104 protein-coding genes and 2 tRNA genes (1 of these 106 cut by a window edge) are annotated in these 111516 nt (G+C 70.4%); 48 read left to right on the top strand and 58 right to left on the bottom strand.

The genetic code is table 11. The annotated features are described in order from the left end of the window. Positions 1-234 precede the first annotated feature (234 nt). Genes ACR3ZA_RS10615 through ACR3ZA_RS10605 form a run of 3 tightly spaced genes read right to left on the bottom strand, consistent with a single transcriptional unit; the run spans position 235 to position 2957 of the window. Positions 235-1101 (bottom strand): amidohydrolase family protein, encoded by an 867-nt coding sequence (locus tag ACR3ZA_RS10615; protein ID WP_473661928.1) that lies wholly within the window; start codon positions 1099-1101, stop codon positions 235-237. A 34-nt stretch (positions 1102-1135) separates the two neighbouring features. After that, positions 1136-1804 carry an RraA family protein gene (locus ACR3ZA_RS10610; RefSeq protein WP_473661927.1) on the bottom strand — a complete coding sequence of 223 codons (669 nt, stop codon included), beginning with the start codon at positions 1802-1804 and terminating at the stop codon, positions 1136-1138. Further along, a complete protein-coding gene (locus tag ACR3ZA_RS10605) occupies positions 1791-2957 on the bottom strand; it encodes an enolase C-terminal domain-like protein (RefSeq protein WP_473661926.1) in 1167 nt (388 codons plus the stop codon). The genes ACR3ZA_RS10610 and ACR3ZA_RS10605 overlap by 14 nt, the downstream gene beginning before the upstream one ends. Positions 2958-3072: 115 nt before the next feature. Between ACR3ZA_RS10605 and ACR3ZA_RS10600 the strand changes: the two genes are divergently transcribed. Next, a complete protein-coding gene (locus tag ACR3ZA_RS10600) occupies positions 3073-3834 on the top strand; it encodes an FCD domain-containing protein (RefSeq protein ID WP_473661925.1) in 762 nt (253 codons plus the stop codon). 43 nt (positions 3835-3877) lie between these two features. On the opposite strand, the gene ACR3ZA_RS10595 is transcribed toward ACR3ZA_RS10600, so the two are convergent. The 6 genes from ACR3ZA_RS10595 to ACR3ZA_RS10570 form a co-directional block, all read right to left on the bottom strand. Continuing rightward, entirely contained in the window at positions 3878-5179 is a 1302-nt protein-coding gene (locus tag ACR3ZA_RS10595) for an enolase C-terminal domain-like protein (protein WP_473661924.1), read from the bottom strand. Further along, complete coding sequence (locus ACR3ZA_RS10590; RefSeq protein ID WP_473661923.1) at positions 5176-6171, bottom strand: aldo/keto reductase; 996 nt, start codon at positions 6169-6171, stop codon at positions 5176-5178. Before ACR3ZA_RS10590 ends, ACR3ZA_RS10595 begins: the two co-directional genes overlap by 4 nt. A gap of 108 nt (positions 6172-6279) precedes the next feature. After that, positions 6280-7305 carry a substrate-binding domain-containing protein gene (locus tag ACR3ZA_RS10585; RefSeq protein ID WP_473661922.1) on the bottom strand — a complete coding sequence of 342 codons (1026 nt, stop codon included), beginning with the start codon at positions 7303-7305 and terminating at the stop codon, positions 6280-6282. A 22-nt stretch (positions 7306-7327) separates the two neighbouring features. Then, the gene (locus ACR3ZA_RS10580) at positions 7328-7783 is read right to left on the bottom strand and encodes a MaoC/PaaZ C-terminal domain-containing protein (protein ID WP_473661921.1); all 456 of its coding nucleotides are present in this window, start codon (positions 7781-7783) and stop codon (positions 7328-7330) included. Beyond that, the gene (locus tag ACR3ZA_RS10575; protein WP_473661920.1) at positions 7783-8913 is read right to left on the bottom strand and encodes an extracellular solute-binding protein; all 1131 of its coding nucleotides are present in this window, start codon (positions 8911-8913) and stop codon (positions 7783-7785) included. Before ACR3ZA_RS10575 ends, ACR3ZA_RS10580 begins: the two co-directional genes overlap by 1 nt. Continuing rightward, a complete protein-coding gene (locus ACR3ZA_RS10570; protein WP_473661919.1) occupies positions 8910-10079 on the bottom strand; it encodes a CoA transferase in 1170 nt (389 codons plus the stop codon). The genes ACR3ZA_RS10575 and ACR3ZA_RS10570 overlap by 4 nt, the downstream gene beginning before the upstream one ends. A gap of 185 nt (positions 10080-10264) precedes the next feature. Between ACR3ZA_RS10570 and ACR3ZA_RS10565 the strand changes: the two genes are divergently transcribed. Genes ACR3ZA_RS10565 through ACR3ZA_RS10550 form a run of 4 tightly spaced genes read left to right on the top strand, consistent with a single transcriptional unit; the run spans position 10265 to position 13624 of the window. Further along, positions 10265-11287, top strand: a complete 1023-nt coding sequence (locus ACR3ZA_RS10565; RefSeq protein ID WP_473661918.1) for an alcohol dehydrogenase catalytic domain-containing protein — start codon at positions 10265-10267, stop codon at positions 11285-11287. Then, positions 11284-12042 carry an SDR family oxidoreductase gene (locus ACR3ZA_RS10560; protein WP_473661917.1) on the top strand — a complete coding sequence of 253 codons (759 nt, stop codon included), beginning with the start codon at positions 11284-11286 and terminating at the stop codon, positions 12040-12042. The genes ACR3ZA_RS10565 and ACR3ZA_RS10560 overlap by 4 nt, the downstream gene beginning before the upstream one ends. 5 nt (positions 12043-12047) lie before the next feature. Beyond that, on the top strand, positions 12048-12668 hold the full coding sequence (locus tag ACR3ZA_RS10555; RefSeq protein ID WP_473661916.1) for a bifunctional 4-hydroxy-2-oxoglutarate aldolase/2-dehydro-3-deoxy-phosphogluconate aldolase: 621 nt from the start codon (positions 12048-12050) through the stop codon (positions 12666-12668). Further along, complete coding sequence (locus tag ACR3ZA_RS10550) at positions 12665-13624, top strand: PfkB family carbohydrate kinase (RefSeq protein WP_473661915.1); 960 nt, start codon at positions 12665-12667, stop codon at positions 13622-13624. The genes ACR3ZA_RS10555 and ACR3ZA_RS10550 overlap by 4 nt, the downstream gene beginning before the upstream one ends. 27 nt (positions 13625-13651) lie before the next feature. Here the strand turns inward: ACR3ZA_RS10550 and ACR3ZA_RS10545 are convergent, their stop codons facing one another. Continuing rightward, entirely contained in the window at positions 13652-15025 is a 1374-nt protein-coding gene (locus tag ACR3ZA_RS10545) for a CoA transferase (protein WP_473661914.1), read from the bottom strand. Between the two features lie 87 nt (positions 15026-15112). Between ACR3ZA_RS10545 and ACR3ZA_RS10540 the strand changes: the two genes are divergently transcribed. Together ACR3ZA_RS10540 and ACR3ZA_RS10535 are read left to right on the top strand one after the other, a co-directional pair. Beyond that, positions 15113-16384 (top strand): amino acid permease, encoded by a 1272-nt coding sequence (locus tag ACR3ZA_RS10540; protein WP_473661913.1) that lies wholly within the window; start codon positions 15113-15115, stop codon positions 16382-16384. Next, the gene (locus ACR3ZA_RS10535) at positions 16381-16743 is read left to right on the top strand and encodes a hypothetical protein (RefSeq protein WP_473661912.1); all 363 of its coding nucleotides are present in this window, start codon (positions 16381-16383) and stop codon (positions 16741-16743) included. The genes ACR3ZA_RS10540 and ACR3ZA_RS10535 overlap by 4 nt, the downstream gene beginning before the upstream one ends. Before the next feature lie 12 nt (positions 16744-16755). Here ACR3ZA_RS10535 and ACR3ZA_RS10530 read toward each other — a convergent pair whose 3' ends face one another. From ACR3ZA_RS10530 to ACR3ZA_RS10520, 3 genes are all read right to left on the bottom strand, one after another. Then, positions 16756-17673, bottom strand: a complete 918-nt coding sequence (locus ACR3ZA_RS10530; RefSeq protein WP_473662312.1) for a ribose-phosphate diphosphokinase — start codon at positions 17671-17673, stop codon at positions 16756-16758. Between the two features lie 85 nt (positions 17674-17758). Next, positions 17759-19225 (bottom strand): bifunctional UDP-N-acetylglucosamine diphosphorylase/glucosamine-1-phosphate N-acetyltransferase GlmU, encoded by a 1467-nt coding sequence (gene glmU, locus ACR3ZA_RS10525; protein ID WP_473661911.1) that lies wholly within the window; start codon positions 19223-19225, stop codon positions 17759-17761. 76 nt (positions 19226-19301) lie between these two features. Beyond that, the gene (locus ACR3ZA_RS10520; protein ID WP_473661910.1) at positions 19302-20048 is read right to left on the bottom strand and encodes a glutamine amidotransferase; all 747 of its coding nucleotides are present in this window, start codon (positions 20046-20048) and stop codon (positions 19302-19304) included. A gap of 125 nt (positions 20049-20173) precedes the next feature. Here ACR3ZA_RS10520 and ACR3ZA_RS10515 point away from each other — a divergent pair, with 125 nt between their 5' ends. Together ACR3ZA_RS10515 and ACR3ZA_RS10510 are read left to right on the top strand one after the other, a co-directional pair. Next, the gene (locus tag ACR3ZA_RS10515) at positions 20174-21268 is read left to right on the top strand and encodes a DUF3500 domain-containing protein (RefSeq protein WP_473661909.1); all 1095 of its coding nucleotides are present in this window, start codon (positions 20174-20176) and stop codon (positions 21266-21268) included. Then, the gene (locus ACR3ZA_RS10510; RefSeq protein ID WP_473661908.1) at positions 21249-22598 is read left to right on the top strand and encodes a HupE/UreJ family protein; all 1350 of its coding nucleotides are present in this window, start codon (positions 21249-21251) and stop codon (positions 22596-22598) included. The genes ACR3ZA_RS10515 and ACR3ZA_RS10510 overlap by 20 nt, the downstream gene beginning before the upstream one ends. A 61-nt stretch (positions 22599-22659) precedes the next feature. On the opposite strand, the gene ACR3ZA_RS10505 is transcribed toward ACR3ZA_RS10510, so the two are convergent. Beyond that, positions 22660-24036 (bottom strand): FAD-binding protein, encoded by a 1377-nt coding sequence (locus ACR3ZA_RS10505; protein ID WP_473661907.1) that lies wholly within the window; start codon positions 24034-24036, stop codon positions 22660-22662. Positions 24037-24232: 196 nt separating this feature from the next. After that, positions 24233-24304, bottom strand: a tRNA-Gln gene (locus ACR3ZA_RS10500). A 75-nt stretch (positions 24305-24379) separates the two neighbouring features. Here ACR3ZA_RS10500 and ACR3ZA_RS10495 point away from each other — a divergent pair. Then, entirely contained in the window at positions 24380-24880 is a 501-nt protein-coding gene (locus ACR3ZA_RS10495; RefSeq protein ID WP_473661906.1) for a MarR family transcriptional regulator, read from the top strand. On the opposite strand, the gene ACR3ZA_RS10490 is transcribed toward ACR3ZA_RS10495, so the two are convergent. Both ACR3ZA_RS10490 and ACR3ZA_RS10485 read right to left on the bottom strand, forming a co-directional pair. Continuing rightward, a complete protein-coding gene (locus tag ACR3ZA_RS10490) occupies positions 24877-25281 on the bottom strand; it encodes an arsenate reductase ArsC (protein WP_473554253.1) in 405 nt (134 codons plus the stop codon). The two genes, ACR3ZA_RS10495 and ACR3ZA_RS10490, sit on opposite strands and share 4 nt — an antisense overlap. Positions 25282-25302: 21 nt before the next feature. Continuing rightward, the gene (locus ACR3ZA_RS10485; RefSeq protein WP_473661905.1) at positions 25303-26196 is read right to left on the bottom strand and encodes a metalloregulator ArsR/SmtB family transcription factor; all 894 of its coding nucleotides are present in this window, start codon (positions 26194-26196) and stop codon (positions 25303-25305) included. A 24-nt stretch (positions 26197-26220) separates the two neighbouring features. On the opposite strand from ACR3ZA_RS10485, the gene ACR3ZA_RS10480 reads away from it, so the two are divergent. The 3 genes from ACR3ZA_RS10480 (at position 26221) to epsC (ending at position 28527) form a co-directional block, all read left to right on the top strand. Further along, on the top strand, positions 26221-26925 hold the full coding sequence (locus ACR3ZA_RS10480) for an aquaporin (RefSeq protein ID WP_473661904.1): 705 nt from the start codon (positions 26221-26223) through the stop codon (positions 26923-26925). 115 nt (positions 26926-27040) lie between these two features. Further along, positions 27041-27976, top strand: coding sequence for a cysteine synthase A (gene cysK / locus ACR3ZA_RS10475; protein WP_473661903.1), 936 nt, complete (start codon positions 27041-27043; stop codon positions 27974-27976). Continuing rightward, positions 27973-28527, top strand: coding sequence for a serine O-acetyltransferase EpsC (gene epsC, locus ACR3ZA_RS10470; protein ID WP_473662311.1), 555 nt, complete (start codon positions 27973-27975; stop codon positions 28525-28527). The genes cysK and epsC overlap by 4 nt, the downstream gene beginning before the upstream one ends. Before the next feature lie 10 nt (positions 28528-28537). On the opposite strand, the gene ACR3ZA_RS10465 is transcribed toward epsC, so the two are convergent. Next, positions 28538-29314: an IclR family transcriptional regulator domain-containing protein gene (locus ACR3ZA_RS10465; protein WP_473661902.1), complete on the bottom strand. Its 777-nt coding sequence runs from the start codon at positions 29312-29314 to the stop codon at positions 28538-28540. Between the two features lie 162 nt (positions 29315-29476). Here ACR3ZA_RS10465 and ACR3ZA_RS10460 point away from each other — a divergent pair, with 162 nt between their 5' ends. Further along, the gene (locus ACR3ZA_RS10460; protein ID WP_473661901.1) at positions 29477-30040 is read left to right on the top strand and encodes a DJ-1/PfpI/YhbO family deglycase/protease; all 564 of its coding nucleotides are present in this window, start codon (positions 29477-29479) and stop codon (positions 30038-30040) included. Between the two features lie 69 nt (positions 30041-30109). Then, entirely contained in the window at positions 30110-31969 is a 1860-nt protein-coding gene (locus tag ACR3ZA_RS10455; RefSeq protein ID WP_473661900.1) for a DUF2207 family protein, read from the top strand. A gap of 53 nt (positions 31970-32022) precedes the next feature. Here the strand turns inward: ACR3ZA_RS10455 and ACR3ZA_RS10450 are convergent, their stop codons facing one another. After that, positions 32023-33831 carry an ATP-binding cassette domain-containing protein gene (locus tag ACR3ZA_RS10450; RefSeq protein WP_473661899.1) on the bottom strand — a complete coding sequence of 603 codons (1809 nt, stop codon included), beginning with the start codon at positions 33829-33831 and terminating at the stop codon, positions 32023-32025. Between the two features lie 23 nt (positions 33832-33854). Between ACR3ZA_RS10450 and ACR3ZA_RS10445 the strand changes: the two genes are divergently transcribed. Next, positions 33855-34391, top strand: coding sequence for a molybdenum cofactor biosysynthesis protein (locus ACR3ZA_RS10445; protein ID WP_473661898.1), 537 nt, complete (start codon positions 33855-33857; stop codon positions 34389-34391). A 223-nt stretch (positions 34392-34614) separates the two neighbouring features. Here the strand turns inward: ACR3ZA_RS10445 and ACR3ZA_RS10440 are convergent, their stop codons facing one another. Genes ACR3ZA_RS10440 through rsmI form a run of 5 tightly spaced genes read right to left on the bottom strand, consistent with a single transcriptional unit; the run spans position 34615 to position 39832 of the window. Further along, positions 34615-35550, bottom strand: coding sequence for a 4-(cytidine 5'-diphospho)-2-C-methyl-D-erythritol kinase (locus ACR3ZA_RS10440; RefSeq protein WP_286718421.1), 936 nt, complete (start codon positions 35548-35550; stop codon positions 34615-34617). A gap of 33 nt (positions 35551-35583) precedes the next feature. Further along, positions 35584-36426 (bottom strand): 16S rRNA (adenine(1518)-N(6)/adenine(1519)-N(6))-dimethyltransferase RsmA, encoded by an 843-nt coding sequence (rsmA, locus tag ACR3ZA_RS10435; protein ID WP_473661897.1) that lies wholly within the window; start codon positions 36424-36426, stop codon positions 35584-35586. Beyond that, positions 36423-37382: a TatD family hydrolase gene (locus ACR3ZA_RS10430; protein ID WP_473661896.1), complete on the bottom strand. Its 960-nt coding sequence runs from the start codon at positions 37380-37382 to the stop codon at positions 36423-36425. Before ACR3ZA_RS10430 ends, rsmA begins: the two co-directional genes overlap by 4 nt. Next, entirely contained in the window at positions 37379-38974 is a 1596-nt protein-coding gene (gene metG / locus ACR3ZA_RS10425) for a methionine--tRNA ligase (RefSeq protein WP_473661895.1), read from the bottom strand. Before metG ends, ACR3ZA_RS10430 begins: the two co-directional genes overlap by 4 nt. Before the next feature lie 48 nt (positions 38975-39022). After that, positions 39023-39832 (bottom strand): 16S rRNA (cytidine(1402)-2'-O)-methyltransferase, encoded by an 810-nt coding sequence (rsmI, locus tag ACR3ZA_RS10420; protein ID WP_473661894.1) that lies wholly within the window; start codon positions 39830-39832, stop codon positions 39023-39025. A 25-nt stretch (positions 39833-39857) separates the two neighbouring features. Here rsmI and ACR3ZA_RS10415 point away from each other — a divergent pair, with 25 nt between their 5' ends. The 4 genes from ACR3ZA_RS10415 to ACR3ZA_RS10400 all read left to right on the top strand — a co-directional run bounded on the left by ACR3ZA_RS10415 (position 39858) and on the right by ACR3ZA_RS10400 (position 46777). After that, complete coding sequence (locus ACR3ZA_RS10415) at positions 39858-41363, top strand: phospholipid carrier-dependent glycosyltransferase (protein WP_473661893.1); 1506 nt, start codon at positions 39858-39860, stop codon at positions 41361-41363. 115 nt (positions 41364-41478) lie between these two features. Further along, positions 41479-44820, top strand: a complete 3342-nt coding sequence (locus ACR3ZA_RS10410; RefSeq protein ID WP_473661892.1) for a cation:proton antiporter — start codon at positions 41479-41481, stop codon at positions 44818-44820. 28 nt (positions 44821-44848) lie between these two features. Next, entirely contained in the window at positions 44849-46186 is a 1338-nt protein-coding gene (locus tag ACR3ZA_RS10405) for an aminotransferase class V-fold PLP-dependent enzyme (protein ID WP_473661891.1), read from the top strand. A 6-nt stretch (positions 46187-46192) separates the two neighbouring features. After that, positions 46193-46777 (top strand): CoA-binding protein, encoded by a 585-nt coding sequence (locus ACR3ZA_RS10400; protein WP_473661890.1) that lies wholly within the window; start codon positions 46193-46195, stop codon positions 46775-46777. On the opposite strand, the gene ACR3ZA_RS10395 is transcribed toward ACR3ZA_RS10400, so the two are convergent. The 3 genes from ACR3ZA_RS10395 to ACR3ZA_RS10385 are packed head-to-tail and all read right to left on the bottom strand — an operon-like array spanning position 46752 to position 49262. Beyond that, on the bottom strand, positions 46752-47954 hold the full coding sequence (locus tag ACR3ZA_RS10395) for an MFS transporter (RefSeq protein ID WP_473661889.1): 1203 nt from the start codon (positions 47952-47954) through the stop codon (positions 46752-46754). The two genes, ACR3ZA_RS10400 and ACR3ZA_RS10395, sit on opposite strands and share 26 nt — an antisense overlap. Positions 47955-47961: 7 nt before the next feature. Continuing rightward, positions 47962-48792, bottom strand: coding sequence for an aldo/keto reductase (locus ACR3ZA_RS10390; protein WP_473661888.1), 831 nt, complete (start codon positions 48790-48792; stop codon positions 47962-47964). After that, complete coding sequence (locus ACR3ZA_RS10385) at positions 48789-49262, bottom strand: helix-turn-helix domain-containing protein (protein ID WP_473661887.1); 474 nt, start codon at positions 49260-49262, stop codon at positions 48789-48791. Before ACR3ZA_RS10385 ends, ACR3ZA_RS10390 begins: the two co-directional genes overlap by 4 nt. Before the next feature lie 211 nt (positions 49263-49473). Between ACR3ZA_RS10385 and ACR3ZA_RS10380 the strand changes: the two genes are divergently transcribed. The 4 genes from ACR3ZA_RS10380 to hrpA are packed head-to-tail and all read left to right on the top strand — an operon-like array spanning position 49474 to position 55910. Then, complete coding sequence (locus ACR3ZA_RS10380) at positions 49474-50481, top strand: ATP-binding cassette domain-containing protein (protein ID WP_473661886.1); 1008 nt, start codon at positions 49474-49476, stop codon at positions 50479-50481. Continuing rightward, positions 50478-51179 (top strand): ABC transporter permease subunit, encoded by a 702-nt coding sequence (locus tag ACR3ZA_RS10375; RefSeq protein ID WP_473661885.1) that lies wholly within the window; start codon positions 50478-50480, stop codon positions 51177-51179. The genes ACR3ZA_RS10380 and ACR3ZA_RS10375 overlap by 4 nt, the downstream gene beginning before the upstream one ends. Positions 51180-51208: 29 nt before the next feature. After that, complete coding sequence (locus tag ACR3ZA_RS10370; RefSeq protein WP_473661884.1) at positions 51209-52024, top strand: MetQ/NlpA family ABC transporter substrate-binding protein; 816 nt, start codon at positions 51209-51211, stop codon at positions 52022-52024. 37 nt (positions 52025-52061) lie between these two features. Next, complete coding sequence (gene hrpA / locus ACR3ZA_RS10365) at positions 52062-55910, top strand: ATP-dependent RNA helicase HrpA (RefSeq protein ID WP_473661883.1); 3849 nt, start codon at positions 52062-52064, stop codon at positions 55908-55910. On the opposite strand, the gene ACR3ZA_RS10360 is transcribed toward hrpA, so the two are convergent. From ACR3ZA_RS10360 to ACR3ZA_RS10350, 3 genes are all read right to left on the bottom strand, one after another. Next, on the bottom strand, positions 55888-56427 hold the full coding sequence (locus ACR3ZA_RS10360; protein ID WP_473661882.1) for a GNAT family N-acetyltransferase: 540 nt from the start codon (positions 56425-56427) through the stop codon (positions 55888-55890). The genes hrpA and ACR3ZA_RS10360 overlap by 23 nt on opposite strands. A 78-nt stretch (positions 56428-56505) precedes the next feature. Then, positions 56506-57498: a ribonucleotide-diphosphate reductase subunit beta gene (locus ACR3ZA_RS10355; RefSeq protein ID WP_473661881.1), complete on the bottom strand. Its 993-nt coding sequence runs from the start codon at positions 57496-57498 to the stop codon at positions 56506-56508. Positions 57499-57681: 183 nt separating this feature from the next. Next, positions 57682-60147: a ribonucleoside-diphosphate reductase subunit alpha gene (locus tag ACR3ZA_RS10350; RefSeq protein WP_473661880.1), complete on the bottom strand. Its 2466-nt coding sequence runs from the start codon at positions 60145-60147 to the stop codon at positions 57682-57684. A 274-nt stretch (positions 60148-60421) separates the two neighbouring features. On the opposite strand from ACR3ZA_RS10350, the gene ACR3ZA_RS10345 reads away from it, so the two are divergent. Further along, the gene (locus tag ACR3ZA_RS10345; RefSeq protein WP_473661879.1) at positions 60422-61630 is read left to right on the top strand and encodes an MFS transporter; all 1209 of its coding nucleotides are present in this window, start codon (positions 60422-60424) and stop codon (positions 61628-61630) included. Positions 61631-61635: 5 nt separating this feature from the next. Here the strand turns inward: ACR3ZA_RS10345 and ACR3ZA_RS10340 are convergent, their stop codons facing one another. Genes ACR3ZA_RS10340 through ACR3ZA_RS10325 form a run of 4 tightly spaced genes read right to left on the bottom strand, consistent with a single transcriptional unit; the run spans position 61636 to position 64970 of the window. Continuing rightward, entirely contained in the window at positions 61636-62916 is a 1281-nt protein-coding gene (locus ACR3ZA_RS10340; RefSeq protein WP_473661878.1) for an MFS transporter, read from the bottom strand. Continuing rightward, a complete protein-coding gene (locus ACR3ZA_RS10335; RefSeq protein WP_473661877.1) occupies positions 62913-63899 on the bottom strand; it encodes an aldo/keto reductase in 987 nt (328 codons plus the stop codon). Before ACR3ZA_RS10335 ends, ACR3ZA_RS10340 begins: the two co-directional genes overlap by 4 nt. 9 nt (positions 63900-63908) lie before the next feature. Next, positions 63909-64751 (bottom strand): alpha/beta fold hydrolase, encoded by an 843-nt coding sequence (locus ACR3ZA_RS10330; RefSeq protein WP_473661876.1) that lies wholly within the window; start codon positions 64749-64751, stop codon positions 63909-63911. 21 nt (positions 64752-64772) lie between these two features. Continuing rightward, on the bottom strand, positions 64773-64970 hold the full coding sequence (locus ACR3ZA_RS10325; RefSeq protein WP_473661875.1) for a hypothetical protein: 198 nt from the start codon (positions 64968-64970) through the stop codon (positions 64773-64775). A 222-nt stretch (positions 64971-65192) separates the two neighbouring features. On the opposite strand from ACR3ZA_RS10325, the gene ACR3ZA_RS10320 reads away from it, so the two are divergent. Both ACR3ZA_RS10320 and ACR3ZA_RS10315 read left to right on the top strand, forming a co-directional pair. Further along, positions 65193-66047 carry a DUF4349 domain-containing protein gene (locus ACR3ZA_RS10320; protein ID WP_473661874.1) on the top strand — a complete coding sequence of 285 codons (855 nt, stop codon included), beginning with the start codon at positions 65193-65195 and terminating at the stop codon, positions 66045-66047. A 33-nt stretch (positions 66048-66080) separates the two neighbouring features. Then, positions 66081-66419: a hypothetical protein gene (locus tag ACR3ZA_RS10315; protein ID WP_473661873.1), complete on the top strand. Its 339-nt coding sequence runs from the start codon at positions 66081-66083 to the stop codon at positions 66417-66419. Between the two features lie 3 nt (positions 66420-66422). Here ACR3ZA_RS10315 and ACR3ZA_RS10310 read toward each other — a convergent pair whose 3' ends face one another. Further along, the gene (locus ACR3ZA_RS10310; RefSeq protein ID WP_473661872.1) at positions 66423-66845 is read right to left on the bottom strand and encodes a pilus assembly protein CpaE; all 423 of its coding nucleotides are present in this window, start codon (positions 66843-66845) and stop codon (positions 66423-66425) included. A gap of 43 nt (positions 66846-66888) precedes the next feature. After that, positions 66889-67911: a zinc-binding dehydrogenase gene (locus ACR3ZA_RS10305; RefSeq protein WP_473661871.1), complete on the bottom strand. Its 1023-nt coding sequence runs from the start codon at positions 67909-67911 to the stop codon at positions 66889-66891. A gap of 120 nt (positions 67912-68031) precedes the next feature. Between ACR3ZA_RS10305 and ACR3ZA_RS10300 the strand changes: the two genes are divergently transcribed. Beyond that, positions 68032-68592: a TetR/AcrR family transcriptional regulator C-terminal domain-containing protein gene (locus ACR3ZA_RS10300; RefSeq protein ID WP_473661870.1), complete on the top strand. Its 561-nt coding sequence runs from the start codon at positions 68032-68034 to the stop codon at positions 68590-68592. A gap of 3 nt (positions 68593-68595) precedes the next feature. Here the strand turns inward: ACR3ZA_RS10300 and ACR3ZA_RS10295 are convergent, their stop codons facing one another. Both ACR3ZA_RS10295 and ACR3ZA_RS10290 read right to left on the bottom strand, forming a co-directional pair. Continuing rightward, a complete protein-coding gene (locus tag ACR3ZA_RS10295; RefSeq protein WP_473661869.1) occupies positions 68596-69456 on the bottom strand; it encodes an NAD(P)H-binding protein in 861 nt (286 codons plus the stop codon). 162 nt (positions 69457-69618) lie between these two features. Next, a tRNA-Ala gene (locus ACR3ZA_RS10290) sits at positions 69619-69694 on the bottom strand. Between the two features lie 121 nt (positions 69695-69815). Between ACR3ZA_RS10290 and ACR3ZA_RS10285 the strand changes: the two genes are divergently transcribed. Next, a complete protein-coding gene (locus ACR3ZA_RS10285; RefSeq protein ID WP_473661868.1) occupies positions 69816-72491 on the top strand; it encodes an HAD-IC family P-type ATPase in 2676 nt (891 codons plus the stop codon). On the opposite strand, the gene ACR3ZA_RS10280 is transcribed toward ACR3ZA_RS10285, so the two are convergent. Then, complete coding sequence (locus ACR3ZA_RS10280) at positions 72488-73444, bottom strand: hypothetical protein (protein ID WP_473661867.1); 957 nt, start codon at positions 73442-73444, stop codon at positions 72488-72490. The genes ACR3ZA_RS10285 and ACR3ZA_RS10280 overlap by 4 nt on opposite strands. Positions 73445-73570: 126 nt before the next feature. Here ACR3ZA_RS10280 and ACR3ZA_RS10275 point away from each other — a divergent pair, with 126 nt between their 5' ends. Continuing rightward, on the top strand, positions 73571-74266 hold the full coding sequence (locus ACR3ZA_RS10275; RefSeq protein ID WP_473661866.1) for a hypothetical protein: 696 nt from the start codon (positions 73571-73573) through the stop codon (positions 74264-74266). A 3-nt stretch (positions 74267-74269) separates the two neighbouring features. Here ACR3ZA_RS10275 and ACR3ZA_RS10270 read toward each other — a convergent pair whose 3' ends face one another. Both ACR3ZA_RS10270 and galU read right to left on the bottom strand, forming a co-directional pair. Then, positions 74270-74920, bottom strand: coding sequence for a GNAT family N-acetyltransferase (locus tag ACR3ZA_RS10270; protein WP_473661865.1), 651 nt, complete (start codon positions 74918-74920; stop codon positions 74270-74272). Beyond that, positions 74917-75813, bottom strand: coding sequence for a UTP--glucose-1-phosphate uridylyltransferase GalU (galU, locus tag ACR3ZA_RS10265; protein ID WP_473661864.1), 897 nt, complete (start codon positions 75811-75813; stop codon positions 74917-74919). The genes ACR3ZA_RS10270 and galU overlap by 4 nt, the downstream gene beginning before the upstream one ends. Before the next feature lie 42 nt (positions 75814-75855). On the opposite strand from galU, the gene ACR3ZA_RS10260 reads away from it, so the two are divergent. The 3 genes from ACR3ZA_RS10260 to mscL are packed head-to-tail and all read left to right on the top strand — an operon-like array spanning position 75856 to position 77183. After that, positions 75856-76446, top strand: coding sequence for a 5-formyltetrahydrofolate cyclo-ligase (locus ACR3ZA_RS10260; RefSeq protein WP_473661863.1), 591 nt, complete (start codon positions 75856-75858; stop codon positions 76444-76446). A 26-nt stretch (positions 76447-76472) separates the two neighbouring features. Beyond that, complete coding sequence (locus tag ACR3ZA_RS10255; protein ID WP_473661862.1) at positions 76473-76736, top strand: FmdB family zinc ribbon protein; 264 nt, start codon at positions 76473-76475, stop codon at positions 76734-76736. 21 nt (positions 76737-76757) lie between these two features. Then, entirely contained in the window at positions 76758-77183 is a 426-nt protein-coding gene (gene mscL, locus ACR3ZA_RS10250; protein WP_473661861.1) for a large conductance mechanosensitive channel protein MscL, read from the top strand. Between the two features lie 25 nt (positions 77184-77208). Here the strand turns inward: mscL and ACR3ZA_RS10245 are convergent, their stop codons facing one another. Together ACR3ZA_RS10245 and ACR3ZA_RS10240 are read right to left on the bottom strand one after the other, a co-directional pair. Next, on the bottom strand, positions 77209-77421 hold the full coding sequence (locus tag ACR3ZA_RS10245; RefSeq protein WP_473661860.1) for a hypothetical protein: 213 nt from the start codon (positions 77419-77421) through the stop codon (positions 77209-77211). Then, positions 77405-81133 carry an AAA family ATPase gene (locus tag ACR3ZA_RS10240; RefSeq protein ID WP_473661859.1) on the bottom strand — a complete coding sequence of 1243 codons (3729 nt, stop codon included), beginning with the start codon at positions 81131-81133 and terminating at the stop codon, positions 77405-77407. The genes ACR3ZA_RS10245 and ACR3ZA_RS10240 overlap by 17 nt, the downstream gene beginning before the upstream one ends. Before the next feature lie 109 nt (positions 81134-81242). On the opposite strand from ACR3ZA_RS10240, the gene ACR3ZA_RS10235 reads away from it, so the two are divergent. Continuing rightward, the gene (locus tag ACR3ZA_RS10235; protein WP_473661858.1) at positions 81243-82499 is read left to right on the top strand and encodes a hypothetical protein; all 1257 of its coding nucleotides are present in this window, start codon (positions 81243-81245) and stop codon (positions 82497-82499) included. A 62-nt stretch (positions 82500-82561) separates the two neighbouring features. Here the strand turns inward: ACR3ZA_RS10235 and ACR3ZA_RS10230 are convergent, their stop codons facing one another. From ACR3ZA_RS10230 to ACR3ZA_RS10220, 3 genes are all read right to left on the bottom strand, one after another. Further along, a complete protein-coding gene (locus tag ACR3ZA_RS10230; protein WP_473661857.1) occupies positions 82562-82849 on the bottom strand; it encodes a Fe-S cluster assembly protein HesB in 288 nt (95 codons plus the stop codon). A 112-nt stretch (positions 82850-82961) separates the two neighbouring features. Next, positions 82962-83795, bottom strand: a complete 834-nt coding sequence (locus ACR3ZA_RS10225; protein WP_473661856.1) for a nuclear transport factor 2 family protein — start codon at positions 83793-83795, stop codon at positions 82962-82964. Next, positions 83795-84244, bottom strand: coding sequence for a MarR family transcriptional regulator (locus tag ACR3ZA_RS10220; RefSeq protein WP_473661855.1), 450 nt, complete (start codon positions 84242-84244; stop codon positions 83795-83797). The genes ACR3ZA_RS10225 and ACR3ZA_RS10220 overlap by 1 nt, the downstream gene beginning before the upstream one ends. A 102-nt stretch (positions 84245-84346) precedes the next feature. On the opposite strand from ACR3ZA_RS10220, the gene ACR3ZA_RS10215 reads away from it, so the two are divergent. Together ACR3ZA_RS10215 and heR are read left to right on the top strand one after the other, a co-directional pair. Next, entirely contained in the window at positions 84347-84817 is a 471-nt protein-coding gene (locus tag ACR3ZA_RS10215; RefSeq protein WP_473661854.1) for a GyrI-like domain-containing protein, read from the top strand. Positions 84818-84875: 58 nt separating this feature from the next. After that, a complete protein-coding gene (gene heR / locus ACR3ZA_RS10210; protein WP_473661853.1) occupies positions 84876-85679 on the top strand; it encodes a heliorhodopsin HeR in 804 nt (267 codons plus the stop codon). Here the strand turns inward: heR and ACR3ZA_RS10205 are convergent. From ACR3ZA_RS10205 to ACR3ZA_RS10160, 10 genes are all read right to left on the bottom strand, one after another. Continuing rightward, on the bottom strand, positions 85669-86424 hold the full coding sequence (locus tag ACR3ZA_RS10205; RefSeq protein ID WP_473661852.1) for a triose-phosphate isomerase: 756 nt from the start codon (positions 86422-86424) through the stop codon (positions 85669-85671). The two genes, heR and ACR3ZA_RS10205, sit on opposite strands and share 11 nt — an antisense overlap. Next, positions 86421-87437 carry a 4-hydroxythreonine-4-phosphate dehydrogenase PdxA gene (locus ACR3ZA_RS10200; RefSeq protein ID WP_473661851.1) on the bottom strand — a complete coding sequence of 339 codons (1017 nt, stop codon included), beginning with the start codon at positions 87435-87437 and terminating at the stop codon, positions 86421-86423. Before ACR3ZA_RS10200 ends, ACR3ZA_RS10205 begins: the two co-directional genes overlap by 4 nt. Further along, positions 87434-87916 carry a ribose-5-phosphate isomerase gene (locus ACR3ZA_RS10195; RefSeq protein ID WP_473553989.1) on the bottom strand — a complete coding sequence of 161 codons (483 nt, stop codon included), beginning with the start codon at positions 87914-87916 and terminating at the stop codon, positions 87434-87436. Before ACR3ZA_RS10195 ends, ACR3ZA_RS10200 begins: the two co-directional genes overlap by 4 nt. Before the next feature lie 23 nt (positions 87917-87939). Then, positions 87940-89469 (bottom strand): tripartite tricarboxylate transporter permease, encoded by a 1530-nt coding sequence (locus tag ACR3ZA_RS10190; RefSeq protein ID WP_473661850.1) that lies wholly within the window; start codon positions 89467-89469, stop codon positions 87940-87942. A gap of 8 nt (positions 89470-89477) precedes the next feature. Next, a complete protein-coding gene (locus ACR3ZA_RS10185) occupies positions 89478-90059 on the bottom strand; it encodes a tripartite tricarboxylate transporter TctB family protein (protein ID WP_473661849.1) in 582 nt (193 codons plus the stop codon). 5 nt (positions 90060-90064) lie between these two features. Continuing rightward, the gene (locus tag ACR3ZA_RS10180; RefSeq protein WP_473661848.1) at positions 90065-91039 is read right to left on the bottom strand and encodes a tripartite tricarboxylate transporter substrate-binding protein; all 975 of its coding nucleotides are present in this window, start codon (positions 91037-91039) and stop codon (positions 90065-90067) included. Between the two features lie 91 nt (positions 91040-91130). Next, positions 91131-92846: a dihydroxyacetone kinase family protein gene (locus ACR3ZA_RS10175; protein ID WP_473661847.1), complete on the bottom strand. Its 1716-nt coding sequence runs from the start codon at positions 92844-92846 to the stop codon at positions 91131-91133. Further along, entirely contained in the window at positions 92843-93811 is a 969-nt protein-coding gene (locus ACR3ZA_RS10170; RefSeq protein ID WP_473661846.1) for a TIM barrel protein, read from the bottom strand. Before ACR3ZA_RS10170 ends, ACR3ZA_RS10175 begins: the two co-directional genes overlap by 4 nt. A gap of 221 nt (positions 93812-94032) precedes the next feature. Further along, a complete protein-coding gene (locus tag ACR3ZA_RS10165; RefSeq protein ID WP_473661845.1) occupies positions 94033-94731 on the bottom strand; it encodes an FCD domain-containing protein in 699 nt (232 codons plus the stop codon). 73 nt (positions 94732-94804) lie between these two features. After that, complete coding sequence (locus tag ACR3ZA_RS10160) at positions 94805-95857, bottom strand: substrate-binding domain-containing protein (protein ID WP_473661844.1); 1053 nt, start codon at positions 95855-95857, stop codon at positions 94805-94807. A gap of 293 nt (positions 95858-96150) precedes the next feature. On the opposite strand from ACR3ZA_RS10160, the gene ACR3ZA_RS10155 reads away from it, so the two are divergent. From ACR3ZA_RS10155 to ACR3ZA_RS10110, 10 genes are all read left to right on the top strand, one after another. Further along, a complete protein-coding gene (locus tag ACR3ZA_RS10155) occupies positions 96151-97449 on the top strand; it encodes an extracellular solute-binding protein (protein ID WP_473661843.1) in 1299 nt (432 codons plus the stop codon). A 65-nt stretch (positions 97450-97514) separates the two neighbouring features. Then, on the top strand, positions 97515-98426 hold the full coding sequence (locus ACR3ZA_RS10150; RefSeq protein WP_473661842.1) for an ABC transporter permease subunit: 912 nt from the start codon (positions 97515-97517) through the stop codon (positions 98424-98426). Further along, positions 98426-99361 (top strand): ABC transporter permease subunit, encoded by a 936-nt coding sequence (locus tag ACR3ZA_RS10145; RefSeq protein WP_473661841.1) that lies wholly within the window; start codon positions 98426-98428, stop codon positions 99359-99361. Before ACR3ZA_RS10150 ends, ACR3ZA_RS10145 begins: the two co-directional genes overlap by 1 nt. 41 nt (positions 99362-99402) lie before the next feature. Next, complete coding sequence (locus tag ACR3ZA_RS10140) at positions 99403-100167, top strand: 3-oxoacyl-ACP reductase FabG (RefSeq protein ID WP_473661840.1); 765 nt, start codon at positions 99403-99405, stop codon at positions 100165-100167. Then, entirely contained in the window at positions 100164-101963 is a 1800-nt protein-coding gene (locus tag ACR3ZA_RS10135) for a heparinase II/III domain-containing protein (protein ID WP_473661839.1), read from the top strand. The genes ACR3ZA_RS10140 and ACR3ZA_RS10135 overlap by 4 nt, the downstream gene beginning before the upstream one ends. Continuing rightward, entirely contained in the window at positions 101960-103942 is a 1983-nt protein-coding gene (locus tag ACR3ZA_RS10130; RefSeq protein ID WP_473661838.1) for a DUF4962 domain-containing protein, read from the top strand. The genes ACR3ZA_RS10135 and ACR3ZA_RS10130 overlap by 4 nt, the downstream gene beginning before the upstream one ends. Before the next feature lie 2 nt (positions 103943-103944). Further along, positions 103945-104571 carry a DUF624 domain-containing protein gene (locus tag ACR3ZA_RS10125; protein WP_473661837.1) on the top strand — a complete coding sequence of 209 codons (627 nt, stop codon included), beginning with the start codon at positions 103945-103947 and terminating at the stop codon, positions 104569-104571. Next, positions 104568-105788: an MFS transporter gene (locus ACR3ZA_RS10120; RefSeq protein ID WP_473661836.1), complete on the top strand. Its 1221-nt coding sequence runs from the start codon at positions 104568-104570 to the stop codon at positions 105786-105788. The genes ACR3ZA_RS10125 and ACR3ZA_RS10120 overlap by 4 nt, the downstream gene beginning before the upstream one ends. Beyond that, on the top strand, positions 105785-106450 hold the full coding sequence (locus tag ACR3ZA_RS10115) for a bifunctional 4-hydroxy-2-oxoglutarate aldolase/2-dehydro-3-deoxy-phosphogluconate aldolase (protein WP_473661835.1): 666 nt from the start codon (positions 105785-105787) through the stop codon (positions 106448-106450). The genes ACR3ZA_RS10120 and ACR3ZA_RS10115 overlap by 4 nt, the downstream gene beginning before the upstream one ends. Further along, a complete protein-coding gene (locus ACR3ZA_RS10110; protein WP_473661834.1) occupies positions 106447-107394 on the top strand; it encodes a PfkB family carbohydrate kinase in 948 nt (315 codons plus the stop codon). Before ACR3ZA_RS10115 ends, ACR3ZA_RS10110 begins: the two co-directional genes overlap by 4 nt. 50 nt (positions 107395-107444) lie before the next feature. Here ACR3ZA_RS10110 and ACR3ZA_RS10105 read toward each other — a convergent pair whose 3' ends face one another. Next, positions 107445-109007 (bottom strand): carbohydrate-binding domain-containing protein, encoded by a 1563-nt coding sequence (locus tag ACR3ZA_RS10105; protein WP_473661833.1) that lies wholly within the window; start codon positions 109005-109007, stop codon positions 107445-107447. A gap of 3 nt (positions 109008-109010) precedes the next feature. Further along, positions 109011-109607, bottom strand: a complete 597-nt coding sequence (locus ACR3ZA_RS10100) for a DUF4956 domain-containing protein (protein WP_473661832.1) — start codon at positions 109605-109607, stop codon at positions 109011-109013. A 127-nt stretch (positions 109608-109734) separates the two neighbouring features. Between ACR3ZA_RS10100 and ACR3ZA_RS10095 the strand changes: the two genes are divergently transcribed. Together ACR3ZA_RS10095 and ACR3ZA_RS10090 are read left to right on the top strand one after the other, a co-directional pair. Next, positions 109735-110076: a DUF2200 family protein gene (locus ACR3ZA_RS10095; protein WP_473661831.1), complete on the top strand. Its 342-nt coding sequence runs from the start codon at positions 109735-109737 to the stop codon at positions 110074-110076. Positions 110077-110167: 91 nt separating this feature from the next. Next, positions 110168-111516 carry the 5' portion of a winged helix-turn-helix domain-containing protein gene (locus ACR3ZA_RS10090; protein WP_473661830.1) on the top strand. It continues 1282 nt past the right edge of the window, so 1349 of the gene's 2631 nt are visible here — the first part of the coding sequence; it begins with the start codon at positions 110168-110170; the stop codon falls past the right edge of the window.

Here is a 111516-nt window from a genome sequence, read left to right as displayed (position 1 = left end):
TCGGGTGGAGCTGTGGGACCTCCCGCCGCTCTCCCGGTCACACGCTAGCCAGATCAGATCGATTAAGCAAACGTTTGACCACATGTGTTGAGCGGGACAACCCTCGAGCACCCACCCTACAAGAGATCGGATGAATCTGGCTAGTGCCGGCGCGCACACCGGGATCAAGTTGCCATAACGCACGAAAACGCGCGCAATCGTCCAATCTAAGGACGATTGCGCGCGTCAGTGTCGTCAGCGCGCGAGGCGGGCCGGATCGATCCGATAGAACTCGGCTGCGGTGCGCCCCAGCACCCGTTCGCGATCGGAATCCGAAAGCGTGTCGAAGAGCGGCACCAGACCGTTCCACACCCGGGTGTAGCCGCCCGCGAGGATCGAGACGGGCCAGTCGCCGCCGTACATCAGCCGCTCCGCGCCGAAGAGCTCCACGGCGTGGTCGAAGAAGGGGCGGATCTGCTCGGTCGTCCAGGCGGCCGGATCCTCGGTCGCCGAGTAGAGGCCGCTCACCTTGCCGTACACGAGCGGATTCTGCGCCGCCGCCGCCATGAGCCCCCACCAGGGCTCGCGATCGGGAAGGCCGATCGGGGGCTTCGACAGATGGTCGATCACCATACGCAGTTCGGGGTGCCGCTCGGAGATGAGGGGAATCAGCTCGAGATGGCGCGGCAGCACCGCGACGACGTCGAATGCGACCCCCGCCTTCTCGAGGAGCCCGAGGCCCTCATCGACGTCAGGACGCAGCAGCCAGTCGGGATCCGCCTGATTGTGGATGAGCGTGCGGACGCCGACCATCCGGGAATCTCCTCGCCAGGACTCCAGCGTCGCCGCGACATCGTGCGGCCGTTCCAACGGCGCGTATCCGACGATCGCCGCGACCTCAGGATGGGTGTCCGCCGACTCGACCATCAGCGCGGTGTCCTCGGGATTGTCCGCGGACTGCACCTGCACGGTGAAGTCCACGCCGACGGCGCGCATCTCCGGCAGCAGCTCGTCGAAGGCGACGGCGCGGTTGATCGGCGCGAGCTCCGGGCCCAGCCAGGCATACTCCGCGCGCTGGGGATCCCAGACGTGCTGGTGCGAATCGATGACGGGGAACGTCATGGTCTGCTCCTTCTGTTGGTGTGATCGGCGTTGATCAGAGCACGCGGTGGCGGTCCCAGACGGCCCGCAGCGAGTCGCCCGCGAGAAGCTCGGCCAGCACGGTCGATTCGCGGGCGGCGCGGTCCCGCGCGAGCGCGAGGACCTCATCCTCACGCTCTCGTGGAATGACCACCGCACCGTCATCGTCGGCCATGAGGAGGTCACCGGGTGCGATCCGCACGCCTCCCAGCTCGACGACGACATCGGAGGCGATCACGCGCATCCTGGCACGGTAGTCGATCGGACGGCGCGACCGGGAGAACGCGGGAAATCCGAGCGCGGCGATCCGATCGGTATCGCGAAGGTTGCCGTCGGTGATCACGCCGGAGGCGTGATGCCCGAGCGCGGCCGCGCTGAAGAGCTCGCCCCAGAACCCGCTGTCGTTGCTCTCGGCGGTGGCGATCACGACGAACTCGCCCGCGCCGATGCCGTCGATGAAGTCGATCGCGTCGCGGTAGGGGTCGTTCGGGTCATCCTCGAGCGCCGGGGCGAACCGCACGGTTCGGGCGCGACCGATCGCGCGCGAACCGGGCACGACCGGGGCGAGTCGTTCGGTCAGCACCTGGTGGCGCAGCCCCACCGCATCGCACGAGTCGCTCAGAATCGCGGTGGACAGCCGTTCGTCTCCGGGCAGCGGGGTGAAGCCGGACTCAGCGGATGACATGGCCGCCTCCTTCGGTGTAGGGGAACTCCGCCTCGAGCTCCGGGGTGAGCCGAATGCCGAGACCCGGGGCGGTCGGGGCGCCGATCCCGCCGTCGCGGAAGTCGATCTCCTCGACGCGCAGCGCATCGCGGAGGGGGTTCGGCAGCGTGCAGAACTCGAACAGCTCGACGTAGGGGTCGGCGAGCACGGTGTGCAGGTTCGCGGCGAAGGTGACACCCGAGCCCCAGACATGCGGCACGGCGGCGATCCCGGCATCGTGCGCGAGCTGGGATACCCGGCCGAACGCGCGCGGGCCTCCGACGAAGGTGACATCGGGCTGAGCGATGTCGACGCCGCCCGCGGTGATCAGTTCGGCGAATTCGCGGACCGTGCCGTTGGACTCGACACCGGAGACGGGCGCGCCGATCGCAGACCGCACGGCAGCGAAGCCCGCCACATCGTCGGCCTGGCAGGGCTCCTCGTACCATCGGGCTCCGAGTCGTGCCGCGTGATGTCCAACGCGGATCGCGTCGTCGACCGACCACGGCGCCGACGCACAGGCCTGCACCGCGTCGATCACGAACTGGGTGCCCGCGGGAAGACGCGGCACCACATGGTCGAGCAGTTCGATCGTCGTCTCGGGGTCGCGCATGGCGCGGAACTTCACGGTCCCGAAGCCGGCCTCGACCTGGGCACTCGCCCACGCCGAGACTTCGTCGAAGGTGGTTCCCAGGCCTCCGCTCGCGTAGGCCTCGATCCAGGGCCGCCGGGCACCGCCGAGCACCTCGTAGGCGGGGATCCCCTCGCGCTTGCCGACGGCGTCGACAACCGCGGTCTCGATCGCCCCCACGACGCCGCTGAGGATGCCGCCGCGCGACCAGAACGCCGTGAACGCGCGCAGGTGATCTCCCACATCCAGAGCAGAGGTGAACGTGCGGTCGATCAGGTAGGGGCGGAACGCCTCCACGATTCCCGGGACGGCCGTCGCGGCCATGATGCCGGCGCCCGCCTCTCCGACGCCGGTCGTGCCGTCGGAGAGCGTCACCTCGACGAGGGCCGCGTCCCAGGAGAAGATCGTGCCTCCGACCCAGGTCAGCTCGTCACCGGGGGCGTAGCGGTGAGACAGCAGCACCGCCCGCAGTCCGGAGATGGTCACAGGGGCAACGTCACTCATCGTTGAGCATCCTCATTAGGTCGGATTTATCACGGGAACGGCACTCACGCTAGCAGGTCAAACGTTGAACCAAAAGATATTCATCCGATCAACTCCGAAACTCTAGAATCGCTGCATGACTACAGCTGCGTCCGGCTCGGATCCCGCCTCTCCCGCGCGCTCGCAGACCGATGTCGTCATCCAGGGCATCAAGGACATGCTCACCCGCGGCGAACTGAGCCCCGGGTCGCGCCTCCCGATCGAAAAGGATCTCGCGGGTCTGCTCGGCGTCTCTCGCGGCTCGCTCCGCGAGGGGGTGCGTGCGCTCGCCACGCTCGGCGTCCTCGAGACACGCCAAGGCGACGGCACCTATGTGACCGCGCTCGATCCGCGAACGCTGCTCAGCCCTCTCGGGTTTCTCGCCGACCTCCAGCAGCCCGCGCACGCCGCGGAGCTTCTCGCCGTCCGACGCGTGCTCGAAGCCGAGAGCGTCGCGCTCGCGGCGACTCGGCTCACCGACGAGGAGCTCGCGGAGCTCGAGCGCGTGCTCCAGGGGGTGGACGAGATCCTCGAGAGCGAGCCCGACATGGATCTCGAGGGCTTCATCAACGCCGACACCGAGTTCCACCGGATCATCGCCCGCTCCAGCGGCAACCGCCCGCTCGCCGCGATCATCGACACGCTCGTCGGCCGCACGTTCCGCGCCAGGCTCTGGCGAGCCATCAGCCACCGTGGGTCCGTGCGCGAGACCCAGCGCGAGCACCGCGCGATCTTCACCGAGCTCGTGAATCGCGACGCGGAGCGCGCGCGCATCCGGATGGAGGTCCACCTGCTCGGCGTCGAGGAATTCAGTGCCGCTCACGCGGACGAAGATCCCGAGGCGCAGCCGATCACGTAGCCGAGCGACCCGGCCGCCGCACACCGCGACCGGGCCCGCATCGTCAGCGCGACGCCCAGTAGCTTCCGTCCGGGAAGCTGTACTCGGCGACCGAGGAGTCGTGCATCTCGGCGCTGTACCCGGGAAGCCCGGGCAGCGTGTAGTGCCCGTTCTCGACGATGCACGGGTCGGTGAAGTGCTCGTGCAGGTGGTCGACAAACTCGGTCACCCGGTTCTCGAGCGAGCCCGAGACGCACACGTAGTCGAAGATCGACAGGTGCTGCACCAGCTCGCACAGACCGACGCCGCCCGCGTGCGGGCAGACCGGAATGCCGAACTTCTGCGCCATCAGGTAGACCGAGAGGATCTCGTTGACGCTCGCGAGTCGCGCCGAGTCGAGCTGGCAGAAGTCGATCGCCTCGGCCTGGAACATCTGCTTGAACAGCACGCGGTTCATGCCGTGCTCGCCCGTGGCAACGCCGATCGGCGCGACCGCCTTGCGCACCGCGGCGTGGCCGAGCACGTCGTCGGGGCTCGTCGGCTCTTCGATCCAGAGCGGCTTGAACTCGGCGAGGCGACCCACCCACTCGATCGCCTCCGGCACGTCCCACACCTGGTTGGCGTCGATCATCAGGTTGGCGTCCCAGCCGATGACCTCGCGCGCGATACGGAGGCGACGGATGTCGTCCTCGACGTTGCCGCCGACCTTCAGCTTCAGGTGGCGATAGCCCTCGTCGACCGCCTCCTGGAGCAGACGCCGGAGCTTGTCGTCGCTGTAGCCGAGCCAGCCCGCGCTCGTCGTGTAGCAGGGGTAGCCCCCGCGCGACTCGAGATCGGCGATGCGCTCGGCGCGCGTCGACTCCTTGGAGCGCAGGATCTCGAGCGCCTCCTCGCGCGTCAGCGCATCCGAGAGGTACTTCAGGTCGGCCGCGTCGACGAGCTGCTCGGGCGTCATCTCGGCGAGCAGGCGCCACAGCGGCTTGCCCGCCACGCGTGCGGCGAGATCCCACATCGCGTTCATGACGGCGGCCATCGCCAGGTGCACGACGCCCTTCTCCGGGCCGAGCCAGCGCAGCTGCGAGTCGGACGAGAGGTAGCGATACACGCCGCCCAGGTCGGCGACCGATTCCTCGACCGAGCGCCCGATGAGCGGAACCCCGCGCTGACGCGCCGCCTCGACGCAGAGGTCGTTGCCCCGCCCGATGGTGAAGGTGAAGCCGTAGCCCTTCAGCTCGGGGTCATCGGTGTGGATGACGACGTAGGCGGCGGAGTAGTCGCCGTCCTTGTTCATCGCATCCGAGCCGTCCATGCTGAGCGAGGTGGGGAAGCGCACATCGTGTGCGGTCACCGCGGTAATCGTGGTCATGCTTGGTCCTTTCCCAAGTTCGGAATCTCTCGCACGAGCCCGGCGGCGGCGAGGTCGCGCCACACCGCATCCGGGATCGATGCCTCGTAGCGCTCGATGTTCTGGCGCAGCTGCGTGCCGCCGCGCGCCCCGACGACCACGGCGAGGACGGCGGGGTGCCGGAAGACGTAGTTCATGGCCGCCGCGGGCAGCGAGACGCCGTGCGCCTCGCACACGTCCGCGATCCGGTTCGCTCGCTCGATCAGCTCGGCGGGCGCCGGGCCGTAGTCGAAGGTGGCGTCGGCCTTGGGCCGATCGCGACCGAGCAGTCCGGAGTTGTAGACGCCGGCGACGATGATGCCGACCTCGCGTTCGAGCGCGAGCGGCAGGAGGTCGTCGAGCGCGTCGCCGTCGAGCAGAGTGAATCGGCCGGCGCACATCAGCAGGTCGACGTCGGCCCGACGAATGAGCTCGGCCAGCGGGGCGGCATGGTTCATTCCCGCGCCGACGGCGCGCAGCACGCCCTGCTCGCGCAGCTCGATCAGCGCGCTGATGCCCTCGGTCGACGCCTGTTCGAAGTGGTCGTCGGGGTCATGAAGGTAGGCGATGTCGATGCGATCGAGCCCGAGACGCTCGAGCGAGCCTTCGATCGAGCGCAGGATGGCGTCGCGGCTGAAATCAAAGACGCGTCGCGTCTCGGCGGGCACATCGAAGCCTTCGTCGTCGCGCAGGTGCGCGCGCTCGGGACTCGGAACGAGCATCTTGCCGACCTTGGTGGACAGCAGGTACTCGTCGCGCGGGCGCGAGCGCAGCTGCGCGCCGAGGCGGCGCTCCGACAGGCCGAGGCCGTAGTGCGGCGCGGTGTCGAAATAGCGGATCCCCCCACTCCACGCAGCGTCGACCGTCTCCTCGACCTCGACATCCGTCGTTTCGCGGTAGAGGTTCCCCAGCTGCGCAGCACCCATGCCCAGCTCGGTGAGCTGGAGGCCGCGCGCCGTTGCGCGAGTCCGCATGATCATCCCTTCACGTTCTCCCCCAGTCTAGAGGAAACATTGGATGTATCAGTCCATCAGCCTCGAAATTGTCGCGACTTCTGGGCGAGATGCGTGAATAGATCTGCTCTATGGGCGCGAGGCGTGCTCCGGCGGAGCCGTCGACTCGCGCTCGATGAGCTGCGGGCGAGGTGCGCGCACGACGCGATCGACGCTCGGCTCGCCGGCGATGCGCGCGGCGAGATCCACGACCGCGGCCTGCCCCATCTCGTACAGCGGCATCCGCACGGTCGTCAACGGCGGCCAGGTGTTCTCGGCGGTCCAGGCGTCGTGAATCGCCACGATCGACAGCTGCCCCGGCACCCGGATGCCGTGCGATCGGGCCTCGTGGAGCGCGCCGTGCGCCGCGTTGACGTTCGCGATGACCAGGGCGGTCGGCGGCTCGGCGAGACGGGCGAACTGCGCGAGCGCCTCCCGCCCCTGCGCCGGACCGTAGCCGAGTGAGGTGATCAGCTCGGGCTCGACCGAGAGACCTGCCCGGCTCATCGCCTCGCGGAATCCCGACTCGCGCCGCCGAGCCGAATCGGTCTCGGGCAGACCGCCCATGAGTCCGATGCGGCGGTGCCCAAGCGCAATCAGGTGCTCGGTCGCGACCCGCGCCGCGCTCTCGTCCTCCAGGATCACGGAGCCGACGCGGTCCGGGTCGACCGAGTTGATGAAGATCAGCGGCAGATCGGCTTCGCGCAGCGACTGCAGATCCTCGGCGCGCATGTTGTCACCGACCTGGACGAGCACGCCGTCCACACGCCCCTCGCCGACGAGTCGCGGGATCGACTCCTCCCCTTCGGGCATTCCCTCGGCGCGCGCGATGAGCACCATGAAGCCGCGGCGGAGGGCCTCCTCCTCCACGCCGTGCATCAGTTCGGTGAAGATCGCGTTCGTGAGATCCGGAACGACGAGCCCGACCACGTTCGTCCGCGAGGACTTGAGCGCGCGCGCCGCGAAGTTCGGCCGATAGCCGAGCTCACGCGCGGCGGCATGAATGCGCTCTCGCGTATCGGGGCTGACTCGAGCCGTCGGCGATCCGCTGAGCACTCGCGAGACGGCCGACACCGAGACCCCGGCGCGCGCGGCGACATCACTCAGCGTGGACATGCGCCCCAGTGTAGGGGCGAACTCACCCCGTGGTTCGACGATTGACCAGGTACAGGTGAGTCAGGACCATGACCGTCTCACCGTGCTGGTTCGTCACAGTCACCGCCTCGTGCAGATAGCCGAACTCGTCCGGCCGTTTCGCGTGCGGCGCCTTCTCGGTGATCTCCGCGGCGACAGTGATCGTGTCGCCGATGAACACGGGCCGAATGAAACGGATCCTGTCGTAGCCGTAGCTCATCGACTGGGGGTTGATGTCCCCCGCGGTCATGCCCACCGCCACCGAGAGGATGAGCGTGCCGTGGGCGATCCGCTGGCCCGCGGGCTGCGTCGCCATCCACTCCGCATCCATGTGGTGCGGGAAGAAGTCGCCCGTCTGTCCCGCGTGCATGACGATGTCGGTCTCGGTGATCGTGCGGCCGACGCTCTCGCGCCGCTCGCCGATCTCGTAGTCCTCGAACCAGCGATCGATCGTCCGCATCAGCTCACCAGCCACTTCGCAACGCCGGCGTCGAGCCGCTCCCGCAGCTCGTCGTCGCCGATCCGCCCGAGCACCGCCTCGGTGATCAACGGCGAGATCTCGTTCTGCAGCTCGATGTAGTGCGCGAAGCGCGGGCGAAGGTACGCCCCTTCGAGCGTCGCGCGCGTTCCGCGGAAGAAGTCCAGGCTGTCGGCGTTCGTGCGGTCGCTCTCCCACGCCACCGCATTGCCCGGCTGTCCGCCGCCGTCGTAGTACACGCCCTCCTGCACCTCGGCCGAGTCGAGCCAGAACGCGTGCGCGATCGCCTCGTCTCGATGCGCCGATCGGGCCGACACCACGATCCCGGCGCCGCCGAGCAGCGATCCGGCCACCCCGCGCCGCGAGAGCGGGATGTCGACGTACTTCAGGCGGTGAGGACGGAAGCCGGCGCGCGAGTAGTTGGTGTATCCGAACAGGAGCGGGCAGTAGGCGAAGCGGTCGCTCGTGCTCAGCGTGTCCGCGACCTCGATCGGGTTCTGGGTCTGATTGTCCTCGGGCACGAGCGACGCCAGGCGACGCATCAGCTCCATCGCCTCGCCCAGCGCGTCGGCCGAGAGGAAGACGCCGGGAGTGCGCATCGGCTCCTCGCCGTTGCCGGCGGCGATCGTGATCAGGCTCGAATAGGAGTCGACGGGCTTGTACGGCCACAGCACGCGCCCCTGTTCGGCGAGCGCCAGAACGCCCGCCCAGTCGCGGGGCGGCTCGGGGAGCAGATCCGGCCGGTAGGCGGCCACCTGCGCCGCAGCATCCGTCGCGAGGCCCCACTGATGACCGGCGAACGAGTAGCTCGCATGCGACGCTCCGACCGTTTGGGTGGCCAGGGTCGCGAGCTGCTCATCGTGGCCCGTGCCATCGAGCTGCGCGAACATGCCCTCCTCGGCACCCTGGGGAATGTGCGGGTGGTCGATCACCAGAAGGTCATACTGCTCGACCAGCTCTTCGAGCGTCTGGTCGGCGAACGCCTGCAAGGACCGGAACTCCCAGCGCACCTCGACGTCGGGCGCCACCTGGCGGTACGCCTCGGCGGCGGCGACAACGCTGCCGTACCCGCGCGCGTGCTCCCAGGTCATCCCTTTCAGAATCGTGGTCATGCCGACACCTCCACACTCGGGAACTCGGCTCTGACGCGCTCGTTGTCCTCCCCGAGCGTGGGCGCGGCCTTGCGGCTTCTCAGAATCTCGCCGTCGATCCGGATCGGGCTGCGGGTGGTGCCGACCGTCGTGCCGCGGCGCTCGACCTCCTGGGTCATCCCGATCGCCGCGAAGCCCTCCGACTCGATCAGCTCGTCGAGGGTGAGAACCGGGGCGCACCACACGTCCGCGACGTCGAGGATGTCGAGCCAGTGCTGCGTCGTCCCCGTCTGGAACTTCTCCGCCAGGATCGCTTCGATGCGCTCCTGCTCGTCCCACGCCTGCTGCGGGTCGGTCAGCTCCTCGAGCTCGGTGAGACCGAGGAGCGCGCCGAGCTTGGGGATCGGGTTCATGGCGAGGGCGAGGTAGCCGTCCTGGGTCGGGTAGGTGCCGTAGGGCGCCGCCAGGAACGCGTTCGCCGAGTGCTCGCCGTGACGCTGGACCGTGATCGAGTCATCGGTGAGCTTGGTGCTGAGCAGCTCGAACTGCAGGTCGAGCATGGCCTCGAGCAGACTCGTCTGGGCGCGGCCGCCCTCGCCGGTGCGAAAGCGCCGGACCAGCAGCGCCGTCACGCCCTGCGCGATGTGGCAGCTCATCAGATGGTCGGCGATCGAGAGGCCGACCGGCACGGGACCGTCGTCGCGCGAGCCGCTCAGCCAGGGCAGACCCGAGATCGACTGCGCCAAGAGGTCCTGGCCCGGGCGATCCTTCCACGGGCCTTCCTCGCCGTACCCGGTGGCGCTGGCGTAGACGATCGCGGGGTTGATCTTCTTCACCGACTCGAAGTCGAGACCGATGCGCTCCATGACGCCGGGGCGGAAGTTCTCGATGATCACGTCGGCCCGCGCCACCAGCTGCTTGACGTAGGCGAGATCCTCGGGCGACTTGAGGTCGGCGGTGATCGACTCCTTGTTGCGGTTCATCGCGTGGAACGACACGGTGTCGCCGTCGGCCATGCGCCCGGCGAACGCGAGCGTGCGACCGATGTCGCCGACGCCCGGACGCTCGACCTTGATGACGCGCGCACCGAGGTCGGCCAACCGCATCGCGGCGACGGGGCCCGCGAGGAACTGACTGAAGTCGAGAACGAGAATTCCTTCGAGGGGTCTGATGTTCGTGGATGACATGGAACTGCACGTCGCTTTCTCGCGAAGGTCTTGGAGCGGGAGCGGCCACTTCGACGTCGAAATGGTTATGATCAATCGTTTGCTCATGGTAGAGGCTTCGTCGCGAAGGCGCAAGGCGACAAATTCCACCTGAGGGTGCACAATGAAACCGACCAATTCATCGGATCTTTTGAGGAGCGACGTCAGTGCTGACTGCAAGCTATGTGGGCGACCACACGATCGAGGTGGCCACCGGCTCATCCACGCCGCCCGGCCCGGGGCAGGTGCAGATCGCCGTCGCGTTCACCGGCCTGTGCGGCACTGACCTGCACATCATCCACGGCAACATGGATGCCCGCGTGAGCACGCCGCTGATCTTCGGCCACGAGATGAGCGGCACCATCGCCGCCGTCGGCGACGGGGTCACGGGGTGGGCCCCCGGCGATCCCGTGACCGTAATGCCGCTCGACTGGGACGGCACCTGCCCGGCCTGCCTCGCCGGCAACGAGCACATCTGCCAGAACCTGAACTTCATCGGCATCGACTCCCCCGGCTCCCTGCAGGCGCTGTGGAACGTGCCCGCCGAGACGCTCGTCGCGCTGCCCGACGCGCTTCGCCTCGACCACGCCGCGCTCGTCGAGCCGACCGCTGTGGCCGTGCACGACGTCCGCCGCGCCGAGCTCGAGCCCGGCCAGAAGGCCGTCGTCATCGGCGGCGGGCCAATCGGCGTGTTGATCGCCTCCGTGGCTCGCGCGTTCGGCGGCGAGGTCGTCGTGATCGAACTCGACCCTCAGCGTCGCGCGCAGATCGAAGGGCTCGGCTTCGCCACGCTCGACCCGCGCGAGACCGACCAGGTCGCCTGGGTCGAGGAGTGGACCGGTGGCGCGGGCGCCGACGTCGTGTTCGAGGTGTCCGGTGCCGCGGCGGCCGTGCTCGGGGCGACCGACCTCGCCAAGGTGCGGGGAACGCTCGTCGTCGTCGCCATCCATCCGACGCCGCGCGAGATCAACCTGCAGCGCGTCTTCTGGCGCGAGCTGCGCATCCTCGGCGCGCGCGTCTACCAGCGCACCGACTTCGAGCGCGCCGTCGAGCTGCTCGCCGAGGGCGCGATTCCGGCCGAGCTGCTGATCAGCAAGATCGTGCCGCTGTCGAAGACGCAGGAGGCCTTCGCCGATCTGGAGGCGGGCCGCGCCATGAAGATCCTCGTGGATGTGGCGGGCCAGGAATGAGCGCGATGTTCGACCTCACCGGCACCACCGCCGTCGTCACCGGCGCCCGCCGCGGCATCGGCTTCGCGATGGCCGACGCGCTCGCCGAGGCCGGCGCCGACATCATCGGCGTCAGCGCCTCCCTCGAGTCCTCCGGCAGCGCGATCGAGGCCGCAGTCACCGCCCACGGTCGCGCCTTCGAGGCGTTCTCGTGCGACTTCGCCGATCCCGAGGCGGTCGCCGCGCTCGGCGAGACCCTCGCGGCGCGCAACGTCGACATCCTCGTCAACAACGCGGGCACCATCGAACGCGCCCCCGCCGCGGAGCACCCCCTGGAGCTGTGGGACCGCGTCGTGCAGGTGAACCTGTCGAGCCAGTTCGCACTGACCCAGGCGATCGGGCGCTCCATGCTCGAGCGCGGTCACGGCAAGATCATCTTCACCGCCTCGCTGCTCAGCTTCCAGGGCGGCATCAACGTGCCCGGGTACACGGCCGCGAAGTCGGGAGTGGCCGGGCTGGTGAAGGCGCTCGCCAACGAGTGGACCGCGCGCGGTGTCACCGTGAACGCGATCGCTCCCGGCTACATCGCGACCGACAACACGCAGGCCCTGCAGGACGACCCCGACCGCTCGCGGTCGATCCTCGAGCGGATTCCCGCCGGGCGATGGGGGCGCGCGAGCGATCTCGGCGGCGCCACGGTCTTCCTCGCCTCCCCCGCGAGCGACTACGTGTCGGGCATCACCCTTCCCGTCGACGGGGGCTGGCTGGGACGATGACAGACATGCGCGCATGGACCGCCGAACATCCGATCGTGCCGGTCGTCGTGATCGACGACGCCGCCCACGCGCCAGAGCTCATCGCGGCGCTCGCTGCGGGCGGAATCCGCTGCGCCGAGGTGACGCTGCGCACGGCCGCGGGCGTCGCCGCGATCGCGGCCGTCGCCGGCACCGCGGGATTCTCGGTCGGCGCCGGGACGGTGCTCTCCCGCGCCGATCTCGACCGGGCGCTCGATGCCGGCGCCGAGTTCATCGTGAGCCCCGGCCTCGACGAGGAACTCGTCGACCGGGCGCGCGAGCACGGCGTCGGCGTGCTGCCGGGCGTGGCCACCGGCAGCGAGGTGCAGCGCGCCGTCAAGCTGGGACTCGACACCGTCAAGTTCTTTCCGGCCGACCGACTCGGCGGCCTCGGCACGATCGCGGCGCTGGCGGCGCCGTTCGGCGACGTGGGATTCGTGCCGAGCGGCGGAGTCTCGGCCGACAACATCGCCGAGTACTTCGCGCATCCGGCGGTCCCGGCGGTGAGCGGAAGCTGGATGGTGGGACGCGCCCTGATCCGAGCCGGCGACTTCGCCACGATCGAGCGACTGAGCCGTGAAGCCGTCGCTCTGCTGCCGAGCGCATGAGTGCGTCCCCGCGCCCCGGCGGACTGGTCACGCTGGGCGAGACGATGGCTCTCTTCCGCGCGACCGAGGTCGGCTCGATCGCTCACGTCGATGACTTCGCGCTGGCGATCGGCGGAGCGGAGAGCAACGTCGCGATCGGCGTCCGCCGTCTCGGCGGGCACGCCGCCTGGATCGGCCGGGTCGGCGACGATCCGCTCGGTGAGCGCGTCACACGCGAGCTCAACGCCGAGCGCCTGGAGGTTCACGCCATCGTCGACGCCGGGGCCCGCACCGGGCTCATGATCAAAGAGCGCCGCACCCCCGACGCCACCCGCGTGAACTACTACCGCGCCGGCAGCGCGGGCAGCCAGCTCGAACCGGCGGATCTCGATCCCTCTGTCATCGAGCGCGCCGGGGTGCTCCACCTGAGCGGCATCACTCCGGCACTGTCGGAGTCGGCCGCCGCCGCCGCGCGGGCCGCCATCGCCATCGCGACCGCGGCCGGGGTGCCGGTCTCGTTCGACGTCAACCACCGGTCGACGCTGTGGTCCGCCGAGGACGCCGCCGCCGTGTACCGCGAGTTCGCCGCACTTTCCACGATCGTGTTCGCCGGCGAGGACGAGGCCGCACTGCTCGTCGGCGACGGGACGCCCGCGGAGCTCGCCTCCCGCATCGCCGCACTCGGCCCGAGTCACGTCCTCATCAAGCTCGGACCGGAGGGCTGCCTCGCACTCATCGACGGCCACCACTTCGAGATGCCCGCGGTGCGCATCACCCCGGTCGACACGGTCGGTGCGGGCGACGCCTTCGTCGCCGGGTACCTGGCGGAGCTGCTCGCCGGCGAGGATCCGGAGACCCGTCTGCGCACGGCCGTGCGCACGGGCGCGTTCGCGTGCCTCGGTCCCGGGGATTGGGAGAGCTACCCGCGACGCACCGAACTCCGTCTGCTGGATGGCGGAGACCCGGTCGCACGCTGACCACGGACGGTCACCGCACGCACGGAGTCACCAGCGAGACGGATCGCTTCCGAGCGCGCGCGGCGACCGCTCCCAGGCGAGCGGCGCGCCGTCGATGCGGAACGGCGACTCACTGAGCTCGGCGGGGCCCCAGGCCGAGTCGATCCGGACGCCGGGGGATGTGAGACCGCCGGGGTCGGCGGCGACGGCGGCACCGCGCTCGCCGCGCGGCGCGGCCTCGAGCTCGAGAGCCGTGCGCGCGAGCGAGAGCCGCGCCCGTGATCCCTCTCCGGTGCGGGTCCGGCGGGTGAGCCCGGCCAGCGCGGCGGCCGCCATCAGGTATCCGGTGGCGTGGTCGAGCGCCTGCACCGGGAGCGGCGTCGGTGCCGTGGCGCTGCCATCGAGCAGCCCCGCCGCCGCGATCCCGCTCGACATCTGCACCAGGCTGTCGAAGCCCCTCCGCGCGGCCCACGGGCCGGTATGGCCGTAGGCGTCGAGCGAGACCTCGATGAGCCCGGGGCGTGTGACCGCGCGCACCACGTCGCCGAAGCCGAAGGAGTCGAGGGCGCCCGGCCGGTAGCCGTGCACGAGCACATCGGCGGTGCTCAGCAGCTCGAGCAGCCGGTCGCGCCCCGCGGGGTCGCGGCCGTCGACGAGGGCGCAGTGCTTGCCGAGGGTCATGTCGAGCTCGAGAGCGGGCTCCGCCCAGCCGGGCGGGTCGATGCGCAGCACGTTCGCACCGAGCCCGGCGAGCAGGCGCGTCGCCACCGGTCCCGCGAGCACCCGGGTGAGGTCGAGCACGCGAAGTCCGGCGAGCGGCCGCTCGGAGCGCGGCACCCACTGGCTCGCTGCCCCGCCCGCGTCGCCGGTGGCGCTCCAGGCCACGAGCGGCTCGCTCGCGACCGCGAGCCCCTGGGGATGCACCGCCCACTCGGCGGGCGTGCGCAGCTCGGCGGCGCAGCCGCCCTCCTCCACGACCGCCGTCTCAAGCTCGCGTGCGCTCCACACCGCGACCGCGGCAGCGACCTCGTCCCGCTCCCCCGCCACCCCGAGCACGCGGAGCGCCGCGGCGCGGTGATGCGGCGCGTTGGTGTGCAGTCGAATCCAGCCGTCGGCGGTGGCGTAGTCACCCGCGATCGAATCCCACGGCGACGGCAGGCTCCAGCCGACCGGTGAGACGGCAGTGCCGAACCAGGCGTCGGCGAGAGCCCGGTCGACGCGCACCGCGGGGCGGGCGCCCGAGAACTCGGCGATCAACTCGCTCGCCGCGTTCGCCGCGGAGGTGATGGCGGCGGTCGCGAGCGCCGACACCGGGTAGCTCGAGGCCAGTCGGGGCTCGCCGCCGATCTCGACGTCACCGGGGTGGAGGTCGAGGGCCGCGTCGAAGCGCCCCCGCATCCCGTCTTCCGCGTCGTCGCTCATGCTGTGACGCTACGCCGAAGCCGAGCCGCGAGCGAGAGCCGATCGCGTCGACGTGGACCGGCCACCTTGCTCCGCTAGCATCCGGGCGTGAGCAACTCGGCCCGCCTGACCCGCCGCCTCGGCACGACGGACGCGGTCGCGATCGGTCTCGGCTCGATGATCGGCGCGGGCATCTTCGCCGCGCTCGCCCCCGCCGCCGAGGCGGCCGGCGCCGCCCTGCTGCTGGGGCTCGGCATCGCCGCCGTGGTCGCGATCGCCAATGCGCTGTCGTCGGCGCAGCTCGCCGCGCGCTATCCGGCCTCCGGCGGCAGCTACCTCTACGGGCGCGAGGTGCTCGGCCCGTGGTGGGGCTACCTCGCGGGGTGGAGCTTCGTCGTCGGCAAGACCGCCAGCTGCGCGGCGATGGCGCTGACCTTCGCCGCCTACGCCGTGCCGCCCGAGTGGCAGAAGCCGGTGGCCGCCGCCGCGGTGCTGGCGCTCGCCGTCGTCAACACGCTCGGGGTGACGCGCACCGCCCTGGCCGCCAAGGTGCTCGTGGTGGGCTCCCTCTCGGTGCTCGCCCTCGTCGTGGCCGCCGGGTTCAGCGCCGCGTCCGCCCCGTCGATCGTGCTCGACCTGGCGCCGGGATCCGCGTTCGGGGTTCTGCAGGCGGCCGGTCTGCTCTTCTTCGCCTTCGCCGGCTACGCGCGCATCGCGACGATGGGCGAGGAGGTGCGAGACCCCGCCCGCATCATCCCCCGCTCGATCATCATCGCCCTCGCCACCGCGCTTCTGGTGTACGCCCTCGTCGCGACCGCCGCGCTCGCCGCTCTCGGCCCGGAGGCGCTCGCGGGCAGCCGCGAGCCGCTCGCCGACGTCGTCACCGCCGCGGGGTGGCAGGCGGCGGTGCCCCTCGTGCGCGTCGGAGCCGCGCTCGCCTCGCTCGGCGCTCTGCTGGCGATGATCGCCGGCATCGGACGCACGAGCCTCGCCATGGCACGCGACGCTGAGCTGCCCGGCGTGCTGGCGCGCATCCATCCCCGTTTTCGCACCCCGTACGTCGCGGAGCTCGGGCTGGGCGTGCTCGTCGCGGCCATCGTGCTGATCGCCGACCTGCGCGGGGCGATCGCGTTCTCGTCGTTCGGGGTGCTGCTCTACTACGTGGTCGCCAACCTGTCGGCGCTGCGCCAGCCCGCCGCCGAGCGCCGCTCCCCGCGTGCGGTCGCGGTCGTGGGCCTCATCGGATGCCTCGGGCTCGCCGCGACGCTGCCGCTGGTCGGCGTCATCGGCGGCGCCGTCGTGATCGCCGTCGGGCTGGCGCTGCGCGCCACGCGACTCGGCGTCGCAACCCGGCGGGGTGACAGACTGTCGGGAAGATGATCGACGACGCCCACCCCGAACTGTCGCAGCCGTCCCCCGACGAGCGGCCGGTGCGGCATCCGCTCGTGCAGCGCCTGCTGCGCATCGTCATCGTGATCGGGGTGCTCGCACTCATCCTGCCGTCCGTGCTGTCGGCATTCACCACGCAGAGCCGCACGGCGGAGCTCGCCTGCCGCACGATCGTCAGCTCGTACCAGCTGCGCGGCGTGACCGCCGTCGCCAAGCTGGAGCTGATCGCCCCCGCGGGACCCGGCTGGTACTGCGTGGCGCGCGAGACCGACGGCACCGAGACGGTGCTCGGCTACCTCGGGCTCATCCCGGGGCTCAGCGACCTGCCGGAACCGGGCGTTCCCGCCTAGACCGGAGGTCGCCTACGCGGCGCCGTCGAACATCGACGTGACGGATCCGTCGTCGAACACCTCGTGGATCGCGCGCGCGATGAGCGGCGCGATCGGCAGCACCTGCAGGCGATCCCAACGCTTCTCGTCGGGCACCGGCAGGGTGTCGGTGACGACCACCTGGTCGATGAACGAGCTCTGCAGGATCTCCGGCGCGGGGTCGGAGAAGACCGCGTGGGTGGCGGCGACGACAACCCCGATCGCGCCGTGATCCTTGAGGGCCTCGGCGGCGCGGACGATCGTGCGGCCGGTGTCGATCAGGTCGTCGACGAGCAGGCAGACCCGGCCCTCGACCTCGCCGACGATCTCGTGCACGGTCACCTGGTTGTGCACCATCGGGTCACGACGCTTGTGGATGATCGCGAGCGGGGCGCCGAGCTTGTCGCTCCAGACATCCGCCACGCGCACGCGGCCCATGTCGGGGCTGACCACGGTGAGGGTCTCGGGGTTGAGGCTCTTGCGGAAGTGCTCGAGCAGCACCGGCATCGCGAACAGGTGGTCGACGGGGCCGTCGAAGAAGCCCTGGATCTGCGCGGCGTGCAGGTCGACGCTCATGATGCGGTCGGCGCCAGCCGCCTTGAACAGGTCGGCGACCAGTCGGGCCGAGATCGGCTCGCGGCCGCGACCCTTCTTGTCTTGACGCGCGTAGGGGTAGAAGGGGGCGACGACGGTGATGCGCTTGGCGCTTGCGCGCTTGGCCGCGTCGATCATGATGAGCTGCTCCATGAGCCACTCGTTGATCGGGCTGGTGTGCGACTGGATCACGAAGACGTCGGTGCCGCGCAGGCTCTCGTCGAAGCGCGCGTAGATCTCGCCGTTGGCGAAGGTGCGGGCATCGGTGTGCACGAGTTCGGAGTCGAGCTCGGTCGCGATGTCCTCCGCGAGCTGCATGTGCGCTCGGCCCGATACCAGGACCAGACGTTTCTCACCCTGGATTTTGATGGCCGCCACGCCTCCGCCTTTCGCCCTTGGACTGTCAGTCTAGCGACCCGGCGTCCGGCTGGTTCGCCGTCTGCTCCGCGGCCTGCGCTCGCGCCGCCGCGTCCGCCGCCGCGGTTCCCGGCCGGTTGGCCGCGACCCAGCGCTCGACGTTGCGCTGCGGTGCCTGCAGAATCGCCAGCGCACCCGCGGGCACGTCCTTGCGGATGACCGTGCCGGCCCCGCTGTAGGCGCCGTCGCCGATCGTCACGGGAGCCACGAACACGTTGTGGGAGCCGGTGCGCACGTGCGAGCCGACCGTCGTCGGGTGCTTCTTCACGCCGTCGTAGTTGGCGGTGATGGTGCCCGCGCCGATGTTCGAGCCTTCACCCACGGTGGTGTCGCCGAGGTAGCTGAGGTGCGGCACCTTGCTGCCCGCACCGATCTGCGAGTTCTTGGTCTCCACGAAGGTGCCGATCTTGCCGTCGGCGCCGAGCTGCGTGTTCGGGCGCAGGTAGGCGAACGGTCCGACCGTGGCGCGCTCGCCGATCACGGCGAGCGTGGCGTCGGTGCGGGTGATGACCGCGTCCTCGCCGACCTCGCAGTCGAGCAGCGTCGTCTGCGGCCCGATCCGGGCGCCGCGCGCCACCGTAGTGGAGCCGGCGATGTGGGTGCCCGGCAGCAGTTCGACGTCTTCGGCGAGGGTGGCGCGCAGGTCGATCCAGGTGGTCGCCGGGTCGACCACGGTGACCCCGGCCAGCTGCCAGCCGCGCACGATCATCGCGTTCAGGCGCGCGGCGGTGCGAGCCAGCTGCACGCGGTCGTTGACGCCTTCGACGACCCAGGCATCCGGCGCGGGCACGGCCGCCACCGGGTGACCGGCCTGGCGAAGCAGCGCGACGACGTCGGTGAGGTAGCGCTCGCCCTGATCGTTCTGCGAGCCGAGCTGCGAGAGGTGCTCGCGCACGGCCGCGGCGGCGAAGACGTAGGTGCCGGAGTTGATCTCGGTGATCTGGAGCTCGTCGTCGGCGGCGTCGCGCTGCTCGACGATGCGATCCAGCGCCCCCGCCGCGTCGCGGATGATGCGTCCGTAGCCGGTCGCGTCATCCACGATCGCACTCAGCACGGTCGCCGCCGCGCCCTCGCCGCGGTGCGTCTCTAGCAGGGAGGACAGGGTCGCCACGTCCAGCAGCGGCACGTCGCCGCTGACGACGACCACCTCGCCCTCGAAGTCGTCGGGCAGCGCCGCAAGACCCAGCTCGACGGCGCGACCGGTGCCGGGGATGTCGTCCTGGTCGACGAGGATCGCCTCGGGCAGCAGCTCGTGGATGGCGCTTGCGACCGCGTCGCGCTCGTGCCGCACCACCGTCACCACGAACTCGGCCGAGAGCTCGCGGGCGCTGGCCAGCACGTGGCCGATGAGCGGCACGCCGGCGAGCGGATGCAGCACCTTGGGTCGGCGCGACTTCATGCGGGTGCCAGCCCCGGCGGCCAAGACGATCACGGCAAGACGGGAATCGGTCATGGGGTGATTCTTCCCTATCCGGCCGAGACCGCGCGGGGGAACGAGCGCACCGCACCCGTTCGCCCGCGCTGTCGGGTCAGTCGCGTGCGACCCAGGTCGAGAGCGCCTGCCAGAGCGGCGCGTAGCCGTCCCACTCCATGAACGGCGGCGGCGCCCAGTGCGGCGACATGTCGGAGGTGAAGACGCCGGTGCGCCCGGCCCCGGCCGTCGTCACCGCGACCAGCGGGTCGCCGGCGACGGTCGCCAGCAGTTCCGCGCCCTCGCGCGGGGTCGTGCGGTTGTAGCCGAGCAGCGCCGGCCACTCGGTGCCGACGCCGCCGAGCGCGGCGTGCTCGGGCGCCAGCACCTCGATCGGCGCGCCCTCGGGACGCTCGGCACGGTCGTCGGTGGTGAGCATTCCGACCGGCAGGATCTCGGCGAGCTCGGTGTTGGCGTAGTTGGCCTTCGCGTCGATGCCCGAGAACGAGAGGTAGCCGCCGACCATCAGCAGGCCGCCGCCGGCGAGGACGTAGTCGCGGATCGCGGTCAGCTTGTTCGGCTCGGAGGCGCTGCGCCCGAACACGGCGCGGCTCAGCAGGAACGTGTTGGCGCCGACATCGCTGATGACGACGAGGTCGTACTCGGCGAGCGCCTCGGCAGTCGCCGGGAACGACGTCTCGACGGTGTGCGCCGGCAGGTGGGTGACGCTCCAGCCGTCGGCCTCGAGCGCCGCGCGGAACTCCTGCCCGCCCTCGACGTACTCGGTCGACGTGAAGCTGTCGAACCCCTTCTGGTGGATCATGTGGGTGGTCCAGGACTCACCGAGGAGGAGTGCGTTCTTCACGTGGTGCCTTTCAGCTGCGGGGTGCGGGGTCGTGCCGACGAGCGGCGGTCTCCACGCTATCGGTCGGCCCGTGGGCGCCGATCCGCGCATAGGTTCGCCATAGGAAGTGTCTCTACTTTCGTCGAATGCTCAATCAACCTCTGACCCAGATCGCGACGCGCTCCCCGCTCGTCGCCAGCGCAGCCGCTGTCGCGCTCGCTCTGACGCTCGCCAGCTGCGCCGCCGTCGACGACACCGCGACGGACACCAGCACCGCCGACACCACCACGACGGAGACGACCAGCGACTCGACCGTCGTCGCCCTCGCGGAAGCCTTCGACGCGACGCTGTCGGACTCGCAGAGCGCCGACCTGAACGACGACTACACGTTCGCCAACGCCTCCAACTGGTCGAACCTGCCCGCGGGCGGCGACCGTGCCGGGCTCAAGACGGAGAGCCTCTCCGACGAGCAGTGGGCCGCCCTCGAGGAGCTGCTGGCCGCCGCGACCGGCGCCGACGACAACGAGGGCTTCGATGAGATCCTTCAGCACCTCGCCGCCGACGACTACCTCGACGACGTCAGCACCGACCCGGTCTACGGTCGCGGCAACTTCTACATCGCCTTCCTCGGCACCCCGAGCACCACGGGCACCTGGGAGCTCCAGTTCGGCGGCCACCACCTCGCGCTGGCCAACACCTACATCGACGGCGAGCTCGTCGGCGCGACCCCGTCGTTCCGCGGCATCGAGCCGTTCACGACCGAGGACTACGACGGCCTGACGATCGAGGCGGAGCAGCAGGAGCAGGCGGCCTTCGCCGCCATGCTGGCCTCGTTCGACGCTGACCAGCTCGCGACGGCGGAGCTCGGCAGCTCCTTCGGCGACGTGCTGCTCGGCCCGGGCGACGACTGGGCGTTCCCGACCAGCTCGGACGGCATCCCCGGTTCCGAGCTGAGCGACGAGCAGAAGGCGCTCGTGCTCGCCGCGATCAACACCTACGTGGGCGACCTGGCGGAGGCCGACGCGGCCGTGATCCTGGCCGAGTACGAGGCGGAGCTCGACGAGACCTACATCTCCTTCTCCGGCTCCAGCGCCGTCGACTCCGCGGGCGACTACGTGCGCATCGACGGACCGTCGGTGTGGATTGAGTTCTCGATGCAGGCCGGTGTCACGCTGCCCGAGGCGCACCCGCACGCGGTGTGGCGCGACAAGACCAACGACTATGGCGGCCTCACTTCGTAGCCGGCACCGCGTCGCGCTCGTCGCCGTTCTGGCGGCGGGCGCCGCGGTGTGGGGGCCGGCGCTCCCCGCGTCGGCCCACGTCGTGCCGTCGAGCACGATCGAGCTCGACGTCGCCGAAGACCACATCACCGCCGACCTCACGATCCCGGTGGCCGACCTTCAGGTTGCGGCCGGCATCACCTTCGCCGACCCGACGGGCAACGTCAGCTCGGCCGAGGCCGAGCAGGTCACGGCGTATCTGGAGGCGCACACCCGCGTGAGCTCGGATGCGGGCACGTGGACGGTCGAGGTCGACGAGGTCGCCCTCACCGAGGTGGAGCAGGAGAGCGTCGGGACGTTTCCGGCGATCACGGCGACCGCGCTGCTCACCCCGCCGTCGGACGGCGACGTGCGCCAGTTCGTGCTCGACTACGACGCGGTCGTGCACCAGCTGGTGACGGCCGACATCTACGTCATCGTGGGCAGCGACTGGGCCGCCGGCGAGCTGGAGTCGGCCCGCGAGATCGGCGTGATCGGCCTGAACACGGTGACCGGCGTGGTCGACCCTCTCGTGGTCGATCTCGATGACGGCAGCTGGTGGCAGGGCTTCACCGGGATGGCTGCGCTCGGCATCTCGCACATCGCGGAGGGCACCGACCACCAGCTCTTCCTGCTGACGCTGCTGCTGCCCGCCCCCGTGCTCTTCTCGGCCGGGCGCTGGGGCGCACCGGCGCCGCGACGCACCGCTCTGCGCCGAACACTCGCCGTCACCTTCGCCTTCACGGTGGGGCACTCGATCACGCTCGCGCTCGGCGCCCTGGCCATTCCGGTCGCGCGCCAGCCCGTCGAGGTGCTGATTGCCGTGAGCATTCTGATCGCCGCCGCCCACGCGATCCGTCCGATCTTCCCGGGCAGGGAGGCGCTCATCGCCGGGGTGTTCGGCCTCGTCCACGGGGCCGCCTTCTCGACCGCGCTCGCCGACCTGAACCTCTCGGGCGGCCCGCTCGTCCTCAGCCTGTTCGGTTTCAACCTCGGCGTGGAGCTCATGCAGCTCGCGGTCGTCGCCGCGGTGCTGCCGCCGCTGATCGTGCTCGCCCAGACCGCGGCGTTCCGCCCGATCCGGATCGGCGCAGCACTGCTGACCGCCGTCGCGGCCACCGGCTGGCTGCTGGATCGCCTGGGCGTTGCCACCCCGCTCGGCACGGCCGCGGAGGCACTGACGCCCGCATCGCCGTGGATCGTCCTCGCGCTGTGGATCGCGGCGGCGGCCGTGTTCGCCCGGGCGCGGATGTCGGATCCCCGTGCCGGAGCAGAACAGGAGCTGACGGCCGCCACGACGCGAGGCTCGTGATTCGCGCGACTCGCGGGGGGGCTCCGCCAGCCCTCAGCGCTCCGCGGGCGCCCGTGACCGCTCAGCTCGACGCGGCTCGGTTCAGCATCCGCTCGCCGGGGTCGACCTGGCGCGCGATACTCGCCAGTCGGTCCGTCGCGTCGCCCAGCGCGAGCTTTCGACCCTCGCTTCCTTCGCAGAAGTTCAGCAGGCGGGCGTCGATCGTCCACGACTCCAGCGCGCTCAGCGGTCCCTCGACGGCGCGGCGCCCCGCGACCATCGCCTCCGCGGTCGGCGTCACCGCCACCGTGAACAGCGCGAACTCGCCAGCGACCGCGCCGATCGCGCCGGCCCCGTCGGGGGCCGCGGCGATCGCGCCGCCGAGATGACGCAGCTCCGCGAACATGAGCCCCGACTCCCGTGACGACGCCGCGACGAAACGCGCGAGGGCGTCGTCGGTGAGCCCCCCGAGGATCGAATGCGCCGACACGTTCGGAGTCGGAACCGGCGGATCCATGTGGATCTCGAGAACCGCCGCCGCGGGGACGCGCGCGAAGCTGTCGATCTCCGGACCGAGCGCGCGCAGCGGCGCGAGAATCCGGGCCGCCACGTCGTCGTCGTCCAGGATCGCTCCGTCGATCACGATGATCGAGCGACCGGAGAGGAACGGCGGGAGCTCCGGCAGCGGCGGGAAGTGCATCACGCGCAGCGATGTCGTCGCGGTATCCGGTGCCGTCGCCGCCCAGTCACGCCAGGCGGTCGCCACAGCGGCGGCGTGTCCGGCATCCCACAGCAGCATTCCGGCGAACACGTCTGGCTGCGGAAGCAGCTCCAGCTCCACCGCGGTGACAACTCCCAGCCGGTCGACGCCGCCGCGCAGCGCCCACCAGAGCTCCGGGTCGCTCTCCGCGCTCGCCTGGTGGACGGATCCGTCGGGCAGCACAACCTCGATGGCGCGGACGGCGTTGATCGCGAGCCCGTGCCGACGCGCGTAGAAGGAGAGTCCACCCTGCAGGCTGTAGCCCACCGCCGAGACATCGCCCGCCGAGCCGTGCAAAGCGGTGAGACCGTGTGCCGCGGCGGCCTCGACGACCTCCCGCCACGTGGTTCCGCCGGCGACTCGAGCGCGACGCGTCGCGGCGTCGATTTCGACGCCGGTGAGGTCGCGCAGATTGATCAGCAGCACATCGGCGAGCGGCCGCCCGGCCAGGGCCTCGGCCGCGTGCCCGGTGGCCTGTACCGCGATGCGCAGACCTGCCCGACCCGCGGCGCGAACCACCTCGGCCACCTCCTGGGCGGAGCGCGGAACCGCGACGGCAGCGGGGTGCTGGTCGATCGCCGTGTTCCAAGCCTGGCGGGCCTCGTCGAATCCCGCGTCGCCAGGCAACAGGACACGACCGTCGAGAAGGCCGCGCAGCGATGCGGCGGCGGATGCGGTGGACGATGCGGAATCGCTCATGTCAGCTCCCGGGTCTCTCAACTTGAGGCTGGGTGGTCGACGCGAACATGGCCGCCACGGTGCCAGCCCCACTCGGATTCACTGAGTTTTGCACGACTTCGGCGCGACGCCAACCCGGAATTCGCTGGACGAAGCACCGGGAGCCCGTCGCGGAGTTTCCACTCTGGAACGCATGAGTTTCCAGAATCCCTCGAAGCTCCGCCGCCAGGATTCGAACCTGGACCTAACAGCTCCAAAGGCTGTCGTGCTGCCGTTACACCACAGCGGACCGCGCAAATGCGCCCAACCAGTGTGCCACGTCGCGCCTCGGCGCCCGTCGGCCCCGGGCCGCGATAATGAGCAGATGACCGCCGAACCTCCTGCCGACGAAGTCGACCGCATCGTCGACGCCTGGCAGCGCGAGCGGCCGGACCTCGACTTCGCTCCCCTGCAGGTGCTCAGCCGGGTCGCCCGGCTCTCGCGCCACCTGGAGCGCGCCCGGCGCGCGGCCTTCGCCGCCTCGAATCTGGAGCCGTGGGAGTTCGACGTGCTCGCGGCGCTGCGCCGTGCCGGCTCGCCCTACACGCTCAGCCCGAAGGCGCTGCTGCAGCAGACGCTCGTGAGTTCGGGCACCATGACGAACCGCATCGATCGGCTGGTCGAGCGCCGCCTCGTGCTGCGGCACACCGACCCGCACGACGGGCGCGGCGTGCTCGTCGCGATGACGCCGGAGGGGCGCGAGCGCGTGGATGCGGCGATCAGCACCCTGCTCACCGGCGAGGCCGAGCTTCTCGCCCACCTGAGCTCGGCGGATCGCGAGCGGCTGAGCGGGCTGCTGCGCCGCCTCAGCCTCGACTTCGACTAGGCCGGCAGCAGTTCCGAGATCAGCGTCTCGATACGGCCCTTGATGTCGTCGCGCACGCGGCGCACCGTCTCGAGATCCTTGCCGGCCGGGTCTTCCAGCTCCCAGTCCTCGTAACGCTTGCCGGGGAAGATCGGGCAGGTGTCGCCGCAGCCCATCGTGATGACCACATCGGAGGCCTTCACCGCATCCGTCGTCAGGATCTTCGGCACATTGCCGGTGATGTCGATGCCCTCTTCGGCCATCGCCTCGATCGCGATCGGGTTGATCTGGTCCTTCGGCTCGGAGCCGGCGGAGAGCACCTGGATGCGGTCGCCGGCGAGCGCCGACAGGAATCCGGCGGCCATCTGCGAGCGACCCGCATTGTGAACGCAGACGAACAAGACGGTGGGGGTTTCAGCCATGCTCAAATCATAGATCACGATCTATGAAAGGTCGAGCGAGGCCAGCAGCTCGCGCACCCGACGCTCGATGTCGTCGCGGATCCCGCGCACGCGCTCGAGCGACTGCCCCACCGGATCTTCGAGCTCCCAGTCGAGGTAACGCCGCCCGGGATACACCGGGCAGGCATCGCCGCAGCCCATCGTGACCACCACATCGGCCGCACGGACCACCTCGTCGGTGAGCGGCTTCGGGAACGCCGCGCCGAGCGGCACCCCGATCTCATCGAGCACCGTCGCGATCGACGACCGCACGGCGTCGGCCGGATTCGACCCCGCGGTCCGCACCACGACCCGGTCGCCCGCGAGCTGTCGCAGGATCGCGGCCGCCAGCTGCGAGCGTCCCGCGTTCTGCACGCAGACGAAGAGCACCTCGGGAGCGGCGCCCGGCGCGTGCTCCGCCGCGGCGAGCGCCGTCAGCCGCTCGGCGGCGAACTGCGCCGTCCGCGAGGCGAGGTAGCGCCGATCGGAGGCGCGCTCGGCGAGCAGGTCGCGGCTCTCCCGCACGTAGCGCTCAACCGTCTCTCGCGAGAAGGTGCCCGCGAATCTGAGGGCGAGATCGTCGGCGACCCGCCCCAGCACCTCGTCGGAGTCGGCAGCCGGGCGCACCGCGCCCACCGCGTCGATCACCGCATCGAGGTGATCGGGCGAGACCGAGTACCAGGTGCGCCGGCCCTCCGGCTCGCCCACCAGGATGCCGGCCTCGACGAGCGCGCGAACGTGATGGCTCACCGTGGGCTGGGTCAGCTCGAGCGACTCGGCGAGCCGACCGACGAGCGCCCGCGCCTCGGGCGCCGCCAGCACAAGTGCCACGAGCCGCCGGCGGGTCGGATCGGCCAGCAGTGCGAGCGGGGTCGCGTCGTCGAACGTCCGATCCATAGACGTCAGTCTATGATCACTCTCGTGCCTGACATCGATCGCCCCGCCGCCCGCCTGCTCGCCGAGTTCCTGGGGAGCGCCGGGCTCGCGACCGTCGTGCTCGGCTCCGGCGTGATGGCCTCGCGCCTGACCGACGACGTCGCCCTGCAGCTGCTCGGCAATGCCTGGGCGACCGCACTCGGGCTCGCGGTGCTCATCATGGTGTTCGCGCCGATCAGCGGCGCCCACTTCAACCCCGTCGTCACGCTCGTCGATGCCGCGCTCGGGGGACGCAGCTGGGCCGAGACCGCCCGCTACATTCCCACCCAGATCCTCGGCTGCATCACCGGCGCCGTCATCGCCAACCTCATGTTCGAGCTGCCCGCGATCAGCTGGAGCACGACGGAGCGCGCGACGCCCGGCACGCTGCTCTCCGAGGCGGTCGCCACCGCGGGCCTCGTGCTGGTGATCTTCGCCCTCGTCCGCACCGGCCGCGGGGCCCTGGCAGCTCCGGCGGTCGGCGCCTACATCGGCGGAGCGTACTTCTTCACCAGCTCGACGAGCTTCGCCAACCCCGCCATCACGATCGGACGCATGGTCAGCGACACGTTCGCGGGCATCGCCGCCTCCTCCGCCCCCTGGTTCATCGCCGCGCAGTTGCTCGGGGCGGCAGCCGCGATCTTCCTGGTGCGCGGCCTGTTCCCGCTGCCCGCAACCGTCTCCGCTGAGGCCCGCATCACCGCGGCGTAACACTCGAGCCGGGAATTTCCGCGGCGGCGCGCGCGCTGTAACACTGGACCCCGGGGTGCTTCGGCATCCCCCCTCCCGTGCCGCCACGGGATCACTCCCGATCGAAGGACGCCTCATGGCCCGCATCCACAACGACATCACCGAGACCTTCGGCAACACGCCGCTCGTGCGGCTGAACTCCGTCACGAAGGGCCTCGGCGCCACCGTGCTCGCCAAGCTCGAGTTCTACAACCCCTCGGCGAGCGTCAAGGACCGACTCGGCATCGCCATCGTCGATGCGGCCGAGAAGTCGGGTGACCTGAAGCCGGGCGGCACCATCGTCGAGGCCACCAGCGGCAACACCGGCATCGCGCTCGCGATGGTGGCGGCCGCACGCGGCTACAAGACGGTGCTGACGATGCCGGAGACGATGAGCCAGGAGCGCAAGTCGCTGCTGAAGGCATTCGGCGCCGAACTGGTGCTGACCCCCGGCTCCGAGGGGATGAAGGGCGCCGTCTCGGCAGCCGAGGAGCTCGTCGCGAAGACGCCCGGCGCGATCCTCGCGAAGCAGTTCGCCAACGCGGCGAACCCGGCCATCCACTTCGCCACCACCGGCCCCGAGATCTGGAACGACACCGACGGCGCCGTCGACATCTTCGTCGCGGGCGTCGGCACCGGTGGCACCGTCTCCGGCACGGGCGCCTACCTCAAGCAGCAGAAGCCCGAGCTGACGGTCGTCGCCGTCGAGCCCGAGGAGTCCCCGATCCTCAACGGCGGCGCCCCCGGCCCGCACAAGATCCAGGGCATCGGCGCGAACTTCGTGCCCGAGATCCTCGACCGCGAGATCTACGACGAGGTCATCGACGTCAACATCGCCCAGTCGGTGGCGATGGCGCGCCGCCTCGCCGTCGAGGAGGGCATCCTCGCTGGCATCTCCTCGGGCGCCACCGTCGAAGCGGCGCTGCAGCTGGCCGCCCGCCCCGAGAACGCGGGCAAGACCATCGTCGTCATCGTCGCGAGCTTCGGCGAGCGCTACCTGTCGACCGTGCTCTACGAAGACCTGGTCGACTGAGAGTGCTCGAGGACATCCGCACCGCGCGGCGGCGCGACCCCGCCGCGCGGTCGGCGTTCGAGATCTGGCTGACCTACTCGGGACTGCACGCCGTGTGGGGCTACCGGTTCGCGCACTGGCTGTGGACGCACCACCTGAAGACCGCGGGGCGCGCCGTCTCGCAGTTCACCCGCTTCCTCACCGGCGTCGAGATCCACCCCGGCGCGACGATCGGTCGCCGGTTCTTCATCGACCACGGCATGGGCGTCGTGATCGGCCAGACCGCCGAGATCGGCGATGACGTGCTGATGTACCACGGTGTCACCTTGGGCGGCACGAGCCTCGGAGATGGCAAGCGGCACCCGACGCTCGGCGACGACATCGTCGTCGGCGCGGGCGCGACCGTGCTCGGCGCCGTCACCGTGGGCTCGCACTCGGTGATCGGCGCGAACGCCGTCGTCGTCTCGGATGCGCCCGCCCACTCCGTGCTGGTCGGCTCGCCCGCCGTCGCGAAGCCGCGCTGCGCGGAGTCGACCGAGCGCTACTCCGACCCGGCGATCTACGTCATCTAGCCGCGCCCGGCTAGGACAGGCGCGACGAGACCGTCCACGCGGTGCGCCGCACCACCCGCTCCAGCGCGTCAGCGCGCGAGGTGAAGTCGTCGGCGGTCACCGAGACCGAGACCGCGCCGATCGTGTGGCCGTGCGTCGAGCGCACCGGCGCCGCGATGCAGGCCAGCCGCGGCATGTACTCCTCCACCTCGACGGCGATGCGCTCGTGCCGCACCGTGTCGAGCTGCTCGCGCAGGGCCGCCGCATCCGTCGTGCTGCGCCCGGTGATCGCGTGCAGCGAGCGCTCCTCCAGGTGCCGGTCCAGCTCTTCGCGGCTCTTCGCGGCGAGCATGAGCTTGCCGAACGCCGTCACATGCGCCGAATCCGCGAAGCCGACATGCAGCTGCCCGATGCGCGGATGCGCGGGAGAGTCGGCGATATGCGCGACGACGATCTCGTCTGCATGGAACGCCGTCAGGTACACCGGGGCACGCAGCTCGTCGCGGGCCGCCTCCAGCAGCGTGCGCACCTCCGGGGTGGCGAGCACCTGCCGGTTGACCGCCAGCCCCAGCAGGGCGACGGTGCGCCCGAGCACGTAGCGCGGCTCGTGGTGGCGCTTCAGCAGGTAGCCCTGCTTCTGCAGCACGCCGACCAGGCGGTAGGTGGTCGAGAGGCTGAGCCCCAGGGCGGAGGCGATCGACGCCACCTCGGCGCCGTCGTCGCTCGACCCCACGATTTCGAGCACCGCGAGGAGGCGCTCGGCCGCCTGAGTGCCGGACGCGCTCTCCTGCTCCATCGCAGTGCTCACGTGGCCATGCTACGACCGCGGCGCGCACCGCATCCAGCGAGACGACCCCGGATCGGCGACAGATTCGCACATCGTGGGAACGCGCCTTGTTCGACACCGCCCGCCGCCCGCACCATGCTCTCGGGAGGCACCGTGCCACCCGCTGACAAGGAGGTTGGCCACATGGCTCGCATCATCATCCTCACCGGCGACGCCGCTGAGACGCTCGAGGTCTTCTACCCCTACCACCGCCTGCAGGAGGCCGGCTTCGAGGTCGACATCGCCGCCCCGACGAAGAAGAAGCTGCAGTTCGTGGTGCACGACTTCGTCGACGGCTACGACACCTACACCGAGAAGCCCGGGCACAGCTGGGATGCCGACATCGCCTTCGCCGACGTCAACCCCGACGACTACGTCGCGGCCGTCATCCCCGGCGGACGCGCCCCCGAATACATCCGCAACAACGAGGACGCCAAGCGCATCGTGCGCGCGTTCTTCGACCGCCAGTCGCCGGTCGCCGCCACCTGCCACGGCCCGCTGCTGCTCGCCTCGGCGGGCGTGCTGAACGGCCGCACCACCTCGGCGTACCCGGAGCTCGCGATCGACGTCGAGCTCGCCGGCGCCACCTTCGAGGGCGGCGGCGACGTCGTCGACAACAACCTCGTCAGCGCGCGCGCCTGGCCCGACAACGGGGTGTGGATGCGCGCCTTCCTGAAGAACCTCGAGGCCGCGGGCATCACCGCCTAGCGCTCGGGCCTCGTCGGTGGCGCGGCGCCGTCCTCGCGCCGCGCCACCGACCCCGATACGCTCGCGGGCGTGACACGTCGACGCCTTTCCGCCTCCCTGCTGCTCACCACGATCGCGCTCGCGCTCATCCCGAGCGCCGCCTCCGCGACCACCGGCGACACGGCGGCCCCCGAGCCGGTCTCGGTCGTGACCGGGCCGAACGCGGTCAGCGGCGTCAACGACTTCGTGTTCGAGAGCCTCGACGTGGAGTACGAGCTCGGGCGCGACGCCGACGGCCGCTCGACGCTGCGCACCGTGGAGCACTTCGTCGCCGTGTTCCCCGACTACGACCAGAACCGCGGCATGATCCGCGCGATCCCCACCCTCTACGACGGCCACTCGACCCGGCTTGAGATCGTCGCCGTCACCGACGAGACCGGGGCGCCGCGCGACTTTGAGCTCGGCACCGACGGCGACTTCCGCACGGTCACCATCGCGGTGCCGCGCGGCCAGTTCGTCTACGGCGAGCAGCACTACGTGATCGAGTACACGCAGCGCGACGTCACCAAGCACTTCGCCGACACGAACGACGACGAGTTCTACTGGGACGTCAACGGCACCGGCTGGGCGCAGCCCTTCGGCCGCGTCTCCGCCACCGTCGACCTCGCGCCGGGGCTCTCGCGCGTCATGACCGAGACGGCCTGCTACCAGGGCTGGGAGGGCTCCACCGACCCGTGCGAGGTCACTGAGTCGGGCGAGACGGTCACCGTCGGCGCCACCGACCTCGGCCCGTATCAGAACGTCACCGTCGTCATTGCCTTCGCCCCCGGCACCTTCGCGGCGGCACCGTGGGACCCGTTCGCGCTGTTCCCCGCGATCGGCATCGTCGGCGTCGCCATCAGTCTGCTCTCGCTCATCTACGCCGCGTGGGTGCGTTTCGCGAAGTGGCGCGACGAGCCCGGGCGCGGCACCGTGATCGCGCAGTACGAGCCACCGGAGGGGGTCAGCCTGTTCCTCGCGGCCGAGATTCTGGGCAAGAAGAGCAAAGCAATGCCCGCCGAGATCCTCGACCTCGCGGTGCGGCACTGGGTGCGCATCCGCGAGCGGGACGCCAGCTGGGGACGCACCGAGTTCGGCATCGAGGAGCTGGAGGCACCCGCCGGCGACACGCTGCTGCCGGAGGAGGCCCGCATCCTCGCCGCGCTCTCCACGCGTCAGCAGAGCGGCGTGAAGTGGCTCACCAAGAATGACACCGCGCTCGGACGCAAGGTGATCCGCGAGGTGAAGTCGGCGCGCAGCCTCGCGGTGAAGCTGGGTCTGCGGCGCAAGCCGAAGCGGGGACCGGTCTGGATCATCGTGCTGGCGACGGCGGTCGCCTTCGTGCTCTGCCTGCTGGCCGGGTCGACCGGCGAGAGCGAGCCCGCGGTCGCCTTCGGAGTGCTCAGCTCAATGGCGGTGATCTGGGTGGGGATCATCACCTCCGCCGCTCTCGGCAGCCGCAACCCGCGCACGAAGGCCGGCTCCGAGTTGACGGAGCACCTCGAGGGACTTGCCGAGTTCATCCGCTGGGCCGAGGCCGACCGACTGCAGATGCTGCAGAGCGTCACGGGCGCCGAACGGCGCGGCCTCGACGGACGGGCCCTCGGCACGGATGACCGCGAGCGCGTCGTGCGGGTCTACGAGCGTCTGCTGCCCTACGCGGTGCTGTTCGGGCTCGAGAAGCAGTGGGCTTCCGAGCTCTCGAAGTACTACGCCGACGAGTCGCCGGACTGGTACTCGAGTTCACACAGCACGTTCACCGTCGCCGGGTTCGCGGCGGGCGTCGGCTCGTTCAGCTCGACCGTCTCGAGCTCGTACTCCGGCTCGGCGAGCTCCTCGTCATCCGGCGGCTCCGGTGGCGGCGGGTCCTCCGGCGGTGGGGGCGGCGGCGGGGGCGGCGGCGGCATCTAGCCGCGAGCTCGGCACTCGAGCGCTCAGCCTTCGAGCGGTCAGCCTTCGAACGCTCAGCCTTCGAGCGTCTCCGACAGCTCGAGCCAGCGCTCCTCGAGCTCGGCCGACTCGCGCTCGAGCGCCGCGAGCTTCTCCTGCTCGGCGGCGAGGCCGACGTAGTCCGACTGGTCGTGGGCGGCGAAGGCGATGTGGGCATCCTTGATCGCGGCGGCGAGCTTCGCGAGCCGCCGGTCGATCGCCGACACCTCCTTCTCGGCCGCCCGCCGATCCGCCCCAGTGAGTCGTTTCTCCGGAGATTCTGCGGCCGAACCTTGTGTTTCCGGGGCCGGCGCCGCGCTGGAGGCGGATTCTCCGGAGAAGTGACTCGCTCGGAGGGCGAGGTACTCGTCGACGCCGCCCGGCAGGTGCCGCAGATGACCGCCGAGCACCGCGTACTGCTGGTCGGTGACGCGCTCCAGCAGGTACCGGTCGTGGCTCACCACGAGCAGTGTGCCAGGCCACGAGTCGAGCAGATCCTCCATCGCGGCGAGCATGTCGGTGTCGAGGTCGTTGGTGGGCTCGTCGAGAATCAGCACGTTCGGCTCGTCCAGCAGAATCAGCAGCAGCTGGAGCCGGCGCTTCTGCCCGCCGCTGAGGTCCTTCACCGGGGTGGAGAGCTGCGCGCTCGTGAAGCCGAGGCGCTCCAGCAGCTGCCCCGGCGTCAGGGCGACGCCGTTGCTGACGAACTCGGCCTTCTGCCGACCGATCACCGCGCTGACCCGCTCCTCGGCGATCGAGGCCAGTTCGTCGAGCCGCTGGTCGAGCACCGCGATCTTGACCGTCTTGCCGCGCTTGACGCGTCCGCTCGTCGGGGTGACCGTGCCCGCGACCAGGCCGAGCAGGGTCGACTTGCCCGCCCCGTTGACGCCCAGGATGCCGGTGCGCTCCCCCGGTGCGATGCGCCACTCGATGTCTTTCAGCACCTCGACATCGCCGTAGCGGACGCCCACGTCGAGCAGGTCGACGACGTCCTTGCCGAGCCGGGTGACCGCGAGCTGCGAGAGGCTGATGCTGTCGCGCACGGGCGGCTCGTTCTCGATCAGCTGGTTGGCGGCGTCGATGCGGAACTTCGGCTTGCTCGTCCGGGCGGGCGCGCCCCGGCGCAGCCAGGCGAGCTCCTTGCGCAGCAGGTTCTGCCGCTTCGCCTCGCTCGCCGCCGCCATCCGGTCGCGCTCGACCCGCTGCAGGATGTACGCCGCGTAGCCGCCCTCGAAGGGCTCCAGGATGCGGTCGTGCACCTCCCAGGTGTCGAGCGAGACCTCGTCGAGGAACCAGCGATCGTGGGTGACCACCACGAGTCCGCCCTGCTTCGGCGACCAGCGGGTCTTCAGGTGCTGGGCGAGCCAGGCGACCCCCTCCACGTCGAGGTGGTTGGTGGGCTCGTCGAGGAAGATGATGTCCCAGTCACGGGTGAGCAGCGCCGCGAGCGCCACCCGGCGACGCTGACCGCCGCTGAGGTCGCCGATGCGCGCCTCCCACGGCAGGTCGCGCAAGAGGCCCGCGATCACGTCGCGGGCACGGGCATCCCCCGCCCACTCGTGCTCGGCGCGGTCGCCGACGACGGCTCGCGAGACGAGCTCATCGTCGGGCAGCTGATCGGACTGGTCGAGCATGCCGAGCGTCACGCCGCCACGGCGGGTCACCCGCCCCGAGTCCGCCTCCTGACGGCCGGCGAGGATGCGCAGCAGCGTCGACTTGCCGTCGCCGTTGCGGCCGACGACGCCGATCCGATCGCCCTCCTCGATGCCGACGGTGATGCTCTCGAAGACGACTTTGGTCGGATACTCGAGCGCGAGCTCCTCCGCGCCGAGCAGATGTGCCATGCCTTCGAGCCTAAGGTGTCGGCATGGAGGCGAAATCCCCGGGCACGCGCATCGAGGTCGAGATCGTGCAGCTGCTCGCCTCTCCGGTGCACCGCTACGAGGGCCGGCCCGCCGACGGGCCGCGGCCGATCGACGGCTCCGAGCTGCGCGATTCGATCGAGCTGCGCGCCGGGCTGGGCGTCGTCGGAGATCGGCACTTCGCGCATCCGGCGCACCGTCAGGCGAGCGTGACGCTGCAGAGCGTCGAGGCGCTCGAGCACGTCGCGCGCGAGCTCGGCGTGCCGGTGCCAGGGCTCACGGAGACGCGGCGCAACGTCCTGCTGCGCGGCGTCGACGTGGATGCCCTGGTCGGCACCGACTTCACGCTCGACTCCGGCGCCGGGCCGATCCGCTTTCACGCGCACCGGCCGGCGAACCCGTGCGCCTGGATGAACGAGGCGATCGCGCCGGGGGCGCACCGGGCGCTGCTGCGCCGCGGCGGCATCCGCGCCGAACCGCTCACCGACGGCAGCCTGAGGCTCGGTCCCGCGATGCTCAGGGTGCACGCGGCCGCCGCCTGAGCCTCGCCGCCTGAGCCCCGCCGCCTGAGCCCCGCCCCGCTCCGCATCCGCACCCGCACCCGCACCCGCACCCGCAGTGTGACGTTTCTCCGGAGAATCCGGTGCACGGCGCACCCGCACGCCCGTGTTTGTTGGGCTCGACGGCTCACCGGACGCGAAACCTCCGGAGAAACGTCACACTGCGCGCGGGCGCCGGGCGCCCGGGGCGCGGAGCGGGACGTGCTCAGTCGGCGATGATGCGGGCGCCGTGCACCGGGCCGGTGGCCCGCACCGCGTTCACCTGCGCCGCCGAGAGCGCCACCTGCAGCTCGAGCGCCGCGTCGAGGTCGGCGGCGAGGAACGCGACGGTCGGACCGGAGCCGGAGACGATGCCGGCGAGGGCGCCGTTGCGCTCCCCCAGCTCCAGCACGCTGCCGAGGCCCGGTTCCAGATGCAGCGCAGGGGCCTGCAGGTCGTTGTGCATGGCGGCGGCGAGCATGTGGGCATCGCCCGCGCGCAGCGCCTGCAGCACGTCGGTGTCGACACTCGGGCTCGGGTCAGCCGGAGAGATGTCGCGCGCGTGCCGTTCGCGGTGCGCGTCGAGCTCCTGATATACGGCAGGCGTCGAGAGCCCGAAGTCGGCGAGCGCCAGCACCCACTGGAAGCTTCCCGAGGCCAGCGCGGGTGAGAGCTCGTCGCCGCGGCCCGTGCCGATCGCCGTGCCGCCGGTCAGCGCGAACGGCACGTCGGCGCCGAGCCGACGGGCGAGCTCGTACATCTCGTCGCGCGGCAGCTCGGTTCCCCACAGCGCGTCACACGCGACGAGCGTCGCGGCGGCGTCGGCGGAGCCGCCACCCATGCCACCCGTGACGGGCACGTGCTTCTCGATCGCGATGTGCGCCCCACCGCGGTAGCCGGTCTTGGCGGCGAGCAGCCGCGCGGCCGTGATGGCGATGTTGGAGCCGTCGAGCGGCACCCGGCCGAGCTCGACGCTGCCGGAGACGGAGACCGAGAAGTCGTCGGCAGGCGTCACGATGACGTCTTCGGAGAGCGACACCGCCTGGTAGGCGATCGCGACGTCGTGATAGCCGTCGTCCTGCAGCGCGCCGACCTTGAGAAAGACGTTGATCTTGCCGGGTGCGCGAACATGCACCCGACTCAGCTGCCCCCGAGACACCATGCCCCAACCCTAGTCGGGCCGCGCGTCACCCCTTCACGCGTGTGGATGCGTCCCCGCGCGGGCGATCGCCAGGAAGTCGACGACGGTCAGCTGCTCGCCCCGCACGGTCGGCTCGACGCCGGCCGCCTCCAGCCGCGCGCTCGCCGCAGCCGAGCCGCCGAACAGCTCCGCGAGAGCCTGTCGCATCATCTTCCGGCGCTGGCCGAACGCCGCGTCGATGATCTGGAACGTCGCGCGGCGCTCCTCCTCCGTGCCCGGGCGCTCGGCGCGCTCGAAGCCGACGAGGATGGAGTCGACGTTCGGCACCGGCCAGAAGATCTGCCGACTGACCTGACCCTGCGTGAACCAGCGTCCGTACCAGGCGGCCTTCGCCGACGGGGAGCCGTACACCTTCGACCCGGGGGTGGCGGCGAGACGCTGACCGACTTCCGCCTGCACCATGACGAGCGCGGTCTCCAGGCTCGGGAAGGTCTCGAGCAGGTGCAGGAGCACCGGAACCGACACGTTGTACGGCAGGTTGGCGACCAGGCGCCGCGGTGCGGCGGGCAGCTCGGTCACGCGCAGCGCATCCGCGGTGATGACGACGAGCGGGGCGCCGGGCTGGAGCGTCTCGACCGTCGTCGGCAGCTGCGCGGCGAGCCGGGAGTCGATCTCGACCGCCGTCAGCCGAGCGCCGGCCTCCAGGATGCCGAGGGTCAGCGAGCCGAGCCCCGGGCCGACCTCGAGCACCTCGTCGCCGGACTCGATCTTCGCCAGACGGACGATGCGCCGCACCGTGTTGGCGTCGACGACGAAGTTCTGGCCGAGCTTCTTGGTGGGTTGAACGTCCAGCAGCGTCGCGAGGTCGCGGATCTCGGCGGGACCGAGCAGGCTCACCGCGGACCCAGGTGGGGAAGGTCGATCGGCGTCGTCGGCGGCGCGAACGGTCCGGGCGGCGCGTCGACGGGTGCGTCGTCCCAGTGCCCGTAGACGAGCTCCGTGTTGGAGCTGAGCTGGGCGGCGAGCATCGACGCATCCGTGCCCAGGTGAGCGGCCATCGCCCGCACGGTGTGCGGCATCAGGTAGGCGGAGTTCGGCCGACCGCGGAACGGCGTCGGCGTCAGATACGGGGCGTCGGTCTCGACGAGCAGGTTGGCCCGCGGCACGGCGGCGAGGGCGTCGCGCAGGTTCTGCGCGTTCTTGAACGTGACCGTGCCGGCGAACGAGAGGTACCAGCCGCGGCGCGCGACCAGCTCGGCGAACGCTGCGTCGCCGCTGAAGCAGTGGAAGACGACGCGGTCGGGGGCGCCGACCCGGTCGAGCACGCGCACGATGTCGAGGTGCGCGTCGCGGTCGTGGATCTGCAGCGCGAGACCGCGCTCTTTGGCGATCGCGATGTGCGCCTCGAAGGCGCGCACCTGGGCGGCCTTGCCCTCCTCGCTCTCGGTGCGGAAGTAGTCCAGCCCGGTCTCGCCGATCGCGCGCACGCGCGGCTTCGCGGCCAGTTCGGCGATGCCGGCGAGGTGGTCGTCGAGCTCACCGCGCTCGGCGAGCTCGGGCGCCTCATTCGGGTGGATCGCGACGGCGGCGAGCACCCGCGGCTCGCGCGCGGCCACCTCGGCGCTCCAGCGCGAGGTCTCCAGATCCGTGCCGACCTGCACGACCCCGCGCACGCCGACGCTGGAGGCGCGGTCGAGCTGCTCGCGGTAGTCGAGCGGCTCGTCGCCGTCGGCGATCTCCATGTGCGTGTGGTTGTCGTAGACCGGAACCACGAGCGCCTCCGGCAGCGGCGGGTAGTCGCGGCCGCGCGCGGCGGCGGCGTGCTCCCGCGCCCGGAGGAAGGAGTCGCTCACGCCGAGCCCACCTCCGCGGTCTCCTCGATGCGGGGGAACAGCGCCTGCAGCGCCGACACGGTCGTTCCGGCGGGCAGCTGACCCCAGCTTCCCGCTTCGCGGATCTGCTGATCGCCGAGCACACCGAGTGCCGGTTCCGCGCCGAGCGCCGCCCAGAGCTTCGCGGTCGCCTCCGGGATGACCGGGTGCAGCAGCACGGCGAGCGCGCGCAGACCGTCCGCGGCGGTGTAGAGCACCGTGCCGAGTCGCTCGCGCGTCGCCGGGTCCTTCGCGAGCACCCACGGCTCCTGGTCGGTGATGTAGCCGTTAAGCTCGTCGACGATCGTCCAGATGGCGTCGATCGCCTCGTTGATGGCGAGGCGATCGATCGCGGCATCCGCGTTCAGGGCGGCGGCCGCCACGGTGCGCTGGATGGCGAGGTCGGCCTCGTCGGACGGTCCCGCCTCCGGCACGACACCGTCGAAGTACTTGCTCAGCATCGCGATCACGCGCGAGGCGAGGTTGCCGAAGCCGTTGGCGAGCTCGGAGTGGTAGCGGGCCGAGAGGTCCTCCCACGAGAACGAGCCGTCCTGGCCGAAGGTGATCGCACTCATGAAGTAGTAGCGGAACGCATCCGAGCCGAAGGTGTCGGTGATCTGGCTCGGCGCGATGCCGGTCAGCTTCGACTTCGACATCTTCTCGCCGCCGACCAGCAGCCAGCCGTGACCGAAGACGCGCGTCGGCACCGGGAGCCCGGCGGCCAGCAGCATGGCGGGCCAGATGACGGCGTGGAAGCGCGCGATGTCCTTGCCGACCAGCTGCACGGCGGGCCAGCGGCGACGGAACTGCGCGTCGTCGACGCCGTAGCCGATCGCCGAGATGTAGTTCAGCAGCGCGTCGAACCACACGTAGACCACGTGCGTCTCGTCCCACGGCACCTTGATGCCCCAGTCGAAGCTCGAGCGCGAGATCGACAGATCCGACAAGCCCTGCCGCACGAACTGCATGATCTCGTTGCGCACGCTCTCCGGCTGGATGAAGTCCGGCTGCGACTGGTAGAGGTTCATCAGGTCGTCGGCGAAGGCGCTCATCCGGAAGAAGTAGTTCTTCTCCTTCAGGATCTCCACCGGGCGCGAGTGGATCTTGCACAGCTTCTGCCCGGCGAAGTCGCCGGTCTCGGTCTCCATCAGGTCATCGAGCTGCTTGTACTCCTCGCAGCCGACGCAGTAGAAGCCCTCATAGAAGCCCTCGTAGATGTGCCCGTCGTCGTAGAGCTGCTGCAGGAACACCGCGACGGCCTTCTCGTGCCGCTCGTCGGTGGTGCGAATGAAGTCGTCGTTGGCGATGTTGATCGTCGACAGCAGCGGCTGCCACGCCTCCGCCACGAGCTTGTCGGCCCACGCCTTCGGGGTGGTGTCGTTGGCGACCGCGGTGCGCAGGATCTTCTGGCCGTGCTCGTCGGTGCCGGTCAACAGCCAGGTGTCGTCACCGGCCTGCCTGTGCCAGCGCGCAAGAACATCGGCGGCCACCTCCGTGTACGCGTGGCCGATGTGGGGCACGTCGTTGACATAGAAGATGGGCGTCGCGATGTAGAAGGAGGCGCCTGCAGGCATGAGGGTCAGTCTACTGAGCGCGCGGAGGTGTTACCGGTCCGGTCGAACTCAGCGGGCGCGCAGCGCCGCGTCGTAGAGCTCCTTGCGTGAGAGTCCCGTCAGCTCGGCCACCTCGGCGCTCGCCTCCTTGAGGCGCGAGCCCTCGGCGACGAGGGTGAGGACGCGGGCCACCCCCTCGTCGATCGACGCCTCGACCGGTTCGGCCCCGGCCACCACGAGCACGATCTCGCCGCGGGCTCCGTCGGCGAAGCGCTCGGCCAGCTCGGCGAGCGTGCCGCGCGCGACCTCCTCGTGCAGCTTGGTGAGTTCGCGGCAGACGGCCGCGCGGCGATCCTCGCCGAACGCCGTCGCCGCATCTCGCAGGGCGTCGCCGATGCGGTGCGGGCTCTCGAAGAACACGAGCGTGCGCGCCTCGGCGGCGACCGCCCGGAACGACGCGACCCGGCCCTTGCGCGGCACGAAGCCCTCGAAGGCGAACCGGTCGGTCGGCAGCCCGCTGAGCGCGAGCGCCGTCAGCACCGCACTCGGTCCGGGGATCGCGGTCACCGTCACCCCGGCGGCGACCGCGGTCTGCACGAGCACGAAGCCGGGGTCGCTCACGGTCGGCATTCCGGCATCCGTCAGCACCAGGATGTCGGCCTCCCGTGCCTCCTCGGCCAGCGATGCGGCGCGCTCGCGCTCGTTGTGCTCGTGCAGCGCCACCAGGCGCGGACGGTTGTCGACGCCGAGGGCGCGCATCAACTGGATCGCTGTGCGGGTGTCCTCCGCGGCGATCGTCTCGGCGTTCTGCAGCGCCTCGATCAGCCGGCGGGAGGCGTCGCCAAGATTGCCGATGGGCGTCGCGGCGAGGATGAGCACGCGTCCATTCTCCTAGCATGAGCGGGTGATCGTCTCGCGACTCCCGACCTGGGTGGGCCCGGCGGCCGTCATGGCCGTCGCCGCGGCGACCCGGTTGTGGGCGCTCGACCGCCCGCACGAGCTCGTCTTCGACGAGACCTACTACGTCAAAGACGCCTACACGCTGATGAATCTCGGCTACGAGGGATCGTGGGGCGAGGGGGCGAACGAGAGCTTCGCGGGCGGCAACCCGGACGTCTACTCGTCGAATCCGTCGTTCATCGCCCACCCGCCGCTCGGCAAGTGGATCATCGCCGCGGGGCTCGCGGCGTTCGGGGCCGAGTCGAGCTGGGGCTGGCGGATCGGGATCGCCGTCACCGGCATCCTGCTCGTCGCCGTCACCATGTTCGCCGCGCACCTGCTGTTCCACCGCCCGCTGCTGACGACGATTGCCGGCGGGCTGATCGCGATCGATGGCAACGCGATCGTGCTCAGCCGCGTCGCCCTGCTGGACAGCGCCCTCGCCCTGTTCGCCCTGCTCGGGGCGTGCTTCACGCTGCTCGACCGGGTGCAGGCGCGCGTCCGGCTTGCCTCCTGGCTCGCCGCGGGCGACGGCATGGTGGCCGTGCGGGAGTGGGGCCCCGTCTTCTGGGCGAGGCCGTGGCTGCTCGCCGCGGCGCTCACCTTCGGGCTGGCCTCGGCGGTCAAGTGGAGCGGGCTGTACTTCCTGGCGGTGTTCGGGATCTACTCGGTCGTGGCGGATGCGCTCGACCGCCGGCGCGCGGGCGTCGATCTCTGGGCCAGCGGCGCCGTGCTGCGCCAGGCGCCCGTCAACGCCGTGCTGCTCGTTCCTCTCGCCCTGCTCGTCAACGTCGCCAGCTGGACCGGCTGGTTCGCCACCGACGGCGGCTACTACCGCCGCTGGGTGGAAGAGGGCGGCGAAGCCTGGTCGGGGCTTCTCTCCTGGGTACCGGTCGACGTCCAGAACTGGTGGCACTACCAGGCGTCGATGTACGGCTACCACGTCGGCGAGAACACCCCCCACTCCTACCAGGCGAGTCCGCTCGGCTGGCTGCTGCTGGTGCGCCCGACGAGCATGTACTACGAGGACTTCGGCGACGGCACGGCAGCCGAGATCCTCGACCTCGGAAATCCGCTGATCTGGTGGGCGGGCACGGCCGCGCTTGTCGCGGTGCTGGTGCGCTTCGGCTGGCTGCTGCGGCACGGACGGGATGCGCGCGCCGAGGCGTTCATCCTCACCGGGATGGCGGCCGGCTACCTGCCGTGGATGCTCTACCTGCACCGCACGGTGTTCCAGTTCTACACGATCGCCTTTGAGGCGTTTCTGGTGCTCGCACTGGTGGCGGCGATCGGACTGCTGATCGGCCCACCCGGTGACCCCGAGCGGCACTACGTGGTCGGTCGCGGGCTGGTCGCGGTGTTCCTGGTCGCCGTGGCCGCGCTCAGCGTGTTCTTCTGGCCGCTGTGGATCGGGGAGCCGATCCCGATCGAGTACCTGCGCGCGCACTACTGGTTCGCCAGCTGGATATAACCTCAACTTCGCTCTGTCGCACAGTGATCGTTGGCGCTACAGTGTTCTCACCCTGCGCCCGAAGCAGCGTCCCCCGCTGGAGTCCCCCATGTTCGCTCCACGCTCCTCCCGTTCTGTGCCCTCCCCGCATCGTCGCGCCGTCGGCTTCGCCGCGCCCCTGATCGCGATCGCGGTCATCGTGTTCGGCGCGGCGCCCGCCGCCCTCGCCGCGCCCGACGCGCCGGTCATCGTCGCGCCGAGCGACGGCGCGGTTACGACCAGCGACACGGCGACGATCAGCGGCAGCGTCGCCGACTGGGGCGGCACGGGCGGCTACGTCGAGGTCACGGCCACCAACGACGGAGTCGTGGTCGGCACGTGCGACTCCGGCTGGTTGGAGTACTACGAGACCGAGTGGAGCTGCGACGTCGATCTGCTGCTCGGCGACAACCTCATCACCGCCGAGACCTTCGCCGACGAGGAGACCGGCGGCACCGACCAGATCACGATCACCCGCGGCGGAACGCAATCGCCCACGATCGACTCCCCCGCCCCCGACGCCGCCTTCGAAACGGGCAGTGTGAGCTTCTCGGGCACCGGCCCCGCGCTCGGACGCGTCAACCTCGGCCACTCGGACGGCGAAGTCGTCACGTCGTGGTGCGACGTCGAGGTCGCCCTCGACGGCACGTGGAGCTGCACCGTCGACGCGATCGACCCGGGCTACTACAACGTCGGCATCGACGCGACGCGCATCGATGGCGCTCCCGACGCGAGCGAATGGCAGTGGCTCGAGGTGTATCCCCCCAAGCCCGACGTGGCGATCGCCGCCGGCCCGGGGCTGCTCCAGTCGCTCACCACCGCGACCTCCGGCGGCGACGCCGGCGCGATCTGGCGCGAGTTCGACGGCGAGTCGGTCACCGGATTCTGGCGCTGCCCCGTCGGCTGGTCCGGCGACTACGGCGAAGACCGGCCCGACGGCGGCCCCGAGGTCTCCTGCGCCGTGCCGGAGCCGACCCCGGGTGTGTATCTGCTCACGAGCATCGACTTCGTCAACGGCACTCACTCCTTCGACCGCGGCGATCTCGTGCGGATCCCCGAGGTCCCGGTCATCAGCGAGATCGTCACCAACCCCGATGGCTCGCTCACGTTCCGCGGCACGGTCGACCCGACGTGGGACAGCGCGTTTCCGACCGTCCACGAGGGCAGCACCGTTGTCGTCGAACTCGTCAGTGAATTCGACATCTGCGAGGCCGACACCGACCCGAGCGGGGCCTGGGAGTGCACGGGACTCGCCCCGAGCGGCCTGCAGACCGTCGACGCGTACGCGATCTCGCGCGGCTTCGCCGACGACCCGGACGTCGCCGGCGTGCTCGACGGCTACCACGACGGAGTCTCCCCGCGATCCGCGACCGTCGAGGTGGAGGTCGCCCCGTTCCGCCCGGCGAGCTCGCTCACCCTCGATGCCGCCGCCATCGAGGTGCTGGTCACCGGCGTCGCCGGAAGCCTGACCGGCGTCGAGTTCTACCGCGTGACCAGCGACGGCGAGGGCGGCTACTCCTACGGGTACCCGGTCGAATCCTGCGAGCACGGCGCGACGGAGGGTGACACCTCGAGCATCGAGTGCGGTCTGGACGGACTTGAGCCGGGCATCTGGAACGTGTACTCGTGGGCAGCGGTCTTCTTCGGCGATGAGTCTGCGGAGACCCACTACCGCGACGACTACGTGATGATCCCGAGCACCCCGACCCTCGGATCCACCGTGAGCTCATCCGGCACGGTGACGTTCAGCGGGAGCGCCGGCGCCGGCGACCGGGTGAGCGTGTTCACGCTGGACGGCTCGGGTGCGTGCTCGACCACCGCCACCGCATCCGGCACCTGGACGTGCAGCGCCACACCCGGCGCGGGAACGCACAGCTACCGCGCGATCTCGCGCTCCCAGGGTTTTGAGATCGACGTCGAGAGCCTTCCCGCGCCCGAGGAGTACGGCAGCTCCTTCCAGGGGTACTCGGCGTGGAGCGCGACCACCGTGGCGAGCGTCGCCGTGACCGCCCCCCCGGCCTCCCGCCCGGGCACGACGCCGACGACCGGGTTGAGCTTCACGGTGACGCCCGGGCCCTACTTCCCGGGTGACACCGTGACCTTCAGCGGCAGCGGCGCCCCCGCGGGCGCGCCCGTGACCGCGGAGCTCCACTCGACGCCGATCGTGCTCGGGCAGACGACCGCCGACAGCGAGGGCGACTTCCGCATCGTCGCCACCATCCCCGAGGATGTCGAGCCCGGAGAGCACGAATTCGTCATCATGGTCATGGGCGAGAGCGGCGCGCTCTCGGTCGTGACCCAGCCGATCGTCATCGACCTTCCGACCGAAACACCCGACGCCTCCCCCGACGAAGCCGGCCCCACCGCCGTCGTGGACGACGACGGCGGCGCTTCCGCCGCGGGCGGCGAGGTCGCGCCACGCTCCGAGCCGGCCGCCCCGAGCGTCCTCACCGAGGCATTGGTGACCGTCGCACGGATCCTCGATAACCCGGGCCTGCTCGCCGCGGCCGGCGGTCTCGCCCTGGCGCTGCTCTTCCTGGTCGCGATTCCCACCGAGCTGCTCACCGCGACGCTGTCGTCGAATACCGGCCGGATGGGCCGCGGGATCGCGCGCATCGAGGCCGCCACCGACCGGGTGCGTGACTGGTTCATCGCCGTCACCGGCAGCCGAGCAGCCGCCGCCGCGGTGCTCGTCGTGCTGGTGAGCATCGTGTTCGGCTTCAGCGACCCGGCCTTCGGATTCGACCTGGTGTCGCTCCGCCTTGTCCTCTCGCTCGCGATCGCGTTCTTCATCCTGTTCTACGGGGTCAGCTGGCTGACCGGACTGATCGTCGAACGCGGCTGGAAGGTGCCCTCCGTGGTCACGATCCAGCCGTCGATCGTGCTGTTCGCGATCCTCGGCGTGGTGTTCTCGCGCCTGGTCGGCTTCGCCCCCGGGATCTTCATCGGCGTCGTGATCGGCATCGAGATGTTCAACGCCTCGCGTCGAGCCGAGCTCGGGGCAGCGCTCGTCCAGTTCGCGGGCGTCTTCGTGCTGAGCATCGCCGCCTGGTTCGGCTACTCGGCGCTGACCGTGGCCGGCGACCCGCAGGACTTCTGGGGAGCGCTCACCGTCGATACCCTGGCCGCGATCACCTCGGAGGGCCTCACCGGTGTCGCGATCGCGATCCTGCCGCTCGCGTTCCTCGAGGGCCGCACCCTGTGGGAGGCCTCCAAGTCGCTGTGGTTCGGCACCTTCCTGGTGATCGCGACCGCGTTCTCCCTGATCGTGCTGCCGACCGCACTGGAGGAGACCGATCCGGCGGATGTCGGCGTCTGGTACGTGGTGCTCGCCGTGTTCGGCGCGCTCGCCTTCGCCGCCTGGGGCTACTTCGCCTGGCGCGCGGGAGCCGGCGAGCGCGCCGAGGCCGACGCAACGGAACGCAACACAACGGTCTAGGCGCCGGGTGCGCCGGTAGCCTGGCGGCATGCCAGACTCCGCCCTGCCCGACGTCCCGCGCGCGTCCGACCGCAACTGGGGGTTCCGCACCCGAGCCATCCACGCGGGCAACATCCCGGATGCGGTGCACGGCTCGCGCGCGCTCCCGATCCACCAGACCAGCGCGTTCGTCTTCGACTCCACCGAGGATGCCGCGGCCCGCTTCGCGCTGCAGAAGTACGGCAACATCTACTCGCGCGTCTCGAACCCGACCGTGGCCAGCTTCGAGGAGCGGATCGCCTCCCTCGAGGGCGGACTCGGTGCCGTCGCCACCGCCTCCGGGCTGAGCGCCGAGTTCATCACGTTCGCCTCGCTCGCGGGCGCCGGCGACCACATCGTCGCCGCACAGAGCCTCTACGGCGGCACCGTCACGCAGCTCGATGTGACGCTGCGACGCTTCGGCGTCGAGACGACGTTCGTTCCGGGCACCGACCCGGCCGACTACGCGGCCGCGATCACCGACACGACGAAGCTGATCTTCGCCGAGACGATCGCGAACCCCTCGGGCGAGATCGCCGACCTGGAGGGCCTCGCCGACGTCGCCCACGCCGCCGGCATCCCGCTCATCATCGACTCGACCGTCGCAACCCCGTACCTGAACCGGCCGATCGAGTGGGGTGCCGACATCGTCATCCACTCCGCGACCAAGTTCCTCGGCGGGCACGGCACCACCCTCGGCGGCGTCGTCGTCGAGTCGGGCCGCTTCGACTGGGCGAGCGAGCGCTTCCCGCTGTTCAGCGAGGATGCCGCCCACTACGGCGGGCTGAACTGGCACGGCAACTTCGGCGAGTACGCCTTCCTCACCCGCCTGCGCGCCGAGCAGCTGCGCGACGTGGGTCCCACCCTCGCCCCGCACTCGGCCTTCCTGCTCGCGCAGGGTGTCGAGACGCTCCCCTACCGGATGCAGGCGCACGTGAGCAACGCGCGTGCGGTCGCCGAGTTCCTCGAGGCCGACCCCCGCGTCGAGTTCGTCAACTGGGCGGGGCTCGCCTCGCATCCGCACCACGAGCGCGCGAACGCGTATCTGCCGCTCGGACCCGGATCGGTGTTCAGCTTCGGGGTGCGCGCCTCCGGCACGGCGAGCAGCCGTGAGATCGGCCAGCGCGTCATCGAGAACGTCGAGCTCGCCAGCCACCTGGCGAACATCGGCGACGCGAAGACGCTCGTCATCCACCCGGCCTCGACCACCCACGCGCAGCTCTCCGAGCAGCAGCTGCTCGACGGCGGCGTGCTGCCGGGCCTGATCCGCATCAGCGTCGGCATCGAAGAGGTCGACGACATCATCTACGACCTCGATCGAGCGCTGTCGGTCGCGGTGGAGGGATAATCGGGCATGAGCACCACGGACGACGTGACTGACGTGGAGACGGTGCAGCTGACGAATGGGCTGAGCTGCAGCCTGCCTGCGAGCTCACCGCTCGCGAAGCTGATGCGCAGCCAGCGCACCTGGGTGGGTCCCAGCGCGCAGGAGCGCCTCGGCATCCTGCGCCGCGCGAAGTCGGTCGCGATCGTCGGAGCCTCGGCGAATCCGGCGCGCTCCAGCTATTTCGTCGCCACCTATCTGTCGCAGTCCAGCGACTACGAGCTGTACTTCGTGAACCCGAACGCGACCGAGATCCTCGGGCGCCCGGTCTACAGGTCGCTCGCCGACCTGCCGGTCGTACCCGACATCGTCGACGTCTTCCGCCGCGCGAGCGATATCCCCCAGGTGATCGACGACGTGCTCGCCATCGGCGCGACGACCGTCTGGGTGCAGCTCGGCATCTGGAACGAAGAGGCGGCGCGCTACGGCGAAGAGCATGGCCTCACCGTCGTGATGGATCGCTGCATCAAGGTGGAGCACGCCCGCTTCCACGGCGGGCTGCACCTGCTCGGCTTCGACACCGGGGTGATCAGCTCGAAGAAGCAGCTCCGGTAGGGATCGGCCCGGTCGCCAGGGGCACAGCACCGCGCGGATACGCCAGCAGCACGAGCGCCGCGAGCACCCAGACAGCGCCGATCACGGCCAGCAGCGTCCCGCCGCTCGCCTGCGCGAGGGCTCCCGCGGCTGCGGCGCCACCCGCCGCCGCCGAGGCGCGCAGTCCGGAGCCGACCGTGAACACCTGCGAGCGCACCGCGAGCGGGCTCTGCTCCTTGCGCAGCAGCAGCATGGCTGCCGCGCTGGAGGCGGTGAACAGCCCCGACACTCCGATCGCGAGAACCGTCCAGACCAGTCCGAGGTCGACCGCGGCCACCATGGTGGCCACGCCGGTCGCCGCGAACCCTGCCCCCATGACCACCACCGGCGGGGCGGAACCCCAGCGCCGCGCCGCCGCGGCGAGCGCTCCGAGCAGCCCCCCGATGGCGAAAGCGGTGACGATCCAGGCCGCGCGCTCGGCACTCCCGGAGCGCTCGATCGCGACCGCGACCGCCGCCACCGCCAGCCCGCCAGCGCCCAGCTGGCTCAGGGTTCCCGACAGGGTGACGATCGCGATCGGCCGGTGCGCCACCAGGTGGCGCAGTCCCGTCGCCATCGTGCGCAGCGCCCCGACGCCGGGTGCGGGACGCGGAGCCAGCCGCAGCGCGAACAGGCCCACGCAGCCCAGCAGGCAGATCGCCGCGAGCACGAGCAGAGCCGTGCGGGGCGAGCCCGCCACCGCGAGCACCGCGACCAGGGCCGGGCCTCCGACCGACCCGACGTTGTAGGAGAGCGCATCGTGCGCGTAGCCGCGGCGCGCATCCGCGAATTCGTCGGCGACGAAGCTCGACAGACCGCCCATGAAGAACGGCGCGGCCACCCCGCTCAGCACCAGCGCCCCCATCACGATTGGGATCGGAACGGTGCCGATGGCGGCGGCCAACGCGAACGAGACGGAGGTCAGCACCGCGCCGGCAAGCATCCAGCGCCGCGGCCGGCGGGCCCGATCGAGAATCACCCCGACGAGCGGCGCCGCCAGCACGCTCGGGCCGAGGGTCGCCGCGACGAGCTGCCCGCCGAGCGCGAGGTCGCCGAATTCTGTCGCCGCCAGAATCGGCAGCGCGACCATCACCCCTGAGGTGGCCAGCCGCAGCGGCACCGACGCGGCGAGGTAGCTCGCCGCCGTCAACCCCCGCACGCGCGGATCAGAAGGTGGCGGACTCCGGGTCCGCCCCCTGGCGCAGCCCGGCGTCGAGGCGATCGATCGCCGCCATCTCGTCACCGCTCAGCTCGAAGCCGAAGACGTCGAAGTTCTCGGCCATCCGCTCACGGCTGGTCGTCTTCGGGAACACGACGATGCCCTGCTGCAGGTGCCAGCGCAGCACGATCTGCGCCGGGGTGACCCCGTGCGCGGCGGCGGCTCCCGCGATGGGCGCCATCTCGAGCAGCGGGTACTTGCCCTGCCCGAGCGGGCCCCACGCCTCGGTCACGATGCCGTGGTCGGCGCCGTAGGCGCGCAGCTCCTTCTGGGCCAGGCCCGGGTGCAGTTCGATCTGGTTGACCGCGGGAACAGTGCCGGTCTCGGCCGCGAGACGCTCCAGGTGCGGCACGTGGAAGTTGCTGACGCCGATGGAACGGGCGAGGCCGGCGGAGTTGATCTGCTCGAGCGCCTTCCAGGCCTCCACGTACTTGTCGGCGTCGGGACGCGGCCAGTGGATCAGGTACAGGTCGACGAAGTCGAGTCCGAGCTTCTCGAGGCTCGCCGCGATCGCCGCGGGCGCGTCGCCGGCGACGTGGTCCGAGTTCCAGAGCTTGGTGGTGATGAACAGCTCCTCGCGCGGGATGCCCGAGGCGGCGAGGGCGCGACCGACGCCCTCCTCGTTGCCGTAGACGGCGGCCGTGTCGATGTGGCGGTAGCCCACCTCGAGCGCGTCGAGCACGATGCGCTCGGTTTCGACCGGGTCGACCTTGAACACGCCGAAGCCGAGCTGCGGGATCTGGTGGCCGTCGTTGAGCGCAATGGTGGGAACAGTCATGCTCCTATGCTGGCACGACTCGGCGGCGGCTCGCCGGGCGCCGCCTCCCAGTCGGCGCGCCGTCCGTTGCTCGCGCGGCGAGACGGCCGCCGCCACGGGTCATCCGGGTCCAGGCCGTGCCCACGCCAGCCGCGCGCGCTCGCCGGCCCCGATGTCTCGTCGGGGAGCAGGTCCTGCGGGGTGCGCCAACCGATACGGCGATCGAACAGGTAGTCCCAATGATCGAGCTCGCTCGCGAGCTGCTCCAGAATCGCCGAGTCGAGTTCGTACAGACTGCGCGGCCAGTCGTCGTGCTGCAGCACCGCGCCGTGCTCACGCAGGACCTTCAGGTGGTGATGCACGGCCGCGCGACTCACGCCGAACTCGTGCCGGATGACGTCCTCCAGATCGCCCAGGTAGTGCGAGCCAGACGCCAGCACCTCCACGAGCCGCCGCCGGATCGGCTCCGCCACCACCTCGAACACATGCACGAAAACATGGTGCCAATTCAGCTTGGCGCCAAGCTCAATTGGCAGCTCATCTGAGAGAGGGCGGGTGGGGCGCGGGGCTGGGGAGGAGGCGCGGCAACATTTCGTCACGCGATTTCGAGGGCGCGGGAACGCGATTTAGGGTCGGAAGGTCCCGAGGCCACGCCTCCCCCGCTCGACGACGCGCGAACCCGACCAGCAGAGAGGAACGCGCGTGATTGTCGCCGAACGGCTCGTGAAGACCTTCGCGAGCACCGACTCGCAGAGCCCCGTGCACGCGGTCGATGATGTCAGCCTGCGCATCGCCGAGGGCGAGATCTTCGGCATCGTGGGGCAGAGCGGCGCCGGAAAGAGCACCCTGGTGCGGCTGCTCAACCTGCTCGAGCGCCCCGACTCCGGCAGCGTGATCCTCGACGGCACCGCCCTCACCGCACTCGACGAGCGCGCACTGCGCCGCGAGCGCCACCAGATCGGCATGATCTTTCAGCAGTTCCAGCTGCTGTCGCGCCGCACCGTGCGCGAGAACGTCGCGCTCCCCCTTGAAGTGCTCGGGGTCCCCGCCCGCGAACGGCGCGCACGCGTCGACGAGATCCTCGACCTGGTTGGGCTCACCGACCGAGCGGATGCCTACCCGGCCCAGCTCTCCGGCGGCCAGAAGCAGCGGGTCGGCATCGCCCGCGCCCTCGCCCCGCGCCCGCGCGTGCTGCTCTCCGACGAGGCGACCAGCGCCCTCGACCCGGCGACGACCCGGTCGATCCTCGACCTGCTGGCCAAGCTCAACAGGGAGCTCGGCCTCACCATCGTGCTGATCACGCACGAGATGGAGGTCATCAAGCAGGTGTGCCACTCGGCCGCACTGATCGAGCACGGCCGCATCGTCGAGCAGGGCCGCATCCACGACCTGCTGCAGACCCCCGGCTCGCGCATCGCGCATCAGCTCTTCCCCCTCGGCGAGCACGCGCCCGAGCGCGGCAACACGATCGTCGAGGTCACCTTCACCGGTCTCGACTCGAGCCGCCCGGTCATCGCCCGCCTCGCACGCGACCACGGACTCGACATCAGCATCCTCGGCGCGATGATCGAGACGGTCGCCGGCGAGCAGACCGGGCGCATCCGCCTCGAGCTGCCCGGCAGCGAGACCGCGAAGACGGCCGCCATCGAGAGCCTGCGAGCCGAGGGCTACGTCGTCGACGTCGTCGCCGCGAGCGGAGGTGCCGCATGATCGACCCCACCGATCCGGAGTTCTGGCCGCGCCTGTTCGACGGCCTGCTCGTCGCCAGCGGCGAGACGCTCATCATGCTCGTCGTGACCGGCCTGGTCACGCTCATCGGCGGTCTCGCGCTCGGCGTGATCCTGGTGGCGACGGATGCCGACGGCGTGCTCGCCGCTCCGTTCGGCTCGCGCGCGCTCGGCCGCGGCATCAACCTGGTGCTCGGCACGATCGTCAACATCGGGCGATCGGTGCCGTTCATCATCCTGATGGTCGCGCTGATCCCGGTCTCCCGCTTCCTCGTCGGCAGCGCCTTCAGCCTGGAAGGCGCCATCGTGCCGCTGTGCGTCGCCGCCGTGCCGTTCTTCGCCCGCATCGCCGAGATCGCGCTGCGCGAGGTGCCGACCGGCCTGGTCGAGGCGGGCACCGCGATGGGCGCCTCCCCGGTGCAGCTGCTCGTCAAGGTGCTCGTGCCGGAGGCGGTGCCCGCGCTGTTGCGCGGCTTCACCACCACGCTCGTCACCATCGTGAACTACTCGGCGATCGTGACCGTGGTCGGCAACTACGGCCTCGGCTCCTTCGCCTACGTGAACGGCTACCAGCGCTACAGCGTGATCCACATCCTCGCCGTGGTCGCGCTGCTGGTCGCGCTCGTCCACCTTCTGCAGTGGCTCGGCAACCGCCTCGCCACCCGACTCTCCCACCGCTGAAACACCGCCGAACCACCGAAAGGCCCCTCATGTCCCACCGCTTCTCGCGCGCCGCGCTCGCCACCACCGCCGCCCTCGCCGCGACCCTCGCGCTGAGCGCCTGCGGCGCCGCCGCCTCCGCCTCCGACGACGAGTCGACGCTGAGCGTCGGCGCGACCGCCGTTCCGGCCGCCGAGATCCTGCAGTTCGTCATCGACTCGGGTCAGGCCGAGGAGGCGGGACTCACGATCACCATCCAGGAGTACGCCGACTACGTCACCCCCAACCAGGCGCTCTCCGACGGCACCAATGACGCCAACCTGTTCCAGCACGAGCCGTACCTGAACCTGTACAACTCGGAGTCCGGTGACGACCTGGTCGCCGTCGGCCAGGTCTACCTGCCGCCGCTCGCGCTCTACTCGAAGACCGTCGACGACATCGCCGACCTGCCGGACGGCGCAAGCATCGCGCTGCCCAACGACGCAAGCAACGAGTCGCGCGCGCTGCTGCTGCTCGCCGCGCACGGTCTGATCGAGACGACCGACGCTCCGAGCACGGTCGCCGACATCACCGCCAACCCGCGCGGTTTCGAGTTCAGTGAGATCGACGCCGCGAGCCTGCCGCAGGCGCTCGACGAGAAGGACGCCGCGATCGTGAACTTCAGCTTCGCGGCCGCCGCCGGGCTCTCCAGCGACCTGCAGCTCTTCGCCGAGGGCGCCGAGAGCAGCTACTTCAACATCCTCGCCACCCGCGCCGAGCTCGCCGACGACCCGCGTGTCGCCACCCTGTACGAGCTGCTGACCTCCGAGGAGACGGCCGCCTGGATCCTGGAGCAGTACTCGGGCCTCGTCACCCCGGCCGCCTAGCGCGCGAGCGGGTCGAGGGGCGCTAGCCTGGACGGCTATGCCCCTCGACCTGCCGCCGATCACCTACCCGCCGGAGCTGCCCGTCAGCGCCGCGCGGGAGGAGCTCGCGCGCACCATCGCCGAGCATCAGGTGGTGATCGTGGCGGGGGCCACCGGCTCGGGCAAGACGACCCAGCTGCCGAAGATCCTGCTCGAGCTCGGGCGCGAGAAGATCGGGCACACCCAGCCCCGCCGCATCGCCGCGCGCAGCGTCGCCGAGCGCATCGCCGAAGAGCTCGACGTGGAGCTCGGCACCCTCGTCGGCTATCAGGTGCGGTTCGATGACCGCACGAAGCGCGAGACCGCGGTCAAGCTGATGACCGACGGCGTGCTGCTGGCTGAGATCAACCGCGACCGTGACCTGCGCCGCTACGACACGATCATCATCGATGAGGCGCACGAGCGCAGCCTCACGATCGACTTCCTGCTCGGCTATCTGACCCGTCTGCTGCCGCGTCGCCCCGAGCTCAAGGTGATCATCACGAGCGCCACGATCGACCCGGAGCGCTTTGCGAAGCACTTCGCCCGCCCCGACGGCACCCCCGCCCCCATCGTCGAGGTGAGCGGGCGCAGCTACCCGGTCGAGATCCGCTACCGTCCGCTCGTCGCCGAGTCCGGCGATGACGACAGCGACGACGGGGCGACGCGCGACGATCGGGACATCGTGCAGGGCGTGCTGGATGGCCTTGACGAGCTGGAGCGCGAGAGCAGCGGCGACGTGCTGGTCTTCTTCAGCGGCGAGAACGAGATCCGGGATGCCGCCGACGCGATCCGCGGACGCCTCACCGCGCGCGGCGCGGCCGGCGAGACCACCGAGGTGCTCCCGCTCTACGGTCGGCTGAGCTCCGCCGAGCAGCACCGCGTGTTCGAGCGCGCCCGCCCGGGCATCCGCCGCCGCATCGTGCTCGCCACCAACGTCGCCGAGACGAGCCTCACGGTGCCCGGCATCAAGTACGTCATCGACACCGGCACCGCCCGCATCAGCCGCTACTCAGCCCGCTCGAAGGTGCAGCGCCTGCCGATCGAGGCGATCAGCCAGGCGAGCGCCAACCAGCGCTCGGGCCGCGCCGGGCGCACGAGCGACGGCATCGCGATCCGGCTCTACTCGGAGGAGGACTTCGACTCCCGCCCCGAGTTCACCGACCCGGAGATCCTGCGCACCAGCCTCGCGGCGGTGATCCTGCAGATGATCGACCTGCGCCTCGGCGACATCTCCGAGTTCCCCTTCGTCGAACCGCCGGATGCGCGCGGCATCAAGGACGGCACCGACCTGCTGCTGGAGCTCGGCGCGATCTCGGCCGACGCGACGACCGGCCACACCCGCATCACGAAGGTCGGTCGCGACCTCGCCCAACTGCCGGTCGATCCGCGCTTCGGCCGCATGATCGTCGAGGCCGAGCGCCGCGGTGTCGCGCGCGAGGTGATGGTGATCGTGGCGGGGCTCAGCATCCAGGACCCGCGTGAGCGCCCGCTCGAGAAGCGCGGAACGGCGGATGCCTCGCACGCCCGCTTCACCGACCCGACGAGCGACTTCATCAGCCTGCTGAACCTCTGGAACCACCTCGAGCACCAGCAGCGCGAGCTCTCCAGCAGCGCGTTCCGGCGGCTCTGCAAGGCGGAGTTCCTCAACTACCTGCGGGTGCGCGAGTGGCAGGAGCTGTACCGACAGCTGGTGCGCGCCGCGAAGCCGCTCGGCATCGTCGCCCGTGCCGCCAGCACCGATGCCGACGCGATTCACATCTCTCTGCTCTCGGGCCTGCTCAGCCGCATCGGGCTGCTCGACGAGCGGGTGCGCGCGAAGCCGGGCGAGAAGGGGCGCCGCCCCACCGAGTTCCTCGGCTCACGCCAGCAGCGCTTCACCGTGTTCCCCGGCTCGGTGCTCGCCAAGAAGCCGCCGGCCGCGGTGATGGCCGCCGAGCTGGTGGAGACCAGTCGGCTGTTCGCCCGCACCGTCGCGCGCATCGACCCGGCGTGGGCGGAGCCGCTGGCCGAGCACCTGGTGAAGCGCAGCTACGGGCTGCCGCGTTGGGAGAAGCGGCAGGGCTCGGCGGTCGCCGACGAGAAGGTCACCCTCTACGGCGTGCCGATCGTGCCGAAGCGGCGCATCCAGCTCGCCCGCATCGACGCCGAGCAGGCGCGCGAGCTGTTCATCCGGCACGCCCTCGTCGGCGTCGACGGCAAGCCCGGCGAGTGGCCGTTCGAGATCCGCGGCAATGCCCTCTACGACTTCGACCGCAAGAACCGCGCACTGCGCCGCGAACTGGAACAGCTCGAGGAGCGCACCCGCCGCCGCGACATCCTGGTCGACGACGAGGCGGTGGTCGACTTCTACGAGCGGCGGATCCCGGCCGACGTCACCGACGTCCGTCGCTTCGAGCGCTGGTGGCGTGACGCGCGCGCGAAAACCCCCGAGCTGCTCACGATGACGCGCGAGGCTCTCCTCGGCGAGGAAGAGGCCGCGCCCGAGCGGGACGAGCAGGGCTTCCCCGCGCACTGGCAGGCGGGCGAGCAGCGGCTGCGGCTCGCCTACCGCTTCGAGCCCGGCGCCGAGGATGACGGGGTGACGCTCGAGATCCCGCTCGCGGTGCTGCCGCGGCTGGAGGATCGCGGCTTCGACTGGCTGGTGCCGGGGCTGCGCGAAGAGCTTGTGACCGCGCTCATCAAGAGCCTGCCCAAGCACATCCGCAAGAACGTGGTGCCCGCCGCCGACTGGGCGCGGAAGCTCCTCGGTGAGCTGCCCCAGCACGCCGAGACGCCGCTGACCGAGCTGCTCGCCCAGGAGATCCGGCGCGCGACGCACACCGTCGTCTCCCCCACCGACTTCGACCTCGAGCGGGTCGCGGCGCACCTGCGGATGGGGTTCGCCGCGATCGACGGTCGAGGCCGCCGCGTGGGGCTGTCGAAGAGTCTCGCCGAACTGCAGGCGCGCTTCGCCGAGCGCGCGCGCTCCACCGTCGCGAAGGTCGCCGAGACCGTCACGCCGGGACGCGACCTGGAGCGCTCCGGCATCACGAGCTGGGATCTCGGCGAGCTGCCGAAGCTGGTCGAGGCGAAGCAGGGCGGCTCGACGGTGCGCGCGTTCCCGGCCCTGGTCGACGAGGGTCAGAGCGTCGCGATTCGGGTCTTCGGCACGGCCGCCGAGCAGGCGGCGGCGCATCCGTTCGGAGTGCGACGCCTGATCGCGCTGAGCTTGCCGAGCCCGCTCGGCTACGTGCAGGAGCACCTCACCGGCGCCGAGAAGCTGCACCTGGCGGCGAGCCCCTACCGCTCCACGGCGGCGCTGCTGGATGACGCCCTGCTGGCGGTGATCGACCAGGCGGCCGGCTCCCGCGCACCGTTCACGCAGCCGGAGTTCGAGGCCCTGCGCGCCGAGATCTCGGCGGGGCTCATCGACGGGGCGTTCGAGGCGGTGCAGTTGACGGCCCGCGTGCTCGACGCCGCACGCCTGGCCGACAAGGCGATCTCGACGCGGTCGAGCCTGGCGCTGATGTCGCCGCTCGCCGACGCCCGCGCCCAACTAGACAGTCTTGTCTACCCCGGTTTCGTGCGCGCGACCGGGATCGAACGGCTGCGCCGCGTGCCGGTGTACCTCGCCGGCATCGCGCACCGCGCCGAGAAGATGGCCGAGAACCTCGGCCGCGACCGGCAGTGGCAGACCGAGGTCGAGAAGGCCACCGCGCACTACCGGGATGCGGGCGGCGAGCTGCCGCTGCCGCTCGCCGCGCCCGAGCGGATCCGCACCGCCCGCTGGATGCTCGAAGAGCTGCGGCTGTCGCTCTTCGCCCAGCACCTGGGAGCCCAGGGCCCGGTGAGCGTTCAGCGCATCACGAAGGCGCTCGCGGGCTAGGCGGCTCCGCGCCGAGCAGCTTGCGATAGCAGCCCGCGTCGACCATGTCGCCGTAGAGCCCGTAGGGCGGAATCGCCCGATAGCCGAGACGTTCGTAGAGCGCGATCGCGGCCGTCTGAAGCGGTCCGGTCTGCAGTACCAGGGATGCCGCTCCCCGCTCCCGTGCGAACTCCTCGAGCCACGCCATCAGCCCCGGTGCCGCGCCGCTGCCCCGCGCGTCGGGCGCGACGAACAGCTTCTTCACCTCGAGCTCCGCACCGAAGGGGCGCAGTGCGGCATGCCCGACCGGCACGCCGTCGAGGAGCGCGAGCACGGTCACCGCGATCTTCGCCGGATCGATCGCGAGCGCGCGCGCCGACCTCGCGGCGACCTCAGGGTCGAGGCGCGCCACGAAGTCGGCGTACAGGGCGCCGGTCTCGGCATCCATTGCGGCGCGGAGCGCGACGGCGCGGGGGTCGAGCCAGGCGACCTGGGCGAACTCGAGGGGGTTTCGATACGCCGCTTCGCGGCTACTCAACCCGCACCCGCGCCGCTTCGCGGCTACTCAACCCGCACCCGCGCCGCTTCGCGGCTACTCAACCCGCTCGACCACAATCTACTTCTTGGAGCCCGAGGCGCTCGCGTTCGACTCGTAGGAGGTGTTGGTCGACTCGAAGAAGTTGACCAGCTGCAGCGTGTCGTTCGCCGCCGCCATCCACTTCGCCGGGTTCGAGACCTTGTACTCCGGCGCGAAGCCGAGCTCCTCGAGGCGACGGTCGGCGAGGTACTTGACGTACTGGTTGATGTAGCTGGCGTTGAGGCCGAGGATGCCGCCGGGAAGCAGGTCGCGGTTGTACTGCTCCTCCATCTCCACAGCGTCCAGGATCATCTGCTTGATCTCGGCGGCGAACTCCGGCGTCTGCAGGTCCGGGTTCTCGTCGAGCACCGTGAGGATCAGGTTGATGCCGAACTTCAGGTGCAGGCTCTCGTCGCGCACCACCCAGTCCATGAGGCTGCCGAAGTTGCGCAGCAGGTTCCGCTGGCGGAAGCTCAGCGCGACCATGAAGCCCGAGTAGAACCAGATGCCCTCGAGGATCACGTTGTAGGCGACGAGGTTGCGGATGAAGTCCTGCTTGCCCTCGGTCGTCGTGATGTCGAGGGTCTGCTCGGTCATCCGCTTGATGAACTTGACCTCGAACTCCTCCTTGCGCGCCATCGAGGGCACGTCGACGTGGGCGTTGTAGGCCTCGTCGCGGTTGATCGGGAAGGTCTCGAGCACGTACTCGAAGCTCATGCAGTGGTTGGCCTCCTCCCACATCTGCTTCGCGAGGTAGAGGTGCGCCTCGGGAGCGTTGATGTAGGGGTAGACGCCGAAGGCGAGCGCCTTGTTGACGAGCAGCTCGTTCGGGTTGAAGTACGACATGAGGAACGTGATCGCGTGGCGCTCCTCGTCGGTCATCTTCTTGAAGTCGGCGATGTCCTCGCCGAGCTGGATCTCGTTGGGGAACCAGGTGTTGGCGACCGCCTGGTCGTAGAGGTCCATCGCCCACTTGTAGGTGACGGGCTTGAGGAGGAGGCCCTCCGTGATTCCGGTTCCGAGGATCGGCATCTGTGTGTCCTTCTGGCTTGGGTGGCGAGGCAAGTATGCCGGGTCACGGTGAGACCGGACCCGGCATGCCTGCCGCTTTCGCGGGTGGGGGGATTGGGGGGAACTACTGGCAGGACTCACATTGCAGGTCGTCCATCGGGTCGACCGGAACGTCGTAGCCGCCGACTTCGTCGAAGGGACCCATCACAGGCCTCCGAATCCACGACGCGCCGTGGAGGCGGCCGGCTTCTCGGCCGCGGGCTCCGCCGGGGTCGAGGCCGCGGCGCCGAAGCCGCGCTTGGCCGGGGCGCCCTCGTCGACCTGCACCGACTTGTTGACCTTGACGGTCGACTGCTCGGCGGTGTGCCGCGGCTTCATGTGCAGGTAGTACGTCGTCTTCACGCCGCGCTCCCAGGCCCCGAAGTAGATGTCCATCATGTCGCCGAGGTCACGCGTCTCGAGGTACATGTTGCGGCTGATCGCCTGATCGATCCACTTCTGGGCGCGCGCGGCGACGTCGAGGAACGCGTACGGCGAGAGCTGGAAGCTCGTCTTGAAGACGGCCTTGATGTCGTCCGGGATCTCGGCGATGTTCTGGATGTCGCCCTGCGAGCGCAGGATCTGCTCCTTGGTCGACTCCCACAGCCCCGCGCTCTGCAGCGCCTCGACCAGGTTGCGGTTGACCTCGAGGAACTTGCCGTTGCTGGTGGCGCGGCTGAAGATCTGCGAGAACTGCGGGTCGAGACCGGGCGTGGTGCCGGCGACGAGACCGATGGAGGCGGTCGGCGCGATCGCCATGAGCGTCGCGTTGCGCATGCCGCCCTTGACCTTTGCGCGCAGCGCATCCCAGTCGAGGCGGGTCGTGCGGTTGACGTTGATCGGCACGCCGCGGTTCTCCTCGGTGAGCGCGATCGAGTCGAAGGGAACGAGGCCCTGCGCCCAGCGGCTGCCCGCGAAGTTGGTGTACGCGCCGCGCTCCTTCGCGAGATCGGCCGACTCGTCGATCGCCGCGTAGGAGACGTGCTCCATGATCTCGTCGATCAGGTCGTATGCGGCTTCGCTCTCGTAGCTGATGCCGAGCTTCTCGACGACGTCGGTGAAGCCCATCACGCCCAGACCGATGGCGCGGTTCTGCTGGTTCGAGAAGTCGGCCTCATCGACGCTCGACTCGGTGATGTCGATCAGGTTGTCGAGCTGACGCACCGCGAGGCGGGCGCTCTCCTCGACCTTCGCCCAGTCGAAGCCGAGGGTGCCCTCGGCATCGACCGCGAGGTGGGTCGAGAGGTTGATCGAGGCCAGGTTGCAGACCGAGACGTTGTCGACGTCCTGCGGCAGGCAGATCTCGGTGCAGAGGTTCGAGAGGTGGATCGTGCCGGTGTTGTTGTTGAGGGCACGGTTGTTGATCGTGTCCTTCCAGGTGAGCCACGGGTGGCTGGTGGTCTGGAGGGAGATGAGGATCGACTTGAACTGCTCGCGCGCGCCGATCTTCTTGAACATGCGCATCTCGCCGGCCTCGGCCTTGGCGACGTACTCGGCGTAGCGGGCCGAGAACTCGGCGCCGTACAGCTCGTTGAGGTCGGGCACCTCGAGCGGGTCGAAGAGGTACCAGTCATCGTCGTTCTGGACGCGCTTCATGAACTCGTCGCTGATCCACACCGCGGTGTTGGCGGTGCGGGTGCGGCGGTACGGGTCGCCGGAGTTCTGACGCAGGTCGAGGAACTCGGGGAAGTCGAGGTGCCAGTTCTCCATGTAGAAGCAGAGCGCGCCGAACTTCTTGCCGCCGCGGCTGACCGCGCGCAGCACCGAGTCGATCGTGTGCATGAACGGGATCGGCCCGGTGGAGGTCGTGTTGTTGGAGCGGATGGGCGAGCCCTGCGAGCGGAGCTTGGTGACCGAGAGGCCGATGCCGCCGGTGCCCTTGGTCAGCCACATGACGTCGCGCACGCTCTTGGCGATGTGCTCGATGTCGTCCTGCATCTCCATGACGAAGCAGTTCGACAGCTGCGGGTAGCTGGTGCCGGCGTTGACGAGCGTGGAGCCCGCGGCGACGTACTCGAGCTTCGACATCTTGTCGTAGAACGCGATCGCGTGGCTGGTGGGGTCGGCCTCGTTGAGCGAGAGGCCCATCGCGATGCGCATCCAGAAGAACTGCGGCACCTCGAGCGGGTCGCCGTTGCGCGCCTTGATGCCGTAGCGGTTGTTGAGGGTGACGACGCCGATGTACTTGAGCAGCTCGTCGCGGCTCGGCTCGAGCTTGGTGGCGAGCAGGTCGAGGTCGAACAGCTCGGGGAAGCGCGGGTCGAGCAGGTTCTCGGCGACGCCGCGCTCGACGCTCGCGCGGAAGTGGCTCGCGTGCAGCGACTTCAGCTCCTCGGCGGTCGTGTAGTCGCCGAGCACGCGCTTGTAGATCGTCTTGAGCAGGAGTCGGGCGGCGACGGTGTCGAACTGCGGGTCGTCCTTGACGTTCTGCAGGGCGACCTGGATGACCGCCTCGTCGAGCTGCTGCGTCGTGATGCCGTCGAAGAGGGTCAGCTCGAGCTCGCTCGCGATCTGCGTGACCCAGGTGATGTTCTCGTCCAGGCCCGCGCTCGCGTGCTCGATCGCGAGGTTGATCTTGTTGGCGTCGTAGGGCTCACGCTCTCCGTTGCGCTTCACGACCGTGATCGACACGTGTGGACTCCTCTCGTGCGGCTCACGCACGTTCCCCAGCAGACCCAGCTTTTCGTCTTGCGGACCTGCAATTTCTCGGTCCGTTCGCGATCACGAACGGTGTTTCAGCCACTCCCCCGGCTGAGCGGTTCGATCACTATATATCGGGCCACCGACACGGGACAGTCACAAGATCTTGTGGGCGTGTCGTCCACAGAATGTGCATAACTTCGCCGAATTGTGCACAGTTTCCACAGGCCGCGGAGGCCCGCGCGGCGACTAAGCTCGGAAGGCTATGAACGCGTACGCCGACCTCCTTCGCACTCCCGGCGTCGCTCGCATCATCACCGCCCAGCTGCTGGCCCGATTCCCCGGCGGGATGATCTCCCTCGGCTTCCTGCTGCACCTCGAGGCGATCTTCGACTCGTACGGTGCGGCCGGTCTCGTGCTCGCCGCGACGAGCGCCGGACAGGCGATGTCGGGGCCGCTCACCAGCCGCTGGATGGGGGTCTGGGGCATGCGCCCCGTGCTGATCCTCACGACGAGCGTCAGCACCGCCGCCCTGATCACCGTGGCCCTCGCCCCCATGCCGCTGTGGGGCTACATCGTCGCCGGTCTCGTCGCGGGCCTCAGCAACCCGCCGATCCAGCCCGCCGTCCGCACGATCTACCCGAAGATGGTCAACTCGCGCCAGCTGACGCCGCTGTTCTCACTCGACGCCTCCGCGCAGGAGATCATCTGGGTCGCCGGTCCCGTCGTCGTCACCTTCATCGGCACGCAGATCTCGACGGTCGCCGGGATCCTCACCGCCGTCGCCTTCCTGATCGGCGGCGGACTGTGGTTCATCCTGTCGCCCGAGGTCGGGCAGGTGCGCATCCCGCGCAGCAAGCGCCGCTTCGGCGTCGTGCTGGCCCGCCCCCCGGTGCTGCTGTCGACCGTCACCGGCTTCCTGCTCATCGGCTCCTGCGCCGCCATCGAGACGGGCGTGGTCGCGACCTTCGGCGACCACGGACCGGAGGCGGGCTTCGTCCTCGCGATCTGGGCCATCTCGTCGTTCGCGGGCGGACTCGCCTTCGGACACATCCCGGTCGGCCCGTGGGCGCTGGCCCGGCGGATGTTCGTCGTCTTCGTCGGCGCCACGCTCGCGATCTTCGCCTGGGAGTTCTGGTCGCTCTCCCTGCTGCTCGTGATCGCCGGGATCTGCATCGCCCCCGCCCTCGCGGTGATGTTCGCGATCGTGTCGGCGAGCGTCAAGTTCAGCGACACGGCCGAGGCCTACGGCTGGATCGGCACCGGTCAGCTGATCGGGGCGGCAGCCGGAGCGGCCATCGCCGGCTTCGTGATCGACGCGATCGGCCCCGACGGCGGAATCATGGTCGGCGCCGCCTTCGCCCTCGTCGGATTCCTCGTGCCGACGGTGTTCCATCGCGCCCACCCCGACCTGCGCGGCCGTGACGCGAGTCCGATCCCCGACACGGAGCCGGTCCCGATTCAGCCGAGCTGACCGGTTCAGCTCTGGACGAGCGGATCCGTCGGTCCGGCCTCGTCGCCGTTGTCGACGTCCTCCGGGTTCGGCAGCCGCGACAGGAACCGGAAGAACAGGACGCCGGCGAGCGTCGCCGCCGCCCCGCCCGCCACCAGCGGCAGGGTGATGTCGATGCGCGCGAGCAGCCCCCCGAGCACCGCGCCGACGGGCATGATCCCCCACAGCAGCGTTCGCCAGCTTCCGTGCACCCGCCCGAGGAGGCGGCCCGGAATGATGCTCTGACGCAGAGACATCACGAGGATGTTCCAGACCAGCAGCGCCATCGCCGAGACGAAGCCGCTCACCGCGGCCGCCCACAGCTGCGGCACCAGCCCCGGCAGCACCAGCGAGAGGCTCGCGACGATCGTGGCGAAGCCCATCGTGCGGCCGGCGCCGAGCCTCTCCTTGAGCGGCTGCGCGAGCGCGCTGCCGACGAGTCCTCCGGCGGCTCCGGTGAGCATGAACACCCCGAACAGCGACTCATCGAGCCCCAGGTGGTCGACGACGAACAGCACCCAGGTCGCGGTCGCAGCGGTGAAGCACAGCCCCACGAAACTGCTCAGAAACCACAGCGTCACGAGCATCCGGTTGCCCCAGATGAAGCGGTAGCCATCGGCGAACTGCCGATACCAGGGCACGGTGCTCGGCGCGGTCGCGGCGAACTGGCGCCCGGATGCGGCGCGCGGCAGGGCAAGGGCGAGTCCGGCGGCGACGGCGAAGGCGGCGACGTTCGTGCCGAGCGGGATCAGCACCGACACCGCGAACAGCAGCGAGGTGAACGGCCCCGACAGGAAGTTCTGCACGATGAGCTCGCCCGCTTCGATGCGCGAGTTGGCGCGCGGCAACAGCGGCTTCGCCACGATGCTCGGCACGACCGCCCGCACCGAGCCGTCGTAGATCGTCTCGCCGACGCCGTAGAGGAAGATGAGGAGGTACAGCCAGGCGATGGTCAGCGACGAGGTCGCCGCCAGGATCAGCAGTCCGGCGGCGAGGATCGCGCGCACCGAGTTCGCCGCGGCGAGCGCCACGCGCCGATCGACCCGATCGATCAGGATGCCGGCCGGGATCGCGAACAGCAGCCACGGCAGCATGGCGAGCGCGGCGATGCCGGAGATCAGCACCGGGTCGGTTGTCAGCTGCACGGCGAGCAGCGGGGCCGCGATCTTCGCGATCCCGTCGCCGAGACTCGAGGTCAGGTTGGCGGTGAAGAGCTTGGCGAACTCCGGGCCGAGGCGCGTCGGAGTCGACGCCGGCGCCTCGCTCACCACCGCCCGTGGATGGAGGCGCGCAGGCGACGGTCGTAGAGGTCGCGCACCGCGGCCATGAACTCCGGCCCGAGCGGCGGAACCTCGCCGGCGGCGGCGTTGGCGCGGGCCTGGTCGACGGTGCGGGCGCCCGGGATCACGGTGGTGACGCCCGGCTGCTGCGCAACCCAGGCGAGCGCGGCCGCCGCGGGTTCGAGTCCGCGCGAGGCGGCGAGCTCGGCGAACTCGCGGGCGGCCTCGAGGCCCTCCTCGAAGTCGACGCCGGAGAAGGTCTCACCCACGTCGAAGGCGGAGCCGTCGCGGTTGTAGCTGCGGTGGTCATCCGCGGCGAACGCGGTCTCACGCGTGTAGCGACCGCTCAGCAGACCGCTGGCGAGCGGAACGCGGGCGATGATCCCGACACCCGCGTCGCCGGCGGCGGGCAGCACTCGGTCGAGCGGCTTGAGCCGGAACGCGTTGAGGATGATCTGCACGCTCGCCACGTTGGGCCGCGCGATCGCGGTGAGGGCCTGCGAGGTCTCTTCGACGCTGACGCCGTAGGCGGCGATCGCCTTCTCGTCGACGAGGGTGTCGAGCGCGTCGAAGACCTCGTCGCTCTCGTAGACGTCGGTGGGCGGGCAGTGCAGCTGCACCAAGTCGAGCGTGTCGACGTCGAGGTTCTGCCGCGAGCGCTCCGCCCAGGCGCGGAAATGATCGAGCACGTAGTTCTCGCGGCGCTGCTCCACGCGCCGCCCCATCTTCGTGGCGACCATCACCGGCGCCTCCGGGTTGGCGCGTCGCCAGGCGGCGATCATCCGCTCGCTGCGGCCGTCGCCGTAGACATCCGCGGTATCGAAGAAGGTGACGCCCGCCTCGAACGCGGCGTCGAGGATGCGCAGCGACTCCGCCTCCGAGACCTCGCCCCAGTCGGCGCCCAGCTGCCAGGTGCCGAGGCCGATCGCCGAGACGGCGCGGCCGGTGCGGCCGAGAATGCGTGTGTCCATAGCGCGAGCCTAACCAGCGGAGGCGGCGCCGGCCGGCATCGCGGCGTCGTGCGTCGAGCGACGCGGGCGCGCCAGAACCGCCGTCGCCACCACACGCGCCAGCCGCGGCCGCACGAGGTGGTCGTTGCCGTCGACGCGGTGCACCGTCACCGAGCGCAGCTGCTCGGCGAGTCGGATCCCGCTGGTGGCGAGGAACGGGTCAAGGGTTCCGTAGACGAGCTCGATGGGCGCCCGCACCGCCGCGAGGTCGCTCACCGTGGTCTGGCTCTCGATCGCGTTCTTGAGTGAGAGCGAGAAGGCCCGCCAGTTGCGCTCCGAGACCTCGAGCACGTTCTTGATCGGCGAGATCGCCGCCAGCCGCGCGGCGCTGCGCATCGTGAACTCCTTGTGATCGCGCAGGTACTCGTAGGCGCGGAGGTAGAGGCCGACCGCCGCGCGATCCCACGGGGTGCCGATGCTCTGCGGCGGCAGGTAGATCGGCGGGCTCACGAGCACCAGCCGTTCGAGGCGGGTGGGGTACTGCGCCGCGTAGCGCGTCGCAATGAGCGACCCCATCGAATGCCCGACCAGCATGAACGGCTCGCGCCCGATGACGCGGCGCAGAGTGCGGCGCAGGGCCGCGACATGATCTTCGACCGTGAACTCGGAGTCCTCGGGCGCCGGCGACTCGCCGAAGCCGAGCAGATCGATCGCGATCACCCGGCGGCTCGGCGTCAGCAGCGGGACGAGGTTCTCGAAGGTGACCGAGGAGGAGGCGATCCCGTGCAGCAGCACGACGATCGGCCCCTCCCCCTCGTCGATGGCGACATGGAGAAGGGGCGGTCGTTCGAACAGCTCACGCAACCACCCCATCCCCTCAGCCTAGATCTCTGCTCAACTGTCGCGAAGGTCTTCCTTGTACTCGTTCTTGGCCTTCACCTCGTCGCGGTGGGCCTCGGCCTTCTTCACCTCGGCCTCGGCCTGCATCTCGTCGACCTTGTCGGAGACGCGCTCCTTCTGCTCGTCGACCCAGTCGCCGACCTTCTCACCGGTGGCCTCGGCGGCGTCCTTGGCGTCATCCATGAATCCCATGTCATCCTCCTTGTGAGTGGATTTCCGACGGGGCTCGTTTCGTGCCCGCCGTGTCCCGACGTTACGGCGCTGCACACCGCCGCAGACCGTGCTCTCACTCGATTCGGACACGCCACTCAGGCCACCTCCAGCGTCGCCGTCACCTGATCGTGATGCGGCGACGAGCAAGACGGTACGAACGTTGGGTTCCGCTCGGGGCGCGGGATGCCTAGCGTGTGACACATGAGGCGAACAGCGATCGGCGGACTGGTTCTGATGGCGGCGCTCACCCTGGGCGGGTGCAGCGCTCTCGACGCGAGCGAGGACTCGCTCGCGCCCGACCAGGGTGTGGCGGGACCGGTCGAAGCCGACGACGCCAGCGGCGGCGTGACCGACCGCGAGGTCGCCGATCAGAGCGTCGATCGCTCGATCATCGTCACCGGGTACGCGGTCGTCACGGTCGAGGATCCCCTGGATGCCGCGCGCGAGGCGGTGCGCATCGTCGAGCGCGTCGGCGGCCGCGTCGACTCGCGCCAGGAGTACGCCCCCACCGAGTTCAGCGGCGGCAGCGCGAGCCTCGTGCTGCGCATCCCGGCCGACCAGCTGACGCCGACCCTCGACGCCCTGCGCGAACTCGGCCGGGCCGACTCGGTGTCGCTCGCAAGCGCCGACGTCACGGTCGAGAGCCAGGATCTCGACGCACGCATCAACGCGCTGCGCACCTCGATCGAGCGACTCACCGCGCTGATGGCCCGCGCCGACAAGATTGCGGATCTGATCGCCCTCGAGGCCGAGATCAGCTCGCGCCAGGGCCAGTTGGAGAGCCTCGAAGGTCAGCAGCGCTACCTGGCCGACCAGGTGAGCATGTCGACGTTGACGCTCGACCTGCGCAGCGAACAGACCGCGCCCGACCCCGACCCCGATACCTTCCTCGAAGGGCTCGCCGCGGGGTGGGATGCGTTCGTCGCCTTCTGGGCCGGCGCCCTCGTGGTGCTCGGCGTGATCGCACCGTGGCTGGTGTTCCTCGGGCTGCTGGCGGTCGGCATCGTGGTGCTGGTGAAGGCCCTTCGACGTCGCTCGGCGCCGTCGGCGGAGTGACCCGCGCCCCGCGAGAGCCGGTAGCGTCGGGGGATGCGCTATCTCCCGTGGGGTCCGAGTCGACGATGGCGCGGTGAGGTGGTCGAGCCGCCGTTCGCACCGATCACGCTTCCGAACGAGATCATCGCCGCGCTCGACGCGAGCGACAGCGCGCCGCCGTTCCTCGGCTCCTCCACCAAGCACTTCGACGACGTCTTCAGTCGGCTCTTCCACGGCTGGGACAACAAGCTGCTCTCGCCCGACGACGCGCGCGCCACGGCGCACTGGATCGAGAACTGGGCGGCCGAAGCGCCGGGTCGCGAGAATGCGCTCGGGGTGGCCCGGCGTCTGCACGCGGCCGCCGAGCACGGCTGGTACTTCGACTGGGAGTGACCCTCACTCGGCCGCGCGGATGAGCGCCAGCAGCGCCCGTCCGTACGACTCCGCCGGATCCTCGCTCTCGAAGCTCTGCACCCGCCCGCCGAGGCGCGCCTCGACCACATACCGCGTCGCCCCGCCCGCCTCGGATGCCTCCCGGCGCAGCGACACGAACGCTCCGCGCAGCAGGTCGCGCAGCTGATCCTCGCGCGGCAGCCACACCGCGTCATCGAGCGCGAGGGAGTCGAGCGCCCACTCGGTCGTGCCGTTGAAGCCGAGGATGGTGCCGCTCGGATAGTGGTGCGCCTCGATCGTCATGTCGCTCACCGTGAACACGTCGCCCTCGAAGTCGTCGCGCGCGATCTGGAACGCGTCGCCGGAGACGGGAGCCCACACCACGCCCGCGGCACGAAGCTCGACGGCGAGCGCGGTGGAGATCATGTCTCCATCATGTCGCGCGGGGCGCCGCGGCGGCTGGAATCGGCTACACGACGCGAATCCCCGCCTTGCCCGAGATCCGGCCGGCGATCAGGTCGGCCATCGCCCGCGGCACGTCGGCGAGCGGGTAGGTCGCGCCCAGGGCCGGGGTGATCGTGCCCGCCGCGAGCAGCTCGCCGAGGCGCTCGATGCTGCCCTGGTCTTCGGTCGAGAGCATCCCCGTGATCGTCTGCGAGCGGAACAGCCCGTACAGCGGAGAGAGCATCTGACGCTGCGCACCGCCGAGCGGCCCGCGACCGCCCTCTCCGCCGACCAGCACCGCGGTGCCGCGCGGGGTGAGGAGTCGCCGCAGCGCTCCGACCTTGGTTCGCCCGTTGATGTCGATGATCAGGTCGAAGCGCTCCGAGAGCGAGGCGATGTCGGTGACGGCGTAGTCGAGAACCGCGTCGGCGCCGAGGCCGCGCACGAGGTCATGCTTGGCCGCGCTCGCGACGCCCGTCACGTGGGCACCGGCTGCGGCGGCGAGCTGCACCGCGAAGCTGCCGACCCCACCGGAGGCGCCGATCACGAGCACGCGCTGTCCCGGCGCGACGCCGCCGCGGTCGTGGACGGCCTGCAGTGCGGTGAGCCCCGACACGGAGGTCACCGCGGCCTGCTCGAAGCCGACGCCGGCGGACTTCTTCGCCAGCTTCGCCTCGGTCGCGACGGCGTACTCGGCGAAACTGCCTCGGGCGATGCCGAAGACCTCGTCGCCGACCGCGAACCGGGTCACATCGTCACCCACCGCCGCGACGACTCCGGCGACGTCGAGCCCGAGCACGGGCTGCTGGGGTCGGCCGAGGCCGAACATCATCCGCACGGCGAACGGCTCACCCGCCATGAGGTGCCAGGTGCCGCGGTCGAGGCCGGCCGCGTGCACCTGGACGAGCACCTCGGCCGGTCCCGGGGTCGGCATGGGCACCGTGCCGAGCTCGAGCACCTCCGGGCCGCCGTAGCGCCGCTGGGTGATGGCGGTCATCGTCGAGGTTGCCAGGGCGCTGTCGGTGCCGGTGTCGTGCTGCGTAGTCATCTCTCGTCCTCATCTCGGTCGTGCGGTGGGGCCGCGTCGGGAATGTCGTACTTAGTACGTTCGTGACGATACGATATCCGTACAAAGTACGAGAGTCAAGACTCCGATGGAGGAGAGCCGATGTCAGCACGCCGGAGCGGTCGCGAACTCGACCGCGCACACGTGATCGCCGCGGCCGTCGAACTCGCCGACGAGATGGGGGTCGACGCCCTGACCATGCGAGGACTCGCCGAGCACCTCGGCGTCGGGCCGATGACGATCTACCACTACGTCGGCGGCAAGGACGACGTCATCGGCGGCATGGTCGCCGAGGTGTTCGCCGAGATCGCCATGCCCTCACTCGAGACCCCCTGGAAGGACGCGATCCGCGCCCGTGCCCACTCGGCCCGGGCCGCCCTGCGCCGTCACCCCTGGGCCGCTCCGCTGATGGAGTCACGACGGACGCCGCACCCCGGGATCCTCGCGCACCATGAGTCCGTTCTCGCGGTCTGGCTGGCCGCCGGATTCCCGCTCGAACTCGTCGCGCACGCAGGCGCCGCCCTCGACGCCTTCATCGCAGGCTTCTCGCTGCTCGAGGCGACGCTGCCGCGAGGCCAGCCCGCCAACGAGTTCGACCGCACCTTCGAGTTCGGCCTCGAGATCATCCTCGACGCGCTCGAGCGGGCCGCGGCATCGCCCTAGCCGTCAGGATGCAGCGTGCTCCCGCGCGAGCGCGTCGAAGTAGTCGTCCCACGACTGATGCTCGCGACCCGCGGCCTCGGCGAAATCGCTCGGTCGGTCGGCCTCACCGTTGCGGATGCCCTCGTAGATCCCCGCAATCACGGCACCGATGAAGTCCCCGAGTTCCGCGACGCGATCAGCCCGGTACTCCTCCACCGTCATCGAGGTGAAGGCCAGCTCCGTCCCGAACGCCCGATTGAGGTACGCCGCAAGCTCGGCCTGGGTGAGCAATCCGCCGTGCAGGTTGTAGGTGTGGCCGTGATGACGGTCCTCAGTAAGCATGCGGGCATAGGCGTAGGCGAGCTCGGGGCGGGTGGTGTACCCGCAGCGGCCGTCGGCGGCGCAGTTGATGATGGCGCCCGCCTCGACGTACCGGTCGAGATACTCGACGTCCGGCTCGATGTAGATGCCGTTGCGTCCGATGACCCACTCCAGGCCGCTCGTGCGAACGTCCTCCTCGGTCTGCCGATTGCTCTGGATGACAGGAGAGAACGCCGTGCCCTCCTCGGCTCCCTGCACGCTCGTGTAGACCACCTTTCGCACGCCCGCGTTGCGGGCAGCCGTGATCACGTTGCGGTGCTGGCCGATGCGCCGATCGGGCGCATCCATGCCGGAGACCAGCAGCAGCACGTCGATGCCCTGCAGCGAGGCCTCGAGCTCGGCGGGCTTCTCGTAGTCGCCGGGCCGGACTTCGATTCCCAGGCGCGCGGCCTTCTCGGGCGTGCGCGCCAGCCCGATCACGTCCGCCGGCGGGACCAGTGTGAGCAGCTCCATCGCGATCTGAGAACCGAGCTGACCGCCGACGGCGGTGATGGCGAACTTCATGTGACTCCGTTCACGCGCGGCGAATCGGACCGCACCGTTCCACGATAGGCGCGACGGAGAGCCGCCGCCGGGGCGCGCGACCCGCGGCCGGGAGGCGATGCGCCCACGAACACAAAGACTCGCCCCGCACGCGTGCGGGGCGAGTCTGGTGGTTTTCTGCCGTGGTGGACCCTAGGAGATTCGAACTCCTGACCTCCTCGATGCGAACGAGGCGCGCTACCAACTGCGCCAAGGGCCCGAAAACAACCTCGTCAGAATACCACTTGCGCACCCACGATTCGAACCGCGCCCTCCGGGACCTTCGACTCTCGCCCCGCGACCGGGCGACGCCTAGCGTTGACACCGCGACCAGGACGTCGATGACGCCCGGAAAGGAGTCATCCCCGGTGACGCCCGACGAGAACACCGCGTGGCATGAACTCGACGTCGCCGACGCGCTCGAGCGCCTCGACTCCTCCGCACGCGGCCTCAGCCCGGCGGAGGCCGCCGCCCGCCTCGAGCGCGACGGCGCCAACGAACTGCGCACCAGCGACATCGAGCGCTGGCCGACGACCCTCGCCCGTCAGTTCCGCAGCCTGATCATCCAGCTCCTGGTGGCCTCGGTGATCGTCACCGCGATCCTGCAGCGCTGGGTCGACGCGATCGCGATCGGCATCGCCGTGCTCATCGACATCACCCTCGGCTACACCCAGGAGCGCAAGGCGGCCCGCGACGTCGCGGCCCTGCGCGAGTTCTCCGTACTGCGCTGTCGGGTCCGCCGCGCGGGCGGCGTCCGCGTCATCAACGCCTCCACCCTGGTGGCCGGCGATCTCGTCGTCCTGGAGTCCGGCGACCGCGTCCCCGCCGACCTGCGCCTGCTGGATGCCAACCAGCTGCGCATCGACGAGTCGCTGCTGACCGGCGAATCCCTTCCCGTGGCCAAGTCGACCGCCGCACTGAGCGGGGCCGCCCCGCTCGCCGAGCGGTCCGACATGGCGTGGAGCGGCACCCTGGTCGTGGCCGGTCGCGCGCTCGGGCTCGTGGTCGCCACCGGTGCCCGCACCGCCATCGGCGAGATCGATCAGATGGTGCGCGCCTCCGACACCCCGACCCCGCTGCAGCGCCTGATGCACCGCTTCGAGGGTCGGCTCGGCATCGCGGTCGGACTCGCCGCCCTCATCACGCTCGGCGGATCCCTCCTCACCGGGCTGAGCTTCGCCGACTCGTTCCTGCAGGCGGTCGCCCTCGCCGTCGCCGCGATCCCCGAAGGCCTCCCCGTCGTCCTGACCATCGCGCTGAGCCTGGGAGTGTCGCGCATGGCGCGGCACCGGGCGCTCGTGCGCACCCTGCCCGCCGTCGAGGCGCTCGGGTCGACGACGGTGATCGCCTCCGACAAGACCGGCACCATGACCATCAACCGGATGACCGTCGAGCGCGTCTGGACGGCGCGTGACGAGGTCGACGCCGGGCTCCTGAGCCTTCCCGATGCGCAGCTGCCGGTCGGCTGTCGGCGGGTCGCGCAGGTCGGCGCCCTGAGCAACGATGCTCGGCGTGATCCGGAGACCGGCGAGGTGATCGGCGATCCGGTCGATGTCGCGCTGGCCGAACTGGCACTCGCCCGCGGCGCCGTCTCGGTCGACGGCTTCGACGCTCCGTCGCTCGCCCACCTCCCCTACGAGCCCGAGCACCGCCGGTCGACGACGGTCACCGCCGACGGCGACGAGCACGTCGTGCTCGTCAAGGGCGCACCGGACCTGCTGCTCGGGCTGTCGACCTGGATGACCGGACCGGAGGGCCGGGAGCCGCTCGACGTCGGACGGGTGCAGGCCGCCCACGATGCGATGGCCGAGGACGGCATGCGGGTGCTCGCCGTCGCGGAGCGTCGACTCGCGCCCGGGGAGTCCGCGCACGACGCCCTCGCCTCGCTCGATGACCTCGAGTTCGTGGGGCTGCTCGGCATGAGCGACCCGCCGCGCCCGGGCGTTGCCGAGGCGATCACCGCATGTCGACGCGCGGGTGTGCTCGTCATGATGGTGACCGGCGATCACCCCAGCACCGCGGCCGCGATCGGCCGGCGTCTCGGCCTCGGCAACACCGCGAAGCCGGTGACCGGCGCTGACCTCGACGGACTGGACGATGCGGCGCTCGTGGAGCGTCTGCGCTCGGCACGGATCGCGGCACGCGTCACGCCGCGCGACAAGCTGCGCATCGTCCGAGCGCTCGAGGCGGCGGGCGAGATCGTCGCGGTGACCGGCGACGGCGTCAACGATGCCCCCGCGCTCAAGGCGGCGTCGCTCGGCGTCGCGATGGGGCGCTCGGGCACCGACGTCGCGCGCGATGCCGCCGACATGGTGCTCACCGACGACGACTTCTCGACGATCGTGGCCGCGGTGCGCGAGGGCCGCGTGACCTTCGCGGCCGTGCAGAAGGCCACCTTCTTCCTGATCTCGACGGGCGTCGCCGCCCTCGTGGCGGTCATGGGCAACCTGCTGTTCGATTCGCCGCTGCTGTTCCTGCCGGTTCAGATGATCTGGTTCAACCTCGTTTCCAACGGCATCCAGGATGTCGGGCTGGCCTTCGAACGCGGCGAAGGCGACGAGCTGGAGCGGCCACCGCGCGCCCCCGACGCGGGGCTGCTGACCCGGCGCCTGTGGACGCGCATCGCGATCACGGCCGTCTGGATGGGCGGACTCGTGCTCACCTCCTTCCAGGTCATGCTCGCCAGCGGAGCCGAGCTCGAGGTGGCGCGCACCTTCGCGTTGACGGTGTTCGCGTTCCTCAACCTGTTCCAGACCTTCAACTCCCGGTCCGCCAGCCGCTCCGTGTTCCGCCAGGCGCCCTGGGGAAACCGGCTGCTCCTCACGGCGGCGCTCGGCACCCTGGCGCTGCACGTCCTCGCGGTGATGTCACCGCTCGGAGGGCTCGTGCTCGGCCTCGCGCCGCTCACGCTGCCGATGTGGCTGACGGCGGCCGCGATCGGAACGAGCGTGCTGGTCGTGGTCGAGGTCGACAAGTGGCTGCTGCGTCGACAGCTGCGCGAGGCGGCGGGACGCTAGCCGACGTTGCGGCGGCGGCGCAGCACCTCATCGAGGTCTGGGGCCGACACCGGAGCGTCGTCGACGATCCCCATCCGCGCATAGCGGCTCGGCGGTGTCGCCGTCGTCGCGGCGGGCCGCGAGGAGAGCTGCACGACCTCGGGCTCGGCGGAGGCGTCGCGCAGGGCGCGCTCCGCCTCGGCCGCAGCGGCGCGCAGCAGCGCGGCCGAGTCCATCGTCGGCGCCCCCAGCGTCGGACGCACCCGCGCGGCATGCGGGTGCTCGACATAGATCGGCTTGGGCAGCGGCACCGGCGTCCAGGCGCGCGGGGCGGGTGCGGCGTCGAGGGGCACGTCGACCGGCCGCGCCACCCGCGGAGCGCTCGGCACCACGTGCCGTGCGCTCGCCAGCCGCACGCGCACCCGCGCCTGCACGAGGAACGAGGCCATCGCGGCGACCGCGCACCCGGTGAGCAGCACGACCGCGCCGGGCGCGAACCCTGCGGTCGCACTCACCCCCAGCTGAACTCCGGCGGTCACGAGCGACACGAGCAGCAGCAGGCCGGCAACACGACGGGTGCGACGCAGCCGCTGAGTCAGCGAGATCATGCCGTCGCGCGGTGCCGAGACGGTGCGCGCACGGAGCTTGTCGGTCTGCGTGCGCGCCTGCTCGATCTCGCGCTGAGCGCGAGCGGCCGCCTCGGCCTCGCGCAGCGCCGCGCGGGCGGCCTGGCGTTCGAGGGCGAGTCGGATGCGCTCCTGGCGCGCCGCCTCGTGGATGCTCGCCTCGACGCGCACGGTGTCCGGCACCTCGGCCGTCTCGGCCAGCACCCGCATCGTCTGCTGCAGGCGGGTCGCGGTGCGCTCGGTCGCGAGGTACTCGCGGCGGCGGATCCAGCTCGGAACGAAGTAGAAGAACCACAGCAGCGCGGCGGCGGCCAGCATGACCGTCGTGCTTGCCCCGGTGAGGTCCATGCCACGAGGGTACGGAGCGCGACACGCGACAGCCTGAAGGCGCGCGGCACGAAGTCTGGTACTCGCCTGGCAATATGATCCAGCTACGGCCCCTGCCGCATTCTCGATCACTGATGGGAGATCGGCATGGCCGACCCGAACTCTGACCCCGCGCCTGCCCCGAAGCGCCTCGCCTCGCTGTTCGGCAACGTCGAACTGGTCATCGTCGTTCTGCTGGGCGTCGTCTCGGTGACGACGGCCTACGCCTCGTTCCAGGCCGCGCTGTACGACAGCAGCATGGCGGGCAACTACTCGAAGGGCCAGGCGGCGCAGACCGAGGCCGAGTCCCTGTACCTGGAAGCCAACCAGCAGTACATCCAGGACGTGCAGACCTGGGCCCGGCTGACCGAGCTGAGCATTGAGATGGACAGCTCGGATGCCGAAACTGCCGCCGCGGCCGACGCCAAGTTCGACACGCTGTACTTCGTCTCCGTCGGCGACGACCTGGACGCGGCGATCCTCTGGTCGCAGGAGCAGAACGACGCCGACCCGGACACCTACACGAGTCCCTTCGACTCCGAGGACTACGAGGCGGCGCTCTTCGGCGCCTGGGCCGAACTCGACGACGAGAGCGCCAGCTATCTCGCCGACGGCGACGCGGCGAACTCGTTCAGCGACCGCCTGACGCTCAACACCGTGCTCATGGCGATCACGCTGTTCCTGCTCGGTGTCGCCGCCGTCCTGGCGCAGCGTCGCATGCAGTACGTGCTGATCGCGGTCGGCGGCGCGATCTACCTTCTCGCGCTCGGGCTGACGCTCGCGATCCCGTTCATCTCGCTGTAGGACTCAGCCGAAGCGCAGCGGCGCCTTCGCGAGATGCCGGTCGACGTCGGGCACCCGCCCGGCGCCGGCGGGCACCTTGCCGTCGAGCCAGCGGCGCAGCACGCCTTGCGGCACCTCTTCGACGGTGAGGGCGAAGCAGAAGTGGTCGCGCCAGTCGCCGTTGATGTGGATGAACCGGCGGCGCAGCCCCTCGTAGCGGAAGCCGAGCTTCTCCACCACCCGCAGCGAGGCGGCGTTCTCGGGTCGGATGCAGATCTCCATCCGGTGCAGGCCGACGCCGAAGAAGCAGTGATCGGTCGCCAGGGCGACCGCGGTCGGCGTCACGTTGCGACCCGCCGCGCGCTCCGCCACCCAGTAGCCGATCGTCGCCGAGGACAGCGACCCGTAGCTGATCCCCGAGATGTTCAGCTGCCCGACGAAGTCGCCCTCCAGCTCGACCGCGAACGGCAAACCCGATCCGGCGCGCGCATTCGACAGCAGCGAGCGGATCCCCGCGCGGGTGTCGAACGACAGCGGGCCGTGCGGGTTGGTTGCCTCCCAGGGGCGCAGCCAGCGACGATTGGCGACCAGTTCGCGCTCCAGGGCGCGCGAATCCCGCACGCGAATCGGGCGGATCGTGACCTCGCCCTCACGCAGCGTCGGAATACTGCTCACTCGGTCAGCGTAGCGACGAACTCTTTGAGCCAGGGTCGGAAGTCGGGGCCCAGATCGGAGCGGTCGCTCGCGAGCTGGACGATCGCCTTCAGGTAGTCGAGCTTGTCGCCGGTGTCGTAGCGCCGCCCGCGGAACACGACGCCGTAGACGCCGCCGAGGTTCTCGGTGTCGGCCGCCATCTCCTGCAGCGCGTCGGTGAGCTGGATCTCATTGCCCTTGCCGGGTGCCGTGTGCTCGAGCACGTCGAAGACCTCCGGGCGCAGCACGTAGCGCCCGATGATCGCCAGGTTCGACGGCGCCTCACCGGCCGGGGGCTTCTCGACCATGCCGGTGATGCGCACCACATCGTCCTCGTCGGTGCCCTCCACCGTCGCGATGCCGTACAGGTGGGTGGCACTCGGGTCGACCTCGAGAAGAGCGACGACGGAGGTGTTGCGCTCCTGCTGCACCTCGAGCATGCGGCTGAGCAGCACGTCGCGGTCGTCGATGATGTCATCGCCGAGCAGCACGGCGAACGGCTCGCGGCCGACGTGCATCTTGGCACGCAGCACCGCGTGGCCCAGGCCCTTCGGGTCTCCCTGGCGCACGTAGTGCACGTCGGCGAGATCGGTGGCGTACTTGACCTTCGCAAGCTTGGCGGTGTCGCCCTTGTCCATGAGGATCTGCTCGAGCTCGCCAACGCGGTCGAAGTGGTTCTCGAGCGCGTTCTTGTTGCGGCCGGTGATCATCAGCACATCGTGGAGGCCGGCCGCGACCGCCTCCTGCACGACGTACTGGATGGCCGGAGCATCCACGACCGGCAGCATCTCCTTCGGCATCGCTTTCGTGGCGGGAAGGAAGCGCGTGCCCATTCCGGCGGCGGGGATGACGGCCTTGGTGATCCGTGAAGTCATGCCGACAAGGTTATCTGTCTCCCGGCCCCGTAGACTCGGAGGATGCCGGACGTGGTAGCGGACGAAAAGCGCGCCCTGCGCGCGGAACTGCGCGAGCGACGACGCATTCGCACCTCGACGGAGCGGCAGAGCGCCGAAGCCGCCCTCACCGCGCAGTTGCGCACGCTCGTCGAGCAGACCGGAGCACGCTCGCTCTCCGCCTACCTCTCGCTGCCCGACGAACCGGGAACGCGCGAGTTCTTGCGCTGGGCCGACGGCGAGGGCATCCAGGTGCTGCTGCCGGTGTCGCGCGAGGACGGACTGCTCGACTGGGCGCCGTTCGACGACGAGCACGAGGAGCTCGACGCGGTCGGGATGCCGACCTCCGGTGGCGAGCTGCTCGGACCGATCGCGATCAACGACGTCGACCTGATCCTGGTCCCGGCGGCGTGCGTCGCCTCGGACGGGACGCGCATGGGCTGGGGTCAGGGCTATTTCGACAAGACGCTCGGATCGATGGAGCGCTGCCCTCCCGTTTATGCTGTGATCTTTGACGAGGAGTTCGTCGACGACGTCCCGCGGGAGCGCCACGACGTTCCTGTCGACGGGGTGGTGATGCCTCGCGGCATCGTCACCTTCTCCGCCCACGACTGAGCCGGACCGGGACCCACTGAGGACGTATGCCCACCTATTCGTATCGCTGCACCGAGTGCGGCACCGCTTTCGACATCCAGCAGGCGTTCACCGACGACTCGCTCACCGAGTGCCCCACCTGCCAGGGCAAGCTTCGCAAGCTGTTCAACGCGGTCGGCGTCACCTTCAACGGCTCGGGCTTCTACCGCACCGACAGCCGCGCCTCCTCGGGCGGCTCCGGCAGCGGCGCCAAGTCCGACTCGGGCTCGAGCTCGTCGACCCCGGCGGCGTCGGCCCCCTCCCCCAGCTAGACCCCCTCGAAAGGAGATCCCGTGCTCAAGGGTTTCAAGGAGTTCATCGTCCGCGGCAACGTGATCGACCTCGCGGTCGCGGTCGTGATCGGCGCGGCGTTCACCGCGATCGTCAACGCGCTCGTGTCGGGCATCTTCAACCCGCTCATCGCGATCCTCTTCAACGCGGATGCGATCGCCACCGTCGGCATCACCCTGCGGGAGGCGAGCGGCGATCAGGAGGCCGTGGTGCTCGGCTGGGGCCTCGTGCTGTCGGCGCTCATCCAGTTCCTGCTGGTGGCCGCGGTCATCTACTTCGGCGTCGTGCTGCCGATGAACATCTTCCGCCGCCGCGCCGAAGAGCGCGCCGCGGCCGGCAAGCCGGCGGTCGCCGAGGATGTGCCGCCGACCGAGCAGGAGCTGCTCACCGAGATCCGCGACCTGCTGAAGGCGCAAGCCGGCTCCTGAGCCGGGGCGGTCCGCCGCGACCGCTCTAGTAGTGCGGCGGCTTGTCGCCGCGCAGGCGATCGTCGTTCTCGCCGTCGCGATGCCGCTCGGGCTCGGCGGAGGGCGTCGGGTCCGTGCCTGGCGGCGGAGACGTCGTCACCCGGCGTCGGCGCCGCGGACGCGTGCGCGCCGCGGGCTCGCCCGCGTCGCCCCGCTCGGTCGCGGGCTCCTCGGGCGGGACGTCAGTCGAGTCGGGCACCGGCAACGATCGGGATGTCTTCCGTCACGGGACCCGCCGCCAGCCCCGCGAGCTTCGCGATGCGGTCGGCGACGGCGTCGGGGTCGCGGAACAGCTCGAAGGCGTGCACCCGCGCGTAGTGCCAGCCGAGACGCCGCAGCACCTCGGGACGCAGCCGCAGCGCGTCGCGCAGCGAGCGCCCTTGCAGCACGGCGTCGGTCTCGACGACGATGCAGGTTCCGCCGTGCGCGGCCACCAGCCCGAGCTTGCCTCGGTGGCCCAGCGCCACGCGGAGTCCGCGAGCCGCCAGCCGGCGCGCGAGGTCGACGAGCATCGGGTCGGAGTCGTCCGGCACCGGCGGCTCGGCGCGCCGCGCCTCGATCTCGTCGAGGATCTCGGCGAGCGCGATCGCGCCGTGCTCCATCCGATCGTCGTCGACGTCGCTCGGGCGGAAGCAGCTCACGATCACCAGGGAGCGTCGCGCGCGGGTCATCGCGACGGCGAGCAGTCGCGCACCGCCCGGCTTGCCCAGGGCGCCGAAGTCGCTGAGCACCCGCCCGTGCGGGGTGCGGCCGTAGCCGATCGAGAAGATCACCCGGTCTCGGCTCTGCGCGACGGCGCTCTCGATCGTGGAGACGGCGAAGGGCTCGGCGCGCTCGCTCATCACGAACTCGTTCAGGGCGGGCCGTGACGGCATCGCGTCGAGCACCGCCTGCATGACACGGACGGCGTGCTTCGCGCTCGCGGTCACCACCATGAGGGACTCGCGCGGCTTCGACTCGGCGTGGTCGATGACGAGCTCCAGCACGCGCTGCACCTCGGCGTCGATGCTCTCCACCGCTCCGGAGTCGGGGTCGGGCATCCCGGTGCCGTCGACGTAATCGAGCACGAGGCTGCCGTGGCCGAGGAAGGTCCCGGCCCACGGCAGGGCGTCAATGCGACCGCCGTAGAAGCGCCGATTCACCAGTTCGGCGAGGTCTTCGCCGCCCGCGCGGTAGCTGCGGGTGAGGGCGAGCTCGGGCAACAGTCCGCCGAGACGGGCCAGGGCGGACCGCTCGTGCAGGGCATCGAGCTCGGCGGCCTCCAGCTCGGCATCTTCGGCGGCCAACCCGGATCCGGGCTCGAGCCCGATCGCGAACGGCGCCGGCGTCTGGGTGACCGGGTCGCCGAAGGCGACGACCTGCGTCGCGCGCCGGATCGCACCGACGTTCTCGGCGAGCGTGGTGGCGCCGGCATCCAGCAGCAGCACCGTGTCGAACCGGATCGTGTCCGAGATGCGGTCGATCTCGTACGGGGAGCTGACCCAGACCGGGGCGATCGTGCGGGCGAGGTGCGGGGCGACCGCGTTGAGCCGACCCGATTCGACGTGCTCGCGTCGCAGCAGACGCTTGAGCTCTTCGGCTTCCTCGGGCCAGTCGACCAGTCCGAGCTTCCAGTTCTCGGCCAGCTGCCAGGCGAGCAGGCGCGCGCTTCCCGCCGTGTGCGACTCGTCGACGAGGCGGAAGTCGGCCTCGAGCCGGTCGAGCACCGAAGTCTGGGCTCCGAGCAGGGCGCGGTCGGAGGCGAGCAGCGCATCGAGCGCCGAGCGCCACCAGGCGAGCTCGAGCTCGGCCGCGAGTCGAGACTCAGGAACGTGGCGTCCCGCGAGGTCGGTGACGAGATCGCCGAGGTCGAGTTCGCGGAGGCGTCCGACGATCTCGCTGCGCTCCTGCAGGTTGTGCAGCACCTCGGAGTCCTCGGCGAGCGCGGCGATCAGCTCGGTCAGCCGGTACAGCGGAAGGCTGGCGAGCTTGTTCTCGCGCGTGACGTGGCCGAGCGGTCCGTCGAGGCCGTCCAGGTCGGCCGACACCTGCTGCCAGGCGACGTGCACATCGGAGAGTCCGACGGGAACCTCGGGGGTGACGCCCGCGGCGACGAAGCGCTGCCAGAGCATCCGCTGCTGCTGGATCTTGGTCAGCGCCGCATGCATGTCGCCCACGTGCATTCCGGGCCGGACGTACTCCTTGGCGAGCTTCTTGAGCCGCCGGCGATTGCCCGAGCTCATCGTCGGGTGGTCACGGCGCGGCGCCGTCGCCACGATCAGCTCGCTGAGCGAGCGGTCGAAGACGGCCGGGTCGAAGCGGTCGAGGGTGTCGCGGATGTCGGCGAGCAGCCGCACGTAGACGCCGAGCTCGGCGATCGTCTCGAACGGGCGCATGCGCGTCGATCCGATGAGTCGCGTGCCGAGCTCGAGCAGCCGCGGCAGCTCCTCCGCGTGCAGGCGGCGGGCCACGTCGTGGGCGCGAGCGGCCTGCTCGCCGCTGTCGAACTTGGCGCCGTACCAGGGCGAGTCGGCGGGCCCGTAGCGGAACTCGCCGAGGCGGGCCGCCTCCAGCATGGTGGCCGCGACAGCGGCGCGGTCGCCGGCGATCTTCTCGACGGTCTCCCGCGGCAAGCGCGCGGTCGTGGCCGGCGGATGCGGCAGCAGCGCGAGCCGGGACAGCTCGCTCACGCACTCGAGCACCGACACCCCGAGGACGGGATCGGGCCGCGAGAGGGCGGCGCGGTAGTCGAGCAGCACCCCGCGCAGGCGCGAGAGGGCTTCGTCGACGTCACCGAGGTGCGGCTGGGCGACCTTCTCGTTGCGGGCGATGCTGCGCACGATGTCACGACGCAGGCTGCGCGGGGTGACGGCGATCCCGCCGAGTCCGATGTCGTTCAGGCGCTGCGTGACCGAGCGGATGCTCGCCCGACGCGCGCTCACGACGAGGACGCGCTTGTTCTGGGCGACGAGGGCGCCGATCGCGTTGACGACGGTCTGCGTGCCACCGGTGCCGGGAAGCGTCTTGACGACCAGAGAGTTGCCCGCGGCGATGTGCGCCACCACGTGCTCCTGCTCCGCGTCGGCGTCGAGCACCAGGAGGTCGGCCTGCGGATCGCGACGGTCGGGGTCGCTCACGGCGACGTCGCGGTGGCCCTCCTCGATCGCCCAGCGGGCGGTCGCGTTGCCGGCGAGAGCGTCGAGCACCGGGTGCTCGAGGTCGTCGGCATCGGCCACCAGCTGCGGCGCGACCTCGGCGAAGGTGGAGACGACGAGGCGCGGTTCGACGGAGAAGTCATCGAGGTGTCCGGTCAGCGCGCGCAGCTGGTCGATGACGGCGTTCGGCTTGAAGGTGCCGTCGGCATCGGTGAGGGCGACGAACGCGCGCGGGTCGAGCTCGATGCCGAACTGATTCTCGAGCGCGCGGGCGAGTCCGGGGTTCAGCTCGGGCATGCCGCGCAGCTTCACCTCGAAGTCGCGCCCGTGACGGCGGATCGCGAGCGGGCGCACCAGGATCGGCGCGCAGAACGATTCGCCGTCGCAGCGCCAGCGGGCGATCCCGATCCCGAGGTGGACGGCGTCGATCCCACGCGTGGTGGCGAGCTCCAGACCGCGGGACGCGATCCGGTCGGCCGCGAGTCGTGCCGAGCGGAGGGCGACATCGTCGCGGATCAGCTGCGACAGCAGCGTGCTGGAGCCGGTGATGAAGCGGGCCAGTCCGCCGGGGTGGGTCGCGCTCAGCTCGATGCGGGTCGACGGGTGGTCGTCGAAGTGGACCAGCGGCGATCGCCCGCCCAGTTCGGCGAGCTCGGCACGCCAGGCGGTGCGCTGCGGGTCGGCGACGTTCGCCGTCGACCAGTCCTCGCCCGCCACCGCGATCGCGTGCGGAGCCGTCATCTGGCGCTCCGCGCGCGGCGAATCGGAGTCGCTCATGTCACGCTCCTCGTCGCGTCGATCCGCATACCACACGCCGCCACGATACGTCCGGATGCCCCCGATCCCCGGGAGCTGGCGCGGGTTTCGCGAACTACACTTTCGAGTCATGAGCGACGCCGTGGTGACCCTGGTCGGCGTGCTGGTCGGCGTGGGGTCGGCCGGGTTCGTCGCGCTCACCGTGGTGGGCGTGGTTCTGCTGTCGCGCCGCGCTCGTCGCGACGGCGTTCGAGCCCTTCCCGGTCGGACCCAGGCGGGCGCGGAGCTGCTGCGCGCCGACGATGCGCTGCGCGATGCGCGCGACGACCTGGAGTTCGCCCGCGCCCAGTTCGGTGACGATTCCACGCGCGATTTCGCGGCGCGCGTGGCGGTCGCCGAGGAGGAGCTGCGCCGCGCATTCGAACTGCATCAGCGCCTCGACGGGCCGGACGCTGCGACCGAGGCTCGTCGCCGGGAGTGGACGCGCGAGGTCGCGGCGATCGCCGGCCGCACCCGCCGGGCCCTCGACAGCGAGCGCCGACGCTTCATCGCCCGCCGCGATGCGGAGGCGGGGGCCGCTGCCCTCGCGGACGAGCTGGAGACACGACTCGACGCGCTTCGCGACGAGCTCCCGTCCGCGCGAGAGCTGGTCGCGTCGCTGCGCGCCGTGTATGCGCCCGCGCTGGTCGAGACGATCTCCGAGAATCCGGACCGGGCGGAGTCCGAACTGGCGAGCGTCGCGCGGCAGCTCGAGTCGGCGCGCACGGCGGTGGCGTCGTCGCCGGTGACCGCGGTGGCCGACGCTCTGCACGACGCCCGCGGGGTGCTCGGCCGCAGCGCGAGCCTGCTCGCCGCAATCGAGCATCGGCGCACCGAGCTCGCGGCGGCCGACGCCGGCCTGGCGACGCTGCGCGACGAGATCGGCGACGACCTCCGCGCGGCGCGGGCCGTGCGTGACGCACCGCCGGACCCCGACTCCGGCGACGCGGTCGGAAGCGCCATCGCGGTGCTCGAGGCGGCTCTCGCCGCGGCCCGCGAGAAGAAGGGCGTGCGACGGGATCCGGTCGCCGCGCTCGACGCACTCGTCGACGCCAGCGCGGCTCTCGACGTCGCGGTCGCCGCCGCCCGCAATCAGCAGCAGCGGCTCGAGGGAGCGCGCGGCGCCCTCGCCGGCGCGCTCCTGTCGGCGCGCACGCAGATCGCGGCGGCGCAGGAGCTGATCGGCTCCCGCCGCTCGGGGGTGGGCGCCCGCACCCGGCTCGCCGAGGCGGAGCGTCAGCTGCTGCTCGCCGAGAACGAGGCGGACCCGGTCGAGGCGCTCGATGCCGCACGTCGCGCGCAGACGCACGCGCGCGACGCGGACGCGCTTGCCCGCTACCGCGGCTGAGAGACGCGAAACGGCCCCGCGATCCGAAGATCCCGGGGCCGTTCGATGTCGGAAGTTCGCGCCTACGCGGTCGGTCCGCTGATCGCGAAGCGCACGGAGCCGTCGTCGGCGACCTGCGCGTCGAGGGTCTTGTCGTCGAGGACCTGCGCGGCGCTCGGCTCGAGGAAGACGCGTGCGCCGTCCTTCTCGACGACCGCGTCGGTCGCCTCGGGCGACGGCGCCACGGTCACCTGGAACTCGGTCTCGGGGGTTCCGGTGCCCTGGATGCGCAGGCCTCCGGTCTCGGTCGTCGGCGACTGGGCGACGATGGTGTTGATCACGGTGCTCGCGGTCTCGGTCAAAGTCAGCATGAAGGGTCCTTTCGGGGATTCCGTCGAGCCAGCCACGATTCCGAGAATCCCTTCCGGTCTCAACCTCTGCGGCAGACGTGGAGGGAATTCACACCTGGACGCGGTCGCGCCGTCAGTAGCTGAGCGGCGGGTTCGCGTCGTCGTAGATGCGCACCGCGGCGATCTTGCCGCTGTCACCGAGAACGTAGACCGCGATGCCGGCCTGCGGCGCCATGACGGTCGTTCCCCACTTCACCACGTTGTACTCGAGCGCGGTGGCGCGTCCATCGCTTGTGCACGATCCGTGCTCGAGGTGCACCCCGCCCCCGTTGGAGAAGAAGAACCCGTACATCGCGCGATGCTCCTCGGCACCGCGGTGCACGTAGGCGTCGCCGGACGGTTCACGAATGGTGGCATCCGGCTCCAGCGTCGCCAGCAGCGCGTCCGTCTCACCCGCCGCGAGCGCGCGGAAGTACTCGGCGATGATCGGCGGCTCCTCGAGCGTCGGGTCGGCCTGCAGCAGCGGCGGGCGGATCGCGTGGCCGCCGGTGATCGGCCAGGTGCTGAAGTAGATCCGCAGCTCGTCGAGGGGTCCCTCGGGTCGACGGTCGGCGACGATCGCGATCGGGAGCCGCACCCGGCCCTCGTCACCGTCGTAGCTGAGGATGACCTCTTCGACGGTCCGGGTCGCCGTGACGATCAGGTCGACGTTCTCGACCTCGGCGTTGCGTGCGCGCAGGTCGTCGGCGGTCGTGCGCACGTAGCGCTCGAAGGCGGCGGCACCGCGCACGCGACCCTGGATCGGGTGGTGCAGCTCGGGCTCGCCGGCGAAGGAGCGGACGAGCGCGTCGGGATCACCGGCGAGGAGACCGTCGAAGTACGGCACCGCCTCCACGGTTTCGGTCTCGTGCGCTCGGGCGAGCTCGAGCACGAGTTGGGCGGAGAACAGCTGCGGGTCCCAGGGCATCAGATGGTTCCTTTCGGGGTGGGCGTGAGATCGGCGGGGCGCGCGCGCAGTTTGCGCAGCGTCGCGCCGAAGGCGCGGAGTTCGTCGCCGGTGAGGGGCGCCTCGAGGCGGCGGGCGAGTTCTGCGCGCATCAGTTCGGTGGCGCGTGCGTGGGCGCTGCGCCCGGCGTCGCTGAGTTCGAGCACGGAGGAGCGCCGGTCCTCAGGGTTCGAGCGCCGCGTGGCGAGCCCGGCCCGTTCGAGGCGGTCGGCGAGCTTGCTCGCTCCCCCGACCGTGATGAGGAGGTCCGCGGCGAGGTCGTTGACCCGGCCGAGTCCGCGCTCGGCGACCACCCGCAGGCCTTCGGCGTCGCTCAGGGGAATGCCGAGTTCGGCCCGCAGGCGCGCGTCGATCGCGTTCCAGAGTTCGATCTCGAGTCGAACCAGGTCACCGAAGATCGCAATGGTCACGCTTTTACCTTCCTCGTATTTATATTACTAGGAATGTATCATGTCGTTGTCGGGGCCGCACCCTCGGCGTAGCGTGAGAGGAAGCGATGCAAGGAGGCCGCGATGTCAACGCCGACACCCGAACCCGAGATCGTCACCCTCAACCCGACACCCGTGGCGGTGCTCCGCGAGACAGTTCCGATGGCGGAGATGACCGAGTACTTCGGCCGGGCCTTCGAGAAGACGATGGCCGTTGCCCAGCAGCAGTCGATCGCCCTCGCCGGACCCCCGCTTGCGGTCTACTACGGGATGCCCACCGAGACGGCGGACCTCGGCGGCGGGTTCCCGACCGAGCGCCTGGTGGAGGCCTCCGACGACGTCACCGGCGACACGCTGCCGGGCGGTCGCGCGGTGCAGCTCCTGCACGTCGGCAGCTACGACACCCTGACGAACACGTACGACCGACTGATGGCCTGGATCGAGGAGCAGAAGCTGGCGATGCAGCCCACGATGTGGGAGGTCTACCTGACCGAACCGGACCCGGCGAACCCGGATGCCACCCTCACCCAGATCGTCTGGCCGATCGCCGAATAGAGCGCCCTGCTACCGTGAGCGTCACTAGCCTTTTCGGATCGCTCAACGAGGAGTAGCCATGGCTCGCGCCGCCCGCACCGTCGACGACAACATCCGCCGACTCCGCCCGTACAACGTGGTCGCGGGGGTGCTGCATCTGGTCCAGGCGATCGTCTTCACCGTGATCCTGGCGCAGCTGTCGACCCAGGTGACCTTCGGGGTGACGGCCGACTATCTCGCGGGCCCTCCCGGATTCCCGATCCCGCCCGAGCGCGTCGACCTGTTCGGCATCAACGTCGGCGCCGGCGTGGTGGCCTTCCTCGCCCTCTCGGCGCTCTTCCACTTCCTGGTCGCCTCGCCGTGGTTCTTCGGCAGGTACAGCACCGGCCTGCGGCAGAGCCGCAACTACTTCCGTTGGGTCGAGTACTCGCTCAGCTCGTCGATCATGATTTGGCTGATCGCGCAGACGACAGGCATCTCCGACATCGCCGCGCTGTTCTCGATCTTCGCCGTCAACGCGGCCATGATCGGCTTCGGCGCTCTGCAGGAGAAGTACGAGAAGCCCGGCAGCGGCAACTTCACCCCGTTCATCCTCGGCTCGATGGTGGGAGCGGTGCCGTGGATCGTGATCGTGATCTACTTCTTCTCCCCCGGCTCCGCGAGCGACGCCGAACCCCCGGCGTTCGTCTACGGGATCGTGATCTCGCTGTTCCTGTTCTTCAACACCTTCGCGATCAACCAGGCGCTGCAGTACCGCCAGGTCGGCAAGTGGCGCGACTACCTCTACGGTGAGCGCGTCTACATCACGCTGAGCCTGGTGGCCAAGACCGCCCTGGCCTGGCAGGTGTTCTCGGGAGCGATCATCCCCGCGTTCACGGAGTAGCGCGCGCCGCCGCCCCGGCGAGCTCGCTCGCCTCGTCGAGAACACGCCCCAGCTGGGCGACGTCGTGCGCGAAGCGGCCGAGGAACAGCCCGTCGACGGCGGGCCACAGGCTCGGCAGGAGCCCGGGACCGGCGGAGCCGCCGTAGACGATCGGCCAGGGTGCAGCGAGCTGCGTCCGCAGCTCCGTCGCGACGGCGACCACGTACTCGGGGTCGGCGGGGCGCTCGGCTCCGATGGCCCAGATCGGCTCGTAGGCGATGACCGCAGGACTCGACGGATCGAGCACCGCGGCCACCTGACGGGCGCACTCGCGCGCCGCCTCGGCCGGGGTCCGGCGCGCCGTCTCCCCGACGCACAGCAGCGGCGTGAGCCCGGCCGCGACGGCACGACCCACCTTGCGCCCGATGACCACGTTCGTCTCGCCCTGGTTGCGCCGCCGTTCGGCGTGCCCCAGCTCGACCATCCCGACGCCCAGCTCGGCCAGCAGCGCGGCGGGCGTCTCGCCGGTGTGGGCACCGGCCGGGTGCTCCGAGCAGTCCTGGGCGCTGATCACCACGCGCGTGCCGCGCGCCAGGCGCGCCGCCGCATCCAGCAGCGGCGTGCTCGGCGCCACGAAGAACTCGAAGCGACCCTCGCGCACGGCCGGGCAGGCGTCCGCCGCCGCGATCGCCTGCTCCAGCCAGTCGAGCGAGGCCCGATAGCCGAAGTAGGCCTTCGTGCTGACGCCGATCCGGATGGGGCTCACTGCACGCGCGCCGCGTCCGCCGCGTCGAGACGACGGGCCGCGATCGAGACCGCCAGATCGAAGGCGTGCTCGGTCGCGCCGAGGTTCGCGATGCCCTTGCCGACGATGTCGAAGGCGGTGCCGTGCGCGGGCGTGGCGATCGTCACGGGCAGACCGCCCTGAACGGTGACGCCGCGGTCGAAGCCGATGAGCTTCATCGCGATCTGGCCCTGGTCGTGGTACATCGTGACGATCCCGTCGAACTCCTCGCGCTTGGCGGCGAAGATCGTGTCGGAGGGGAACGGTCCCTGGGCGTCGATGCCCCGCGCGACCGCGGCGGCGACGCCGGGGGCGATCTCGTCGATCTCCTCACGGCCGAAGTTGCCGTTCTCACCGCCGTGCGGGTTGAGCGCGCAGACGCCGATGCGCGGGCGCTCCAGCCCCGAGCCCTTCAGCACCTCGTCGAGCAGGCCGATGATCGAGGTGACCGCGTCGCTCGTGATGTGCTGCGCCACCTCGGACAGCGCGATGTGCGAGGTCACGCGGGCCGTGATGAGGCCCTCGAGGATGTTCAGCTCTGAGGTCGGGCCGTCGTAGCCGAGCTCGTGCGCGAACCAGCGCAGCTCGTCCTCGTGGTTCATCCCGGCGAGCTTGAGGCTGGTCTTGTTCAGCGGTGTGAACAGGATCGCGTCGATCTCGTCGGCGCGGGCCATCGCGAGAGCGCGCTGCAGCTGGTGCATCGCCCGCGCGCCGGCGGCGGCGCTGACGTCGCGCTCCGGGATCGGCTCGCTCGGACGCGAGTCGTCGTCGAGCAGCACGGCGAAGCCGGGCTTCGGCTCGGCGCTCAGCGGGATCTCGACGCCGGCGATCTCCGCCGCCTCGGCCAGTTCGGAGGCATCCGCGAGCACGAAGACGTCGGCGACGTCCAGCGTTCCCGGGCGCGCGAGCAGGCGCGCGGCGAGTTCGGGGCCGACGCCCGCGGGGTCGCCGAGGGTCAGCGCGAGGCGGGGACGGGTGCGTGCGAGGGTGCTCATGGCTGGGAAGCCCTTTCAAGTTCGGTGTCGTACGCGGTGATCGCCTCGACCTTGTCGTTGGATGCGGAAGTCGGGTCGAAGCGGTAGTCGAGCCACTCGCGCACCAGGCGCCGGGCCAGCTCGATCCCGATGACGCGCTGGCCCATGGTGAGGACCTGCGCGTTGTTGCTCAGCACCGCGCGCTCGACCGAGAAGCTGTCGTGCGCGGTGACGGCGCGGATGCCGGGCACCTTGTTCGCCGCGATCGCGACGCCGAGGCCGGTGCCGCAGACCAGCAGCGCCCGGTCGGCCTCGCCCGCGGCGACCATGCGCGCCGCCGCGACGGCGACGTGCGGGTACGCGGTGTGCGAGTTCGCATCCACCCCGACGTCGACGACGCTGGCGACCCGCGGGTCGGCGGCCAGGTCAGCCTTGAGCTGTTCCTTGTAGTCGAATCCTGCGTCGTCGCTGCCGACGACGATCCGAAGTGTGTCGTTCATCACTGTTCTCGTTTCTGGAGGTCTCAGACGTTGCTGTCGGTCGGCACGGAGGGGCGGTCGACGGAGCTGCGGCGCGCGGCCACGGTGCGGCGGATGCGTCCGCCGACCCACGGCCCGAACGCCATGACCGCCGCGAAGGCGAGCACCACGATCGCGATCGGGCTCTCGAACATCACCGCGAAGCTGCCCTGCCCGATGGCCGAGGTCTGCACCATCGACTTCTCGAGCAGCGGGCCGAGCACGATGCCGAGCACGAACGGCGCGAGCGGGAAGTCGAGCTCCTTGAACACGAAGCCGACCAGTCCGAAGACGAAGACCAGCCAGACGCTGAACATGTTGTTGCTGACCGCGTAGGCGCCGATGAAGCTGGTGAGCAGGATCAGCGGGTACAGGTAGCCGTACGGGATGCGCAGCATCTGCGCGAACACCGGGGCGAGCGGCAGGTTGAGGATGAGCAGCAGCACGTTTCCGATGAAGAAGGAGACGAGCAGACCCCACACCAGTGCGGGCTGCGTCTCGAACAGCAGCGGTCCCGGCTGCAGGCCGTAGATCGTGAACGCGCCGAGCAGCACCGCCGTCGTGGCACCACCGGGGATGCCGAGTGCCAGCGTGGGCACGAAGTTGGCGTTGGCCGCGGCATTGTTGGCGCTCTCCGGCGACGCGACGCCCTCGATCGCTCCGGTGCCGAACTCCTTGCCGCGCGGGGAGACGCGCTTCTCGATGCCGTAGGCGAGGAACGACGCGAGCGTCGAGCCGGCGCCGGGCAGCGTGCCGAGGAGGAACCCGATTCCGCTGCCGCGGAGGATCGGGGCGGTGCTGCGCTTGAGCTCCGACTTCGTGATGAGCAGGTCCTTGAACCCCGCCTTGATCGGTGCGGCGGCTCCGACGCGGATCTGGTGCAGCACCTCGCCGACCGCGAAGAGGCCGATCATCACCTCAACGAACGGGATGCCGCCGAGCAGGTTGACGTTGCTGAAGGTGAAGCGCGCGTCGCTGAAGCCGGTGGCGACGCCGACCGTCGAGATCAGGATGCCGAGCGCCGCCATCATCAGGCCGCGGACGAAGGATCCGCCGCCGAACGTGATCACGATGACGACACCGAGGATCATGATGGCGAGGTTCTCGACCGGCCCGAACTCGATCGCGAACTCCGCGAACATCGGGGCGAAGAACATCAGCAGGGCGAGCGAGATGATCGCCGCGACGAACGAGCCGATCGCGCTGATCGACAGCGCCGCCCCGGCTCTGCCCTTCCGGGCCATCTGGTAGCCGTCGAGCGTCGTGACGACGCTCGCCGCCTCACCGGGGGTCGAGATCAGGACGGAGGTGATGGTGCCGCCGTACTGGGCGCCGTAGTAGATGCCGGCCAGCATGATGAGCGCGGTGACCGGCTCCATGGTGAGCGTGAGCGGGATGAGGATCGCGACGCCGGTGGTCGAGCCGAGACCGGGAAGCAGACCGATGACGGTTCCGACGAGCACACCGACGAAGCACCAGAGCACATTTTCGAGAGTGAGCGCGGTCTGAAAACCGAGGAGCAGATTGTCGAACACGGGGTTACCTAGATTCCGAAGATGCCGGTGGGGAGCGGAACCCGAAGGAACACTCCGAAGAGGAGGTACGCGCCGCCGAGGGCGGCGCCGCTGATGAGCAGCGTCGGCAGCAGCGCTCGACGTTCGACGACGAACGAGCAGCCGACGAGCACGATCGCGAACGCGACCATGAAGCCGACCAGCGGCACGAGCAGGAGCGAACCGGTGAGGATGCCGAGCACCGCCCAGAGCATCCGAGTCCGCTGGCGCGCGGTGCGACCGAAGATGTCGATGTCGTCATCGTCGGCGTCGACGGTGTGGTGCGATGCCGCCTCCGCGGCGACGACCGTGTCCGGTGCGAGCGCGGCGGCGGTGCCGCCCGCGGGCACGGCAGCGCCGGCCGAAGCCGAACGCTGACGTGCCCGCAGACGGTTGATGACATCAAGTGCGCCGCACACGGCGACGATGGTCGCGACCAGCACCGGCAGGAAGCCGGCGGCGATGCGCCCGTCGTCGTCGAAGACTCCGTAGGTGGCGCCGACGAGAGCCGCCGCGACGCCCAACAGGGTGACGACTGAGGTGGCGACAAGTCCGAGCCGCCCAGGAGTCATGGCGTTCACTGTGCGATCACGCTTGCCAGTGCGTCGCTGTTGGTCGCCAGGTACGCGGCGAAGTCGTCGCCGTAGAGTGCCTGCGCCTGCATCATGTTGTCGTCGAGGTAGGACTGGTACGCCTCGGTCTCGGCGAACTCCTGCGCCGCCGCGATCCAGTACGCCTTCGCCTCCTCGCTGATGCCGCCCGGGGCGATGAAGCCGCGGAACTGCGCGTACGCGACATCGATGCCCTGCTCCTTGGCGGTGGGCAGGTCGGCGAGCTCAGGGAAGTCGTAGCGCTCCTCCGACACGGCGCACAGCGCCTTCAGGTCGCCGGACTCGAGCTGGCCGAGCACCTCGCTCGGGTTGAGCGACGCGACGTCGACCGAGCCGCCGAGCAGCCCGGCGATGACCTCGCCACCGCTCTCGAACGGCACGCGGTCGAACTCGACGCCCTGATCCTGCTCGATGAGCGTGAACACGATCTGGTCGAGGCTCGTCGCGCCCGACACCGCGGCGACGACGCGCTCGGTTGCGGCGGTGTCGACCACCTCGGCGCAGGTCTCGAACGAGGACTCGGCGTCGACGACGATCAGGGTGAAGTCGTCGCCGAGCTTCATGATCGGCGTGAAGCTGGTGTGGTCGAACTGCACATCCTGCGTCAGCGGCAGGGCGAGCAGCGCGGTCTCGGAGGCGAGCAGGTAGTTGTCGTTGCCCTCCTGCGAGAGGAAGTAGCTGTAGCCCACCGCGCCCGAGCCACCTTCGCGGTTCTCGGTCGAGATGTTGACGCCGGTGATCTCCTCCAGCGCCGCCGCGATCGCGCGACCCGAGGTGTCGCTGCCGCCGCCCGCGCCGAACGGCACGACCATGCGGACGTCACCGGAGAGCGTGAACTCGCCGTCCGCGCTGCCGCTGGCGGCGGTGGAGCAGCCCGCGAGCGACGCCGCTGCGAGCGCGGCGACCGCCGGAACCAGGTACTTCTTGCTGTGAGACTTCATCGTCACTCTTTCTCTCAAATGGGGTGATGCGTCGCGAACGTGTGTTCGCTCGACGGGTGCGTGTGGCGATGTACACCCGAAGCCTGAACGGTTATCCCGTGGTTTCCAAACTGGCGGCGATCGTGCGCACGACGCGGGCCAGCGACTCGGCTCCGGCATCCCGGTGACCGACGCTGCGTGCGACGTGCGAACGCGCGCGACCGAGTCGCGGCTGGAGCTCGGCCGTGGCAAGCGCGGCGACACGTGCCGCTTCGGCTGCGGCGGCCCACGACGGTGCGAGGCCCTCCCCCGCGGCCAGTCGCGCCTCGAGCTCGGCGACGAAGGGCACCGCCGAGTCGACCAGGGTCTTGTCACCCGGTTCGGCGCCGCCGAGTCGCATCACCGCGTCGAGCGCGGCACGCGCCGCGCGGGCGGAGGAGTCAGCTGTGAGCTCCACCTCGCGTGAGAGCGAGGCGGCTGCGGCGGTCAGGGCGATGCCCCAGAGGGCACCGCTGGTTCCGCCCGCACGCTCGGCCCAGGCATCCCCCGACTCGGCGAGCAGCGCGACGATCCCGTCGCCGCGACCCGCGACACGCTCGGCCGCTTCTGCCGCCGCGGCGGACCCGCGCGACATCCCGATGCCGTGGTCGCCGTCGCCCGCGAGGGCATCCAGCTCGCCGAGCTCGGCCTCGTCGCGCGTCAGCATGTCGCCGACGGCCCGAGCGGCTCGCGCCGCGACGGTCACCACCTCGGCCGACGCGGCCGGCTCGCGCAGCGCGAGCGGTGCCGAGCCGAAGGCGTCGGCGGCGCCGTCCGAGTCGGCGCGCGAGGAGCGGGCCTGCTTGCGGAACGCGGGCGTCGAGGCGGGGGCCGCCCAGAGCTCTTCGAGGTCGTCATCGAGCCAGACGAGCGTCAACGAGACGCCGTCCATCTCGAGGCTCGTGACGAATTCGCCCACCTCGGGTTCGACGATGTCGAGCCCGGCGTCTGCCAGCTCGGTCGCGACGTGACCGTAGATCACGAACAGCTCTTCGTACTTGAGCGATCCCAGGCCATTCAGCACGACGGCCACGCGGGAGGACGCCCCCGCGGGCGTCTCGGCGATCAGTCGCGAGACCAGCAGCGCGGCGAGCTCGCGCGGCGTCGGCACGTCGACCTCGTCGAGCCCCGGCTCGCCGTGGATGCCCAGCCCGATCGCCATCCGCCCGATCGGCACCTCGAACAGCGGTGCGGCGGCGCCGGGCAGCGTGCAGCCGGAGAAGGCGACACCCAAGGTGCGGGTGCGATCGTTCGCCCGGCGCGCGAGCCGCTCGACCTCTTCGAGGGTGGCGCCGCGTTCGGCGGCGGCCCCCGCGATCTTGAAGACGACGAGGTCGCCTGCGATGCCGCGTCGCCGCTCGGGAGTGCTCGCATCCGAGCTCGCGATGTCGTCGGTGACGCGCACCGTGCGGGTCTCGATGCCCGCCGCGCGCAGCCGCTCCTCGGCCTGGCCGAAGTTCAGCGCATCGCCCATGTAGTTGCCGTAGGTCAGCAGGACTCCGCCCCCGCGCTGGGCGGCCTGCGCGACGCGGAACACCTGACCCGCCGACGGCGAGGCGAAGATGTTGCCGCAGGCCGCGCCCGCGGCGAGCCCGTCGCCGACGACGCCCGCGAATCCGGGGTAGTGGCCCGAGCCGCCGCCGACGACGACGGCGACCTGGCCTTCGGCGATCGGTCGCGCTCGGACGACGCCGCCGTCGACCGGACGGACGAGGTCCGCGTGAGCGCGCACGAATCCGTCGAGAAGCTCGTCGGTGAACGTGGCCGCGGAGGTCCGGGTGCTGGTCACGACTGCACCGCCGCGTCGAACTGCGAGGCCGGGACCTGCCGGCCCGTCGACTCCAGCAGCGTGCGCAGGTAGTCGCGGTTGCGCGCACTCACGCCGAGGCTGTCGCCGCCGTAGTGCTCGCAGGTGAACATGCCGGGGTAGCCGGCCTCGGCGGCGAGGCGAATCGCCTCGCGGTAGTTGATGATGCCCGCCTCGAGCGACACCGGCGAGGTCGTGATCTGGCCGGTGACCGGGTCCTCATCGCGCAGGTAGTTCTTGACGTGCCAGTAGTTCGTGTACGGCAGCATCGCGCGCAGCATGTCGTCCCAGCGGTCGACGGGGCGGTGCAGTCGGAGCAGGTTGCCGAGGTCGGGGTTGAGCCCGACATTGTCGTGCCCGATCGACTCGATGAGACGCACCGCCGACGAGGCGGAGCCGAGGTAGGTGTCCTCGTAGAGCTCGAGCGAGACGGTCACGCCCACCTCGGCGGCGTGCTGGCCGAGCTCGCGGAAGCCGCGAGCCGCCGTGTTCCACACCTCGGCGTCGTCGGGGTCGATCGCGCCCTGCTCGGTCCAGAACCAGAGCGCGGCCTTCTGCGCGGGAAGCAGCGGGCGGTGAAGACCCAGGCAGATGACGTCGGCGCCCATCTCGGCGGCCGCGTCGATCGCCCGGTGCGTGTAGGCGAGGTTGTCGGCCCCGTCGACCGGATCGATGATGCTCGCCCGGGCGACCGTCACCGAGGGAACCCCGAGGCTGACCGAGCGCGCCGCCTCGACGAGTTCGCGGCGGCGAGCGGTGGCGAGGCGGGCGAAGGGAAGCCAGTTGTCGTGGATCTCGACGTTGTCGAAGCCGATCGCCGCGATCTCGCCGAACACCTGAGCCCAGTCCTCGGGCGCCGCCTCGAGCATGGGGATTCCGTCGCTCGTGCGGGTCGGGGCCTGCACCATTCCCGCTGCGATCGGTCGCCGCGCAAAGTCGCTCGTCATGTCACTCCGTCGTGAGGGGCGAAGCCGAAGCTCCGACCTAGTAGATCCTGTGTCCTATAGGAAACATGATCGGACGCGAGTTGTCAATTCCCCGCCCCCCGGGCCGCGCGACAGCTCGAATCAGCGGCGCGACCGGGCGCGACGAGGCCCGACGCCAGCCGGGCACAGCGAGACGACCGCACCCGAGACGCGGCAGCGGCGCCCGCGGGATGCCGTTCGAACTAGTGGTGGGCCTCGCGGTCGTGCCGCGCGCGCGTCTTCACGGCCGTGATGTGGGCCGCCATCGCATCCCGCGCCGCCTCGGCGTTGCCGGCACGGAACGCCTCGAGGATGACCGTGTGCTCGGCGATCGCGGCGTCCGCATCGGTGACGCCCAGACCGCCGAAGAGCCGGAACCGCTGAACGTGCCCGCCGAGCGACTGGTAGGCCCCGAGCAGGAACACGTTGTCAGCCTGTTCGGCGATGAGGTTGTGGAACCGCTCGTCGGCGGCCCAGTAGTCGCGGATCTCGGAGAAGCCCGGACCGCGCGGGCTTTCGACGAGCTCGTCGATCGACTCGGCGAGCTCGTTGAGGACGCCGGAGGTGATCCGGCCGGAGGCGAGAAACGCGTTGACCGGCTCGATGACGCCGCGGGCATCCATGAGGTTGTCGATCTCGCGAGCGGTGAACAGCGGGGCGACCCGATAGCCCTTCAGCGCGGCGCGCGTCACCAGGCCGGTCGACTCCAGCCGCGCGAGCGCTTCACGAATGGGCGTCTGGGACACCTCGAGATCGCGGGCCAGCGCATCGATGTTGAGCGGCTCCCCCGGCTCGGGCGACCCCTCCATCAGGCGGGCGAGCAGGATGTCGTAGACGCTGTCCGCCAGCGACATCCGCGCTGGCAGTCGGCGTCCCAGCGTCGAGGCGTCGGCACCATCCATGGGGCTAGCTTCTCACGCGATTTCGTGCGGCGTCGCCCGACCCATCGGATTCCTCACCCAGAGCGAGGTTTCGTCAGGCGGCCGGCGGCGCGGTCGACTTGCGCACCACCAGCTCGGGCCGCAGCAGCACGGCCCGACCGCGGGCGTCGTCGGTCTCGGTGCGGATCGCCTCGGCGATCGCGAGTTTGGCGAGTTCGGCGGTGGGCTGGCGCACGGTCGTCAGCGGCGGGTCGTAGAGGTCGGCGAGCACGATGTCGTCGAAGCCGATCACCGAGACGTCGCGCCCGACGGTCAGGCCCAGGTCGCGCAGCCCGCGGCAGAACCCGAGGGCCGTCATGTCGTTGATCGCGACGACACCGGTCGGCGGGTTCTCGGCCCCCTCGAACAGCGCGTGCGCGGCCGCGCGACCGACGCCGGCGGCGTCGACATCGCCGAACACGTCCGCGTCGTCGGCATCGCTCCATACCGGCATGTCCTCGACGTTCAGGCCCGCCTTCTCGATGGCCTGCCGGAACCCCTCGTAGCGACCCGCGCGGTTGAGCGCTCCGAGCGAGCGCGAGACGAAGGCGATCCGGGTGTGGCCGAGCGAGAGCAGGTGCGAGGTGGCGACGTAGCCGCCCACGTTGTTGTCGATGCTGATGCTGACGACGCTCGACGGATCACTGGGCTGAGCCGGCCGGTCGAAGGCGATCAGGCGCAGACCGCGGTCGATGAGGTCGGCGAAGTGATCGAGCGAGGGCAGCGAGGTGCACAGCACGATGCCGCGCACGCCGTCGTCCCACAGCTCCTCCACGTAGCGGCGCTCGCGCTCGGGATCGCGCTCGCTGTTGCACAGCAGCACGCTGCAGCCGACCTCGAGCGCGGCAACTTCGATCTCGCGCGCGAACGCGCCCCAGAAGGGGTTGGCGACGGAGGGCACGATGAGCCCGACCCTCTGGGTCTGACCGGTGCGCAGCTGACGCGCGGCACGGTTCGGGCGATAGCCGAGCTCGTCGATGGCGGCACTGATGCGGTCGCGCGTGGCGGGCACCATGCGGTTCATGCGCCCGTTGAGGTAGTTGGAGATCGTGCTCGACGACACCCCGGCGGCTTTCGCCACCTGATGGATCGTCACCTGAGCCACCATCGCCCCTTTCCTCGCGTGCGGCCCCGGGATCGGCCGCCGACGACCCCATGTTAGTGCATCGGTTCACCGATTGATACACCGGACTTCTCGCCTGCGATCACGGGGCTCTCGGCCCGTTTCCGGGGTTCGAGGAATCTTTTTTCTTGACGCCGCGCGCCCCCCGGCCTAGTGTCAGTGCATCGTTACACCGGATCGCCACGATCTGCACCCCGTGTCTGATTCCGACTGCAGCGACGACGATGAAGTCAATCGTGGGAGGCAGAGCTGCCCCCACCCAAGCGAAGGAAGTCCTGATGCGATCCACTTCCCCCTGGCGCCGCCGGGCAGCACTCGGCGGGGCCGTTCTGCTCGCCGCCAGCCTCGCCGCCTGCTCGAGCACGAGCGACGGCTCGACCGGCAGCGACGGAGAGATCTCCGGCGAGGTCACGCTCCTCACCCCGATCTTCGAGGGAACTCCCGGCCAGCAGCTGCTCGAGAACGAGCTGCTGCCGCAGTTCTACGAGATGTACCCCGACGTCACCGTCAAGGTCGACTACACCACCTACGGCAAGCTCAACGAGAAGCTCACGACAAGCCTCGTCTCGGGTCTGCTGCCGGACGTCATGCTCATGGGCGTCGGCTGGATCGAGGGCTTCGCTGACAAGGGCCTGCTGGTCGACCTCAGCGAGACCGGCCTCACCGAGGAGAAGCTCGCCGAGAGCTACAACCCGGCGATCATCGACGCGGGCGTCTGGGACGGCGGCGTGTACGCGGTGCCGATCATGCTCGACACTCGCATCGGCGTGGCCAACATGGAGATCCTGAACGAGGCTGGCTACGACGCCCCGCCGAGCTCCTGGGAGGAGCTCGTCGAGATGGCGGAGGCGCTCACCGTGCGCGACTCGAACGGCACGCTCGAGCGAGCCGGCTTCGACATGATGTCGCTGGATGCCCGCCAGGCCTACGAGGTCATGCTCTTCTCGGCCGGCGGCGACCTCTTCAACGCCGACGCGACCGAGCCCGCCTTCAACTCGCCCGAAGGCGTCGCGGCGCTTCAACTCATGGTCGACCTGGTCAACAAGTACGAGGTCGAGGACATCGGCTTCTCGGCCTCCGATGTGGCGGTCAACCCGCTGCTGAACGGCCGCGCCGCGATGGGCATCGCGCACAACAACCTGTGGACCCAGGGCCTCGAGTCGGCGCCCGAGATGCTCGACAACCTCGAGCCGTTCCTGATCACCGGCGCCGAGCCGGGCATGTTCTTCGGCGGCACGCTCGCGACCGTCTCGAAGAGCTCGAAGAACCCGGCCGCCGCGCAGGCGCTGCTGGAGTTCCTCTCCGGCCCCGAGGCGGCCCTGGCCGCCAACGAGCAGCGCGGCAACGTGCCCGCCCTGACCGAGCTGCTGGACAGCGAGTACGTGCAGTCCAACCGCTTCGTGCAGTTCGCGATGGAGAACCTCGGCTACGCCAAGCGCGAGGGCGGCCCGGCCGCCTGGCTCGAGGTCCGTGGCGACTTCAAGCCGGCCATCGAGGGTGCGCTCCTGCAGAGCCAGACCGCCGAAGAGGCGCTCAGCTCGCTCGAGCAGCTCGTGAAGGACGCCATCGCCCGCTAAGGACCCGTTCGGTGCCCGGTGGTGGCTTTCCGGGCACCGAACGCCCCCCTTCTGGATGAGAGATCATGACAACGACTGCCGCAAAACTCACCCCGACCCGGCGCAAGCCGAGTCTCTCCGACCGCAAGGTCCGCCGTGCGGGCTGGCTCATGGTGACGCCCTCGGTCATCCACATCGGCTTGTGGAGTCTGATCCCCGTCCTCGCCACCTTCGCCCTCAGCTTCACTGACTACAACGTCCTGTCGGCCCCGGAGTGGGTCTGGTTCGACAACTACATCGAGATCGCACGGGACCCGGTCTTCCTCCAGTCGATCTGGAACACGGTCGTCTACACGTTCTGGACGGTGCCGGTGTCGATGGGCATCGCGCTCGTCATCGCGGTGGCCCTGAACCAGGGCCTCAAGCTGCAGAAGTGGTACCGCACCGCCTTCTTCCTCCCCCAGGTCACCGCCACCGTCGCGATCGCGATGGTGTGGCTCTGGATCTTCAACCCCCAGCAGGGCCTGCTGAACTCGGTCCTGGCCTTCATCGGGATCCCCGGCCAGGCCTGGCTGGTCGACCCCGACTGGTCGCTGTGGTCGGTCATCCTGGTCGGCGCCTGGCAGGGCATCGGCATCAAGATGCTGATCTACATCGCGGCGCTGCAGAACGTCGACGAGAGCCTCTACGAAGCCGCTTCGGTCGACGGCGCGTCGACGATCCGCAAGTTCTTCGCGATCACGGTGCCGATGCTGAAGCCCGCCACGTTCTTCGTGCTGGTGATCTCGATCATCGGGGCGTTCCAGGTCTTCGACCAGATCTACGTGCTCACCGACGGCGGGCCCGCCAACGCGACCACGATGATGACCTACGAGGTCTACCGCTCGGCGTTCCAGGAGTTCCGGATGGGCATGGCGTCGGCGCAGTCGGTCGTGCTGTTCGGCTTCCTGCTCGCCATGACGCTCATCAGCCGCCGTGCCACCCGAGAGGACCACTGATGGCCACCGCAACGCTCACCCCGCTGAACCTGGGGGATGCCGAGGCAGCTCCCCGCCGCTCGACGCGCATGTCGAAGGCGAAGCTGCGCAACCGCATCATCCTCAACGTGCTGCTGTCCATCGGCGCGATCACCATGATCGTCCCGTTCATCTGGATGGTCTTCACCTCGGTGAAGTCGCCCGCCGAGCTGGCGCAGTTCCCGCCGACGTTCCTGCCGCAGGAGTGGCACTGGGAGAACTACCTGAAGGCCCTTGAGGCGGCTCCGTTCGACCTGTACTTCCGCAACAGCCTCTTCATCTCGGTGGGCCATACGGCGATCACCCTGCTGCTCGGATCGATGGCCGGCTACGCGCTCGCTCGCGTGCAGTTCCGCGGTCGCGAGATCGTCTTCCTCGGCTTCGTCGCGATGCTGATGATCCCCACCTACACGAAGATCGTGCCGCAGTTCCTGATCGTGAAGTTCATGCCGCTGTTCGGCGGCAACGACATCTTCGGCCAGGGCGGCATCGGCTGGCTCGACAGCTGGTGGGCGCTCATCATCCCCGGCGGCCTGTCGGCCACCTCGATCTTCCTGTTCCGCCAGTTCTACCTCTCGCTCCCGAAGGAGCTGGAGGAGGCGGCGCGGTTGGACGGCCTCGGCGAGTTCCGCATCTTCGCGCAGATCTACACCCCGCTGATCAAGCCCGCGATCGCGACGGTCGGCCTGCTGACCTTCCAGGAGAGCTGGAACAACTTCCTCTGGCCTCTGCTCGTCACCTCGAGCGATGAGCTGCGCGTCATCCAGGTCGGCCTCGCGGTCTTCCAGCAGCTCGACAACACCTCCTGGAACTACCTGATGGCCGGCACCACGATGGCCACCGTTCCGATGGTGCTGCTGTTCGTGTTCGCCCAGAAGTACTTCATCCAGGGCTTCACGAACGCCGGCATCAAGTAGTTCCACCCGAAACCGACCGAACCACACACGAAAGAGAAATCATGCAGATCGACCTCACCGGACGCCGCGCGCTCGTCACCGGAGCCGGACAGGGAATCGGGGCGGCGATCGCCGTGGCCCTGGCCGACGCAGGCGCCGATGTCGCCGTGCACTACGCCAACAGCTCGGAGGCCGCCGACGCGGTCGTGTCGCAGATCACCGGACTCGGGCGCACCTCGGTGGCGATCCAGGGCGACCTGACCGACTCCGCGCAGGCGAACACGGTGGTCGCCGCGGCGGTGGAGGCCCTGGGCGGCCTCGACATCGTCGTCAACAACGCCGGCCACCTGGTCGGCCGCTCGACCATCGCCGAGATGAGCGACGAGCACTGGCACCAGGTGATGGACGTCAACGCCGCGAGCGGCTTCTACGTCGCCCGCGCCGCGATCCCGCACGTCACGCAGTCGGCCCACGGCCGCTTCGTGATGATGGCCTCGCTCGCCGCCGAGAACGGCGGCGGTGCCGGGTCGGTGGCCTACGCCGCCAGCAAGGCCGCCGTGGTCGGATTCACGCGCGCCCTCGCCAAGGAGCTCGCCTCCACCGGCGTCACGGTCAACGCGCTCGCGCCGGGCTTCATCGGCGACACCCCGTTCCACAACACCTTCACCCCGGCGGCGGCGCAGACCGGCATCGTCGCGGGCATCCCGCTCGGTCGCGCGGGCACCGTGGAGGACGTCGCGGGCGTCACGACCTTCCTCGCCTCCGACCTGTCGTCGTACGTCACCGGCCAGGTCATCGACATCAATGGCGGACTGAACTTCCGATGAGCTCCGTTCCCCAGCAGCGCGGTGGGTGGTGGCACGACTACGTCTGCCCCACCCACGGCGTTGAGCTCGACACCGCCCGCGGCGACACGTTCCCGTGTCGCTACGGCTGTGAGTTCCGCGGCGGCAAGTTCGCCGCCGCGTGGCTGGTGTACGAGCACCAGGGGCTCGCCCGCGAGGCCCGGTTGCGCGCGCGCCGCTTCGCCGCCCACGGCGAGGCGGCCGACCGCGACCGGGTGCTCGTGATCCTGCAGGATTACGCCGCGCTCTACGACACGGTCGTTCGCGCGGGCTGGAACGACGGCAGCGAAGCCTGGATGCTCAAGGGCAAGCTGTTCTCGCAGGCCCTCACCGAGGCGCAGTGGGCGGTGCAGATCGCGGATGCGGTGATCGCCCTCGGCGCCGAGCTGAGCCAGGCCGCCGACGCCGCCGCGATCACCGCGATGCTGCGCGGCCTGCTGGAGACGACCGAGTCGGCACGGGTCATCCTCGTCGACGAGCGCGACGACGAGTCGAGCAACTACACCGCCTGGCTGAACGCGGCGGGCCGCCTGCTGTCGCGGGCGCTCACCGCCTGCGGCGCGGGCGATGAGGCCGCCGAGGCGGTCTGGCTCACCCGCACCTACTCCCACATCCGCCTCGCGATCGCGAGCGACGGCTGGGAGTGGGAGGGCTCCACCTACTACCACCTGTTCGTGCTGCGCGCCTATCTGCTGGGCCTCGCCGGAGCCGAGCCGGCGAGCCTGCCGGACGACATCCGCGCGACGCTCGGCGCGATGACGACGGTGCTGGCCGAGCTCGCGGCACCCTCCGGCCAGCTGCCGTCGCTGCACGACGGACCCTACGATCGCGCGCCGATGAACCGCGAAGTGCTCGAGGTGGCCGCGCTCTCGGGCCAGCTCTTCGCCGAGACGGGCCTGCAGGCGGTCGCGAACTTCGCGCACCAGCAGCTCGGCGCCGACGACGACGGCCTCGAGTCGCTGCTTTCGGGCTGGTTCGCAGGTCCCGCGCTGCCCGCGCTGACCCCGTCGCGCGACTCCGTGATCTTCGACCAGGTCGGCTACGCGGTGCTGCGCGACGAGAGCGACCAGCTGACCGCGATCCTCGACGTCGGCCCGCACGGCGGCGCGCACGGGCACCTCGACAAGCTCGGCCTGTACCTCTACGGCACCGCGCCCTGGCAGCCCGCGCCCGGGGTTCCGCCCTACGGCAGCGCGCTGCGCCGCGAGTACTACGCGACGACGACCGCGCATCCGACGCTCGCGGTCGACGGGCGCGACCAGGCCGAGGGCACCGCCGTGGTCGACCTGTGGGATGCCGCCGCCGGTCGCGTCGTGGCCCACACCGTGGACGCGATCCCCGGCGTGCTGTTCCGCCGCGACGTGTCGCTCGTCGCCGGGCACCTGGTCGACATCGTCACGGCGAGCGCCGCCGACGGCGAGGAGCACCGCTTCGCCCTGAACTTTCGCCCCGCGCACTCGCTCACGGTCGTCGCGACCGAGGCGGGCGCGCGCAGCACCTGGTCGAACGACGCCGGGGTCACCCTCTCGGCACTGCACGCCGCATCCGGTGCGAACGCGTTCGAGCTGGTCGCGACCCGGGCCCCCTCCGACGACCCGGCCCGCGTCGTCGCGGGAGCCGAATGGCACCACCGCGGCACCTCCGCCTGCTTCGTCTCGGTCTACCGCCTCGACGGCGACGCCGACGCGGAGATCACGATTCCCGACGACGGCCCGGCGGTCGTCACCCTGTCCCTTCCCGATGGCACCACCCACACGATCGAGGCATTCTCCGCATGAGCACTCCCCTTCTTCTTCTCGATGGCCGCGAAGAGACCCTGCGCGCCGAACTCGCCGGCCCGCGCGCCGCGCAGTTCCGCCGCCTCATCGAGGAGTGCGAGCGGTATACCGAGCTCCCCCTGCCGCAGGAGCACCCGCTCGCCTCGATCACCTACTTCGGTCCGGCCGCCGCGAACCTGGCGCTCGCCTACCGGCTGACCGGCCAGCAGCACTATCTCGACGAACTGCGCCGCTGGCTCGCACCGCCGCTGTCGTTCCCGCACTGGGGCAAGGCGAACCTGCCCGACCACGACCTGGATGCGGGCTGGATCCTGCACGGCTTCTCGCTCGCCTACGCCTGGGCCGGCGACGCCCTGGAGCCCGCCGAGCGGGAGGCGCTGCGCGACAAGCTGATCCTGCAGGGCGAGCGACTCTACGAGTTCGCGGTCGAGACGGAGGGCGGCTGGTGGTCGTCGTCGTACTGGCAGAACCACAACTGGATCTGCTACGCGGGCCTCGCCACCGCCGGCTACGTGCTCACCCCCGAGCACCCGGCGGCACGGGAGTGGACCGAGCGCGCTAAGGGCAACTTCGAGACCGTGCTGGCGATGCTGCCGGAGGACGGCTCCAACAACGAGGGCGTCGTCTACTGGCGCTACGGCGTGCCGTGGCTGGTGAGCTACCTCGACGTGCTGCAGCACGCGGAGGGCATCAACTGGTTCGAGACCAGCGACTACCTGCGCGAGACCTTCTGGTATCGGCTGTACCAGTCGGCCCCCGACTTCGAGCGCATCGTCGACCACGGCGACTGCCACGACCGGCGCAGCGGTCACCCGGTTGCGATGTACTACAAGCTCGCCGCCGAGTACCGCATCCCGCAGGCGCAGTGGCTCGCTGACAAGGTCGCCACCGAGTTCTTCTGGCGCGAGGCCTACGAGAGCGGCGTGAAGCCCGGCGTGCGCGCCGAGGCCTACCAGGAGCTGCTCTGGTTCGACCCGACCGCGCCCGTCGGGGGCCCCGAGGAGCTGCCGCTGAACCGCTACTTCGCCGACCTCGGCCTCGTCGTCGGACGCACCTCGTGGGACGAGGACGCGACCCTGGTGTCGTTCAAGGCCTCCCCCGGCGGCGGCCACAAGGCGTGGGAGGAGCATCACCGCATCAAGGCGGAGACCGGATGGGTGACCCTCAACGCGGGACATCACCACCCCGACGCCGGCAGCTTCGTGCTGATCGGCGAGAACTCCTACCTCGCGCTCGATGAGGGCTACTCCTCGCGCAAGATGACGCGGCACCACAACACGGTGCTCGTCGACGGCAACGGCTTCGTCAACGAAGACCGCTACCACGTGTTCGAGAACCTCGACCACGAGTACCAGGCGCGCATCCTGACCACCACCCTCGAGGACGGCTGGACGCACGCGGTCAGCGAGACCAGCGAGATGTACGACCGCGAGCTCGGCGTCACCAAGGTGCGCCGACACCTGACCTTGACGCCGCGCGGCGTGCTCGTCGTCGTCGACGACCTGGAGGCGAGCACCGAGCGCACCTGGACGGTGCTGCTGCAGACCCAGCACCCCGCGCAGCCGACCGGCGACCGCCGCTGGGTCGCCGAGGCGGGTCGCGCCACGATGCCGATCACGGCGCTCGACGAGCACGAGACGAGCGAGGTGCTGCGCACCGAGGTCTTCGCCAACCCCACCTCGTCGACGCCCTCGCTCGCCATCGAGAAGGTGCAGTACACGCTCGCCCGCTCGAGCGCCCCGACCACCACCGCGCGCTTCATCACCGTGCTGGAGCCGCGCGCCTGGAACGACCACGGCGAGGCCGAGGTCTCGGCCGAGACCGCCGGCGACACGATCACCGTGACGATCACGCGCGACGGCGTCGACGAGGTCGTCGCCGTGAACCTGGGCGCCGAGGCGCCCGATCTGGCCGACGCAGACGTGCGCGGCACCGGGTTCGCCGCTCGACGTGTCAGCATCGGAGGCGAAACGAGGTGACCATGACGGCACGACCCGCGCCCCGCTGGGAGCTGAAGCTCCTGACCGCGCTCAGCTACCCGGCGAACCTCGCGCTCGGGGGCGTCGCGGCGTTCCTGCTCGGGCTCGGTGTCGTGACCCTGCTGCCGGCGCTCATCGCGTTGGCACGCGCTCTGCACTCCTGGAGGCGTGACGGCGACGACGCCGTCTTCACGAACACGTTCCGTGAATTCGCACGGACGTGGCGGCGCAGCATCGGGCTCGGGATCGTGGTGGGTCTCAGCCTGATGCTGCTCACCGTCGATGCGCTCTTCCTGCTCGCCCAACTGACCACGAACGCGCAGTCGCTGGCGGTCGCCTTCGCAGCCGCCGCCATCCCGGTCGCGGCGGTGCTGCTGCTCGGGCTGCTCGCCGTGCCGACGGCGGCGGCGCGCATGCCGGAGGCGCGCATGCGCGAGTGGATGCTGTTCGCCGGGCACCTCATTGCGGCGCAGGGCCTCCGGTCGCTGTTCCTGCTGGTGCTGACGATCGTGTTCCTCGCGACGTGCCTGCTGCTGCCGACCGTGCTGCCGTTCTTCGGGTACTCGATTCCGCTCTACTTCGCGCTCATCACCTGGACCACGACGCTCGACGACCCCGACGAGCCGTGAGCCGCCTGCCGCGCGCCCGGTTCTTCGAGGGCACCCCGCCCGCCCTCTGGATCCTCTACACCGACACCTTCACGATGGCCGTCGGCTTCTACATGCTGGTGCCGCTGCTGGCCTACCACTTCCTGCAGAACCTGGGGCTGACGATCGCCGTGGTCGGGGCGATCGCGGCGGTGCGCACCGCATCCCAGAACGGCATGATGCCGATCGCCGGCTGGATCGCCGACCGGATCGACTACAAGCGCGCGATCGCGCTCGGCGTGCTCATCCGCGCCGTCGGCTTCGCCGCGCTCGGCTCGGTCGACTCGGTGGGGCTGCTGATCGCCGCCTCCGTGCTCGCCGGTCTCGGCGGCGCCCTGTTCCACCCGGCCAGCTACGCCGCGTATTCGGCGCTCGCGGCCGGGCGCGACACGATCCGGGTGTACTCCACGCGGGAGCTCGTCTCGAACCTCGGCTTCATCGTCGGCCCGATGCTCGGCGGCCTGCTCGCCGGCCTCGACTTCCGACTGGTCAGCTGGGTGTCGGCGGCGCTGTTCCTCGCGGCGTTCGTCGTCACCGTGATCGGCCTGCCCTCGGGCATGTCGACCGGCGGCTCGATGCAGCAGCTCGGATTCCGGGCGGTGCTGCGCAACGGCGCGTTCCTGCGCTACTGCCTGCTGGCCGCGGGTCTCAGCGTGCTCGTCTCACAGCTCTATCTCGTGGTGCCGATCCGGGCCGCCGAGGTGCTGTCGGGCTCGGTCGGCGTCGGCGTCGTGTACACGGCGGCGGCCGTGCTGATGGTCTCGACAATGCTGCCGCTCACCGGCTTCGCCTCGCGCACCCTTGCCCCGCGCTCGATCCTCGCCGTCGGCGCCTTCTGCATGGGCTCCGGGATCGCCATCATGGGGCTCTGGCCGACGCTCGCCGGGCTGCTCACCGGGGTGGGCGTCTTCACGGTCGGTCAGATGCTCAGCCAGCCGGTCGCCAACGCCGTCGTCGCCGACTTCTCCCACAACAACTCCGTGGCCTCCTACTTCGGGGTGCTCGGCCTCGCGCACGCGATCGGCGGGGTCATCGGCAGCTCCGGCGGCGGCGCCCTGTACTCGCTGATCGAGAAGGGCGGCCCGCTCGCGCTGGCGCCCTGGTGGGTGTTCCTCGGCTGGGGCATCCTCGTCGCCGTCGCGTTCCGGCTGCTCGGACCGCGCCCCGTCTCCCGCCCGACCGAAAGGGACCCCTCATGACCGATCACCCGACGCCCGCCCGCGCCGCGATCTCTGCCGTGCTGCGCGAGAGCGGCATCGTCGCCGTGCTGCGCGCCCGCGACGGCAGCGACTACGCGCCCGTCGTCGAGCGCCTCGTCGGCGGCGGCGTCCGCTCGATCGAGCTGACCTTCACCACGCCCGGCACCCTCGACGCTCTGCCCGCGCTGCTCGCGAATTTCGGGGCAGACGCGGAGATCGGCGTGGGCACGGTCACCAACCCGGGCCTCGCGCACGCAGCGATCGCCGCCGGGGCGCACTACCTGGTGACCCCCAATTTCGACCCCGCCGTCGTCGGCGTGGCCGTCGCCAGCGGCACCCCGATCTTCTGCGGTGGCCTCACCCCCACCGAGCTGTTCGGGGCCTGGAGCGCCGGCGCCACCGCGGTGAAGATCTTCCCCGCCGAGACGGTGGGCGCCCAGTACGGCGGCCACCTGCGCGGCCCGTTCCCGGAGCTCGAGTTCCTGCCCTCCGGCGGTGTCGGGCTCGACGACATCGGCGCCTGGATCCGCGCGGGCGCCGTCGCGGTGAGCCTCGGCGGCCCGCTGCTCGGCGACGCGCTGAAGGGCGGATCGCTCAGCGAGCTGGATGAGCGCATCGCCCGCGCGCGCGACGCGGTGGCCGCGGCGAAGGATGCCCGATGAGCGCCCGGGTGGTCACGCTCGGCGAGACGATGGCGCTCATGACGAGCGAGAAGCTCGGCCCGCTGCAGCACAACGCGAGCCTCTCGCTCGGCATCGGCGGCGCCGAGAGCAACGTCGCGATCGGACTGCGGCGGCTCGGCGTTCCGGTGCGCTGGATCGGCAAGATCGGCGACGATTCGCTCGGCGACCTGGTGGAGCGGGAGCTGCGCGCCGAAGGGCTCGAGGTGGTCGCGCTGCGCGACGCCGAGACGGCGACCGCACTGATGGTGAAGGAGCGCCGCACCGCGACGCAGACCCGCGTCTGGTACTACCGCGAGCGCTACGCCGGGTCGCGGCTCGCGCCCGCCGATCTCGATCTCGACCTGATCCGCTCGGCCGAGCTGCTGCACGTCACCGGCATCAGCACGGCGCTCTCGGAGTCGCTGCGGGCGACCGTGTTCGCCGCGATCGCGGCGGCCCGCGAGGCGGGCGTCCGCGTCTCGTTCGACCTCAACTACCGCAGCCGGCTGTGGTCGGAGAAGGAGGCGAAGAAGGTCTACGCGAAGATCGTGCCGCTGTGCGACGTGGTGTTCGCCGGCAGCGACGAGGCGGCGATCGTCGTCGGCGAGCACGACGACCCGCACGTGCTCGCCGCGCGTCTGCTCGCGCTCGGCGCCGGTGAGGCCGTCATCAAGCTCGGCGCGGAGGGCGCGATCGCCGCGACCGCGTCCGCCAGCGCGGCCCACGACGCGGTTCCCGTGACGGTCGTCGACACGGTCGGCGCCGGGGATGCCTTCGTCGCCGGGTATCTGGCCGAGACGCTCGCGGGTCTCGACCTGGAGGGCCGACTGCGCACCGCCGTCGCCACCGGCGCCTACGCCTGCCTGGCGGCGGGCGACTGGGAGGGCCTGCCGCGCCGCGACGAGCTGGAGGCGCTGACCGCCACCGAACCGGTCAGCCGGTAGATCGGTGGCGGCCCGCGCCTCGGGCACTGCGGCCGCGGAGGGCCGGATGACTACGGTCGGCCCGGCCGGCCGCCCTGCACCGCCCCGCCCTGGCTGGTGCCCGCGGCGGCGACGCCCTCGGTGACGGTCGCCGCGGTCTGGCCGTCGACGGTCACCGTGTAGGTGGCGCCGTCCTCGAGCGCGGCGTCGGAGAGCACGACCGACTGGAAGGTCTTCACCGACTCGAATTCGACGATGACGGTGCCGCTGGCGTCGAGCACCTGCACGGTCTGGTCGGCGCCGTAGGTCTGGTCGAGCGTCGCCGTGAACCAGCCCTGCGCCGAGCTGTCCTCGGGCGTCTCCGCCATGCCGGGCATGCCGACCGCGATCACGGTGCCGCCGTCGACGGTGATGGTGCCGTTGGCATCCAGCGCGCCCTCGCGGTCGGTCTGGGCGCCGAAGATCGTCGAGACGCCGCCGGTGATCAGGGTCGACCCGTTCGAGTCGAGACCGTCGCCTTCCGCGTTGACGGTGATCTCGCCGCCGGTGATCAGGATCAGCGCGCCGTCGTCCTCCTCCACGACACCGCCGACGTCGGTGGTGGTGCTGGTGCCGCTGGTGGCGTTCATGCCGTCGTCGCTCGCGGTCACGTCAAGCGCGCCGCCCTCGACGGTGATGTAGTACGACTCGACGCCCTCGTAGGAACCGGTGACGGTGGTGTCGCCGCCAGAGACGACCAGGTAGGCCTCCGCCTTCAGTCCGTCGTCGGCGGCCTCGAGCACGGTGGTGCCGCCGGTGATGACGAGGTCGGTCTGCGCCTGGATGCCGTCATCGCCCGCCGTGAGGTCGAGGGTGCCGCCCGAGATGAGAACGTAGCCGCGGTCGGCCTCCTCCTCGTTGTCGGACTTGAGCGCGTCGCCGCCGGCGTCGACGGTGATCTCGCCGCCCTCGATCGAGAGCGAGTCCTTGCCCCGCAGCCCGTCATCGAAGGCGGTCACCGTGATGGTGCCAGCGAGCACGACCAGGTCGTCGGTGCTCGTGATGCCGTCGTTCGCGGCGCTGGTCACGGTGAGCGAGCCGTCGCCGGTGATCGTGAGGTCGGAGTCGCTGTGCAGCGTCGCGTTGGCCTCCTCGTCGTCGCCGGTGGAGGCGAGCGTGTTGCTGCCGGTGAGCGAGACGACCACGTCGTCGGCGGTCTCGACCGAGATCGCGGCGGTGGTGGAGCTGGTGATCGTGGCGCCGTCGAGAACGAGGGCGACCACGTCCTCGTCGCCTGCCGCGACGATGACCTGCCCGTCGAGTTCGCCGCTCAACACGTAGGTGCCCGCGGCGGTGATCGTCACGGTGCTGCCGTCGATCGTCACGCCATCGCCGTCGGCGCTGGCGGTGCTGCCGTCGAGGGTGATCGTGACGGCGCCGGTCATGCTCCACTCGTCATCGTTCACGGTGGTGGCGTTGGCGTTCTGTTCCAGCACCTCGGTGGCGGCGAGGCCCGCCTCGAGACTCGAGACGGTGGAGGTCACCGCGCTGTCGGTGTCGGTCTCTGCGGCGACGGCCGTGCAGCCGGCAAGCAGCAGACCCGAGATCAGCAGGGTGCTGGTGGCGGCGGTCAGGGTGAATTTGTTGGTGCGCATGGCTCAGGCTCCTTCGTGGGTGCGGACGGGGGTGTGACGGTCGGCGCCGCTGGGGCTGCCGTTCAGCGAGTAGCGCACTTCGATGTCGGTGAACTTCTTCGCGAAGTCGACGTGCTGCACCGTCACGCGGTGGATGCGGGCGCCGAGCGTCGCGGCGAGCGCCGCGGTGAGCGCGGCCTCGTCGGTCTCGGCGTAGTCCAGTCGCATGGTCTGCATGCGGTAGCTGGCGAACAGTCGCGGGTGGTCGCCGACGAACAGGGCGAACACGATGAGGCCCATCATGCCGATGAACAGCGGGTCGATAGTGGTCGCCAAGCCCGCGAGCAGACCCAGCGCGAGCGCCGCGAAGTAGTAGGCGATCTCGTGCTGACGGATCACGGCCGAGCGCAGGCGGATGATGGCCAGCACCCCGAACAGACCCAAGCCGACGCCGAGACTGATGCTCGCGTTGCTCAGCACCAGGGCGACGCCGAGCACCCCCACGTTGACGGTGAGGAAGGCGACGACCAGATCCTTGCGCCGGTGGCGCGGAAAGTACAGGCCGAACACGAGTACGGCGATCGCGGCGATGTCGATCGCGATCATGGTGACGATGTCCACGGGGTGCTCCTGTCGGTGGGTGACAGAAGCCATCACAGCGGGGATCGCTATGTGCTTTCTATGACTCAGGCATGGGCCGGATGTGGGTTGTCGTGCGCGATCCGGGCAGCGGGGTTAGCCTGGCGCCATGCATCGGATCTTCGACATGAGCGTCGCGAAGGTGTACCCGCTGTACGTCGCGAAGCTCGAGCGCAAGGGCCACACCCAGGCCGAGCTCGATGAGGTGATCCACTGGCTCACCGGCTTCGACGAGGCGGCGCTGCGCCGCCACCTCGACGCCGAGACCTCGTTCGCGGAGTTCTTCGCCGACGCCGACCTGAACCCGAACGCCGGCCTGATCACCGGCGTGATCTGCGGGGTGCGGGTGGAGCAGATCGAGGATCCGCTGATGCAGAAGATCCGCTACCTCGACAAGCTCGTCGATGAGGTCGCGAAGGGCAAGAAGATGGAGAAGGTGCTGCGGGCGTAGCAGCCCGCACAACTCCCTCGCCAGGGTCTGCCGCTCCGATCCTGCCGGGCGCTAGGTTGATGCTCAGCTGGCATCGCGCCCGGAGGTGATCATGGTCGGCCCGCTCGTCGCCACCAAGCTGCGCGTGCCCGCACGACGTCGCACGAGCGTCGAGCGCACGCGGATCTCCGACCGGCTGGCCGGGGCGGCCTCGGCACCGCTCGTGCTCGTGGCGGCCCCCGCGGGCTACGGAAAGACGACCGCGGTCGCGCAGTGGCTCGCGGCCGAGGACGCGTCGCGACGAGTCGCCTGGCTGTCTCTGGACGAACGCGATGACGACCCCGCGCGCTTCTGGACCTACCTGGCGAGCGCGCTGAACTCCGCCGATCCCGGCGTCGGCGACGTCGCTCTCGACCTGCTGGAATCCGCCGGGCCCTCGGCGGAGGCGATCGTCGCCGCGCTCATCGACGAGCTCGCGGCCCGCGCCACCCCGCTCGCCCTCGTGCTCGACGATGCCCACGTGCTCTCGGCACCGCCCGCGCTGGAGGGCCTCGCCCTATTCATCGACCACCTGCCGAGCACGGTGCAGCTGATCCTCACCAGCCGCACCGATCCTGCGCTTCCGCTCGCGAGGTGGCGAGCGCGCGGCGACCTCGTCGAGCTCCGGGCAGCCGAGCTGCGGTTCACTTCGGAGGAGGCCTCCGAGTACCTCCGCGCCATGGGGCTCTCGGTCTCCCCCGCCGACGTCGAGCTGCTCGCCGACCGCACCGAGGGCTGGATCGCGGCGCTCCAGCTCGCCGCCCTGTCGATCACCGGACGCGACGACGCGGCCGCCTTCATCGCACGGTTCGCGGGCGACCATCGTCACGTCGTCGATTACCTGGTCGACGAGGTGCTGCAACGGCAGACCGCCGAGGTGCGCTCGTTCCTCGTCGACACCTCGATTCTGACCGCGCTCTCCGGCGACGTCTGCGCCGCCGTCACGGGGATGCCCGACGCGGCCGCCACGCTGATCGCACTCGAACGCGCCAACCTCTTCGTGGTGCCCCTCGACGACCACCGCACCTGGTATCGCTACCACCATCTCTTCGCCGAGATGCTCCGCACGCGTCTGCTCGACGAATCCCCCGGCCGCATGTTGGAGCTGCACCGGCGCGCGAGCGAGTGGTTCGAGCGCAACGGCCGTCTCGCCGACGCGGTGGAACACGCCCTCTCCGCCGCCGACGCCGAGCGCGCGGCCGAGCTGATCGCCCGCGCAGCGCCGGAGATGCGGGCGGCCCGCGGCGAGGCGACGCTCGTCCGGTGGTGCGAGGCTCTCCCCGCCGAGGTCATCGCCGCGCACCCCGCGGTGGCCGTGATCTTCGCCGGCGCGGCGCTGTCAAGCGGGAGCCCCGTCGACGTCACCGCGCTGCTGGACGGTGCCGACGCCGCGGCCGACGGCGACACCGAACACACCCGGAC

This window comes from Herbiconiux sp. J20-20, assembly GCF_057365085.1.
This window is presented reverse-complemented; position numbering and strand designations above follow the sequence as displayed.

What these genes read in the sequence shown, in the direction of transcription:
- ACR3ZA_RS10585 (WP_473661922.1), bottom strand. Translation starts at nt 7,305, where the DNA reads ATGTCCACGCTGAGTGATGTCGCCGCGCGCGCCGGGGTCTCGGTGTCG.
- ACR3ZA_RS10560 (WP_473661917.1), top strand. Translation starts at nt 11,284, where the DNA reads ATGAGCGCGATGTTCGACCTCACCGGCACCACCGCCGTCGTCACCGGC.
- ACR3ZA_RS10505 (WP_473661907.1), bottom strand. Translation starts at nt 24,036, where the DNA reads ATGAGCGATTCCGCATCGTCCACCGCATCCGCCGCCGCATCGCTGCGC.
- ACR3ZA_RS10315 (WP_473661873.1), top strand. Translation starts at nt 66,081, where the DNA reads ATGCGCTATCTCCCGTGGGGTCCGAGTCGACGATGGCGCGGTGAGGTG.
- ACR3ZA_RS10610 (WP_473661927.1), bottom strand. Translation starts at nt 1,804, where the DNA reads ATGTCATCCGCTGAGTCCGGCTTCACCCCGCTGCCCGGAGACGAACGG.
- ACR3ZA_RS10450 (WP_473661899.1), bottom strand. Translation starts at nt 33,831, where the DNA reads ATGGCACATCTGCTCGGCGCGGAGGAGCTCGCGCTCGAGTATCCGACC.
- ACR3ZA_RS10305 (WP_473661871.1), bottom strand. Translation starts at nt 67,911, where the DNA reads ATGACTACGCAGCACGACACCGGCACCGACAGCGCCCTGGCAACCTCG.
- ACR3ZA_RS10170 (WP_473661846.1), bottom strand. Translation starts at nt 93,811, where the DNA reads ATGACGAGCGACTTTGCGCGGCGACCGATCGCAGCGGGAATGGTGCAG.
- ACR3ZA_RS10580 (WP_473661921.1), bottom strand. Translation starts at nt 7,783, where the DNA reads ATGCGGACGATCGATCGCTGGTTCGAGGACTACGAGATCGGCGAGCGG.
- ACR3ZA_RS10235 (WP_473661858.1), top strand. Translation starts at nt 81,243, where the DNA reads ATGAGCGACGCCGTGGTGACCCTGGTCGGCGTGCTGGTCGGCGTGGGG.
- ACR3ZA_RS10460 (WP_473661901.1), top strand. Translation starts at nt 29,477, where the DNA reads ATGGCTCGCATCATCATCCTCACCGGCGACGCCGCTGAGACGCTCGAG.
- ACR3ZA_RS10510 (WP_473661908.1), top strand. Translation starts at nt 21,249, where the DNA reads ATGGCGGCCTCACTTCGTAGCCGGCACCGCGTCGCGCTCGTCGCCGTT.
- ACR3ZA_RS10490 (WP_473554253.1), bottom strand. Translation starts at nt 25,281, where the DNA reads ATGGCTGAAACCCCCACCGTCTTGTTCGTCTGCGTTCACAATGCGGGT.
- ACR3ZA_RS10390 (WP_473661888.1), bottom strand. Translation starts at nt 48,792, where the DNA reads ATGACTGTTCCCACCATTGCGCTCAACGACGGCCACCAGATCCCGCAG.
- ACR3ZA_RS10140 (WP_473661840.1), top strand. Translation starts at nt 99,403, where the DNA reads ATGCAGATCGACCTCACCGGACGCCGCGCGCTCGTCACCGGAGCCGGA.
- ACR3ZA_RS10575 (WP_473661920.1), bottom strand. Translation starts at nt 8,913, where the DNA reads ATGACCACGATTCTGAAAGGGATGACCTGGGAGCACGCGCGCGGGTAC.
- ACR3ZA_RS10125 (WP_473661837.1), top strand. Translation starts at nt 103,945, where the DNA reads ATGACGGCACGACCCGCGCCCCGCTGGGAGCTGAAGCTCCTGACCGCG.
- ACR3ZA_RS10515 (WP_473661909.1), top strand. Translation starts at nt 20,174, where the DNA reads ATGCTCAATCAACCTCTGACCCAGATCGCGACGCGCTCCCCGCTCGTC.
- ACR3ZA_RS10310 (WP_473661872.1), bottom strand. Translation starts at nt 66,845, where the DNA reads ATGATCTCCACCGCGCTCGCCGTCGAGCTTCGTGCCGCGGGCGTGGTG.
- ACR3ZA_RS10295 (WP_473661869.1), bottom strand. Translation starts at nt 69,456, where the DNA reads ATGAAGTTCGCCATCACCGCCGTCGGCGGTCAGCTCGGTTCTCAGATC.
- galU (WP_473661864.1), bottom strand. Translation starts at nt 75,813, where the DNA reads ATGACTTCACGGATCACCAAGGCCGTCATCCCCGCCGCCGGAATGGGC.
- ACR3ZA_RS10285 (WP_473661868.1), top strand. Translation starts at nt 69,816, where the DNA reads ATGACGCCCGGAAAGGAGTCATCCCCGGTGACGCCCGACGAGAACACC.
- ACR3ZA_RS10110 (WP_473661834.1), top strand. Translation starts at nt 106,447, where the DNA reads ATGAGCGCCCGGGTGGTCACGCTCGGCGAGACGATGGCGCTCATGACG.
- ACR3ZA_RS10545 (WP_473661914.1), bottom strand. Translation starts at nt 15,025, where the DNA reads ATGAGCGACGACGCGGAAGACGGGATGCGGGGGCGCTTCGACGCGGCC.
- ACR3ZA_RS10225 (WP_473661856.1), bottom strand. Translation starts at nt 83,795, where the DNA reads ATGCCCTGGGACCCGCAGCTGTTCTCCGCCCAACTCGTGCTCGAGCTC.
- ACR3ZA_RS10595 (WP_473661924.1), bottom strand. Translation starts at nt 5,179, where the DNA reads ATGACCACGATTACCGCGGTGACCGCACACGATGTGCGCTTCCCCACC.
- ACR3ZA_RS10105 (WP_473661833.1), bottom strand. Translation starts at nt 109,007, where the DNA reads ATGCGCACCAACAAATTCACCCTGACCGCCGCCACCAGCACCCTGCTG.
- ACR3ZA_RS10130 (WP_473661838.1), top strand. Translation starts at nt 101,960, where the DNA reads ATGAGCACTCCCCTTCTTCTTCTCGATGGCCGCGAAGAGACCCTGCGC.
- ACR3ZA_RS10135 (WP_473661839.1), top strand. Translation starts at nt 100,164, where the DNA reads ATGAGCTCCGTTCCCCAGCAGCGCGGTGGGTGGTGGCACGACTACGTC.
- metG (WP_473661895.1), bottom strand. Translation starts at nt 38,974, where the DNA reads ATGCCTGCAGGCGCCTCCTTCTACATCGCGACGCCCATCTTCTATGTC.
- ACR3ZA_RS10260 (WP_473661863.1), top strand. Translation starts at nt 75,856, where the DNA reads ATGCCGGACGTGGTAGCGGACGAAAAGCGCGCCCTGCGCGCGGAACTG.
- ACR3ZA_RS10605 (WP_473661926.1), bottom strand. Translation starts at nt 2,957, where the DNA reads ATGAGTGACGTTGCCCCTGTGACCATCTCCGGACTGCGGGCGGTGCTG.
- ACR3ZA_RS10570 (WP_473661919.1), bottom strand. Translation starts at nt 10,079, where the DNA reads ATGTCATCCACGAACATCAGACCCCTCGAAGGAATTCTCGTTCTCGAC.
- ACR3ZA_RS10330 (WP_473661876.1), bottom strand. Translation starts at nt 64,751, where the DNA reads ATGGGGTGGTTGCGTGAGCTGTTCGAACGACCGCCCCTTCTCCATGTC.
- ACR3ZA_RS10615 (WP_473661928.1), bottom strand. Translation starts at nt 1,101, where the DNA reads ATGACGTTCCCCGTCATCGATTCGCACCAGCACGTCTGGGATCCCCAG.
- ACR3ZA_RS10160 (WP_473661844.1), bottom strand. Translation starts at nt 95,857, where the DNA reads ATGGTGGCTCAGGTGACGATCCATCAGGTGGCGAAAGCCGCCGGGGTG.
- ACR3ZA_RS10145 (WP_473661841.1), top strand. Translation starts at nt 98,426, where the DNA reads ATGGCCACCGCAACGCTCACCCCGCTGAACCTGGGGGATGCCGAGGCA.
- ACR3ZA_RS10165 (WP_473661845.1), bottom strand. Translation starts at nt 94,731, where the DNA reads ATGGATGGTGCCGACGCCTCGACGCTGGGACGCCGACTGCCAGCGCGG.
- ACR3ZA_RS10320 (WP_473661874.1), top strand. Translation starts at nt 65,193, where the DNA reads ATGAGGCGAACAGCGATCGGCGGACTGGTTCTGATGGCGGCGCTCACC.
- ACR3ZA_RS10335 (WP_473661877.1), bottom strand. Translation starts at nt 63,899, where the DNA reads ATGGACACACGCATTCTCGGCCGCACCGGCCGCGCCGTCTCGGCGATC.
- ACR3ZA_RS10370 (WP_473661884.1), top strand. Translation starts at nt 51,209, where the DNA reads ATGTCCCACCGCTTCTCGCGCGCCGCGCTCGCCACCACCGCCGCCCTC.
- ACR3ZA_RS10180 (WP_473661848.1), bottom strand. Translation starts at nt 91,039, where the DNA reads ATGAAGTCTCACAGCAAGAAGTACCTGGTTCCGGCGGTCGCCGCGCTC.
- ACR3ZA_RS10485 (WP_473661905.1), bottom strand. Translation starts at nt 26,196, where the DNA reads ATGGATCGGACGTTCGACGACGCGACCCCGCTCGCACTGCTGGCCGAT.
- ACR3ZA_RS10230 (WP_473661857.1), bottom strand. Translation starts at nt 82,849, where the DNA reads ATGCTGACTTTGACCGAGACCGCGAGCACCGTGATCAACACCATCGTC.
- ACR3ZA_RS10550 (WP_473661915.1), top strand. Translation starts at nt 12,665, where the DNA reads ATGAGTGCGTCCCCGCGCCCCGGCGGACTGGTCACGCTGGGCGAGACG.
- ACR3ZA_RS10200 (WP_473661851.1), bottom strand. Translation starts at nt 87,437, where the DNA reads ATGAGCACCCTCGCACGCACCCGTCCCCGCCTCGCGCTGACCCTCGGC.
- ACR3ZA_RS10275 (WP_473661866.1), top strand. Translation starts at nt 73,571, where the DNA reads ATGGCCGACCCGAACTCTGACCCCGCGCCTGCCCCGAAGCGCCTCGCC.
- ACR3ZA_RS10590 (WP_473661923.1), bottom strand. Translation starts at nt 6,171, where the DNA reads ATGCGGACTCGCGCAACGGCGCGCGGCCTCCAGCTCACCGAGCTGGGC.
- ACR3ZA_RS10300 (WP_473661870.1), top strand. Translation starts at nt 68,032, where the DNA reads ATGTCAGCACGCCGGAGCGGTCGCGAACTCGACCGCGCACACGTGATC.
- ACR3ZA_RS10405 (WP_473661891.1), top strand. Translation starts at nt 44,849, where the DNA reads ATGCCAGACTCCGCCCTGCCCGACGTCCCGCGCGCGTCCGACCGCAAC.
- ACR3ZA_RS10155 (WP_473661843.1), top strand. Translation starts at nt 96,151, where the DNA reads ATGCGATCCACTTCCCCCTGGCGCCGCCGGGCAGCACTCGGCGGGGCC.
- ACR3ZA_RS10325 (WP_473661875.1), bottom strand. Translation starts at nt 64,970, where the DNA reads ATGGGATTCATGGATGACGCCAAGGACGCCGCCGAGGCCACCGGTGAG.
- ACR3ZA_RS10535 (WP_473661912.1), top strand. Translation starts at nt 16,381, where the DNA reads ATGATCGACGACGCCCACCCCGAACTGTCGCAGCCGTCCCCCGACGAG.
- ACR3ZA_RS10345 (WP_473661879.1), top strand. Translation starts at nt 60,422, where the DNA reads ATGAACGCGTACGCCGACCTCCTTCGCACTCCCGGCGTCGCTCGCATC.
- cysK (WP_473661903.1), top strand. Translation starts at nt 27,041, where the DNA reads ATGGCCCGCATCCACAACGACATCACCGAGACCTTCGGCAACACGCCG.
- ACR3ZA_RS10280 (WP_473661867.1), bottom strand. Translation starts at nt 73,444, where the DNA reads ATGGACCTCACCGGGGCAAGCACGACGGTCATGCTGGCCGCCGCCGCG.
- ACR3ZA_RS10445 (WP_473661898.1), top strand. Translation starts at nt 33,855, where the DNA reads ATGGAGGCGAAATCCCCGGGCACGCGCATCGAGGTCGAGATCGTGCAG.
- glmU (WP_473661911.1), bottom strand. Translation starts at nt 19,225, where the DNA reads ATGACCGATTCCCGTCTTGCCGTGATCGTCTTGGCCGCCGGGGCTGGC.
- ACR3ZA_RS10555 (WP_473661916.1), top strand. Translation starts at nt 12,048, where the DNA reads ATGCGCGCATGGACCGCCGAACATCCGATCGTGCCGGTCGTCGTGATC.
- ACR3ZA_RS10115 (WP_473661835.1), top strand. Translation starts at nt 105,785, where the DNA reads ATGACCGATCACCCGACGCCCGCCCGCGCCGCGATCTCTGCCGTGCTG.
- ACR3ZA_RS10440 (WP_286718421.1), bottom strand. Translation starts at nt 35,550, where the DNA reads ATGGTGTCTCGGGGGCAGCTGAGTCGGGTGCATGTTCGCGCACCCGGC.
- ACR3ZA_RS10095 (WP_473661831.1), top strand. Translation starts at nt 109,735, where the DNA reads ATGCATCGGATCTTCGACATGAGCGTCGCGAAGGTGTACCCGCTGTAC.
- ACR3ZA_RS10530 (WP_473662312.1), bottom strand. Translation starts at nt 17,673, where the DNA reads ATGCAGCTCGCGGAGGACATCGCGACCGAGCTCGACTCCGAACTCGTG.
- ACR3ZA_RS10215 (WP_473661854.1), top strand. Translation starts at nt 84,347, where the DNA reads ATGTCAACGCCGACACCCGAACCCGAGATCGTCACCCTCAACCCGACA.
- hrpA (WP_473661883.1), top strand. Translation starts at nt 52,062, where the DNA reads ATGCCCCTCGACCTGCCGCCGATCACCTACCCGCCGGAGCTGCCCGTC.
- ACR3ZA_RS10600 (WP_473661925.1), top strand. Translation starts at nt 3,073, where the DNA reads ATGACTACAGCTGCGTCCGGCTCGGATCCCGCCTCTCCCGCGCGCTCG.
- ACR3ZA_RS10255 (WP_473661862.1), top strand. Translation starts at nt 76,473, where the DNA reads ATGCCCACCTATTCGTATCGCTGCACCGAGTGCGGCACCGCTTTCGAC.
- ACR3ZA_RS10400 (WP_473661890.1), top strand. Translation starts at nt 46,193, where the DNA reads ATGAGCACCACGGACGACGTGACTGACGTGGAGACGGTGCAGCTGACG.
- ACR3ZA_RS10240 (WP_473661859.1), bottom strand. Translation starts at nt 81,133, where the DNA reads ATGAGCGACTCCGATTCGCCGCGCGCGGAGCGCCAGATGACGGCTCCG.
- ACR3ZA_RS10495 (WP_473661906.1), top strand. Translation starts at nt 24,380, where the DNA reads ATGACCGCCGAACCTCCTGCCGACGAAGTCGACCGCATCGTCGACGCC.
- heR (WP_473661853.1), top strand. Translation starts at nt 84,876, where the DNA reads ATGGCTCGCGCCGCCCGCACCGTCGACGACAACATCCGCCGACTCCGC.
- ACR3ZA_RS10185 (WP_473661849.1), bottom strand. Translation starts at nt 90,059, where the DNA reads ATGACTCCTGGGCGGCTCGGACTTGTCGCCACCTCAGTCGTCACCCTG.
- ACR3ZA_RS10375 (WP_473661885.1), top strand. Translation starts at nt 50,478, where the DNA reads ATGATCGACCCCACCGATCCGGAGTTCTGGCCGCGCCTGTTCGACGGC.
- ACR3ZA_RS10150 (WP_473661842.1), top strand. Translation starts at nt 97,515, where the DNA reads ATGACAACGACTGCCGCAAAACTCACCCCGACCCGGCGCAAGCCGAGT.
- ACR3ZA_RS10195 (WP_473553989.1), bottom strand. Translation starts at nt 87,916, where the DNA reads ATGAACGACACACTTCGGATCGTCGTCGGCAGCGACGACGCAGGATTC.
- ACR3ZA_RS10355 (WP_473661881.1), bottom strand. Translation starts at nt 57,498, where the DNA reads ATGCCGATCCTCGGAACCGGAATCACGGAGGGCCTCCTCCTCAAGCCC.